The following is a 112,996-nucleotide window of genomic DNA, read 5'->3' on the forward strand; positions in this document are numbered from 1 at the left end:
GGGGCGAGCGCTAAAGTTTTGCTGAGGGCGGGTTAAAGGGCGCTTGACAACAGATCGCAATTAAAGGGCCGATTGACTGCCCAGTCCTTCTGCGGAGCCAGCGCCAACCGCGCGCCGTTGGCGCCGCCGCGCTTGTCGCTGTTGCGGTAGGTGGCAGCGGCCGAGAACGCGGTGAACACCAGATCCGATCCAGACAGCCCTGTCGCGATGATCAGCCCTTTCAGGATATTGATGTCCGCCTCACCGATCACGTCGTGCTGGCGCGGCGGGATCGGGTCTTGCCATAGCAGTTCGTTCTCGATGCGCTTTTCTGGACCCAGATAGCGTTCCCGCGGCCCCATGTCGCGATGCGTGAGCTTGTACCAAGCTTTCGAAAACGCCTGGGTGAAGGCATCAAAATCGCTGAGGAATTTCTCGCAGATTCGGCGGTAGTCAAGATCAGTGATCAGCGCGATGTCGCTGGTCATCATCATCAGCGGATTCATCTTGCCGGGGATGTGGGCGTCAGGAGTCTTGGGAGCATTCGGGTCGCTGGGCGTCCATTGCAGTGCGCCCGCTGGGCTCTTGGTCTGCACCCATTTGAATTTGAAGAGATTTTCCAGGTAGCTGTTGTCCCACTGCGTCGGATCCGGCGTCCAGCTACCTTCGATGCCGTTGGTCATCGTGTATTCGGCGAAGCCAGTGCCATCCGGATTCTGCCAGCCAAGGCCCATGGCCTCGATCGGCGCCATTTCGGGCGGCGGCCCGACCTTGTCGGCAGCGACCATGCCATGGCTTTTACCGAAGGCGTGTCCACCAGCGATAAGGGCGACTGTTTCTTCGTCGTTCATCGCCATGCGGGTGAAGGCTATTCGGATGTCGCGCGCCGAGCCCATCGGATCGCCGTTGGCGTAGGGTCCTTCCGGATTCACGTAGATGAGCGCTTGATGAGTGGCGGCGAGCGGATTTTCGAGGTCGTAATCGGCATCGCCATTCTTGCCGCGCCAACGCTTGTCCCGCGTCACCATGCTGTCCGAAGACTTGAATTCCTTCGGATCCCAGACCTCCGGACCCCAGTAGGTGGCATTGTCGGCTTCCCATGCGTCGCGTCGACCACCTGCAAAGCCATAAGTTGGGAAACCCATTATCTCTAGCGCGCAGGTTCCGGTGAGCACCATCAGGTCTCCCCAAGATAGCGCGCTGCCGTACTTCTTCTTGATTGGCCAGATGAGGCGCCGCGATTTGTCCGTGTTGCCGTTGTCCCACCAGCTGCTCACCGGCGCAAAACGCTGCAGTGCCTCGCCGGCCCCGCCCCTCCCGTCCGCAATGCGGTATGTGCCGGCCGCATGCCAAGCCATGCGGATCATTTGCGGGCCGTAATTTCCATAGTCCGACGGCCACCACTTAACTGACGTCGTGAGGAACTGTTTTATATCGCGCTTCAGCGCATCGTAATCGATCGCGTTGAAGGCTTCTGAATAGTCGAGATCACGGAGCGGATTGGCCTGTGGCCCGTTCTGATGGAGAATTTCAACTTTCAGGCGGTTTGGATACCAGTCCGACAGCGTCGGGGGTGACCCAAGGGAGCCGCCGATGCGATCGCCACCGAACGGGCACTTGCCTGTCATCTCATGGGTCGCGGTGTTGGTCTTGTCATTTTGAAGCTTGAGCATCGTGATGTCCTTCGCTGGTCAAAAACGGGGTCTGTCGTCGAAAGGGGCTAAAAACTAACTGCCACCGATGAGGATGCCGGCGGCCAGCACCAAGGCTCCCCCGACCACGATCTGGAGCGCAGCGCGCACGAACGGCGTTTCCATGTAACGGTTCTGGATCCAGGCGATCGCCCAAAGCTCGACGAACACCACAACGCCGGCGAGCGCCGTCGCCGTCCAGAATTCCGGAATGAGATACGGCAACGCATGACCGAGACCACCGATCGCGGTCATCATTCCGGATGCAAGGCCACGCTTGAGTGGCGACCCTCGCCCCGAGATCACGCCATCGTCGTGGGCGGCTTCGGTGAATCCCATGGAGATGCCAGCCCCGACAGAGGCAGCAAGCGCGACTGTGAACGTCGTGGAGGTTGATTGTGTCGCGAAAGCCGTGGCGAAGATGGGCGCCAGTGTCGATACCGATCCATCCATCAGCCCGGCAAGTCCAGGCTGCACCCAGGTCAGGATGAATTGTCGCTTGGCCTTGTCGTCCTCTTCATCACCCGCGCCATCACTTAGCGCTTCGTCTTTGAGGCTTGCGGCCCGGTGTTCGTGCTTGCGCTCCGCAGCGGCCAGGTCGCCGAGCAGTTTGCGGGTACTCGGATCGCTGCTTGCCTGAGCCGCCCGAACATAGAACTCCGCCGCATCGTCCTCCATGCGCGCCGCTTCCGACCGGATGCGTGCGAGACCGAGATTTTGCACCAGCCAGATCGGGCGCCGCGAATAGTACCCGGCCACGTGCTCGCGTCGGATCAAGGGAATCACCTTGCCAAAGCGGCGACGAAAACTGTCGATCAGCAACTGCCGGTGACCGTCCTCTTCGCTCGACATCTCGTCGAACATCGTTGCCGTAGCGGGATAGGCGTCGCGCAATTGCTCGGCATAGGTCGCGTAGATCCGGGCGTCGTCTTCCTCGGACGAGATTGCAAGGGCCAGCACCTCGGGTTCAGACAAATCGGAAAAGCGGCGCCGGGAGGGTAGGCTGAGCAACATAGAAACCTCTTTAGAATCGTTCTTAGAATAATTCTAAAAATGTTTAGGCCGAAACGTCTACGACTGCAAGGCCTAGGGAAAAGGCAGTTAGGCCGAGACGAAGCGTTCGAAGACCCTCAATTTGCTAGAGAATTCTCTGCCTTCCCTCTTCCGAGAAGAAAGCTATGAGGAACTCTGGAGGTCGCCCGCGCTTCAATCGCTCGCGCCCCACCACTCTATGCGCCGCAGTTTGTGGCTCACACCACGGTGCCGAATGCCGCGCCGATGGCGGCCGTAATAGCCATGGCGAAGCTGCCCCAGAATGCCACCCGCAAGGTCGGGCGCAGCAGACCGGCGCCGCCCGCTTTGGCACCGATGGCGCCAAGCACGCACAAGAACAGCAAGGCTCCGGCGGACACGATCGCGACCAGATGAGTCGCGGGCGCCACCAGCACCAGCAACAGCGGCGCCGCTGCGCCGACGGTGAACGTTGCCGCCGAGGCCATCGCAGCTTGCACCGGACGCGCCGTGGTGATTTCCGAAATGCCGAGTTCATCGCGCGCATGGGCGCCGAGCGCATCCTTCGCCATCAATTGCGCGGCGACCTCGCGGGCCAGACCGGTCTCGACGCCGCGCGCGAGATAGAGTTGCGCCAGTTCCTCTCGCTCGAACACCGGGTCGCTGGCCAGCTCCTTTCGCTCGCGGGCGAGATCGGCGTGTTCGGTGTCCGACTGCGAACTCACCGACACATATTCGCCTGCGGCCATCGACATCGCGCCGGCCACCAGCCCGGCGATGCCGGTGAGCAGCACGTTGCTGGTGGTGGCGTGCGCTGAGGCCACGCCGACGATCAGGCTTGCGGTGGAGATGATGCCGTCATTGGCGCCGAGCACGGCGGCGCGCAGCCAGCCGATCCGGGCCGTCAGGTGACGTTCGACGTGAACACTGCGCATGGAATCTCCTCGGTGGTCGCCGCGCGATGACGGCGGCGCAGCGTGGTCACGTTGCGCCCCATCCCAATTGATGTGCGTCAACTTGGTATGTGGGGAGCGGTGCTAGGCGGGGGTCCGACGGAGGTCACCCATGCCCGTTTTTTATACGCCTGATTGCAATCCTCGTCCTGTCGATGGCGTTCAGCTCGGCGGCTCCAGCCCAAAGCGTGCTGATTCCCGGCGCACTAAACGGGCCCGGCGCAATGGGGCCCGGCGGAGTGCGACGGCTGTGCTCGCCGCTCGCCATCGGCCTGGTCGAATGGCGGATCGCCTGGATCAGCCGGCTCCTGCAGCCCAATGACGGCCAGGCTCTATTGCTGCGGCAATTGGCCGATGTCTCGCTGCAAGCCAAACAGGCCATCGCCGCCGGCTGTGCCGACTCCGGCCAGTTGACCACCGCCACCCAACTCGATCGCATGGAGCGCCGGCTCGAAGGCCTCGCGGAAGCCGTGGCGCTAATGCAGCCGAGCTACGATCAGTTCTATGCGGCGCTCAATGAGCGCCAGAAGGCGCAGCTGGAAGCGCTCGGCCCGGCCCGCAGGGGATGGCGCTGGTAGATCTGCAACGCTTACCGTCACGACCGGAGACGCCCCATGGTTTTGCTCAATTCGTCGCTGCGTTACGGTTTCATCGTGCAGTCGCCGCTCTGGATCACGGTGCTGCTGGTCTCCTTCGCCTGGCTGCTCGGTGTGTTCGGCGATGATCTGCCCGGCAAGTCGTCGCAAGCTTTGGGCCTGTCGCTGCACATCACCGCCGGAATGCTGGTGCTGCTTCTGACCGTGGAGCGGCTCGGCTGGCGCGTCGACGCGCCGCCGACGTCGTCAATCGTCACTACGGCCACCTCGCGCCGTCTGCGGGCGGCCGCGCTGACGCAGGTCGCGTTGTATGGCCTCCTGATCACGGTGCCGCTGGTCGGCATCGCCGTGCAGTTCGCGCGCGGCGGCAGTCTGCCGCTGCTCGACCTGGCTCAGATCGCCTCGCCCTGGGCGGCAGACCGACCGCTGGCGCACACGCTGAAAGAGGTTCACGAACTGATGGCGCATGCGCTGATAGCCGCGGCCGCGCTGTATGCGGCGGCCGCGCTGCTGCATCACTGTGTTTTGCATGATAGAACCCTGCGGCGCATGCTGCCGGCGCCCGCCGCCACAACGGACACGTCGCGCGCGGCAGACGGGTTGTGAGCGTTCACCCCGCCGACGCGACGGTCACCGCGCCGGGCTCGCCACGGCTGTTGAAGGCACTGACACTGACCCATGCGGTGCTTTACGGTCTCGGCGTCACCATTGGTGCGGGCATCTATGTGCTGGTCGGTGTCGCCGCTGGCCGCAGCGGCATGCATGCGCCGCTGGCCTTCATCGGTGCCGCGCTGGTGATGTCCTTCACCGCCGCGTCCTTCGCCGAACTCGGCACCCGCATGCCGGTCAGTGCCAGCGAGGCGGCCTATGTGCAGGCGGCCTTCAGACGCGATTGGTTCAGTCTCGCCGTCGGTCTCCTGGTAGTCGCGGCCGCAGTGGTGTCGGCCGCCACCATCAGCGCCGGCAGCGCAGGCTATATCGGCGTGTTCGTGCCGCTGCCGCCGGGCTGGATCATCGCTGTCGTGGTGCTCAATATGGGGGCGGTCGGCTGCCTCGCCACCGTGCAATCGGTATCGCTCGCCGGTGTGATGACGGTGGTCGAGATCGGCGGGCTGGTGCTGATCATCGGCGCCGGGCTGACGCTCGGCGATGAGGTGATCCTGCGGCTGCCGGAAATGTTGCCGACCTTGCGCGAAGTCGGTGCCTGGAGCGGTGTTGCCGGTACCTCGCTGATCGCGGTTTTCGCCTTCATCGGCTTCGAGCATCTCGTCAACGTGTCCGAGGAGATGCAGCAGCCCAACCGCACGCTGCCGCGCGCTCTGTTCATCACCCTCGGCCTCACTGCGCTGATCTATGCGCTGGTAGTGTGGATCGCCGTGATCGCGGTGCCGCCCGCAACGCTGGCGCAATCGCCGGCACCGCTGGCGCTGGTGTTCGCGCGCCTCACCGGCCTGCCACTGATCACCATGAGCGCGATCGCCGTGGTGGCGACGCTTAACGGCATTATCGTCCACGTCATCATGATCGGCCGCGTGCTGTTCGGCCTTGCCGAACAGGGCAGCTTGCCGCGCGTCCTCGCCTGCATCCATCCCGTGACCCACACGCCGGTCGCGGCCACACTGGTCGGCGTCGCCGTCATTCTGCTGCTGGCGCTGGCGGTGCCGCTGGTCGGCCTCGCCGATCTGACCTCGCGCCTGACGCTGCTGATCTTCGCGGTGGTCAATGCCGCGCTGATTAAGATGCACTGGCGCGGCGATCCGGCGCCGGCCGGCAGCTTCCGCTGCCCACGCTGGGCGCCGGTCATGGGGTTGCTGACCACAGCGACGTTGTTGGTGGCCGACGCGTTCCAATAATTCGGAACGGGTCATTTAAAAGCGAGTGTGGACCCTGATCCTTTCAGGCATTCCCGGCGTCGCGGCGAACCACGCCGTCTCCCAGAAGGGCAGACCCAGCACATCCTTCGCCTCCGCATCCACGCCGGACAGAGCGACCGCGTTGGCGAAGACCAGCCTGCCATCGAGACCGATCAGGGCCTGATACTGGTTCGTGGTCTCCAGGATCGCACGCAGGTGGGCCTCGTTCGCATGCAGTTGCGCGGTCCGCTCCTCGATCCGGCGTTCGAGAGTCTCGTTGAGCACGCGCAGCTCGAGCTCCGCCTCCTTAGCGATCGTGATGTCGTGGGCGACCCCGATGAAGCCGATGAGCCTGCCCGCCGGATCCCAGCGGGGCTGAGACTCAGACCGGACCCAACGCCAGAGCCCGTCCGATCGTCGGTAACGGCTTTCGAGGACGAACGGCTTCAACGACGCTTCGCCTGCTACGCTCTCCCGGACCACGCGGGCCGCGTCGTCGGGGTGAAGGATGGTCCGCCAGTCGAAGGCCAGGGCTTCTTCGTAGCCCAGACCTAGAAATTCCAGGTAGGCCTTGTTGGCGAACGATCGGGTGCGGTCGAGGCGGGTGACCCACATGGGAACCGGAGCGCTGTCCGCGATCAGGCGGAAACGCTCCTCGCTCTCCCGCAGCGCCTCTCTGGCAAGGGCGCGCTCCGTGATGTCGATGTGCGCGCCAATCATCCGCAGCGGCTGGCCGTCGGCGTCCCGCTCGATCCGGGCGGCGGCCACGATCCAGCGGACCTCGCCGTCGCTCGGGCGAACGATGCGGTACTCGGACGAATAGCGGTCTGCGCCGCTTTTCAAAAGCTCGAGGAACTGTCGTTCCGCCCGCTCGCGATCGTCCGGATGCAACCTCGCGACCCAATCTTCATGGGTCTCGTTGGCGGCCTCCGGCGGCAATCCGTGAATGGCTAGATACTCCGGAGAACGGCGGTTCTTGAACCCGTCGCGCAGGTCGACGACAACGCCGCCGACCATCGCGATCCGCTGCACTTCCCGGAGTTCGTTTTCGCGGTCCCTAAGTTCTTGTTCGGACGCCGACAGATCCTTGTCCACGATTTCCCCGCCCGGTTGAGGCGGTGATCCCGCCGATGCACGGTCTAGCAACGGGCGCCCGAAAAGTCCGCCTCAATGCGCATCCGCGAGAGCGACGAAGGTTAAACCTGAATGGCGGACGGTCTTCGCTATTTCGGTGGCGTCCTACGCGTATCCAGTTCGGGTCGGGTAGGCTCGGCTGGGCGGACAGGCGGCCCGACGTCGCTGGTGTCCGCCGCGACCATGCTTTCGGGAGGCCTGCTCGCCCAAGCAGTGCGGCTCGGGCCGATGCGGCGTTCCGGACCGCCGCAATGGCGGCCACCCCACCCAACGGCCGATGCTCGACGATCTTGACGTGCCACCTTTATGGTGGCAAGTATTAGTCCATGGACAAGCGGAAGCCGACCTACGATCTGGCTGAGATCAAGGCGGTCATGGGGTCGGCGAGAACGCTGGCGATGACGACGAGCGCGTTGCAGGACGCGGCCGCCCTCGGCTTCGACCGTCAAGCGGTCTCTTTGATCGTGGCAAGCATCGAGCGGAAGATGTTTCTAAAATCGATGACGACGAAGGCGGACCATAAAGTCTGGCAGGACGTCTACCACGTTCCTGCCGACGACGGACTGGTCCTGTACGTCAAGTTTCAGTCGAACGTGGTGACGGCGTTCACCGTCGTATCCTTCAAGGAGAAGTAATCATGGCGCCGAAAGCGGCAACTCTTCCCAGGACGATGCCCTCTCCGGAGACCGGCGAGGCGCTGAGCCGAGGCACGCGTCCGTTCAAGGTGGCATACAAAGGCAAGAGCGTCGTCGTGAAGCTGCCCGGCTACTATCCGAAGAACGGCGGCGACGGCGTGCACGTCGGCGGCGACATGAGCGTCGTTGATCTCGCCCTCCGGGTTCTCAAGGAGCAGGTCGATGGCATCCCGACGCCCGAGACGATCCGCAAATTCCGGACCAAGTTGGGACTCTCGCAGCGCCGGGCCGGCGCGGTCTTCCGCGTCGGGCCGAAGGCGTTCGACAAGTACGAACGCGGATTGATCGAGCCGAGCGGGCCGACCGTCCAACTGATCACGCTTCTCAATCGTCATCCCGAAATGATCAAAGAACTCAAGGCGTCTTAAGCGCTCCGCGATGAAACCGGTCGCGCGGCGTGGAATGAAGATCGATAATGACGCCAACAACGCATTTCGATGCAGGATGCTGCACCGGGACGGTTGATCCAATTGCTATCGTACAAGGCCGAACGAGCCGGTGGGATGGTGGTGAAGGTGGATCCCCGCAACACGTCGCAGGACTGTTCGTCCTGCGGATCGAAGGTCGTGAAGACGTTGGCGGAGCGGATGCACCGCTGCGCGTGCGGCGCGACGATTGATCGCGACGTCAACGCGGCGAAGAAGATACTGGATCGGGCCATGTCGGCCCACAGGCGGGGCAGGCCGCCTGGGGACGTCAACGTGGGGCAGTGGCCCGTGCGTCGTCCCGGAACCGCGGTGTCCGAAGCGGCCTAGCCGCGTCGGCCCGAACCAGGATTCCACACGGAAATCCGAATAGCCGTAATTATCTTCGCGAACAAAAGTATCGAGATTCCTGGATACGGCACCTAACCTTTCGTGCCAGGTTGAGGGACAGGCCGATCACGATGTGCGCGGCGGCCCATGCGAGGCATTAGCCACGCCAACCGATCGTAGCGACGCCACGGTGATCAGAGGACACCCGATCGTGCTGGCGAATCCTACAAGAAGAGTTATGCCGGTGACCGGTCGGCGAGCCTGGTCTCCGAATATGCGCCCCAGCAACGCTAGGCCGCTGGTAAACCGGTTACAGGCGGCCGCCAAAATACTGAATCCGGAGAAAGCGGACGGTGGGCCGGCGAAGCATCATTCGGCCGCCTGTGGCCGGTCGGACCGATTATCTTCGCTGGCCGCGCCGTTGGGCAGCGCCTCCGGGACCTCGGCTCCCGGGCCTCGGGGCAGCCTGAATCCTTTGATCAGCGCGTAGACGGCCGGAATGACGATCAGCGTCAGGATCGTCGATGAGATCATGCCACCGATCATCGGCACCGCGATGCGCTGCATGACTTCCGACCCCGTGCCGGTGCTCCACAGGATCGGGATCAGGCCGGCCATGATGGCCACGACGGTCATCATCTTCGGACGGACCCGTTCGACCGCGCCCAGCATGATGGCCGCGTTCAGGTCGGAACGCGTGAACGGCCTATCTTCCGCCGCACGGGCAGCCTGGATCTCCTTCATTGCGTGATCGAGATAGATCAGCATGATGACGCCGGTCTCCGCGGCCACGCCGGCCAGCGCGATGAAGCCGACGGCCACGGCGACGGAGAAATTGAAGCCGAGCAACCACATCAGCCACAGTCCGCCGACGAGGGCAAACGGCAGCGATAGCATCACGATCAACGTCTCGGTCAGGCGTCGGAAGTTCAAATACAGCAGCAGGAAGATGATCAGCAGCGTGACGGGCACGACGATCTTCAGCCGCGCGGTCGCACGTTCCAGATATTCGAACTGGCCGCTCCAGACGACGTAGTTTCCTGGCGGAAACTGCACGCTGGCGGCCACGGCAGCCTTGGCGTCGGCGACATAGCCGCCGAGATCGCGGTCCCGGATGTCGACGAAGATATAGACAGCGAGTTGGCCGTTTTCGGTCCGGATCGACGTGGGTCCCCGCGTCAGCTTGATCGCGGCGACCTCGCCCAGGGGGACGGTGCCCCCGCCCGGTAGCCCGACCAACACATCCCGGGCGATCGACTGCGGGTCGCTGCGCAGATCGCGCGGGTAGCGCAGATTGACGCCGTAGCGCTCCCGACCTTCGACGGTCGTGGTGATCGTCTCACCGCCCAGGGCCGACGACACCGTGTCCTGCACGTCGCTGACCATCAGGCCGTAGCGTGCGAGAGCTTCCCGGTCGGGTACGACGTCCAGGTAGTAGCCGCCGATGACGCGCTCCGCGTAGGCGCTCGACGTGCCGGGGACGGCCTTGACCACGGTCTCGATCTGACGGGCCAGCTTCTCCATTTCCACCAGGTCGGTCCCCAGCACCTTGATGCCGATCGGCGTGCGGATGCCGGTCGCGAGCATGTCGGTACGGGCCTTGATCGGCATGGTCCAGGCGTTCGAGACGCCTGGAAACTGCAACGCCTTGTCGAGATCGGCGATCAGGCCGTCGACGGTCATCCTTGCCCGCCACTGCTCCTTGGGCTTGAGATTGACGATCGTCTCGAACATCTCGGTCGGCGCCGGATCGGTCGCGGTCTCGGCGCGGCCGGCTTTGCCGTACACCGACGCCACTTCGGGAAACGTCTTGATGATCCTGTTCTGCGTCTGCAGGATCTCGGCCGCCTTGGTCACGGACAGGCCCGGCAACGTCGTCGGCATGTACATCAGCGTGCCTTCATTCAGGCTCGGCATGAACTCCGTCCCTAGCTGGCGCGCCGGCCAAAGGCTGACGGCCAAGGCGGCGATCGCCAGCAGGATCGTCAAGGTCTTGGCCTTCAGTACGCCGCGAATGAGGGGACGGTAGACCCAGATCAGGAAGCGGTTGATAGGATTCCTGTGCTCCGGAACGATCCGGCCGCGCACGAACAGCACCATCAGCGCCGGCACCAAGGTGATCGACAGGATCGCCGCCGCCGCCATGGAGAATGTCTTGGTGAACGCCAGCGGGCTGAACAGACGCCCTTCCTGAGACTCCATCGTGAAGATCGGCAGGAACGACACCGTGATGATCAGCAGGCTGAAGAACAACGCCGGGCCGACCTCGCTCGCGGCCTCGATCAGGACCTCGAGACGCGGCTTGTCCGGCGGAGCCCTCTCGAGATGCTTATGGGCGTTCTCGATCATGACGATTGCGCCGTCGATCATCGCGCCGATCGCGATCGCGATGCCGCCCAGGCTCATGATGTTGGAGCCGATCCCGAGCAGCTTCATGGCGCCGAACGCCATCAGGATCCCGACCGGCAGCATGACGATGGCGACGAGCGCGCTGCGCACATGCAGCAGGAAGACGATGCAAACCAGGGCGACGACGATGCTCTCCTCGGTCAACGTGCGCTTCAACGTCTCGATGGCGCTATGGATCAGGTCGGAGCGGTCGTAGACTGGTATGATCTCGACGCCCTTGGGCAGCGCCGACGCCATCTCGGCCAGCCGCGACTTCACGTTGTCGATGACGTCGAGCGCGTTCTGCCCGAACCTCTGCAAGGCAATACCGCTGGCGACCTCGCCTTCCCCGTTGAGTTCGGTGATTCCCCGCCGCTCGTCAGGACCAAGCTCGATCCGCGCGACGTCCTTCAACAGCACAGGGGCGCCCTTGTCGACCTTGAGCACGATGTTCGACAGATCGGACAGGCTTTTGACGTAGCCTCTGCCCCGCACGATGAACTCGAATTCCGAGAGCTCCACGGTGCGCCCACCGACGTCCATGTTGCTGCCGCGCACCGCGTCCCGCACCTTGGCCAGCGGGATGTCGAGCGACCTCAGCCGGTTCGGATCGACCACGATGTTGTACTGCTTGACGAAGCCGCCGACGCTGGCGACCTCGGCCACGCCCTCCGCCTTGGAGATGCCGTAGCGGATGGTCCAGTCCTGGATGGACCGCAGGTCCGCCAGCGACTTGTCCTTGGACTGCAGCGCGTATTGATAGACCCAGCCGACCCCGGTGGCGTCGGGGCCCAATGTCGGCGTGACGCCGGCGGGAAGCTTGCGTGCCGCGGCATTTAGGTATTCCAAGACACGCGAGCGCGCCCAATAGATGTCGGTGCCGTCTTCGAAGATGATGTAGACGAACGAGACGCCGAAGAACGAGAAGCCGCGAACGACCTTCGATTTCGGCACCGTCAGCATGGCCGTCGTCAAAGGATAGGTCACCTGGTCCTCGATCACCTGCGGCGCCTGGCCCTTGTACTCGGTATAGACGATCACCTGGGTGTCGGAGAGGTCGGGGATGGCGTCCAGCGCGGAGTGCTGCACGGCATAGAGACCGCCGGCGACGACGAAGACCGTTCCGATCAGGATCAGCATCAGGTTGCGGGCCGACCAGTCGATGAGGCGCGCGATCATTGGGGTTTCTCCCCGGTATCGAGGCCCTTGAGCGCGGCCTTCAGGTTGCTTTCGGCGTCGATCAGGAAGTTCGCGGAGACGACGACCTTGTCGTTCCCGGCGAGCCCCTCCTTGATCTCGACCCGGCCGTCTCCGCGACGTCCGAGCTTGACCGCGCGCGGTTCGAACCGGCCGTCGCCTTTGTCCAGAAGCACCAGCTGTCGCTCGCCGCTGTCGATCACGGCGCTGCTCGAAACCGTCACGACGGGAGCTTCGGTCCCCGTGGCGATCTCGACGTCCGCGTACATGTCCGGCCGCAAAACGTCGTCCGGATTGGGAAGTTCGACCCTGATCCGCGCGGTACGGGTCTCGGCTCTGAGGTTTGGATAGATCACCGCGATCTTTCCCGTGAACGGGCGGTCCGGATACGCCCGGGGCCGAACGACGACTTTCTGACCGACCTCCAGCAGCGCCAGATCGCGCTCCGCGACGTCGACCATCACCCAGACCACGCCTCGGTCGACGATCCGGAACAGGATGTCGCCCGGGGCGGCCCGCATCCCGTTGACGGCGGTCCGCTCAACGATCTCGCCGTCCTGCGGCGCGGGCCAGTTCAGATAGACGGGAATCTCGCGAGTGCGCTCGATGTCCGCGATGAAGCCATCGGGCGCGCCAAGATTTTCCAGGCGCCGGCGCGCGCCCTTCAATGCCTGGCCGTTGATGCCCACATCGGAGCGGGCGTTCAGCGCCGATAGATATTCGGCGGCGGCGCTGGACAGATTGGGCCCGTAGACGCGCATCAGTGGCTGGCCCTTCCGCACGTGCGAGCCGGTGGTAACGTCTCCGACAGTGTCGATGAAGCCTTCGAACCGGAGCGACACGACCGACACGCGCCGCTCGTCCTGCTGGACCGTTCCGGGTGCCCTGACCATCGTGTTGAGGGTGCGGAGCTCGGCGGTTTCGGTCTGGACGCCCGCTTTCTGCAGCTTTCCCGCGCTGACCTTGATCGACGCGTCGTCGTCCTGCTCGCCTTCGTAGACCGGAAGGTAGTCCATCCCCATCGAATCCTTCTTCGGCGTGGGCGACGTATCGGGCAGACCCATCGGATTTCGGTAGAAACGAATGCGGCCCGGCTGACCGCCTTTTGCCTCCATCGCCTCCGGCGGCGCCTCCTGCGGCGCCTCCTCGAAGCTCACGTCCTCGCTGCTTTTGACGGCCAGATATTCCTTGCCCGAAGTGGTCTTCGCGGGCGCCGGCGAATACTTCGGCGCACCGTCCGGAGCGCGGTAGTAGATGATCGGTCCGGTCGGCGCCGGTCGCACGGGGCCCGGGTCGGCCGCCGCGGGGAGCACGGCGGACAGCCACGCCGGCAGCGGATGGTTCGACCGCCCGACGGCAAGCCCTGCAGCGCCGGCGACCAATGCCGCTGCAGCGACCAGAAATATGCTCGATGAACGCCTCATAGCGAACCTCCCGCCAGGCGCTCGAGTTCGGCGTATTTCGATTGCAGATCGACCTTGAGCTTGAGCAGGTCGAGTTGGACCGCGCGGTACCTCCGCTCGGACTCGAAGACCGATGAGAGATCGGACGAGCCGGCCTGGAAGCCGTTCCTGGAGTTGTCTACCGAGGAACGCGCCGGCGGCAGTTGGCGGGACGCGTAGATCTGGACGACCTTGCGCAGCGCGTCGACGCCGAACCAGACATCTGCGATCTGCCCGTCGATCCGGAGCCGCAGCGCCTCGCTGCGGGCCTGTGCGGCGCCGAGACGCGCGCCAGCCGCGCGCTGCTCGGCATCCTTGACGTCGTAGTGCAGCGGCAGCTTGACCCCGAGCGTGAACTCGCCGGTGTCCTCCGTGCCTGGACGCTGCACGTACTTCGCGCCGACGTTGACGTCCGGGTAGTAGTTCAGATCGGTCAAAGATTTCGTCTGGGCCGCCGAACTGCTCTGGGCGCCGGCGAGCGCCAGCATCGGGTTAGCCGACCGCCCGAGCGCCTGCGCCTGCGGGAGGCCGATCGCCTTCAAGGTCCGGAAGCCGGTCGGCGCCGCCAAGGGCGCCATCGACGGGCGGCCGATCAGGGCGTTGAGGCGTGCGGCGGCCGACTTCAGTTCGCCCTGCCGCCGAACGAGATCTCCCTCGGCGGTGGCCGCCTCGATGTCGGCCTTGATGACATCCTGCTGATCGACCGACGTGGTGCCGTACCGCGAGCGCAGCAGGCCGAGGATCTCGTCGTAGCGGCGCTTGATGTCGGTCGCGATTCCGATCGCCTCATAGGCGGCATTGTAGTCGCCGTGCGCGGCCACGACCTGCGCGACCAGTTCGACGACGGTCGCGCGTCCCTGGAATTTCGCCGCGTCGGCGTCCGAGCGCGCGATCTCACGCTCCAGGCCGTATTTGCCCCAGAGCTTGATCTCCTGGTCGAAGCCGATGCGGCGCTGTCCGACGCCCTGACGACCGACGTCCCATGCCTCCAGGATCAGTGTCGGGTCGGCCATGACACCCGCCGTCCCGATGCGGTGCGTCGCCGCGTCGAAATCGAGCGACGCGGCGGCGACGGTCGGATTGAGACGCCGCGCGAACGCGACGACGCTCTCCACCGTCGCTCCGAGTTCGTTCCTGTCGGCAGCCGCGGCAGGAGACGACCACAGCAATGCCGTGGCCGCTCCGACTGCTGCAAGTCGCGCGACGAAGACCGTCCGTGTCACGGCGTCGCCTTGAGGACGAGCTTGCTCTCGACCGTCCCGGTCTCTCCCTGGACCTTGGCCCCCAGCGACAACTGCCAGCCGCCCTCCATCGTCACGGCGGCCTTGAACTTGTAGACCCCCGGCTCCGTGCTCGGCATCGCATCGATGGTGGTCTTCATCGACTCCATGCCATCCGGAGCCATGTCCAGCCGCTTGGCGAAGATCACGGCGTCCGGCACCGGTTTGCCGTCCGGCTTGTGGACGAGGCGCACCGAGATGACCGCCTCGCCTTTCTTGACGGTCTTGTCTACCAGCTGGAATTCGTAGTCCTTGACGTCGGCGCGGGCGGACGTGCCGGCAGCGACCACGGCAATGCCGATAGCCGCGGCCCGTAGGGCGCGCGTAGCGTTGTAGTTCTTCATTGTGAAATCCTCGTTGTCCCGATTTACCGCCAAGGCGGCATGCTTCTATCCGCGCGGCTTCGGGCCGCAGCGGTGGCAGACGGCGTCTAAACGCCGATCAGGACAAGGTTCGGGGAGGATGGTCCGGAGGATCGCCGACAAGCTGATCGGCCGCGACGTCCACAAACGCGAAAGCCAGCCGCCGGATCCCGAAGAAGATTCCGATGCCGTTCACCGTCGCAGGCTCGGCCTGTGCGATCGTGAGCATGCACATCGCGAGCAAGGGGCAGTCCTTGCAGCCGTCGGACTTCTGTTCGTCCGGGCAGCACGGCATGTCTGCCGACGTGGCCGACATATCGGTCATCCCCGCCGCAGCCACGCGTTTTGCCGCCGCTGGGCTGGCCAAGGGCGCAAACGCCAGCCCTGCGATCACGAAGACCGCGAGCATACGTCCGATGATACGGCGCAGATTCATGAGGGAACGATCACATGGAAGGGGTCGCATGTGAAGAGGCGACAATTCACAAGTTCGCCAGCCGACGGCGGCGATCCGTCTATACGAATTAATCCGAATGGATTTGGTCGATTGTTAGGCTCAGTCGTTGTCGGGTAAGATCTTCAACCTTTTAGCCTTCAGGTCGAGCAGAACTGCCTTTGCAAGCTTCACGCAGGTGTCCGGACTGAGAACGTCCAGCCTGGCTTGTCTTTCGTCTTTCGCGGGATGATTTCTGAAGGCACCATAGATCGCGTTTGCGATCACATGCTCCGCATTCTCGACCTCTACCATTGCATTGCCCTCAATTCACGGGCGCGCCCGCTTCTTCTGCGACTCTCGACGACTTCCTCGGTTGCCGGGCGCTGACCAGCCGGTCCCGCCCCGCCTCCTTGGCCGAATACATGGCCTCGTCCGCGGCTGCAACGAGCATCGCTTGGCCTGCTCCGGCCAGGCCCGGCCAAGCCGTCGCGGCGCCGACGCTCGCGGTCACTATTCCGGACGGCGCGTTCTGCACATGGGGTAGCGAAAGTTCGTGCAAGCCGCTGCGGACGCGGTCACCGACACGTTCGCAGCCTTGCAGATCCGTGTTGGGCAGCAGCATCACGAACTCCTCGCCGCCGTATCTTGCCGGAAGATCGGCCGGCCGGAGGGCTTCTGAAACAAGAATGGCCGCCAGCGCCCTCAGTGCCCCATCGCCGGATTGATGTCCGTAGTGATCGTTGAAGCGTTTGAAATGGTCCACATCGATCATGAGCAACGACAAAGGCGTGCCGTCCCTTGTCGCGCGCGCCCACTCCTCCTGAAGCCTTTCGTCGAATTGCCGCCGATTGGCGAGCCCCGTCAGGCTATCGGTCGTCGCGAGGGCGGCAAGTTTCCGTTCCAGGTCCTTATGCTCCGTCATGTCGCGCGATATCGCGACGACACCGTCGATCTCGCCAGTTTCAGGGCTCCTTGTCGCTCGCAGCGCCGTTTCCAGCCAGATTTCCTTTTTTTCGCGATGCCGGGTGCGGTAGACGATCTTGGTCTCTTCGATGACGCCCCGCTTAAGGTCGGCGACAGCTTGCTCGACCCGGGGCAGATCCTCCGCATTTACCCCGCCCAACGCGGGCGTGCCTAGAAGCGACGTCGCATCCCAACCAAGTACGCGCGAGCATGATGGAGAAACGTACACAACCCGCTCGTCTAACGCGACCCGCATCACCATGTCGCTGGATTCCTCCGCCAACAGGCGGAAGTCAGCTTCCCGGGCGCGAAGGGCGGCTACCATGCGTTGGCGTTGAGCCAATTGGCGCACAAGAAACAGGCCGATAATCGCGATCACCGACGTCAGACAGACCATGAAGATCATCCTGCTCGTCGCTTCCTGCCGCCAGCCGGCGAGAACGTCGTCCTTTGCCTTGGTCGCCAAAAGAACCAACGGATAGCGGGAGCTCACCATGTATGAACTCAGTCGCTCACGCCCGTCCAACGGCGACCGGAAGTAGTAGACACCTTCTCGCGAACGCGCACGAAGGCCCTTGATGAGTTCCGTCGCCGACATGTCGCGGCCGATGTAGGACTCGTCTTGCGGCATTCTGGCCAACATGATGCCGGACGTGCTCAGCATGGAGACCGAGCCGTTCGGTCCGATGTCGAAACTACCGAAGAACTGTGAGAAATGGGCGACGTCCACGGTCGCAAGGACGACTCCAGCGAAGGATCCGTCGGCGTTGTCGAAGCGCCGGGACGCGGTGACGACCCATTGGCCGCCCGACCGGCTTTTCACCGGGTTCCCGAGATGTGTTCCGCGGTCGGAGGATCTCCGGTGGAATTCGAAGTACTCCCGGTCGCTGTTGTTGAGTCCTCCGATATCGATATCCTCCGACGTGGCAAGCCATCGGCCGGCGCTGTCGTATACGAAAAGGCCCCGGATGCGTCCAAGCCCGGGTCTGCGCGATTCCAGCACCTTTCGAAGCCGTGCGACCGCGGAAGGCGATCCGCCGTCCATCTCCAGGCGGCTTACCGTCGACATCAGGAAATTGTCGGCCAATTCGAACGTGTCGTCCGCGTATTGCGTCAGCGAACGCGCGAGGTTGCTAGTTTCGACCTCGGCGTTCTTCAGGTCGGCTGCCCGCGAACCCAATTCTCGCCAGGCGCTCACTCCGACGATCGTGAGGCAGACCATCGCGACGAAGAAGCCCGTCGCTACGGATAGCCGTCTATTGGGGTGGCCGCGCGCATTGGACATGATCATCTCCGGGCGCGCAATCTGTCACAACGGGCTTAATGGAATCTTCGACTCAGGGTCTCAACCACCTGACGACGGCACATCCGGTGCAACGACGCTTCAATGCCGGAGTCGACCGCGCTGCACACCAGGGCCGTCGTATTTGTCGCTTCTTTCAACGGATGACGTCAAATGACGCTTTTCGAGCCGACGAAGCGCATGAAAGGCCGCTGACCGTCCGAGGTGAAGAGGACGACGTCGTACGGTTTGGGCGTTCCGCTCTCCATTCCCGGCGACCCAGCCGGCATACCGGGGACGGCCAGTCCCAGCGCAGTGGGACGCGCCTCGAGCAACCGTCGGATGGCCGCCGCAGGCACGTGTCCCTCGACGACGTAGCCGGAGACCTCCGCCGTGTGGCAGGATGACAGCGACTGCGGGACGCGGAGGCGCGCGCGGATCGGCCGCAGATCGACGGCTTCCTCGACCGTCACGACGAATCCTTCGGCCTGGAGATGTTCCACCCATCCCCCGCAGCAGCCACAGTTGGGATCCTTGTGGACAAGCATGGCCGGCGCCTCAGCGCGTGCCGACATCGGCATGACAAGGCCAGCGGCCAGCAGCGCCAGCACGTTTCGGCGTGTCGGAAGAGCGATCTCATGCATGGAACAATCCTCTCGTTAAAATGGTCGGTATGGCGATGGTGCGCCGTTCAAGGTGGCGTTGACGCGACGGCCTCATGGCAAACTCTTGGAAATCGACCTGACCGCCTTCAGGCCTTCTCCGAAACGGATGATCGACTCCCGATGTCGTTCCAGCTCGCCGTAGGCGAGATACCGGACGTCCAGGTCCACAACGGCCGCGAACGCCGGCCTCGCCATTTGCGCCCGGACATCGGCTTCGCGGCTGTCCGGCGCGACGAGGAAGATCCCCTTCAAGAGCGGGCCGCAAGGCCCAAGCGCGAGATCGAGCATCCTGACGATGCCTGAATAGATCGACGTCGTATGCTCGACCTCGAAGGCGGCATGGATGGCTCCGTCCCGCTTGTCCAACCAGAGCACATCGATGAGCCTGACGGCATCTATTCCGGCCGAACCGTCGAAGGGGCTGAGGTCGCCGGCGCAACCGTCCGACAGCCGTCCGCCGCCGTAGGCGCGGTTGCGGTCGTTGGCGGCGATCCAGACGTCGTATCCGAGGCCAAAGCCGATGTCGCGCAGCAGGCCCTGCATCTCTGTGTGGGTCCGGTCGGTCTCCATCTCGCGGCCCGGTGCCTGGGCAGCCGCTCGTTCGCGGACCTTTGCTAAGTCGCGTTCCCAAGCTGCGACGCCGTCGGCCCCCTCGAGCGGCGGCGCCGGGTAGCGCCCCGTCCCGACGTCGAACAGGAAGCCCGCAATCGCGCCCAGATCGTTGGAAAGAAGATCGCGATGCTGGGCGTTGAGCCGCAGCACGCCGGCCCGCATTGCCAGGTAGTCGGGCCAGCTGCCGAGCTTCACCTTCGAACCGGTGACGGCATTGTAACCCTTCACGATCGCCGTATTGAATGGCGACGCGATCGTGGGGTGCAGAAAATAGAGCAGGTTCGCCGCCGCGGGACCCAGACCTTTGATCTTGCGGCCGTCGAGCGCCAACACGGCGTCCAGCACCTGTTCTTCGGTCGAGCAGCAGGCGCACGTGTCGAGAAAGCGCCCAAAGGCGCGCTGGTTGTCGGCATCTTCGTAGATGTCGGGGATCCGCAGCTTCGGTTTCCAGAGAAACGCATGGTCGGCGCCCTTGAATATCTGTCGCTGCTCTGCGACGGACTTCACGGCGACTTCAAGGGAAGATCCCTTGTAGACGTTGCCAAAGGTGCCGTCCTCGATTTGACGCACGACCTGCTCGATGCCGCGGCGGATGGACCGGAAATTCTTCAGCCGCTCCTCCCACAGAAACCAAGTCCGGTACGTGGCGCCCGGATCGGTCCGCCAGGCCTCGATCGAGTATCTCAGCCGCCCGGAGGCCCCGTCGTACGCCATCCCGCCCAATCTTTCTTCTTGCCGGGAAGGCATCGCCCCTCCGCTGTGCGGCTCCGTTCTCCCACAAGCGGATGCTTGCATCCAGCCGTCGATCGTCAATGCGGATGGACGGGCTTGGACCCGCCCTCGTCGGCGCGGTCCTTGGCTTTGCCCGGCGAACTCTTGTCACCGTCCATCTTCATATTGCCCATCTCCTCGTCCGGAGGGGCGTTGGTCACCATTTCTTTGTAGTGGTCGGCAGACAGACCCGGCAGCCGCGTCACGAACGCGACGATGGACCAGATGGTGTCGTCGTCATGACCGATGCCCCAGGCCGGCATGCCGCTCATCTTCAGTCCGTGTTTCACTACCCAGAACGCCCGTTTCGGATCGATGCGCTGTTCGGACAGGTTCGGAGGTTGCGGGTAGAGGCCCGGCCGAATCTCGGAATCCGCCATGCCGGGCGCGAGATGACAGTTCACGCACATCGCCGCATATTGGCCGGCTCCTTTCGACACAAGCTTCTCGTCCTGAAGTTCGGGAAGATCGATGTTCTTCGCATGTGCGGCGATCGAGCGGTCGCGGACCAGTTCGATGGCCCGCCGGGTGACTTCCCAATGCGGCGCGTCGGCTCCCATGTCATAGGCACCGGCGCCGAAGTACAGCGCCACGGCACCTAGACCGATCGATATTGCGAAGATGCCTGCGACCCAGCGTCTAGTCATGTGACCGCCTCCTGCTCCGCCTGGTGACCGGCTGGCCGTGTTGCGTTCGCCGAGGGCGCATCCAGCGTCCGCGACCAGGTCCGGTAGAACGCCACGGCGGTCATCAGGGAGATGCCGACCGCACTCAGGGCGATCTGCGTGACGAGGCCGTTCGAGTACATGTCGAGGATGAAGTGGCCGATGAACGAAAGGAATATCCCGACGCAAAAGACCTCGAGCGACCGTTTACCGCAGACGATCGCCGGCTTCAGCAACGCAGAGTGCAGGATGGACGAGTCTTTGGGGAGAAGCCGCACCACGATGACCGCAAGAGCCAGCAGATGGACGACGCGGTACGGCGCCAAATTGGTCTTGTCGTTCGGATCGAACACGTCGATTAATCCAGCGGGCAGAAATCCGGTGATGCCGAAACGGACGGCGAACGTGACCACGAAAGCGAAGGCCACGAAGGCGATGCTCGCGACAAGGACCGCCCGCGACCGTGCAAGGGCCTGCACCCGCGTCCGACCGCCCAGCGCCGCCCATGCACCCATTGCGAAAAGAAGCTGCCATGCGAAAGGATTGAAGTACCAGCCGCCGGACGGGTATGCCGAAAAGTTCCAACCGAAGAAACGCGCCGACAAGTAGACGATGAAGGAAGCCCCCAATGCCAAGTCCGGCGCGCGCCGCATGAGGATCAGCAGCGGCGGAAAGCCGGCCATGATCACGATATACAGCGGCAGTACGTCCAGATTCAGCGGTTTGAACTTCAGCAATAGCCCCTGAGAAAGCGTGGCGACCGGCTGCTCGATCAGTCCGGCCACGTTGAATTCGTCCAGAAGATGGGAGTGGCCGCGCTGCGCGACGTAGCCGATAGCCACCGCATAGAAAACGAACAGAAGGATGTGCGCCACGTACAGCTGCCAGACCCGACGAAGCAGAAGCGCCGTGCCGGCCAAGATGCCCTGAATCGCCATCCGCCGTTCGTACACGAAGGCCGCCGTGTAGCCGGAGATGAAAACGAAGATGTCGGCGGCATCGCTGAAGCCGTAGTTCCGGGTCGTAAGCCATGCGACGGCGTTGTTCGGAATGTGGTCGAGGAAGATCGCCCAGTTCGCGAGTCCCCGGAACAGGTCTAGACGGAGATCACGGCCTGGCCGATTCGTCTCGCCGTTGCGCATCGAGGTCATGGATTTGAGTGGTTCGTGCAAGGGACCATCCGCCTATTGTGGTGGGCGGGCTGGCAGGTCGGGCGCGCCGGCGGCGGGAGGATTGGCGTCGAGGTCTTGGATGAGCCGCTTCATCTCGGCGATCTCGCGGACCTGCGCTTCGATGATGCCGTCGGCGAGCTTACGCACGCGGGGATCCCGGATGTGGGCGCGCTCGCTGGTCATGATGGCGATCGAATGATGAGGAATCATCGCCTTCATGTAGGAAACGTCGTCCACGGTCTGCTGGCTCCGGACGAGCCAGAGCGAAGCAGCGAAGACGATGACGCCCGCGATTACGATTCCCGCATTGGCTTTTCGGCTGGGATACATCGCGAGCATGAAGGCGAGCATGATGATGGCCATGACCGCTCCCATCAGCAGCGCCATCCAAGTGCGGGTCTGGCTGTAGAATACGTGGTCCAAGGCGTAGGTGTTGAGGTACATCAGGCCGAACATTACGACCGTCGAGGTAGCGATCATAGCGCCGAAGCGGGCGTAGCTCATCTTCATCCGGTTTCTCCATCATCCATGGGTCATTGGGAGGGGAGGCCCGGGGGCCTCCCCTCGGCTCAGGCCGCCATCGCGCGGCAGCTTTCGGCGCATGCCCGGCAGGCCTTCACGCAGTCCTCCATGCCGCCGACGCGTTCGCAATCAGTGGCGCATTCGGTGCAGATCTCCGCGCATTCGCGGCATAGATGCTTGTGATGCGGAGAACTCATGAGCATGAAATGCGCGGACGTGCGGCAGATCTCGGAGCACGCCGTCATGAGCCTGAAATGCGCGGGCTCAAGGTGCTTTCCTCCGCTCTCCAGACAATGATTCATCGCCATGCCAAAGCAGGTTTGGTAGCAGCGCAGGCAATCGTCGATGCATTTCTGCATGTGTGCGTCCATCTTCATGGCAGTTCTCCAGTCTTGCCGGTCGCCGGGATGGCGACCGCTCTCGCCGGTCATTGTCCGATCGCCGGCCGGATCGTTCCCAGTACGCTCACGCACAGCAGGACCAGGAGGCCGAGCCCCTGTTCGCTGAGGACGTGCGTCCGCAATTTACCACGCCAGACATCGATGCCGCCCGTGCCGCCGCGTCCGGCGGCCTCCAGCGCCGGCACCAGCCAGAACCGGTTGGCCGCCGCAAGCGCGAGCATTCCCGCGAAGAAGGCCAGCTTGGCCATGAGTATCTGCCCGTAGGCGCTGTTCATCAGGCTCGACACCGATCCGACGAGGAGCCAGCTGTTCACCAAGCCGGTGCCGACGAGCGTCGCCACGGCGGCGTAGCCCATGCCGGAGAAACGCATCAGCACCCCGTCGACGTCAACGGCACATGGAGCGGGTTTAATCCCCGCATAGCCGAGCAGTATGAACCCCAGCGGCGCCAGTCCCCCGAGCCACGCGCCCGCGGCGAGGAGATGCGCCGCGTCGGCTGCGATGTGCAGCACGCTCTGCCATCCCTCTTCGATCTGGGCATGGCCCGCACCGGCGAGCGAGGCAAGCAGCCCCGCCGCGAGGGAGGACATCAGGAGATCACGCCACACCGTCGACCGCGACGGCAGCAGAAGCGCGGCTGCGACGATGACGACCGCGAGAACCATCCGCGCCGTCCAAACGACGCCGAAGCCGGTATCATGCAGCACGGACGAGAGAACCTCCGGATCCGCGACGTCCGCGAGAGCGCCGCTCATGTTGGCCACGGAGAAGCAGAACCATGCGAGACCGCTGATCAGAGCGAGGAGCGCCGACCACGACAGGACCTTGCCCCTCCAGCGGCCGAGCATCTCAGGCTCGGCGCCCGCGTAGGCATAGGCGTAGAGCGGAAAAAACGCCGCCCCGGCCAGCGTGGTCGATGCCGCATAGTGCAGGAAACGTGCGACGACGAGCCCGAGATCGATCATCAGCGCGTCACGCCGAAGGAGTAGCTGCCCTTCACCTTGTGTGTGTCGTCGGACACCGCGTGCCATTCGACCTTGTAGTCGCCGGGCGCCAGCTCATCCTTCAGGGGCACGATCATCAGCTTCTTGTTGGTGGGATCGGTCGTCGCCTTTCCGGTCGCGACCGCCTTTCCGGCCTGGTCCTTCAGTTCGATCCCGGAGAATTGCGGGATGACGCTCTCGTTGAACAGGATTCGGATCTGCTTCGGCGAAGGAGACGACTTCCCTGCGGCGGGTTCCGCCGATTGGAATTCGGGGTGGGCGTACGCGACGCCGGTGCCGAAGGTTGTGACGATCAGCGTGACGGCGGCTAACGAGGTCTTCTTGAACATTGGTATTCCTTCGGTGATGCAGAGTTGGTGTGCGGATTTCAGTGGACGTCCAGAACGAGCATGAGGCCTCCGCCGCCCTTCTCTTCGACGTTGTTGTTGGCGGTGTGGTGGGGGATATGGCAGTGCACCAGCCACTTGCCTGGCCTTCGCGCGGTCCAGACGACGTCGTAGCGCTGGCCCGGCCCGACGTTGACGGTGTCCGCCTGGTATTTCGCGCTCTCGTTCAGCGTCACTCCGTCCACGGCCACGACTTGGAACGGGCCGCCGTGGACGTGCATCGGATGCACGAAGTTGTTGTTGGTGCCGATGAAGCGGATCTTGATGGTCTGGCCGACCTTCATCGGAACGGTATCGGTCGAGGGATACGCCTTGCCGTTGATTGTGAAGTAGTTGGGCAGCGCACCTTCCATCAGCATGGCGGGAAACGTCCGCCACTCCCGCTTCAGCCATTCCTGAAGCTGGACCGTGTAGTCGATGTCGGCCTTGGCCTCCGCCGACGGATCCTTTGGCGAGATCAGCAGCGCGCCGTAGAGCCCGAGCGCCTGCTGTCGGTCCGGATGGTCGTGGCTGTGGTAGAAGTAGGTCCCGCTCTGGGCGACGTCGAATTCGTAGGTGTAGGAACCGCCCGGGGGGACGGGATCCTGCGTGACCTTCGCCGGTCCGTCCATTTCGTTGGGAACGATCAGACCGTGCCAATGCACCGTCGTGCTTTCCGGAAGAGCATTGTGGAAATTGATCCGGACGTGCTCGCCCTCGGTGAGCTGGAGCCGCGGCCCGGGCACCTGGCGGTTGTACGCGTATGCGTCGACCGCGACGTTCGGCAGGATGTTCCAACGGATGATCGAAGCCTCGATGTCGAAGACCTTGATGCCGTTCTCGACGCGGGGCTGGAGGACCTGGTCGCCCTTCGCGTCGGGCGGAGCCGTGTACGTTACCTGCCTGGGCTTCACCGCGGCCATGTCCTTCATGGCCTCGCCGGGCAGGTCGAACGTGTTGATCATTCCGGGCGGCATGATCGCGCCATCGACATCGCGGGCGCTCAGGCCCAGATTCACCGAAAACCCCGGAACGATCATCCCGGATATGAGCAGAAATCCCGTGACGCCCGCGAGCGCGGCCAGCTGAGGGCGCGTGGCATCGCCGCCCATCGCATGGCCGCCGCCTTCTTTCATCTTGCCGTGGTCCATTCCCTCCATAGCGGGCATCGCTGCATGACTTGCGTGGGCTTTCGATGCCTTGCCGGCGCGTACCGTCATCAGGCCATGCTTGATCTTCTTCTTCACCATCCAGACGTTGAAGGGGTACGCGGTAGTGAAGCCGACCATCACGCCGAGGGACATCACGCCCCAGAACACCAGCTCGAGCGGATCCATCGCGCGCATGTCGCGACCCATCATCAGGAAGCTCATGGCCGGCGCCATGCCGGCCATCATCGCGTTCATGCTGATAAACTCGGGGACGAAGCTCTTGCGGACGTTCTCCCAGTAGGTCCCGCCCATCATCTTCTTCATGAACAGGGACTGGAAGACGAACAGTCCGAACGAGAAGCCGGCGACGTATTCGACGATCAGGTCGATCCACATCGGCAACCCGAGCGAGGCCGTGACGACGGCCGCGAGAATGATGCCGGTCGCGTCGCCGGCGACGCAGTGGATCGTGCTGCCGACGCCCTGCTTCCACAGCGGCGACGTGAATTCTTCGTGCTCACCCGGCGTCGGCTCCTTGTCCGCGAGGACGTAGAGTAGCAGCCCGAACGGCCCCATGTAGAGCGTGACCAAAATGAATCCCCATTTCATGACGGTCGGCTCGGGGTTGCCGTTGAACTGGTCGTAGGCGACGTACGCCGTCGACCCGGCCGCGAGGACGAACCATGCGATCAGATAGTAGTCGTAGGGCAGTGCGATCATGGCGTCCTCGCGGATTGCGGTTAGGGTCGGCTACGGGTCAGTGCTTGCTGATCCACTCCTCGAGCATCTTCTGCTCCTCGCTCTGTTCCTTGATGCCCTTCTCGGCCATCTGGCGGATCATCGGATCCTTGGTCTCCTTCAGGACCGTCTTGGACATGTCGATCGCGCCCTGGTGATGCGCCACCATCATCTTGGCCCAGGCCTTGGTCGGGTCGGGGTCCATCCCCTTCATCATCGCCGCGTCCATCTTCTCCATGGACGCCTTGTATTCCTTCTCGGCACCCTGGGCCCGGGCCAGGCCGGGGGCGGCCAGAACGAACAGAAGGGCTGCGGCGGAAACGTAGTTGCGAAGTATAGTTCGTGCGGTACTCGTCATGACATTTCTCCATTGTTGAAACGACGCCTGCCGAAACGGCAGCAGCAAATGGTTTGTTCCGCGCCGCGACCAGCAAACTCCACCGTCGATTTCGCCGCTTCAGAACGCAGAAATACGTCGCGCGGCGCGGCGCGCGTGCTCTCGGATCGTCGGAAAAACAGGGCCAGCGCTCAATATCTCAAGCAATCGAATTCGGGTTCGGCGACGGAACGAGGCGGGCGCACCTCGCGGATCGCGGCACGCAGGTCCATCCAGACGCGCGGCGCAGCAAGGATTCGCTTTGGCGCGTTCATGACCGCCATCCGATGCGTTCGAGTTTCTCTTTCCAAAACGGGCTCGCGGTCGCGAAAACGTTGTATCCCACCCATGCGTGGCGCTTGATGCGGTCGAGAACGAACAGGTCCCGCAGCCGGACGAAACTTGCCGTCGCGGCATCGAAGACGTACAGGCGAAGCGACGTTTTGCTCATCAGATGCCGCGAAACGAGATGCCGGCGGTCCGCGCCGTGCTCCTCGCAGATGAACACAGCATCTCCCGCCGAGAGCAGCTCGGCGCCCCGGAGCGCTTCAATCTCGACGCCCTCCACGTCGAGCTTCACGACCACCGGTCGGGCGGGTTCGATCGCACCTTCCGTCATGAGGCCGTCGAGCGAGACGGTCCGGACGGCGTCGGGATCGCCGGCGCCGGCGCGCGCCGTGCCAAAGGCTTCGTGACGGTCGCCGGTGATGCGGACGAAGCCGCCGGGCGCGCCGCCGATCGCGGCGTGGATGCAGCGGAAGCGGCAGCCGTTGAGCCTGGAGTTGAATTCGAGACGCGACACGTTCGGCGCGGAGGCCTCGATCGCCAGAGCATCGTGCGCGCCGAAAGGTCTGCTGGACGCGAGCACGGACCAGTATCCGAAGTTGGCGCCGCCATCGACGAATACGTAGTCGACGTCTGACACGCCGCGCAGAAAGGTCTCGATCTCAGCTTCGTAGACGTACCGTCTGTTGAGCAGGCGGCTCCAGTAGCCGTCCGCGAAGGGCATGGAGAAGACGGCGTCGGAATTAAGCCGGATTGCGATGTCGCCGGGTGCGACGGCCGAGGACACGACGTTGCAGCCGAGCCGATACCCGCGGTGCCCGAACCGCGCCGTTGCCGCCGATCCCGCCTGCAGCGCGGCCACCGCCAGTCGCTCGACGAGGCGCGCGCCGCTCAGCCGTCCGGTTTCGCGATCGTACGCAAGCGTCCGTCCTGCGGAGGCCGGTCCTTCGTTGCGCGGAGATGCATCCATGCCGTGTCCTTCAGCGCTTCGACCCGGAGCTGCGGCGCCGGCGGGCTCGCCGGCGCGCGCAAACCGTTCGTGCCCTACTTGCTTTTCTGGATCTTGGTAATGGCGATGCCGTCGCTGCCGCGCTCGGCCGTGAACTGGACCTTGTCTCCGACCTTCACCTGCTTGAGCATCGCCGGATCCTGGACCTTGAAAACCATCGTCATGCCGTCCTCTTCCATGCCGAGGTTCTTGATCGCGCCGTGCTTGAGCGTGATCTTCTTGGCGGTCTCGTCGACCTTCTTCACTTCGCCGTTGACCATCGCGTCCTGCGCGAAGATTGCCGACGAAAACAGAAGCGAGAACGCGAGGGTGGCGGCTGCGAGTCTGTTGGTGGTCATTTTGTTTTCCTTTCGTGGGTTGCTACTTGACGACGACGTTGCCGACCATGCCCGCTTCGCGGTAGCCGGGTATCAGGCACGCGTATTCGAACTCGCCCGCCTTGCTGAACTTCCAGACGATTTCACCCGTCATCTTCGGAGCCAGCTTCGCGGCGTTCGGATCGTCGTGCTCCATGTCGGGATTCTTCGACATGGAAACGGCATGCTTCAGATTCTCCTCGGTCGTCCCGAGGACGAATTCGTGTTCGAGCTCTCCGCCGTTGCGCAGCACGAACTTGACCTGATCGCCCTTGCGGACCTCGATCTTCGCGGGCGTGAACAGCATTTTTCCGTTCGCCTCCGTCATCGTGATCTGCACGATCTTGGCCGGCTTCTTCGCGTCGCCGGGCTCGCCGGTCGTGAAGACCTCGTCGTGCTTCGCGTGTCCGGCATGATCGCTCTCGGCGAGGACGGGCGCCGTGTGCAGCAGGAGCGCCAGCGTTGCGGCTCCTGCGAATGACATAGATTTCATCGGTTGCTTCCGTGTTCCGGTTTGCTGGTGTCGGGCGGGAAGTCACATCCCCTTCATTCCTTTCATCCCCTTCATGTCCATGCCCTTCGTCTGCTGCGGGGCGGCGGACTTCGCCTTTGCCTTCTCGTTGGTCTGGCGCGGCGCATCCTTCTGCGGCGCCTCGACTTCGTAGGCGACGGTGCCCTGCGGGTGCTTGTACGGGCCGGGGTCCCGGTAATCGTCGCGGGCGAGGCCCTCGCGGATCTTCATGACGGTGAACATGCCACCCATCTCGATCGGTCCGAACTGCCCTGAGCCCGTCATCATCGGCAGCGTGTTGTCCGGCATCGGCATCTCCATCTCGCCCATCGCCATTCCCGTCGTTCCCATCGCCATCGCGTCCGGCGCCAGCTTTCCAACGGCCTTCGCAAGATCCTTCTTCGAAACGCCGATCATGTTCCGAACATTGTGACCCATCGCGTTCATGGTGTGATGCGACTTGTGGCAATGGAACGCCCAGTCCCCTGGATTGTCGGCGATGAAGTCGAAAACCCGAACCGCACCGACAGGCACGTCGGTGGTGGTCTCCGGATACTGGGCGCTTTCGGGCACCCAGCCGCCGTCAGTGCACGTGACGGCGAATTTGTGGCCGTGCAGATGGATGGGATGATTGGTCATCGTAAGATTGCCGATGCGGACGCGCACCCGATCGCCCAGTCGGACAATCATCGGATCGATGCCGGGAAAGACCCTGCTGTTGAACGTCCACATGTTGAAGTTCGTCATCTCCGACACCTTGGGGAGATAGGTGCCGGGATCGATGTCGTAGGTGCTCATGATGAAGACAAAATCACGATCGACGGGCCGGAAGGAGCGGTCGCGCGGATGCACGACGATCATGCCCATCATTCCCATCGCCATCTGGACCATTTCGTCCGAATGAGGGTGGTACATGAACGTTCCGCTATATTTCATCTCGAATTCGTAGACGAAGGTCTTTCCGACCGGAATGTGAGGCTGACTCAAGCCACCGACGCCATCCATTCCGCTCGGCAGGATAACGCCATGCCAATGCACCGTGGTCGGTTCGGGAAGCCTGTTCGTGACGAAGATGCGGATCTTGTCGCCTTCTACGCACTCGATCGTCGGCCCCGGTGACTGACCGTTGTAGCCCCACAGATGCGCCTTCATGCCTTCGGCGAATTCGCGTTCGACCGGTTCGGCGACCAGATGAAATTCCTTCCAGTCGCCGTTCATCCGCCACGGCAATGTCCAGCCGTTCAAGGTGACGACTGGATTATAGTCGGGACCGCTCGACGGGTGCAGCGGCGGCTGCATCGTCGCCTTCTCCATGGTGGGCGCCTCGGGAATGTTAGCGGCGTGCACCCGGCCGCCGACGACGACGGTACCGGCCAGGGCGGCAGTGTTTAGAAAGCCTCTACGGGAAAGCATGTTCAAGTCCTTCTATTCAGCCGCCGGCTCTGGCGGTCTTCGCGGTCCGGGTCTGCTGCGGTGCGTCCGATCGACCGCCGCCGTTGACGACGGTCTGCAGCTCTGATTGCGCCGTCCAGAAATCGCGCTTCGCCTCGATTGCGGCGCGCAGGGCGGCTATGCGCTGCCTGGCCTCCGTCAACAATGCGAACACGTCGTCCTGCATGCTGCTGAAGCGAAGCTGCATCTCGTTGGAGATGATCTCTCGCAGCGGAAGGACCTCGCGTTGATAGTGGCCCGCGATGTCGTACGCCGACCGATAGGTCTTGTAGGCGTCGCGCGCCTCCGAACGGACGTTCACCGCTCTTTCCGTCAAGAGGTTGAAGGCCTGATTGTAGGTCTCGACGGCTTGCCGGACTCGGACTTCTCCACCATCGAAGAGAGGGATCTGGAACTGGAGATCGACTCCGCGCTCCGTGGCGGCGCCGCCGGCATCGGACGTCTTCTTGTTGATCCCGGCAATATCCAGCAGTGTCACGAACCGGCTTGCCTCACTGAGCTTCAGACTCTTGGCGAGAGCGACCAGTTCGAGACGTGCGATCTGCAGGTCGACGCGACGCTCGACGGCATCGACCTCGATGCCGGGAAGCGGTTGTGGCCGACGTGGCAGCGCCGGAAGCTTCATCGGGATGCGGAATCCCAGGTCTCCGTCCCACAGTCCAGCAAGCCGGATCAGACGCTCGCGCGAACTCGCCGCCTCCTGCCGTACCAGTGCGAGCTCCGCCGTTATCTCGGCGTAAAAGACCTGTTCTCGCGCCTGGTCGAGCTTGTTCAACGCTCCGGTCCGACCGAGCTTCGATGCGAGCTGGGCCGTGGATTCGGCCGTGGACTTGGCATCTGTGAGGAGTAGAACAAGCTCGTTGGCGGCGACCGCGCGGAAGTACGCGAGCCGCACATCGGCAGCCAGTCGGAGCGTTTCCTCCGCTGCCCGGAGCTGCGCCTGACGGAAACGCTGTCGCGCGATCTCGGAACGTACCGGAAGCGTTGCCAACGCAAGAATGTCCGCCACGATCCTGCGTTCCAATTCGACAACCCCGGAGCCCGCGATGCGTGAAACGGAGAAGGTGGGATTCGGCGGCAGGCTTTCCGCCACCAGATCCGTTTCGGCAAGCGCCAGTTCGTTGTATGCCGCCTGAAGGCCGCGGTTGCTGAGCAGTGCTATCTGGACGGCGCTATCCACGGTGAGCGTTCGTCGTAGCAGGCCCTTGACGGCGCCGTCGGCGCGTACCGCGTCGTCCTGCGTCCTGATCGAGATGACGTCCTTCTTGATGGTCTCGCCGGCGACCCCGGCGACCACGCCCATACCGGCGTCCGGCGAAAAGGTGGCGCATCCGGAGAGGAGGAGCGAGGAGAACAGGACCGCCACCGCTGCGGGCTTGGAACCGCGGCGGGCGACGAACGGACGGTGGGCGTGACGCGTGCTGGACATGTCTCGCTCCTACCGGTCGGATTTCGGCGCCGGAGCGGCGCGGTCGTTCTGTTCGCGCCAAGGCGCCGGCGCCGCCGGCCGGAGGCTGCTGTAGGGAGCGACGGTCGAGCGGTAGCCTACCCCCGCTACCCTGGCCGAAGGATCGGCCGGGTCGGCGCCCACCAAGGGCACTGTCGTCGGCAGACAGCCTCCTAGAGTGAGGGTGCCGAGGGATACGGCGGCGAGCATCGCCGGTCGTGAACGGAATACACCAGCGGCCACCGAGCGAACGGCGGCGAGCTTCGCCCCAAACTGCGTGAACATGTTCGTTTCCTGAAATGACGGTGGACAACAGGCGCGTCATCCCTCTGCAGGGCACGCACCGAGTCTAGACGTTCAGATCAGCCGATGGGGGGACGGTACTGCACGGCCGGCGCATTGTCGGCGGTGGCGCGATAGCTGGTCGCGATGCGGACCAAGGTCGGCATCGGAGGCATCGCGAAATCGACCAGCGAAGCAGGCATCGCCGTGACGCACATCAGGGCGCAGCATTGGCCGCTGGTGGTGTGAGGAGCCTTCTTCGCCGGCATGCCATCGCCGTCCATATCGTCGGACATCGTCATCATGTCTGCCGCGTCGGACATCGACGCCGGCTGCGCGGAAGCATGGTCGTGCTGCTGCCCGTCGAGATGGGCGTGCATCGGCTGGACGGCTTCGTCGTGCATGTGCATCGAGCCGGACATGCCCTCCATGGTCAGGCAGTGGGCAGAGGCGTGTTCGCCCGGCAGGGCGTAGGACAGGGTCGGCGCCAGGATGCAAAGCATATAGACGAGGGCGACGATCCACCCTGCCTTCAGCCTACGTTTCCTGGTGAGCCTGACGAGCATACGGTTCAGATGCCTTCGGGTGTTCGCGTCGATCGGCGGAGCCTATCCGCGAAATTCCAGAACGCCAAGGCGAATTGCAAACGTGTCATCGTTCGGCCCTTCCGACGACGGCCATCAGTTCGGCGATCTTCTGGCGCTGGTCGGCCTTGTCGCCGCTCGCGATGGCGTGCTCCACGCAATGAGAAACGTGGTCTTTGAGCACTTCTTCCTCCACGCGGCGCAGCGCGGCACGGACCGCGGAGATCTGCGTCACAACGTCGATGCAGTATCGGTCCTCTTCGACCATCTTCGACAGGCCACGGACCTGCCCCTCGATCCTTCCGAGGCGTTTCTTCACCGATGTCTTGATGTCGTCGCGCATGCGGGAGATGTACCCCTACTGGGTACAGGTTGCAAGGGGGCGAAGCAACGGTACCGGACAGGTATGAGCGATCTCCGGTCATCGGTCCGGATTCGGAACGCGCAGGTGTTGCCGGGCAAGGTTGTTGCCGTGCGGCAGGTCCGTCCGCGGCTGCCCCGCTTGGCTCCGGTGAGCGACAGGTTCGCGCGCCTGACTCCGCGGCGCTCAATCGGGTTTCCGGATGGAGAGGGGTTGTTCGCGCTGCGTCTCCGAGGTCCGCGACGGACTCATTACGGCATCCCTTGTTTCATCCTCGCCTTGGACGTCGGCCGCGCACGCATTTCGACGAAGCATCTTGATATCCTAGCGCATTGGGCGCATATACCCCTACAGGGTATTAGTTCTTGACCTGGAGAAAGAAGATGTCGGAGGCGAAAAAAGATGGTTCGGGTGGTTGCGGCTGTGGCTCCAGACCGCAGAGCGTAGCGACGAAGTCCGCTGCTTCCGCCTGCTGCGGCGGTGCGGCGCATGACGCGCCCGGGCACGCGTCGCACGGAAGCCAACGCAAGGACCACGCCGATACGGGCAAGGCGACCGATGCGGTCTGCGGAATGACCGTCGATCCGGACACGGCCAAGCACAGCTTCGACCATGGCGGACAGCGCTACCACTTCTGCTCCGCTGGCTGCCGCGCAAAGTTCGCAGCCTCACCCGACGCTTATTCGGCCAAGGCGGACACCGTGCAGGGAACCGGCGGCTGCTGCGGCGGAGCCGATCACGGCGGTCGCTCCCATGAAGGACATGTCCACGCTCATGACGAGGCAGCCGCCGGCACGATCGATCCCGTCTGCGGAATGACCGTCGATCCGGACACGACCCCGCACAAGTTCGCACTCGCCGGCGAGACCCATCATTTCTGCTCGGCCGACTGCCGCAGCAAGTTCGCCGCCGACCCGCAGCGATACCTGCAGAAGTCGAAGCCGGACGCGCTTGCGGTTCCGGTGGCTGAGGGCACCATCTACACCTGTCCGATGCATCCGGAGATCCGACAGGTCGGCCCGGGAAGCTGTCCGATCTGCGGTATGGCGCTCGAGCCCGAACTGGTCGGCCTAGACGACCAGCCCAACCCGGAACTCGCGGACATGTCGCGCCGGTTCTGGATCGGCATAGCATTGGCAGCGCCGGCCGTCGTTCTGGAGATGGGTGGCCACCTCGTCGGCGGACATGGTCTCGTCGAGCCGTCGCTATCGAACTGGATCCAGTTCTTCTTCGCCACGCCGGTCGTGCTGTGGGCAGGCTGGCCGTTTTTCGTCCGCGGCTGGCAATCGCTCGTCACCCGCAACCTGAACATGTTCACGCTCGTCGCGATGGGCACGGGCGTGGCCTATGCCTATAGCGTGGTCGCGACGGCGGCGCCGGGGGTCTTCCCGCCCGCGTTCCGCGGCCATGGCGGCGCCGTGGCGGTCTACTTTGAGGCCGCCGCCGTCATCACCGTCCTCGTCCTGCTCGGGCAGGTGCTCGAACTGCGGGCGCGTGAGGCGACGTCGGGCGCCATCAAGGCGCTGCTCGATCTCGCTCCCAAGACCGCGCGGCTGGTGGACGATACGGGCGAGGACCACGAAGTGGCGCTGGACAGCCTGAACGTCGGTGACAGGCTTCGCGTTCGCCCCGGCGAAAAGGTGCCGGTGGACGGCGTCATGACCGAAGGTCGCTCTTCGCTCGACGAATCGCTGGTAACGGGCGAATCCATGCCGGTCACCAAGGAGGTCGGCGCGAAGATCATCGCCGGGACGCTCAACCAATCCGGCGGCTTCGTCATGCAGGCCGAAAAGGTCGGCCGCGACACCCTGCTTTCCCAGATCGTGCAGATGGTCGCTCAGGCGCAGCGGTCCCGCGCGCCGATCCAGCGATTGGCTGACCAGGTCGCCGGGTGGTTCGTGCCCGCGGTCATCGTCGTGGCCGTTGCGGCCTTCACCGCCTGGGTCTGGTTCGGCCCAGAGCCGCGCCTTGCCTATGGCCTCGTCGCGGCGGTGAGCGTGCTGATCATCGCCTGCCCGTGCGCGCTCGGCCTCGCGACCCCGATGTCGATCATGGTCGGGGTCGGTCGCGGCGCGCAGGCCGGCGTGCTGATCAAGAACGCAGAAGCCCTGGAGCGCATGGAGAGGGTCGACACGCTGGTCGTCGACAAGACCGGAACGCTCACAGAGGGGAAGCCGAAGGTCGTTTCCATCATTCCCGCACCGGGCTTCGACCAAAGCGAGGTGCTCAGGCTCGCAGCCAGCGTCGAGCGGTCGAGCGAGCATCCGCTGGCCGACGCCATCGTCCGCGAGGCGAAGGAGCGCAACCTCAATCTCGCGGCCGTCACGGACTTCGATTCTCCGACCGGAAAGGGCGTGACAGGCAGGATCGACGGCAAGGTCGTGACGTTGGGCAACGCCAAATTCATGAACGCGTCCGGGGTAGACACCTCGTCGCTGGAAGGCCGTGCCGAAACGCTTCGCGGCGATGGCGCGACGGTCGTGAATATTGCGATCGACGGAGCACTCGCCGGCATCCTCGCCATCGCAGATCCAGTGAAGGCCACCACGCCGGACGCGCTGAAGGCGCTGGCGGCCGAAGGCATCAGGGTCATCATGCTGACGGGCGACAACCGCACCACGGCCATGGCGGTCGCGAAGCGCCTTGGCATCGCAGAGGTCGAGGCGGAAGTCCTGCCGGACCAGAAGAGCGCGGTAGTGAAGAAGCTGCAGAAGGCCGGGCGGATCGTCGCGATGGCGGGGGACGGCGTCAACGACGCGCCGGCCCTGGCCGCAGCCGACGTCGGCATCGCCATGGGCACCGGCACCGACGTGGCCATGGAGAGCGCCGGCGTGACGCTGCTCAAGGGCGATCTCGGCGGCATCATCCGGGCCCGCCGCCTCTCGGAGGCGACGATGAGCAACATCCGGCAGAACCTTTTCTTCGCGTTCATCTACAACGCGGCGGGCATTCCGATCGCCGCGGGGGTCCTGTATCCGACTTTCGGGCTGCTGCTCTCTCCGATCATCGCGGCGGCAGCGATGGCGTTGTCCTCCGTGACGGTGGTGGGGAACGCGCTGCGTCTACGGGCGACCCGCCTCTAGGCGACAGCCACGCACATCGGTACGGGAGAAGAGGATTCCTACGAAGCGCCGGAGGTCGGTCTTCCCAGACCGCCACACCGGAACGCGAGCGACGTGGCCTTGGCAAAATGCACCGTCTGTCGTCGATCTGACGAAAGGCGGTGTGAACCCTTTGGGAGTCTTTGATCCATCAAACGTGCAAAACCGGCTCCTCGTTTCTGATCGCCTCGTCGTCGACCTGGATCGTGACGTGATCGATCTTGAAGTCGTCCTTCATCAGACGGCGCGCCTCCTGCAAAGCTTCCCTTCCTTTCGACAGATCCTCCACCACCAGGTGACAGCTCATCGCATCGAAGCCGGACGTGACGGTCCATACGTGGAGGTCATGCACGGCGACGACGCCGGCGATAAGCTTCAGCTTCGCTTCGAGCGTACCTACGTCGACATTCGCCGGAGTGCCCTCCATGAGGATGTGCGTCACCTGTCTGAGCAACCCGAGCGTCCGGGGCACGATGAACAGTCCGATCCCCGCTCCGATGATCGGATCGGCCAGAACCCATCCTTTCCAAATCATGAGGAGGGCGGCCACGATGACCCCGATGGAGCCAAGCATATCACCGAGCACTTCGAGATAGGCGCCTCGCACGTTGAGGCTTTCCGACGATCCGCCCATCAGAAGTCTCATGCTGATCAGATTCACGATTAGTCCGCCCGTCGCCACGATCAGCATAGGTCCGCCGAGGACTTCGGGCGGCGCCAAAAACCTCCGATAGGCTTCGTAAAGAATGTAGACCGTCAGCAGAAGCAGCACGACGGCGTTGGCCAGCGCCGATAGCACCTCCATCCGAAGATACCCGTAGGTTCGTTGCGGGGTCGCTTCCTTCGCCGCGAAGCGGATGGCGACAAGCGCAAGGGCCAGTCCGCCCACGTCGGTCAACATGTGGGCGGCGTCCGCCAGAAGAGCGAGGCTACCGGTAATAAGCCCTCCGACCACCTCGGCCAACATGTAGGTCGCCGTGAGGCCCAAAGCCCAAGCGAGCCGCGTGGCGTGCTTTGCGGCCGCCGTTCCAGTGGTTCCACCGCCGTGCATGTCAAATCTCCTGAAGTGAGTGGGGCGCCGCCGACGTGACCTCGGCAAGGGACTTACGCAGACTTTCGCGGAGCTCGTCCAAGAGGAAGAGGCTGACGTCGTCCAGCGATCCGTGCCCCTGCGCGAACGGCTGTTCGAGAAGCCGGACCAGGTACAGCGCGTAGACGAACATGTAGCTTATGAAGCCGAACATCATCGCCGACGCCGGATCGCCCTCAGTCTTGAGGAAGAGCATCATGATGACGATCGCGAACACCAGCGTCTGAACGAGGACGTGGACCGACGGAACGAACTCCACGCGCTGGATCTGATAGATGCGCAGCATGGACCTGCGCAGCACATCCTGCGACGTGCGCAGCCGGACGACGAAGTTGGCCGCCAATCCCATGCCTTCGAGCCGCCCGAAGATCGGAGTCAGCTTGGCTATCTCTTCCAGCACCGGAGGAATGTTCTTGTGCCCGTTGGAATGTTCGAGGCCGGAACGGAGCCGATCCAGGATCGAGAGCAGTATGCCGCGACAGGTCGCGAGATCGAACTCCGAATTGTCCGAGGCGAAGCATTCGAGGTCGCCATCGATCGCTTCGACCGAATTGCGGACGTCCGCAGGGATGCGCTCCGCCTCCTTGTAGTCGGCCAGGATGCTCGACAGCAGGAAGCCGATGATGAAAATCGCGCCGCCGATGCCGCTCGTCAGGAGCCGGTTCAGTTCGAGAAACTCCAGCCCGAAGTAATGCACGGCGGTCTTGACGCCGCCGAGCACCGTGACGACGCACGCGACGGTGAAGAACAGGCCGAATTTCTTGCGGTAGCTCAGGTTCGCGCCCCCGAGATGGAGATGCTTCAGGATCAAAGTATGCATTTCAGTATCCGTTGCTTCTTCTTGCCGGAACGAACCTTCGCCCGTCCCACACCAGAGCTTGCCGCCTCCCTCCGAGCGAGACCTCTAGGACGACCGTGCCTCGATCGTTGTTCATCCTGACGTCTTCCGCATAACCGCTGAACACGACCCGATGCCGCCCCCCCGACTCCGCGAACACCTCATGGAGACAGGCATTGCCGCGGCACAAGGATTCTCGGTTGGCGCAGGAGATGTCCTCGAAATGCAACGATACGAAGCGCTGCCCGCCGCCCTCGATCGAGACCGCGAAATAGTGACCCGCGAGAGCGCCGCTTCCGCAGGCGCGCTCGCGGCGCGAAACTTGACGACGAATGTCCGGCGGGAGTTTCTCTAGGTGCTCGGCCGCCCATGGGTTTTCCGTCGCGAAGCTCGCGGCGGCCCGGGCGGGAATCAGCAGGCCGAAGTTTGCGGCACAGATATGAAGCGCTGCGGCAAAGAAGACCGGGGCACTTTTCCCTCTCGAAATGTCCTCCAGGCTCATGGCTGCGTCCTCGGCGGCTTCAGCAGCCGGAGCGCGTTTATCGTAACCAGGACCGTGGCGCCGGTGTCGGCGAGGATCGCCGGCCAGAGGCCGGTAAGGCCGATGACCGTCGTGACGAGGAAAACCGCCTTCAACCCGAGCGCGACCGTGATGTTCTGCTTGATGTTGAGCATCGTGCGTTTCGAGAGATCGATCATCGCGGCGACGTCGGAGACCCTACCGTGAAGCACGGCGGCATCGGCGGTCTCCAGGGCGACGTCGGTGCCGCCGCCCATCGCGACCCCGACATCGGCCGCCGCGAGCGCCGGCGCGTCGTTGATGCCGTCGCCGATTTTCGCGACGACGAAGCCCTGCGCCTGGAATTCCGCGACGATCCGCTGCTTGTCCTGCGGGAGCAACCCCGCTTGCACCTCGATCCCGAGCGACTTGCCGATCGCCGTGGCGGTTCGGCGATTATCTCCGGTCAGCATGACCGTCCGGATGCCGGCGTCGGTCAGGAGTTTCAATCCCTTCGCGGCGTCGGGGCGGGGCTCGTCGCGCATTGCGATCGCCCCCGCTATCGAAGTTCCGATCACCACGATCGAAACCGTCTTGCCCTCGTCGTTGAGCGCCGCGACACGGCCTTGATGCTCGATATCCAGGATACCGATTTCGCCGGCGGCCTTGGGCGACCCGAGGAAGATCTGCCGGCTGTCGATGGTCGCGCTGACGCCCTTGCCTCCGAGCGCCTGAGATCCCGAGGCGGACGGCGAAATGATCCCCCGTTTTGAGGCTTCGGCGAGGATCGCCGTCGCCAGCGGGTGGCTGGACCCTGTCTCCAACGCCGCCGCGAGCCGCAGCACCTCGTCCTCCGGAGTGCCGAACGACAGCACGTCGGTCACGACCGGTTTTCCGGCCGTCAGCGTCCCGGTCTTGTCGAAGCATGCGAGGGTGATCTTGCCCATCTGCTCGAGGACGACGCCGCCCTTGAGCAGCAGTCCACGGCGCGCACCGGCCGACAGGCTGGCGGCGATCGCCGCAGGCGTCGAGATCACCAGGGCGCACGGGCACCCGATCAGGAGGATCGCCAAGCCCTTGTAGACCCACTCGCTCCAGACGCCGCCGAACAGCAGCGGCGGGATGACGGCGACCAGGAAGGCTACCACCACGACGCCGGGCGTGTAGTACCGGGAAAAACGGTCGATGAAGCGCTCCGTGGGAGCCTTGGATTCCTGCGCCTCCTCGACCAACCGGACGACGCGCGCGATGGTGTTGTCCGCCGCCGCGGCAGTCACGCGCACGGTCAGCAACCCATCGCCGTTGATGGTGCCCGCGAATAGGCTCTCCTCGGGACCCTTCCTAGTAGGCGTGCTTTCGCCAGTCACGGGCGCCTCGTCGACGAAGCTCTCTCCGGAGACGATGAGGCCGTCCGCAGGGATGCGGTCGCCCGGCCGGACCTGAATCATCGAACCGACTATGAGCGTGTCCGCCTGGACTTCCCGGACGGATCCGTTCTCCTCGAGCATCGCCGTCTTGGGGACCAGCTTCGTGAGGTCCTGGATGCTCGCGCGCGCGCGGCTGGCCGCGACACCTTCCAGGAGTTCGCCGATTAAAAACAGAAAGACCACGGTCGCGGCCTCCTCGGTCGCTCCAATGAAGACCGCGCCAACGGCCGCGATCGTCATGAGCATCTCGATCGAGAACGGCGTCCCTGATATTGCCGCGGCGAAAGCGCGCCGACCAATCGGGATCAATCCGACCATCATGGCGACGAGAAACGCCCATTTTTCCGTAGCCGGAGCCAGCTTCCCGATCAGGAAAGCCGCTCCCAGCGCCGCTCCGGAGGCGATCGTCAAGATGCCTTTGGAGGTCCGCCACCAAGACCCGTCGGTAGGGCCGTGATCGTGACCGTGCAAGCCCGCATCGTCATGGTCGTGAGATGCACCGCCGTTCCCGTGGGGCGCATGGACGCCCTTCTCGTCGGCAGGCGCGACGTTGTAGCCCAGAGCGGTTATCCGAGCGGCCAATGTCCCGACATCGACGCCATCGTGTCTGACGGTCACGTTTCCGGCCGCCACGGAGACGGCTACATCGGTGACTCTCGGCACGCGGCGCAGCGCGTTCTCGATCTTCACCGCGCACGATGCGCAGTCCATTCCTTCGACGCGCATCTTGATCTGGTCGTCGTGTGCGGCTTCAGTCATCGGTCTCTCCCATAATTTCTCATTTCGTACGCGTGATCTGGAACCTCTTGCCGTTCCGCCGCTCGCCGGCTCGCAGCAGTCGCCGCTGCTTGAGCGGAGCATCGATCCGCGGTTGAGATCGCCATATCCGTCATCTCGCGATCGCGGGACGCGCCTTGTTTTCTTTCGACCACTTCCGAAGGTAGGCCACGGCGACCATCGCGCAGATGCCCGCCGCGCTCACGACGAATTGGGATCTGACGGATCCATCGACGAGGTCGAGCGCGAAATACGCGACGGCCGCGAAGAACGTTCCCGCGCAGAAGACTTCAAGGGAATGCTGGCCGCTGACGATCAACGGCCGCCAGACAGGCCAGGCCAGCGCCGGCGCGTTTTCTGGAACGATGCGCGCGACGATGATCGCCAAGGCCAGGAAATGGGCGATGCGGTAAGGTGCGAGGTTGGTCTTGTCGTTCGTCGGGAAAAGGAGGTGCAGCTTCTCCGGCAGCAGCCAACCATTTCCGGTGAGTGGCGCAAGCATCACGATCGCCGAGAGAACGACGACGACAAGAGCTAGTGGCAGCACGATGCCCGAGCGCAGCGTCCGATCCAATGTGCCGCGATCGACCACCGCACACCATGCTCCGATCACGAACAGAAGTTGCCAGGCGAACGGATTGAAATACCAGTATCCGGACGGGTACCCCGGAAGATTCCAGCCGAATGACCGGGCCACCGCGTAGAGGACGACCGAGCCCGCCAAGGTGACGCCCGGTGCCTTGGTCAGCAGCCAGAGCACAAGGGGAAAAGGGGCCATCAGAGCGATGTACAGCGGCAGGACGTCCAGGTTGAGGGGGCGGTATTCGAGCAGCAGACCGTGCTTCAGAAATTCGACCGGATCGGCGATCAGGCTGCGGATGTTGTATTCGTCGAGCAGATGGGCGTGGCCGTAGCGTTGCGCGACGTAGCCGACCGCCACCACGTAGAAGACGAAGAGAAGCACGTACGCGACGTAGATCTGCCAGACCCGGCCGAGGATACCTGCCGCTGCTGCAAGCGGCCCCTTTGCTCGCAACGTCTTCGAATACACGAACGCGACCGTGAACCCCGATACGAAGACGAACAACTCCGCCGCGTCGCTGAACCCGTAGTTCCGCATGGTGAGCCACGCGACCACGTTGTTTGGCACGTGATCCAGGAAGATCGCCCAATTGGCCATGCCGCGGAACAGATCGAGACGCAGATCCCGTCCCGTGCCGCCTGATTTCGTTGCGTCGTTCATGATGTCCATCCGGAGCGCCGTCGATGCCGCCGCTCCCTCGGTTGTCGAGTTTCCGTCTCAGTTCTTGAACTTCGCCTGGCCGGACTTGCCGTCGGCGGTCTTCAGGGTGACGGTGACGGCGGACCCGGTCGCGATGTCCTTCTTAGCGTCGCCTTTAAGCGCGTTGCCTTCGGCGACGAGCGGAAGGGTCTCGCGGTCGCTGCCGGCGGTCAGCAGCGCCGTTCCCGAGAACCCCGCCGTCGATACCGGCTTCTTGGCTTCGTCGAACACGTTGAACGTGACCGTCCTGCCCTTGGCGACCATTTCGACTTCGACGCCGGCGACGTCCTCCATCGGTCCGCCGTTCGGGCCCTTTTCATGTGCGTGCTGCGCGATTGCAGGGGCGGCGAACAGCAGCGCGGTCGCGACGAGCAGTATCCTCTTCATGTAGTGGTCTCCTTCTGTGGCGTGACAGGCACCGCCTCGACTTCGGCAGGCGAAGATTCCCGGCGGAACAGGATGTAGAGCGCCGGAAGAACGAGAAGCGTCAGGATGGTCGATGAGATGATCCCGCCGATAACGACGGTCGCCAACGGACGTTGCACCTCCGCGCCGGCACCGGTGGCGATGGCCATCGGAACGAAGCCGAGCGAGGCGACGAGCGCCGTCATCAGGACCGGCCGCAGCCGGGTCAGCGCCCCTTCATGGACAGCCTCCATGATGGTCTTGCCTTCATGGCGCAGCCGCTCGATGAAGGTGATGATCACCAGACCGTTGAGCACGGCGACGCCCGAGAGCGCGATGAAGCCGATACCCGCGCTGATCGACAGAGGGATTCCCCGCAGGACCAGCGCGAAAATGCCGCCGGTCAGCGCGAGCGGCACTCCGCTGAAGACGAGGAACGCGTCTGCGGCCGATCCTAGGCTGATGAACAACAGCAGCAGGATCAGAAGCAGCGCGATCGGGACCACGATCGTGAGCCGCTGCGTCGCCGAGACGAGCTGCTCGAACTGGCCACCCCAGCCGATCCAATAACCCGCAGGCAGCTTCACCTTCTGAGCGATCTGGCTCTGGGCATCCGTCACGAACGATCCGAGATCCCTGCCACGAACGTTGGCGGACACGACGATACGCCGCTTGCCGTCCTCGCGGCTGATCTGGTTCGGACCCGGCGACACGGAAATCTCCGCGAGCTCCGACAACGGCGCGTAGCGCATCTGGTTGAGCGGCGAAGTACCGAGAACGGCTGGCTGGACCTTCGCTTGACCATCGACGGGCGGCAGCGGGATCGGAAGCGACTTCATAGCCTCGATGTCGGAGCGCCTGTCCTCCGGAAGACGGACGACGAGATCGAAGCGACGATCGCCTTCGAAGACGAGACCGGCGCTCTTACCGCCGACCGCGATCTCGACGAGGCTCTGCACGTCCGTGACGCTGATGCCAAGGCGGGCCAGAGCCTTGCGGTCGAGCTTCACGGTCAGCACCGGCAGGCCGGCGACCTGTTCGGTCTTCACGTCGGCGGCCCCCGGAACGGCCTGGAGCACCGTCTGCACCTGGCCAGCCACTTGCGCCAGCACCTCCAGATCGTCTCCGAAGATCTTCACGCCGACGTCGCTCCGAACGCCCGAGATCAGTTCGTTGAAGCGCAGCTGGATGGGCTGCGATAGTTCGTAGCTGCTGCCGGCGACCTCTCCGGAGGCCTCCTCGATCGACTTCACGACGTCCGACTTCGGCTTCTTCGGGTCCGGCCACTGGTCACGCGGCTTCAGCATCACGTAACCGTCCGAGATCGACGGAGGCATCGGATCGGTGGCGACCTCCGCGGTGCCGGTGCGAGCGAAGCTCTCCTTCACCTCCGGTATCTGAAGCAGGCGCTTCTCGAGGGCCTGCTGCATCTCCAGCGACTGGGTGAGGCTCGTTCCGGGGATGCGGATCGCTTGGATGGCGACGTCGCCCTCGTCCAGGCTGGGAATGAACTCACCGCCCATGCGCGACGCCGCATACCCGCTTGCGACCATCAGCACGACGGCCACCACGGCCACCACGGCACGGAAGCGGATGGCGAGGTCAAGCATCGGCACGTAGGACCGATGCGCCAGCCGCATGAACCAATTCTCTTTCTCCGACACCTTGCCCGTTACCATCAGAGCGACGGCGGCAGGAACGAAGGTCATCGAAAGTATGCTCGCGCCCAGAAGCGCGATCAGGACCGTCAGCGCCATCGGCGTGAACATCTTGCCCTCGACGCCCGTCAGCGTCAGGACCGGGAGGTAGACAACCGCTATGATCAGAGTGCCGAACAGGCTCGGTTTGATCACCTCGCGCGAGCCGGCGATGATCGTCTCGAAGCGTTCTTCGCGCGTGAGAATCCGCCCGCGTTTCGCCTGTTCGTGGGCGAGCAGGCGCAGGCAGTTCTCGACGATGATGACGGCGCCGTCGATGATGATGCCGAAGTCGATGGCGCCCAGGCTCATCAGGTTGGCGCTGACCTTGTTCTCGAACATCCCGGTGATCGTGAAAAGCATGGCCAAGGGAATGACCAACGCCGTCGCGATCGCCGCCTTGAAGTTGCCGAGGATGAGAAACAGGATGACGACGACCAGCAGGGCGCCTTCGACGAGGTTCTTCTCGACGGTCGCGATGGTGGCGTCGACGAGATGCGTCCGGTCGTAGATCGCCCGCACGGAGACGCCCTCGGGCAGCGACTTCGCGATCTGCTCCAGCTTGGCGGCGACGCGCTGCGCAACCGTCCGGCTGTTCTCGCCGATCAGGAGCATCGCGGTTCCCATGACCATTTCGCTGCCGTTCAGCGTGGCCGCCCCGGTACGCAGATCCTTGCCTTCCTTGACCTCGGCCACGTCGACGATCCGGACGGGCACGCCGCTGCGGGAGCCGATCACGATCTGCCTGATATCGTCGAGGTTCGCGACCTGACCCGGGGTGCGGACGAGGTATTGTTCGCCGTTCTTCTCGATGTAGCCCGCGCCGACGTTGGCGTTGTTCGCCGCCAGCGCCGCCATCACGTCGCGGAAGCTGAGGCGGTATGCCATCAGCTTGCTGGTGTCCGGAAGCACGTGGAATTGCTTCTCGAAGCCGCCGATCGTGTTCACCTCGTTCACGCCGGTGACGTTCCGGAGCTGCGGTTTGATGATCCAGTCCTGCACCGTCCGCAAATCCGTCGGGCTGAACGGCTGGCCCTCGGCATTCTTCGTGCCCGGCTTGGCTTCGACCCTGTAGAGATAGATCTCGCCTAGGCCCGTCGAAACCGGCCCCATCGCCGTCTCGATTCCGGTCGGAAGAACGTCTTTCACCCGCTGCACCCGCTCGTTGACGAGCTGCCGCGCGAAGTAGATGTCGATTCCGTCCTTGAAGACGATCGTCACCTGACTGAGGCCGTAGCGGGACAGCGAGCGGGTGTTGACCAGATTCGGCAGGCCGCCCATCGCCGTCTCGATGGGGAAGGTGATGCGCTGCTCGACTTCGAGCGGCGAATAGCCCGGCGCGTTGGTGTTGATCTGCACCTGGACGTTCGTGATGTCGGGGACGGCGTCGATCGGAAGCCTGCTGAAATTCCAGGCGCCGAACGCGGCCATGAGCAGGACGCAGATCATCACCAGCCACCGCTGACGGACCGAAAAGGCTAGGATGGCATCGATCATAGCGGGGCTCCGGAAACGAAATGCCGCCGGTCCCCGCCGGCGGAGAGCAGAGGCTGAAATGCGAGGTCGCGCTGCGTCGACGCGCTGAGGCGGGGCTTAGTGCTCATGACCGGCGCTGCCCTTTCCGAGTTCCGCCTTCACGATGAAGCTGTTCTTGGCGGCGTACTTGTCGCCCTCCAGAAGGCCGAACACGATCTCCACGTTTTCAGGATCGCGGGCGCCGATCTCGACGTCCCGAGCTTCGAACTTGTTACCGTTCCGGACGAAAACGACGTTCCGACTCTCCACCGACTGGATCGCAGCCGCCTTCACGGCCACCGGGACCTTCTTTGCGGACAAGATCAGTCGGGCCGACACGAACAATCCCGTACGCAGACGGAGGCCTTCGTTCTGCACGACTGCACGCACCAGCGCGCTCTGGGTGTCGCTGCTTCCGACCGGCGAGACGTAGGAGATCTTGGACTCGATCGGCTTTCCCCCGTCGCCGACGTCGATGACGACGGGATCGCCCAGCTTCACGCGCGACAGGTCGCGGCGGTAGACGGACAAGTCGACCCAGACGGTCGAGATGTCCGCGACGATGAAGGAAGGCTTCTGCTCGGAAGCGTACTCTCCGAGCGAAATCTGGCGGTCGATCACCGTTCCGGAGATCGGAGCGCGCATTTCGTACGTCGTAAGGCTCTGGTTGCTCTCGATCTTGGCGAGAAGTTCGCCTTTCTCGACCGGATCGCCGATGCGCTTCTTGATCTCCCGGACGACGCCGGGAAAGCGCGGCGTGACCTGTACCAGCATTTCCTGATTGGGCTGGATGATGCCGTTGAGAACGATCGAGTCGTTCAGCGTCGCCTGCGAAGCGGAAAGTATCTCGATGTTTGAAGACGCGACCTTCGCGTCCGCCATTTCGACGACGCCTTCCTCCTCATGTCCCTTCTCTTCTTGCTTGGATTCCTTCGCCGCCGGCTCGGACGGTTTTTGCGGCGAGGCGGCATATACGCCGGCTCCGACGGCGAAGGCGGCGAGTGCGCCGACGATCATGACGACAGGCTTCTTCATCGTGCGCTCTCCCGCGCCAGTGCGAATGGATTGCCGACGAGACCTTCGATGATCGCGACGGCGACGTGGAAGTTCTGCTGGGCCTCCTGCTCGCGCAGGCGTGCCTGGGCGACGCTGGCCTGGGCGTCGAGGACCTCAAGCAGCGTGAAACGGCCCTGGCCGTATCCTTCGAAGATGGCGTCGGACGCCTGACGCGACTTCGGAATCGCCGACTCCCTGAGGATGGCCAGTTCGCGCAGCGATCCCTGCAGGGTGTCGTAGGCCCGCCCCGCCAGCACAATCAGCGTGTTGCGGTTGGTCTCCCGTTCGGCACGCGTCTTCGCGAGACTTTCCTGCGCCGAAAGGATGTTGCCCTGGTTCTGATCGAACACCGGGATCGCGACCGTGACGCCCAGCCGGACGGCATCGTCGCCGGTGTCATTGAAATGCCGCCACCCTGCGTTGACGCGGACGTCCGGATATGGACGAAGCCTGGCGATCAGAAGTTCGGCGTTGCGCTGGGCATACACGGCCGTCCAGCGCACCAATTGCGGATTGGCGTCGATCGCCGCAATCACGGCGCCGAAGGACGGCGGGCGCCCTGTGGCATCGAGACGGCCGGAGACGGCCGAAAATTTCGGCGCCGCATCACCCATCAAGACGGCCAGTTCCCGTCGCAAAGTGGCGAGAAGCGACCGAACGCGTTCGCGGTCAGCTTTGACCAGTGCCGACGCCACTTCGGCACGACCGATCTCGGCGACCGACGAGGCCCCCGCGTCCACACGCCGCTGCAGAAGGGGCGTAATCCGGTCGATTTCGGCTATCTGCTCGTCGAGGATCTGGATCCGGCGCTGCGCGCCGAGCACGTTGAGGAACGCGCCGGCGGTTTCCGCGAGCACTTCCAGTCGGATGGCCTTGCGCTGGATCGATGCCGTCTCGACGCCCGCCTGCCCGGCTGCGATGCGAGCGTCGCGCTTGCCGAACAGCTCGAAAAGCTGGCTGATCTGCAACGTCGTCTCGGCAGAACGCGTCCCGGTGAAATGACCGGAACCGAACGAGTTGTCCTGTTCATAGGACAGTTCCGGATTGATGAGCGCGCCGGCCTGGATACGTTGGCCGGAGGCGATGCCCACGTCTCGCTCGGCGGCGGTCAGCCGTGGGCTGGTGGCCAGCGCACGCTGCAGCGCGGTCTTCAGCGTGATGGTCTGCGAATGCGACACGCTCGTCAGCCAAGGGCTGATCAGCAATGCCGACGCGCACGCGATGAGCGTGGCGGCGCTTCTAATGGACATGAAATGGAACCTGAAGAACGGCCGAGTCTAGGCGCTCGCGCGCCCGGCGAATGCGTTCAGGTCAGGATCCTGGGTGGCGGGGTGTCCAGTCGCGATCGGCCCGCGATCAACACGGATGCGACCGCAACGACTGGTTCGGCAGGCAGGGCGGACGGTACGGCGGCGACGGAGGGCGCCGGCATCACGGCGGAAACGCAAGTCGGGCAATGATCGCACATTGCGATGCTGCTTTTTTCCCCGTTGTCAGTAGTGTCGGAGACGTTCTCGATCGCGAAGCTCGAAGCGACCGCCTGATCGAAGCACGCGATGTTGTGTGCGATCCCTACGAAAAGGTAGACGAACGCAAGCATCGCCAGCAACGAGCGGCGTATACCGCGCGGTTGCTTAACCTTGGATGCTTGATCGATCGAACGTCCCATTTTGGCTGCATAGCAGATCGCAAAACCGAACACTATCACAAAACGGCGGATTTTCGTGACGTTCCGGCTGGCAAGCACGACGTTAGTCTGCTGTTTGCTACACCTGCATGACCGCACTCGAGCAGGTCGTGCACGCTGCCAGACGCCGATAGGGCCGCAGTCCAGGCGCCGAAAGTTATGTCTTGAAGCCATGCGTGCTCCGCAAAGTATCCCCTGCGCGCCGTACCGACCGTCTCTATCATCGGCCCCAAAAACCCGCCTCGATGGCCGAGCACACCGACATCAATCGCATCGTAGGGCGAATTGGTCATCCTGAAGGGCAATTCGGTCAGGTCGACGAGCGCCGCTGGCCGGCGGCTTGTAGCCACGACCTCCTTTGGGTCACTGGGTCCGTGAGCATCTCATCATCGGCCATACGCTAGAAGTGCAGCTTCCTTCCGGTTTCCAGGTCTCCACCATCCTGAATCGTGGTCTCGCAAGAGGCCAGCATCTGCTTCACCGGTTAGCTGCCGGGATGCTGGGTTGTTCGGATGACTAGAGTTTGGGGCCGATTGACCGCGGCGCGATCGCGGCCAGGATGTCGACTACGGAAGTCGCCATCGTGCTTCGGTCGAACGCTTCTTGGAGCGCCTCCATCGACAGCTGTTCGAGCTGCTGCGGCAGATCGTCCGGGACCTGGCCGGCGAACCTCGCTCGCAGCGAGCGGATGATGAGTTCGACGGCGGTCTCCCGTCGCGCTCGATCGATGATCGGGCGAACGAGGGTGCTGTCTTCGAGATCGACCGAGATACCCATTTTATCCATCTCCGCTTGAACGAACGCGCCTATGTGGCGCAGGTCCGAGAACACGCTCAACATGGCGACGCCGTCCGGACGATCGGCGGCCGGGGCCGCCACGATCCTTTCCAGGACCTTCTTTATCACGTGCGGTCGGTTCCCGTCACGGCACAACACCGCGAAGGTTACGTCGCCGAGGTTCTCGCTGGCGAGCAGCGGTTCGGGATCGATGTCGCGGGCGTCCACAAAATCTGGTTTGAACCAGAGGTTCTGTTCGTCGATCGGGCCGCGGGGCTTCCACGATCTGGTTCCGACGTAGAGGATTGTTTGGTGGACGCTCAATCCCATGAGGTCGTTTTGGGAGCTGGCCCAGATGCGGATGTCCGCCGAATATCTCAGCATGCGGTCCGTCATCGTCGTGTCTGGGCTGGTCTGAAGCTCGACATGAGCCAGGAGCGGTCGCTTACGGGGCTGCTTCACCACGGCGAGGAAATCCGCCGTCCTCTTCCGCATGCTTGGAAATTCGGGCGAGAGTTCGCGATAGGCGCCGGGCATGCCCAGCGCGCCGAGAATGCGCGAGTTGCCGCGCTTCAGCACCGCCTTCAGCGAGATGTCGTACCTGCCCATCGTGCTCTCCTGGCTTAGGCATACCGTCTGGGACGGCAAGTCCAAAATGGCCCCTTGAAGCCGACCGACCGCAGCGGCTGCGATTCTCTGCCGGTGCATGGGATGCCGCGGAGCCATCATTTCCAGAAGCACTATCAGCGACCGGATCGGACCGGCAGCGCTGATGCGGACCCATGGTCACCGTTGCATGCCCAGTGCCGGCGCACCCTGAAGATCCGGCTTCGGCAATGCGGGAGCCGGCGCGACTTGCCTCCTGGCGCCGAGAAAAGTGGAGCGATCCCGGTTCTTGAATCCGCCGGAACGCTTGCCGTACTCGCGGTCGTCACGATAGCCGCGCTCGAGGTCGGGCCCGAACCGCTTTTCCAGCGCCTCCGAACGGCAGGAACAGATGCCCACTAATAATAATAGGATCGATAGCGTCGTAGACTTCATTCGAACTACCAACTTGTGAGACGAATCTCGGCGGCCCATCGATCCCAGCCTGGACGCAACCATCGATGTCGTCGGGGGCAAGTGGCCGGTGTGCGCCCGAACCGAAAACTGCGGTCGAACGCCTCGAACGCTCGGCCCGCCGATTACTTCGGGAAGTCACGGTCGACGTACGACACCGGTAGCATGCGTCGCAAGACATCGTCCCGACGGACGATCGCATGGAACATTGCGGCACCGACGTGGACCCCGATGGCGATCAGCAACGCCCATCCGGCGGCCGAGTGCCACCCGCCGACCAGCCGGCCGATCGGCGACCCAGGAGCGGTGAGCGCCGGCAATGGCATCGAGGCAAACAACGAGATCGGCCATCCGCGAAACGACGCGAAGAACCACCCCGTCATGGTCGTGACGAAGACCGATGCGTAGAGCAGCCAGTGCACGCATTCCGACGCCACGCGTTGCCACCGGGGAAGCCCGACTGCCGCCGAGACCGGGTGCGACAGTCGCCACGCGAACCGCAGAACGATCAGCAGCAGTATCGACAGTCCGATGGAAAGATGGATGCCCATCGCCGCACCTGGCCTTTCGCCCTGCCGGATGTCGGGCATCAACCACCCTATCGGAAACTGCACCATGAGCAGGAGCACGATGGCCCAGTGGAAGACTTTGGCCGTGGTTCCATAGGCGGAAATAGTGGCTTTGAAGAAAGGCGATTTCGGCATCTCGTTTCCGGACTGTGATGGACGGATCGACGTGGCGACGACGGATTTCAAGTCCCCTTCTTTTCGGCGGCTTCCGCGGCTTCGACGATGTCGCCGTCGGTAAAAAGGATGCCCATCAGCATCTTCCGCCACACCGGCTTTCGTCTCAGCAGAAACTCGAGATCCATTCCGAAGTGCTTGAACTCCTCCTTCTGGGCATTCTCCATGATGGCGCGCGCCTCCTTGTCCTGCTCGAGCGAGATCCGCTGCTCATACCAACCGATCGCCTCGGCCTCCTCGACGAGCCCGGTGATCATGCGCGCAAAGGTGTGCGTCTTCGGGGAAAGTTCGGCGGCGGGCTCATGGTATTGCTGGGTGGCCATCTTTTCATCTCCGTAGCGTCGACCGGGTTGATCCGGCGCGGAGCGGACCTTATACACTGTTTAGAATAGTTCTAAACTGAAATCGGTGTCCCTTTGAAAAATTTCAACGATTTGTCGGAGCGCGAAATCCTGGCCGTGGCCATCTCAGCCGAGGAGGAGGACGGTCGCATCTACATGAGCTTTGCCGAGGATCTGGGCGAGCGTTATCCGGATTCAGCCAAGCTGTTCCAAAAGATGGCGAATGAGGAAAAGACCCACCGGCATTTGCTTCTCGAAACCTACGAACGGAATTTCGGCGAAAATCTTCCGCCCATCCGGCGCAGCGACGTCAAAGGATTTCTGCGGCGGCGACCCGTGTGGCTGACGAAGAATCTGACGCTCGACACGATCCGCAAGGAAGCGGAAATCATGGAGTTCGAAGCGCAACGCTTCTATTCGAAAGCCGCGGAGCAGGCGACGAACGTCGGCGTCCGCAAGCTTCTCGGCGATCTGGCGGAGGCCGAAAGGGCGCACGGCGATCTGGCGACAAGACTTTCCGACACGCTGCTCACGACGGACGCACGGGACGAGGAAGACAAGACTCGCCAGCGCATGTTCGTCCTGCAATACGTCCAGCCGGGTTTGGCAGGGCTTATGGACGGCTCGGTCTCGACGTTGGCGCCGTTGTTCGCCGCCGCGTTCGCCACTCATCAGAACTGGCAGACGTTCCTGGTAGGTCTCGCAGCGTCTATCGGGGCCGGAATCAGCATGGGATTCGCGGAAGCGCTTTCCGATGACGGCTCGCTCACCGGGCGGGGATCGCCATGGCTCCGGGGCGGCATCTGCGGGCTGATGACCACGCTGGGCGGCCTGGGGCATACCATTCCCTATCTCGTGCCGGACTCTTGGCAGAACGCCTTCTGGATCGCGACGGCGATCGCCGGCGTGGTCGTCTTCATCGAGCTGTGGGCGATCGCCTACATTCGTGCGCGCTACATGGACACGCCGTTCCTGCAGGCGGTCTTCCAGATCGTGCTCGGCGGCGCGATCGTCCTCGCCGTCGGGATCTTGATCGGCGCCGCCTGATCCGAGCCGGCGCGCGCGGCCGACGCTAAGTCGCGGCTAAGAAGGTCCCGTCATCGATAGCGACATCCAATTCGGAGCGACGATGTTTCAAGGCGTGGATGACCGACTGTTTTTCGCGCTCGCGGCTTCGTCGGCGACGAGCCAACGAGCCTTGGGCTTTGCGATCTTCGTGGCTCGGTGGGCCATCTCGTTCGGACCGTTGGCGCTCGCCGCGCTCTGGATATTCGGATCGCGCATCGAGCGGCGCGCCACCGTGCTGGCGGGAGCGTCCGCGCTCCTGGCCGTCTCGGTCGCCGGAGCGATCTCGACTCTGTGGATGCATGCCCGCCCGTTCGTGGCGTTCGGGATGCCGAACATCCTCGATCACGCACCGGACAGCTCCTTCCCGAGCGACCATGGCGCCGTGCTGTTCGCGCTCGGCTTCGGGCTCTGCATCCTGCCGTCGGTGGCGGGGCGGCGCGCGGGCCTCTCTGCGCTCGCTCTCGGAGTCGCGGTGGGCTGGTCGCGCATCTTCCTGGCGGCGCATTATCCTTCGGACATCGTGGGAGCCGCCGTCGTGGCGGCCGCATCGTCGTGCGTGATGGCCGTGCCGGCGGTGCGAAGCGTCTGCGACCACCTCACGCTATGGGGCGAGCATCTCTTCGGCTGGTCGATCGCGAGCAATCGCGAGCCGTCATGACGTCCGGATCTGACATCGATCCGAAGGTCGGGCGGATGGGCGACTTAAGGCGCGCGCGACGGCGACGGGTTCTCAAGACCGGCAAGATCCTTTTCGGCTATCCGAATTTCCGTGTGGAATCCGCACCTCCGCGCCAGTCCTTGAAGACCGGTCCGAAAGCGGCGAGGCCAAGCCGAAACCAGGGACCTCGCTACGCAGGGGAATCTCACCCCTGATCGGAGAAGGGGTGGCGTGAGCCCGTCCCGTCGCGGCGGCGCGTGAGGTCGCGAAACCTCCGGTTCCGTCCGATCGCGCCCAGCGGCGCGCCCCCCGATGTCCTGCATGGACCGCTGACAGTCCTCGCGACAACTGGCTCCACGACGACCACACATGCCTCCGCGCGATCCTTGCAGGTCGCGGGAGGGTGACGCGGTCGCCGGAGGCGAGAAGCACCGAGATGCGCTCACCGGAAGCCGGCAGTCGTTCGGAAAGGACCATCGCCCGACGGGCGATCGCCAAGGCCGCGGCCGCGTGGACGCTCGACCCGTAGCGGGGAGCGAACTTCACAAGACCGATGAGAGAGGTATAGGCGGGATCGACCAGGACGAGCTTGACCGACCTGCGGACGCAGACGCGCGACAGCGCCTGCAGGAAACTTGTATAGGCGAACGAGGACAGCATGCGTGCGCCCTTCTTGCCCGTCGCAGTCTCCAGTTCGGCGCGCTTGCGCTTGAAGTCGAGCTTCTCTGCGGCCACCGGGACGCCCAATTGGAGCGCGAGCGCCGCGATATCGGAGGCTGCCTTGCGGATCATATCCAGCCGCTGGGCCTTGGTCTTGCCGTAGGTGACGAGATCGATGCGCCGCTTCAAGACCGGCCTGCCCGGCGCGTCCTTCAGCGTCGTCAGCGGATTGCCGGTGGCGTCGGTCAGCGACAGCGCGACGTGGTCGGCATTGAGATCGACGCCCAGGCATCCGCCTGAGAAGTCCGTCCCGGAAGGATCGGCGAACTCCTGTCGCAGCATCACAGATACAAACCACGCCCCGTCCGCATGCCGGAGGAAGCGGTACGACAGCGGTTTCTTCCTGCGCAGCGCCTCGCGGATCTCTGCTCCGCCGTGTTCGAACCAGAGGCCGCTGAAAAATGCCGAGCGAATAATATGACCGCTTTTGCTAACTTCATCTTCGGCCAGATTCCGAGCGTCTCGGGCAGGCGAAGCTCGAGATCGAACCTGCCGTCGTCGCGCGTGGTGATGCGCGCGAACTGGTTACCCGCCAACGCCCGAGCATCACCCTCGATGAAGAATTGCGCGCTCCGGACCGCCCGCCACTCTCTTAGCCAGTCCTTGTGGTCGTCGAAGCCGTTGGCTTCGAGGTGATGTTGGGCGTTGAAGCGCTTTCTCGTCCCGAAACAGATGCGCGGGTCGTCGACGCGCCTTCTCGCCGCGGCCAGCTGGCTCCGCAGGATAGCCTACTTTCCGATGGTGCAGCGATCGATTGCGTCGTGCGGAACCTTTCGGAGACCGGCGCCGCGCTGGCCGTCGAAACACCGGTCGGCATACCGCCGAGGTTCTCCCTCCTCGTCGATTCGGACGGCATCAAACGGGCGAGCCGCATCGTGTGGCGAAATCAGCTGCGCATTGGCGTGAAGTTCGACGACGGCGACGGACGGTCCTGAAGCGACGGTCGCACGCCCTTCAAGCCCTGCCTGGACCGGCAGGTCCGGGGCGCCGGTCGGCGAGCGGCAATGTCACGCGGACCGTGAGGCCGCTTCCCGTTCGATCGACCGCATTGTCGAGTTCGATTGTGCCGCCGTGACTTTCCACGATACGGCGGACGATCGACAGACCAAGTCCGGTGCCGTCGCCGCTGGGCCGGCCCCCGCGGAAGAACGGCTCGAATATGCGTTCCATGTCCTGTCTCGAAATGCCTGGCCCGCTATCCACGATCCGCAGCACCGCGACGCCGTTTCCGCTCTGCAGGCTCACGTCGATGGTGCCGCCCTCGGGCGTGTACCTGATGGCGTTGTCGAGCAGATTGCGCGCCAGCATGGCCAGCGCGAGCGGTTCGGCCCGTAGCGTGGCTGCATCGACGTGCGTGAAACCCAGGTCGATGCCTGACCGCCTAGCCTCCGGAAGGAGATCGGCGACCACCTCCTTGACGATGCGATCCAACGACTGCTCCGGCAGCGCGGCGGACCGCGCCTGGTCGTATCTGGCGAACGCTAGGAGCTGTTCGAGCAGATGAGCCGTCCGGCGGATCCCCGACCGCAGCGTGTCCATCCTTTGCCGGCCGTCGTCGGACAGCATGGACCGGTCGAGGTTGTCGGCCTGCACCGACAAAGCGGTGATCGGACTGCGCAGTTCGTGGGCCGCGTCCGCTATGAACCGTCCTTGCCGGTCGAACATGGTCGCGATGCGGTCGAGCAGGCGGTTGATGGATTCGACGAACGGAAGCAGCTCCTTCGGAATTCCCGCGGTCGGCAGCCGTTCGAGATGGTCGGTCTGCTTGGCATCGAGCGTCTCCGCCAGGCGCGAAAGTGGGCGCAGGCTCCGGTCGACCACGATGCCGATCAGCAGCATCAGTGCGGGGATCAGAATCCCCAGGGGCACGATCGTCCGGAGCGCGCTGTCTTGGGCGACTTCGTCGCGGTTGGCCGTCGGTTGGCCGACGGCCACGCGGGTGCCGTCGCTCCGCGTCCGGACGAAGATGTGCCACTGTTCGCCCGCCCGTGCGACGGTCTGTAGACCTTCGGGGAGATCGGACGGCAGGCGGGGATGCCTTGCACCGGGCGCTGCTTCGTCCGGACGCGGCGTTAGTTCGTCGACGACGAGCCTCGCCTCTTCGTCGACGCCCGTATCGCCGGGGTGGTCGGTCAGACGGTTCTTAGCCGCCAGCGAAGCGACCTGCAGCAGCACGGAGTCTTGCAGTTCGATCGCTTCGTCGAAGGCCCATCGGAAGGCGAGGTAGCCCGCCGCAAGGCCGGTACCGACGATGAAGACGGTCAGTCCCGCGAAAAGTCGCCCCCGCAGCGATGAGATCAACATGCCCGGTCCACCATCCAGCCGACGCCCCTGACGTTGCGGATCGCGGCGGCACCCAATTTCTTGCGGATCGCGTGGATCAGGAATTCGACGGCGTTGCTTTCGACCTCCTCGTTCCAACCGTAGATGTGGCGTTCCAGGTCGACGCGCGACAGGATCGTTCCGGGCCGCAGCAGCAGCGCCTGCAACAGCGCGAACTCCCTCGCCGTCAGTCGGGACGTCTCGCCCGCGTGCACCACTTCGTGAGTGGAGGGATCGAGGCTGATCGCGCCGTTGCTCAGAACTGCGGTTGCTCCGCTCCCCTGCCGTCGAAGTATCGCCCGCATGCGGGCGAGCAGCTCCCTCATCTCGAACGGCTTCACGATGTAGTCGTCCGCCCCGAGGTCGAGCCCCATGATGCGGTCGTCGATCGCGTCCCGCGCCGTCACGATGATCACCGGCAGACGACGTCCCGTCTTTCGGAAACGCCGCAGGACCTCGGTGCCTTCGGGAGGTGGAAGTCCCAGATCGAGCAGCGCGAGATCGTAGGTCTCGGCGTCCGCCGCTTCGAGACCGCTCTCGCCGTCCGTGACCCAATCCACGGCGTATGAGGCGTCTCTGAGCGCCTGCGCGACGGCCGCACCGATCATCCGGTCGTCTTCGATCAATAGAATGCGCATGTCGAGCCTTCGAGGCGACCGACGGCGATCCGCCGCCGGTCTGGGTTGCAACCTATCGGGCCTCAATCGGCCTTGTCACCTTCGTCGTCGGAATCCGCGACATCCTTCGTCGATGCGACCACGGTACCGGCGTCCGCATCGATCTTCACGTCGAAGACGCCACGGTCGGCGGCGACCTCGACGTCGTAGGTCCACCGGCCGTCCTTGCCCTTTTCGAATTCCGCGCGGATCGCCTTTCCGCCCGCATGTTTTTCGGCGGCCGCTACCGCCGCTCCCATCGATGTCCTGGCTTGAGGCGCATTGGAAGCGTCGTTGGACGCCTTTCGGGCGTCTTCGGCGAGAGCGGCCGCGGAAGTCATGACGGCGGCGACGCAAACGATCATCTTCAGCTTGTTCATCTGTCTTCTCCAAAAAGCCCCGCGCTCCATCTGACCCACTCGACTTAGCGACACCTTAGCCTTGGGCCCGCAGAGGGCGCACGGCCCTGCACATTCGGATCTTCCTCTAAGTCGTAGCTAAGTCGGCGGCCCCAAAAGCAAGGCAGAGCGCACGGACACCGACGGCGCCGCAAAAGGGCACGACATGGATTTCCTCGGAGAACACACCGTACTTTGCCGCAGCAAGGTCCCGGAGGTCACGCTCGCCTTCTGGGTGATCAAGATCATGTCGACGACGGTCGGCGAGACCGGTGCCGACTATCTGGCGGTCCATGCCGGCCTCGGCACCGCCCTGACCGACGGCGTCATCGCACTCGTCGCGCTGCTCACCGTGCGCGACCGCACGAAGACGAACCTCCGGGCATGAGCCCTTCACACGATCCTTCCAGACGGAGACCCGACATGTCGATCAGAAAGTCTTTCCATCGCTCTGTAGCAGTACTTCTACTCGCGACGAGCGCGCCGGCCGGCGCGCTCGTCGCGCCGTTCGTTGCCGGTCCCGCTCGGGCGCAGACGCCGGAGCAGCCCTCGAAGCTCGGAAACCTGGCACCGTTCCGGATCATCGCGGCCGACGGCAGGGCTCTGCTGGACAAGGCCGATCTCGCCGGCGCGAAGGCGCGCCTCAAGGATCTCGAAACGGCTTGGGACGAGGCCGAAGCGGGGTTGAAGCCCCGCGCCGCCGCGGACTGGCACGTGCTCGACAAGGCGATCGACCGAGCCCTCACCGCGGTCAGGGCCGAGTCGCCGGACTCCGGCGCATGCAGGTCCGCCGTCGACGAAGTGGTCGCGACGATCGATCGCTTGGCCGGCAAAACCTGAGCGACCCGGCCTCGAGACCTCATTGAAGGAAGAAGCACATCATGCAAGACCGATACGACGACGCCTCCAGCAAGCTTCCGGCCGTCACGCTGGGCTTCTGGATCATCAAGATCGCGGCGACGACGCTCGGGGAGACCGGCGGCGACGCGGTCACGATGTCGATGAACCTCGGCTACCTCGTCGGCACCGCTATCTTTGCGAGCTTGTTCATCGCCGCCGTGGCGGCCCAGATCGGCGTCAAGAGGTACCACCCGTTCCTCTATTGGGCGGTTATCGTGGCCACCACGACGGCGGGCACGACGCTGGCCGACTACGTCGACCGCTCGCTGGGCATCGGCTATCTCGGCGGCAGCTCGCTGCTCCTTGCACTCCTGCTCCTATCGCTCGCGGTCTGGTACAGGACCCTCGGCACGGTGTCGGTGGAAAGCGTCGTCACGCCGAAGGCCGAGGCGTTCTATTGGACGACCATCATGTTCTCGCAGACCCTCGGCACCGCGCTAGGCGACTGGATGGCCGACTCCACGGGACTGGGATACGGCGGCGGAGCATTGGTCTTCGGAGCGGCGCTGGTCGCGGTCGTGGCGGCCTACTACAGGACGAACGTCTCGCGCACGATGCTGTTCTGGGCAGCGTTCATCCTGACGCGTCCGCTCGGCGCGACGGTCGGCGACTTCCTGGACAAGCCCCTCGCCGACGGCGGCCTCGCCCTCAGCCGATATGCGGCGACCGCGGTGTTGGCCGCGTTCATGGTCGCGTGCATCGCGCTGCTCCCCAAGCGCGCGGGGCGGCATCCCGCCTGAGTGTTCGACGGAGCGTTCGCGACAGGCCGGTTGCTGTCTTCCGGCTTCCCTCCCACCCGCGGCATCCTGCTGCGAGAAGCCGGCGATCCGGAAAGCGCGCCGGGGCACGCGTCTTCTCGCGTGAACCAACGCAGAGGCTCGGCGGTCGAACTCAGTCGGCGAACCCACCGGATGCGTCCAAGGAAGCGGCGACCCCACGCTGGGCCGTCGACGAGCAGGGCCGCCGCACCGAAAAATTGCATTCGCGCTTCGGGATGGTCGCGAGCAGCTCGAAGGTCCAGGCCGCGCCGCCGACGACGATGAGGATCCAGGCGAACGCGGCGGCGTTCAACATCATCCTGCGCGCGTGGTCGTCGTCGCTCGCCGGCACCGGCGCCGGCTTTCGGGGAAAGGGAATGATGTTGCTCGGCCGGTCCATGGCTGATCGATCCGCTGCACCGACATTAACCGCGGACAGGCTTGCGCGGCAATTGAGACGGTGAGGCGTCGGGGTCGTCACCGATCAAAGATGCCGGGCTCGACGAGACGGTGACGAGTAGGCGTTCCGGCATTCTCAGTTTGCCCGCCCTACGCGATTGGTAGCTTTCTCCTGAGCACGCCCTCTTCGATCTCATCGTTTCCGAACAGGAATTCGATCCGTTCGCTCTCCAGATATTGGCGGATCGCCTGCAAGACATCGCGGCGTCGCTGATCCGGTCTCCCGGGTGCATCTGTCTCGATCTTGGACATGGTGCGCCGCGAAACCTTCGGCGTCAGACTTTCCCCTAGCCCTGTCTGCGAAATATTCAAAAGTCCCCGCGCGGCGCGGATCATGGCCGCGGATATAAGTGGTTCGGGAGGTGGCGTGGTGTCTGTCATGCGACTGTTCTAGGAGGGATCGTTAAGGTTAGCAAGCTTTATCATTCCCATTTTGAGAAGAATAAGTTGACGACGGCGGCTTGGCGAGGCATGGTGTTCCCAACGAAAAGGGAGCGGGCCGATGACCTACACCGACTACATTCAATCCAACGCATGGCGCACCAATCCGGCCAGGCTTCGCGAATTCGAAGCGGCTCGCTTCGAATGCCGCCTGTGCCCGGCGACCGCAGCCGACGGTGCTACGCTGGAGTCTCACCATCGCGTCTACGACCGCTTCGGATGCGAAATCGATGGCGACCTGACGTCGCTCTGCTCGGCCTGCCACCGCGAGGTGACGTCCTTCCTCCGCGCCCGTCGCTACGCCCTGACGACGCCGCTGCGCGCCGACGTGAAGTCCGTTCGCGTCGACTCCCCGCTGATCGATCCGACCCGCGCGGAGATGGTGTGATGGCCGCCGAGAAGATCACCATGCGTCTGACCGGCACGCGGCCGCTCCTGATGCACAGTTCGCGATTGGCAGATCCGCTGGATCCCATCCGCGCGCGCCTGACGAAGATCACGTCCAAACGCAGCAAGACGACCGCGGACCACCTCGAGATCTCGCGCATCGAGTGGCACGGGGGGCTCTGGACCCACGAAGGCCTTCTCTGCATCCCGCAGGAGGCGCTCATGAGTTCCTTCAAGACCGCCGCGAAGGCGCGTTCCCGCGGTCAGGAAGCGACGGCCGGCATCCAGATCGACCGGCCCGCGCTGCTGGAATTCGACGGACCGCGCGATCTGGACCAACTCGGCGCCGACGAGCGCTTCGTGTTCCGCACCACCGTGCGCGTCGGACGCGCCCGGACCATCCGGACGCGTGCCCGCTTCGATAGCTGGGCCGTCGAATTCGACGTCATGTTCCTCCCCACCCTCCTGAACAGGGCGGAGGTGATCGACACCTTCATGACGGCCGGGTTCACGCGCGGGCTCGGCGACTGGAGGCCGACCTTCGGCACCTATCTCGCCGAGGAGCGCAAGGAATGAAATTCGCAGCTCGGCGGGGCGTGGCCCGGCGAGGCAGGGCATGGCCCGGCTTGGCGAGGCACGGGGAGCGCCTCTGAGGAGGCGCTCCCTTCCACCCAAAACTCTGAACTGAACCTCGGCCCGATGGGGCTGCAACGCGCCCTTCGGTGCGAACGGGAGAGCCATGTCATGCGTACGGAAGACAAGAAGAAGCCTCGCCGCGATGCCGGTCGCGCCCTCGAATTCTCGAGGCCGAAATCGATCGCCGCCCACCTGTTCGGCGAGACCGCGGCCGACTGGGAGCACGCGCACCTGCTGTGGCGCTCCGTGCCGGCGCACCGCTTCCACCGCGACCACCGCGCGGCCGTGAGCGAGTGCATGCGCCGAACGTCGTCGACCATGGACGTCTGGCGCCTGGCGATCGCCGGCGATGCCGCCAGCGCGATCGGCTTGGCGCTTAGCATGACCATCCCCGAGCAGGTCACGATCCGCACCGACCTTACGATGACGGTGCTCCTGCACAACGTGCTGCGCGGAAGCGCCGGCGCCGCGCTGGTGATGTCCAACCTCATCCGGCGGATGCCCATCGACAGGGTCGACCGTCGCCGCTTCGCCACGTCCTGGCTGGCGCACAATTTCCGCGAGGCCTGGCCGGAGCTCGACGAACGCGTCCGCCTCATGAAGGCCAGCACCGCGCACCGTCACGGCGACGCCGGGGAGGACCTGACGTGAGGGTGCAGATGATGTCGGACCTCCACATCGAGTTCTACGGCTCCGCGGCGATGCCGCGCGCGGTTGACGGCGCCGACTTCGTGATCGTCGCCGGCGACACCTGCCAAGGCCTTTCCCGCGCCGTCGAGACGCTGCGCGACGCCTTTCCCCGCACCGAAGTGGTCACCGTGGCTGGCAACCACGAATATTACGGGACCGAGCTGCCGGTCGAACTGGAGGCAGGACGCGAGCGCGCCCGCCAGTTGGGAGTGCACCTGCTTTCCGACGACGCCGTCACCATCGGCAAGGCGCGCGTCGTGGGCGCCACGCTCTGGACAGACTACTGCCTATTCGGTCCCGCTCTACGTGAGGCTGCGATGCGCAGCGCGCGCGACGGCATGATGGACCACAGGCGTATCCGCTGGCGCAAAGATCCATGGCAGCGTTTCCGGCCGCAGGAAGCGGCGGCGCTGCATCTGCGGTCCCGCAATTTCCTGGAGGCCGAACTTGCGAAGGTCCATCCGGGGCCGGTCATCGTGGCATCCCATCACGGCATGACGCTCGAAGCCGTTTCGCCGGTGAATCAGCGGTCCCTTCTGAGCGCCGCATATGCCTCGGAGCTGTTGCCGCTTGTCGACCGTCACCGTCCGGCAGCCTGGGTTTCGGGACACACCCATCACCCGATGCGGCTGCGGCGCAACGCGACCAGGTTGGTCAGCAATCCGCGCGGATACCCGGGCGAGTGCAGCTCGTTCGACCCCGCATTCGTCATGGAGATCGCCGATGACTGACTTCACGAACCGCCTCGCCATACTCCTCTCGTTCCAGGTGCATCCGCCCTAGCGGGCCAGCACCGACGACGTGAACGCCACCACCACCGCCACCATGGAGAGACCGATGCCCCGACCCACGAAGCCCTCCGCCATAGCCTCCTACCCGCAGGTGCATCCGCCCTAGCGGGCCTTCCACACCATCACGCAGGACAGACCGAGATGACCAGGCTGAAAAACATCGGAAGACGGAAGAAGACCAAGGATGCGGCGGCAGGCCGCCGCACGAAGGCGACCCCGGGCACGGCCGTGACCACCGCCGACCCGATGCCGGCGATGGGCCCGCTCGAGGAAGCGGTCCATCGCCGCGACGCCGCGGCCTGTGCCGTCTACCGCAAGAAGATGGCCGCCGCCGCGGCGCGCCGTCTCGGCACGACCGACATCGAGGAGCTCGATGCCCGGCCGACCAAGAGCAAATCGATGGGCAAGAAGGCCGGCGCGCGGGATCCCCTCGCGGCGCTGCGAAGACCCCCCGCCGAAGACGACGACTTTCCGGATTCACCGCGCGGGCAGAAGATCGAGGCAGTGGCAGCCGTCGACGTCGCCGCGCGTCTCATGTTCGCCCGGCAGATCGACGCGCACCCGGGGCTCGCGGAATCCATCCGGAACGGTTCTCCCGTCGTGACGGTCGACGTCGCCGATAGCGACATCCTCGACCGGATCGGGCGCAAGTGGAGCGACGTCGTCCTGCCGGGGTCGGCGCGTTGCGTGAAGATCTCTGGCGCCGGCGGGCTGCGCCACGGCGAATGCGACGCCATCTATCTGGTCGCCAAGGAGCCCGTCAAGGCGAAGGATGCCGACGGCCACCGGCGCATCGTGCTCGAGGCGATGTCGCTGGCGGTGCCGGTGTTCGTGTTCTCCCCGCGCGCCGCCTCCTATCTGCCCTCTGGCCTTGGACTGGCTTTCGCGGAGAAGGTCGTGATTCCGCCCCTCGACGCGGCCACCATCGTGCGCACCATCGAGGCCGTGACGGGCCGGACGTGCCGGACGGCGCTCGACGACGCCACCGTTTCCGCGACGGACCCGGCCTCTCTTTCGCTCGCCGTCCGGTTCGACCGGTCGCCTTCGGACTGCGTCGCACGCCTGCGCCGGCTCGCCGCGGACAAATCGGTCAAACGGGACTCGCGCGATCTGTCCCTCGACGAGCTCCACGGCATGGACTCCGCGGTAAGTTGGGCGCGTTCGGCCATCGCGGATCTGAATTCTTGGAGGCGCGGAGACGTAGGAATTTGGTCCGCGGTCTCGTCGAAGGTGTTGTTGAACGGACCGCCGGGCACCGGAAAGACGACCTTCGCGTTGGTATTCGCCCGCGCCGCCGGCCTTCCGATCGTCACCGCCTCTCTAGCCGGCTGGCAATCCCAAGGGCATCTCGGAGACCTACTAAAGGCGATGCGGCAAGACTTCCAGAAAGCGAGGGATTTGGCGAACACATCTCAAGGTGGCGGCTCCGGTTCCGGCTGCGTGCTGTTCATTGACGAGGTCGATACGTTTCCTGATAGGAATAAAATCCGACACGATCACGCCGACTACGTCATCGAGGTGGTGTCGGGTCTGTTGGAACTAATCGACGGTCTTGCAGGAAACGAGAAGATCTTCTTCGTCGCGGCCTGCAACGACGTCCGCCGCTGCGATCCGGCGCTGGTCCGCCCCGGCCGCTTCAACCCCGTGATCGAGATCGGTTTGCCGGGCCTCGCGGACCTGGAAAAGATGTTCAGGGTTCGCCTGGGTCCGGACCTGGTCGACGCCGACCTCCGCGAAGTCTGCGAGCGCGCGCTCGGCGGCTCCGGTGCCGAAGTGGAGCGCATCGTCAACGACGGCCGGCGGCTCGCCAGGCACGACGGCGCCCGGCCGCTGGCCATGCAGGATCTCCTGACGATCGTGAAGGGCGAAGACAACCGGCCGGAGGCGCTGCGCCGGCGCACGGCTATCCATGAATCCGGGCACATTATCATCGACGTCCTGTTCAACGGCGCCGCCGGGATCCACGCCACCATCTCGCCCTCGCGCGGTGTCGGCGGGCGGGTGGTCCGAACCGAATCGAAGGAGACCGCCGGCACCTACGACGACTATTCGCGCCGCATCCAGGTCCTGCTGGCGGGACGGACGGCGGAGATCCTCATGTGCGGAAATTGCGGCCACGGATCCGGCGGCGTCGCCGGCTCCGACATGGAAATCGCAGGCAGCATGGCGGCCGCAATGGCGGGCTCGGTCGGTCTCGCCGGGACGCGACCGCTGCTGTTCCTCGCCGCCCGCGAGAACACTCCGGAGCTGCTCTCCTATCCCGAGGTCCGCCTGGCGGCCAACGAGGAGCTGACCAAGGCGGCCGACTCCTGCAGAGCGCTCCTGCAGCGGCACCGGGGCGCGCTGGAGGCGGTGACGGAGGTCCTTCTGGCAGAGGGACGGATCGACGGCCATGCAGTCGCGATGCTCATGGCGGAGTCCAACCGACCGGGTGGTATTCCAAGAAAGCCGCTGGCGGATCGCCGGACCTCGTCCGCGCCCGGCGCATCCCCGAAGAGCGGCACGACACCCGTGTCCGGAGAAGGCCGGCTTCCGCCGCATGGGGAGAACGTGCCGTGACGGAGGGTGTGGGACAAGGATCCGACCTGCAACTGCGGCCCGACAGAGACCATGGCTCTCACGCGCGGAAGAGCGCGATCGTCGTCGGAGCAACCGGCGTTGTCGCCTCATGCGGACCCGCGATCGTCGGGTCGGGCCGGCTCGACCGCATGTTCCGCATCGACTTGCCGTCACCGCCGGAAGGTGGAGAAGGGGCGGCGACGGAATCGTTGACGTCGACACGTGTTGTTGCCCTTCCGTTGCCGGCGGCGGCTTTTGTCGTGCCATCCGTGCCGGGCCCGCGGCTTACCTGTCTCCTAGCAGGACTCTCCTCGGTTCCGACCTTCCGGCATAGGACCTAATGACATGGGCACGCCTCCTAGGCTCGACAGGGTGAAGGCTAGGCCATCTCCCCAAATGTGGCAGGAAGATGAACTTATGTCGCTGGCCGAGGCTGCCGCGCTCTACTGGCCTGATGGATTTTTAACCGAGACGTCATTGCGGACGGCGGCGCGCGATGGGCGCCTCCCTATTTCCCAAATCGCTGGTAAATTTTTTGTTACTAGATTGGCTCTCCGCAGCCTGACCGTCTGCGAGCCGCTGCATGGCGCGGTGCCGACATCGATGGCGCCCGCGCCGCCGGCGGGGAAAAAGTATCTGGCGGACCTCGCCGACATCGCCGCCATGCGACGCCGAGCGGGCATCGACGGGAGCCGTTGAGCTCCACGCATCATTTCCGACCCGTTCTCCGGAAAGCGCCATCCTGCCGACCGTGAGGCTGGCACCGCCGGCCTCGGGTCGGCGCGCAGGCGTGTCCGTCGCTGGCGTCGGTGGCCGTTCAGATGCGGCCACGCCGCGGGTCCGGAAGGCCTGTGTCTTGTCGTGCATCGCGCGCCGGCCACCCGGACGACCGTGGTGGCCGGTCGTCGTACTCTTCGGCAGCCATCTGTGAAGATATCTTGGGTTTTCGGAAAAGCGTCGACGGCTGTTGCGGTGACGGAGGCGCTTTTCGGGAAGGGTCTCGACCGGTGCCGTTCGACGACCGGCCGTTGTTCCGGTCTTCGCCTGACGACCATGATCGACCGATCGGACCGGACCGCAGTCGATCCCGTCCGATAAGGAAGACCGCTCGATTCGGGCCTTCACTTTCGGCGGATGAATAACAATAAAATACTTTAATATCAATAACTTACTAGAAAAAAGAAGTTTCGGACTCAGGAACTGGTTTGACCCTTTTAAGCCTTTTTTCGCCATCATGATACCGCTTTCGACCGGTCCGATGTCGTCCGATCCTGTCCGACGTCTTTATTTCGCGTCCGATTTCTTCACTCGGATCGACGGTTTCGCCACTCGTCTATGTAAAAATTTTTAAATGTGGCCGCTTTGTGGCAAAGGAAAATGACGCAATGCGCTGGCGCCGCCCGCCATCCGTACGTCCCGCGGCCCGCGGCCGCCCGCATGGGGCGACCGCACGTTTTCTGGACTGGGAAGAGAACGACCTTTGCCGGGCGCGTGATCACCGCCATCGGTCGGTGGCGGCGCCGGTCGTTACGGGTGGGGAGCGGGGGCGGCGGCGGCCGGCTTCGACCGCTTCCTCGGCTTCAGCACGTCGGCGATCGTAAGGATGTTCATGAGGCGGATGAAGCTGAGGTTGCAGTCGTGGTCGGCCGTCAGGCGTTTGTGGAACTGAGCCGGCTTCTCGCCGCGGCGGCGTTCGAGATACATCTGCGGCGCCTCGGCGATCCAGCGGCGCTCCTCCTCGAGGTCGGCCTCCATCCTCGCCTTGCTCTTTTGGATCCAGCTTTCGACGGTGCGGGCAGCACAACTGAAAAGGTAGGCGATGTCCTGGATCCTGATCAGGCCGGCCTTCCGCAACTCGGCGATGTGGTCGAAGTAGGCGGCCTTCAGTTCGAGGCGGAGGGTCTTCTTGCCCAGGCGCGGCCATGCGGTCCGGTGCAGGGCGATGCAGACCGGGTCGGTCAGCACCACCGGCGAGAAGACCTTCGGCACCCGGTCCTGCGACCTGAAGATGGCCTGAGTCTCGGCCGCCAGCGCCGTTCCTTCGGCGCCGAGAAACTGTGCGGCGGCGCCGGCGAACGGGTGATTGTCGTCCAGCACGCCGCGAAGACGGTCTTCGTCGGCGGCGGCGTCGACCACCTCCTGTTTCGTGACCTCCGAATCGACGGCGCGGTTGCGCCATCCCGACAGCGCGACCACGGCTGCGCGGTCGTCGTCCTCGTTGTCGAAGCAACGGTCGAAATACTGGAGGCATCTGCGCGGCAACACCGTGCCGGGGATGCCGCATTGCCGTCCCAGCGCCTCGAAGACCCGATCGACGTCCGTATGGAAGAGTTGGTTGCCCTCGCCGTTGACGAACAACCACGGACCGGCGTTTTCGGGGCGGAGGGGGAGGTACCGCCTCACGATCTCCCGTGCGATGGGGAGGAGGATGGGCGTCCGCTGTCCGGTCCGAGTGGGCACGGAGATCTGCCCGGTCTCCCAGTCGTCGAGCAGGATGTTCCTGGCGGCGACCGGACCTATCCGGGCGGTCGCCGCCAGAACGACGATCGAGGCACCCATCGCCCCGAAGTGTCTCCCGACGATCCCGGCCCAGGTTTCCCGCTGGAGGAAGAAGACCACGTCGCCCGTCGTCACGCGGGGATCACGGAGGAGCGGTGCCGGGCGGGGCTGCGAGTTGTCGCGGCGGGGACGGTGACGGTTTCTCGGCATGGCGCGGTATCCTCCAGCAGGCGGGCATCGGGGATGGGGCAGCTTCCGAGTCTGTTGTGCGGGTCCAGAAGCTGGGACAAGGTGATCGTGGCGGGCTCCGGCGGCGGCGGCCTGATGCCGAACGTCGCCTCCGCCTGCTTGAGCTTACGGTAGCGCTTCTCCAGGACCCGCTCGGTGGTCCCGAACCAGAACGAGATCTGGGCGAGGCTGAAACCGGCGTCGTGGAATGCCGTGACGCCTCCCGCCTTCAGCTTGTGTCCGGTCGTCTCGATGCCGACCTTCTCGAACACCTCGGTGACCAGCGTCTGGACCGTTTTGAGGGGCATCGGGTTGCCCATCCCGTCGTGGACTACGAAGAAGCCGTCCTCGGGGATCTCCTCCGGACGAGCGTTCTTACGGCGGCGGCGGGGCCGGATCTTCCATTTGCCGTCGAGGCGCTGCTGTTCGTCGTGCGTATGCCAGGCGCTGAAGATGCTCAGAAGCAGCGGAATGAGCTGGGAGGCTTCCCGGGGTTTCGCGCGATGCCGCTTGCTCTTTCGCCCGTTGCGATTGATCCAGCCGCGATCGAGGTCGATCCAGCCGCGAAAGTTCATCGGGTGGAAGCCGAGCTTGAGGATCGTCTTGAACCGCGTTCCGGTTAGGAAGTAGATGATCAGGAAGCGGATCAGAGGCAGGTACTTCGCGTATTCCTCCAACGGCCGTCGGGCGAGCACCTCCTGCCATTTTCCGTCGCGGAAGTTGCTCTCTGTGACGTATCCGGTGCCGCTCCAGATGTACCCTAGGCAGAACATGATGGCCCGCCGGATCTCCTCCCATGACACGCAGATCGGGTCGCCCACTTCGACGACCGGCTTGTCGAACTCGATCCGGATCGGCGGCTGGTATTCCCGGATGAACCAGGTCAGCGAGACGTTGAACAGCGATAGATGGGCATCGACGCTGCTGTCCTGCGGCACGGCGATTGTCTTGCCTTCGTCGTCGACGCCGCCGCGCTTCTTCGGTCTGGCCTGGACATGGGTCTTGTAGTTTTTGCCGGTGTTCTTGTTGATCTGCCCGAGTGTCCCGTCCTGGAAATATTCGATCAACTGCGCGCTGAAGTTGGTCGCGTTGACGAAGCCGGTCCACGGGCTGGTCTCGCCTCCCAGCCGGGCCTCGAATTCGCGCAGCTCCTGCGCTTCGGGACTGATATTTTTCGGGTCCCGCAATTTGACGTACATCTTGAGCACGGTCGCGATCCGGATGTCCTGAGGCGCCGTGGCGGCTTGTCGGCGGAAGCGGCGGTCTTCAGCGTACTCGTCGATCTTCTTCGACGCTGCCGGCGGCCAGTTCTCTTGGTCCTCCAGCATTTCGGTGGTCAGCTTGCCTGCATCCAATTCCGTGCTTTTCTCGACGCGGCGGGGCAGGTTGTGCCTGATCACGATGACGCGCCTGATCGCGCCGTCCTCCGTGGGATCTTCGCGCACCGCGAGATAGGGCAGCGGCTCCGCAATCACCTTGGCGCGGTTCATCGCCGTCAGCACCTGCAAAGCGGGCAACGCTTCGTCTTCACCGACCGCCAGGATGGCGCGCGCGAGCTCGATCTTGCCCGCTTCGATTTCCCGGAAACCGATCAATGGCAGATGGGCCGTCTTGGGATCCGCGCGCCTACGCGTCATCGGCACGCCCTCCGACCGCGCTGGCGCGCATCGGGAGCATCGGCCGAGATCGTCGGTGCGTTGTGGCGGCGGAGGTTCATCTTATGGCTTGTCCGCGGTATCGTCGGCGCCATCCGCGACGGCACCCATGATCCGGGCCAAGGCGGCCATCGACGGCGGCGAGATCAGGGAACCGCCGACCTTGGGGACCTGCACGAAGTCCCAGTTGCCCTCACCGGGAGGGGCCGGTAGCGGCGTGCTGCAGTACAAGCGCTTCGGTGCATTCGGTCCGCCGTATTCGGTTGTACCGAACAGCACGCTTCCGTTCTCGGTCCAGGTCACCGTCATGAACGGGAAGGTGCGATCGCGACCGTCGTCTGCCGCAGATCGCGAATGGGTGAAGACGTTCGCCAGTTCGTCGCCGAACGTCGCCGCCGGACAGGGCTGGCGCCCATGCTTGCGGCCCCCGGGACGCTGCCCGACCTCGGACTGCAGCTCCATCGCCATGATGCGTGCCGTGACCCGGATCACCGATGCGGGGTAGCGCTGCCGACCGGCCATTCCGGCGATCAGGTATGCCGCATCGCGGGCCACGGCGTGCGTCGCCGCGGCGGTGGCAGACATGCGTCCCGCATCGACCAAGGCATTGGAGACGATGGCGACATCGGCCGCGCTGCGCGCGAGCGCGTCGGCGACGGCGCGGTGGAAGGCAGGGGACCGGTAGGTCGCCGTGCGTTCATCGATCGCGGACATGCTCGCTTTGCCCATCATGACTTCTGGTCCTCGGATCCGGAGTCCTTGCGGCCGACGCTGTCGCCGGCATGCGCTCCGTGATGGAACAGAGTTGCCGCCGACCGGCGGAAACCGTGAGGCGTCGCGCGATCCGCGCACCGGCGGTGCCTGCGGCGTTCGGAGTCGGTTTCATGCGAAGGGGCGTGGCTGCGGACGCGCCGGCCAAGCCTCGAAGTGTCTCCGCGCAACCGCTCAATTGGACGGATTTTCGGGAAACTGATGGGGCCGAACTCTTGGGAAAAAGCGATGGCGGCCCCGTACAGTTTCAACATCTCGCTGAGCTGCAAGAAGGAAGACTCCGACGCGATCGCGCCCCTCTCGCCTTCGGACGGCGCCGTGATGAGGTTTGATTTATGCTGGCTTGGATGCTTCACTAGAGTCTCCTACTGATTTAGCAAATTGAAATTTTGATCTGCTGATTTAGAAGAGAAATCATGTTATATGCTAATTTGTCAATGGAGGATGCGGTGGCACAGGAATCGTCGTTAATTTCCGTTAACGATTTCGTGGACTTACGCCGCGGCTTGTCTGCGGCTAGGGATGGAGGGCAGCCGTGGTTCGTCCTCGGCGAGACGTTTGCGAAGGCTCTGGCCGCGGGTGCGGACGCGGACTTGGCAGGCCTGCGCAAGGCGGCGAGCGAGGCGACGAAGCTTTCGGCGGGCGTCCTTCGCCGCTACGTCGTTCTGCTGGACCGGTTGAGGGCGATCGCAGAAGCGGAAGGCATGCCGCGGGACGCTCTGGTATCGCGGGTATTCAACGCAGCCGAGGTCGCGGCGAGAATCTACGATCTGGATCGCGCCTTGGGAGTGAAATCTTTGACGGAGCTCAAGGCTGGCGAGATCACTCTCGTCCAGCTTCGGGAACGGCTCGGCGTGCTTTCCGCCGCCGCGGAAGCGCGGCAGTCCAAGCCCGTGCGGCCCAGTCCCGAAAGCTCGGCCCGGGGAATGGCGGTCCTGCGGGCTCGGGAGCTGAAGAGGGGTTTCATGCTTCACGCGCTCAACGAGCACGCCGCTCCGATATGGGGCTCCGGGACGACGGTGAAGCGCCGGCCAACCTCGCGCTTCTTCACCTCGGATCAAGGATTCGAAATCCTGACGCCCGACGCCGAGCGTCGTGCTGGCCTGGAGATGTTCATCCTGGACGGGCACGAAGAGTCCGAACTGAGATATCTGGAGGGCGTATTTCCGGCCTATCTCACGCTCGCGACCTTCTATCCGAGGTTCTACTTCCTGTTCTCCCCCTCGACGCCCGATCCGTCGGTCGCTCGCGCGGTCGACTTGCTCGCCCTCTTCGGCGCGAACTCGATCGGCGTCCTGCGGGTCGTCCCCGACGGCCGGGTCGAGACGAGGGTCGAGCCAACGGCCGGACCGCTTCCGGATCGCACGGCCGACTACAAGGTTTTATCGGCATGATTGACGGTGCTGCGGAACTTCGAAACCTTCTTGACGAGTGGCAACAGCTCGAGCGTGGGGGAACCTGAATTGGCAACCCGGTCGCATCCCGATTGGCGTCTCGAGCTCGTCGAATCCTACGCCGACATCTTCCATCCCGTCGGCGCTTCGCTGGCGGCGCCGGGCTTGCCCGCCGTCGACGACGGCTGGCGCGACCTGCTGGAGCGCGCGTGCGCCCGCATCCGCGCGGCCGTCCGCCTGCACGGCGGCTCGTTTCGGGTGATGCAGATCAGCGAGAAGTACGGCACCGTGCGCATCCGCTGGGAGGGATCGTTGTCGCCGGAGGCTGCCGCGCGCGTAGAAGAGGCCGTGGACCTGGCCGAGGCCCGCAGCGCGACGACCTGCGAGGTGTGCGGCGATGCCGGCGTGCTCCGCGCCGGCGATTGGGTCGCGACGCGATGCGACGCGCATGCGGAGCAACGGCCTCCGGCCGAGGGAGAAGTCCCGGACCTTCACGTCGAGCGGAGGCTCGTCGACGGGCGTTGGCACACGCTGTTCCTTCAATACGACCGCGCCGGCGACCGGTTCGTCGAAGCGGATAGTCAGCCCCGCAAGGGAGAGTGAGCATGGCGCGCTTCAGATGCACCGCCTGCGCCGACTCAGGCGAGCACGAATACGACCACCTCGGTCACGCCTGCCCGCTTTGCGGTTCGCCCGACGTGGTATTCGCGATGGCGGTCGAGGACCTGCCGGACGACGTGCTCGAGGCTCTCATGGGGATCGCACCGCCGGGCGGCGAGACCGACGAATGATGCGATGCCCTTTAATCCTACCGGTCAGTGCTTCGCGCCACCGAACCGGCCATAGAGCGCCGGCAGGACGACGAGCGTCAGCAGCGTCGCCGTGATCAGTCCGCCGATGACGACGGTCGCGAGGGGCCGCTGGACCTCCGCACCCGTGCCGGTCGCCAGCGCCATCGGCACGAAGCCGAGCGACGCGACGAGCGCGGTCATGACGACGGGCCGGAAGCGTGTCAGGGCGCCGTCACGCACGGCCTGGTCGACCTGCATTCCGTCGCCGATCAGCTGCCTGATGCGGGTCAGCATGACGAGACCGTTGAGCACCGCGACGCCCGATAGAGCGATGAATCCGACGGCGGCCGAGATGGAGAATGGCATTCCCCGAAGCCACAGCGCGGCGATGCCTCCCGTGAGCGCCAGCGGCACCGCGCTGAAGACAAGGAGGGCATCCCTTAACGACCCGAGCGCACCGAACAGAAGCAGATAGATCAGCGCGAAGCAGCCCGGCACGACCAGCATCAGCCGCTGCCGCGCGACGGCGAAATTCTCGAACTGGCCGCCCCATGCCAGATAGCTTCCCGGCGGCAGCTTCACCTGCTCCGCCACCTTGGCCTGCACCTCGCCAACCAGCGATCCGATGTCGCGGCCCCGCACCTCGGCCGTCGCCACCACGCGCCGCTTGCCGTTCTCGCGGCTGATCTGGTTGACGCCGTCCGTCTGCTCCAACGTCGCGATGGCGCTGAGCGGGACCGATGCCGTCGTGGCGCCGTCGCGGGTGCGAGGCAACGGTACCGGCAGATTTCGGATCGCATCGACGTCGTTGCGGAGCACGTCGTTCAGACGGACGAGGATCTGAAACCGCCGGTCTCCCTCGAAGACGAGGCCGGCGGGTCGGCCGCCGACCGCGGTCTCGATGACGTCCTGGACGTCCGCTAGATTCAGCCCGCGCCGGGCGATCTCCGCCTTGTCGATCCGGATCTCGAGGAACGGCAGGCCGGCGGTCTCTTCGACCTTCACGCTCTCCGCGCCGTCCACCGTCCGGAGCACGTCGGAAATGCGGGCCGCGGCCGTCTGCATCGCGCCGAAGTCGTCGCCGAACACCTTGACCCCGAGATCCTCGCGGACGCCGGCGATCAGTTCGTTGAAGCGCATCTGGATCGGCTGGGAGAAGCCGAGCTTGTTGCCGGGCAGCTTGCCCGCCTCGGCCTCGATCTTCGCGATCAGGTCCTGTTTCGTCATGGAGGGATCCGACCACTCCTTCTGCGGTTTCACGATGATGTAGGTGTCCGACGCATTGGGCGGCATGGGATCGGCGGCGAGATCGGGAGTGCCCGTCCGCGAGAACGTGAACGCCACTTCGGGAATCCTGCTGACGAGCTTCTCGATCTGGAGCTGCATCGCCTGCGATTGCGTGATCGAGGTGCTGGGAATGCGCTTCACCTCCATCACGATGTTCTTCTCGTCCAGCGTCGGGGTGAATTCCTGGCCGAGAGTCGTGAACAGCATCAGCGCACCGGCGAACAGGAGCACCGCCGCGACCCCGACCGGCGCGGGGCGGGCCATGACCCGCGAAAGCAGCGGGACGTAGGCCGATTTCAGGCCATGGACGATGAAGTTCTCCTCCTCGCGCACCGGCTTCGTGATGGTAATCGCGATGGCGGCCGGAACGAAGGTCAGGGACACGACGAACGCCACGGCCAGCGCGATCATGACGGTGAGCGCCATGGGCTCGAAGGTCTTGCCTTCGACGCCCGTGAAGGCGAGAAGCGGTGCGTAGACGAGGATGATGATGGCCTGTCCGTAGACCGTGGGGCGGATCATCTCGATCGTGGAGGCCGAGACGGTCTCCAGTCTTTCCTCCCGGGTCAGCGTCCGCCGAAGCGCGGTCTGACGCTCCGCGAAGTGCCGCAGGCTGTTCTCCGCGATGATCACCGCGCCGTCGACGATGAGGCCGAAATCGAGGGCGCCCAGGCTCATGAGGTTCGCGCTGATGCGCCCGCCCAGCATGCCGGTGGCCGTGATCATCATGGTGATCGGGATGACGCACGCCGTCACCAGTGCGGCCCGGAAGTTGCCCAGCATCAGAAACAGCACGGCCACGACCAGCAAGGCGCCTTCCGCCAGATTGGTCGCCACGGTCCGGATCGTCGCATCGACCAGTTCGGTGCGGTTCAACACGGTCCGCGCCCGGATGCCGGATGGCAGCGTCTTGTTGATCTCGTCTATCTTCGCGGCGGCGGCCGCCGCGACTGTCCTGCTGTTCTCACCGACGAGCATCAGGGCCGTTCCCAGGACGATTTCGCGCCCGTTCGCACTCGCGCTGCCCGTGCGCAATTCGCGACCGATGACCACTTCGGCGACGTCCCGGACGCGCACCGGCACTCCGCCGCGCGTGCTGACGACGATCCGCGCGATGTCGTCGGCATTCTCGACCCGCCCCGCAGCGCGCACTACAAGGCCTTCGCCGTTCTGCTCGATGTAGTTCGCGCCGCGGCTCGCGTTGTTCTTCTCGATGGCGGTGATGATCTGGTCCAGCGTGATGCCCAGCCCTATCAGCTTCTGCGGATCCGGCTGGACTTGGAACTGCTTGACGAAGCCGCCTATGGCGTCCGCGCCGGCGACGCCGCGCACGCTCCTCATCTGCGGTCGGATGATCCAGTCCTGCACGGTGCGCAGGTAGACCGTCCGATTGAAGTCGTTGGCCAGACGCTCACCCTCCGGCGTGAGATAGCTGCCGTCGCTCTGCCATCCCGGCTGGCCGTCGCGCACCGGCGAACTCGCCCCCGGCTTTTCGTACTCCACCGCCCACCAGTAGATCTCGCCGAGGCCCGTCGAGATGGGCCCGAGGCGGACGTCCACGTTGGGCGGCAGAAGCGACCTCGCATCGTTGATGCGCTCGGTCACCATCTGGCGGGCGAAATAGATGTTGGTGCGGTCCGCGAAGACCACGGTGATCTGGGCGAAGCCGTTGCGCGAGAACGATCGCGTTGCTTCCATGCCGGGGATTCCGGCGAGCGCCGTCTCCAGCGCGACCGTCACTTGCTTTTCGATCTCGAGCGGCGTCAGTGCGGGCGCCACCGCGTTCACCTGGACCTGGACGTTGGTGACGTCCGGCACGGCATCGATAGGCAGGCGCGACAGGGACCAGATTCCCGACAGCGTGGCTGCGAGCACCAAAAACAGGACCAGCCAACGTCGGCGGACTGAGAATTCGACGATGCGTTCGATCATCAGTCTTCGTCCGTCGGCTTGGAAAGCTCCGCCTTGAGCGAAAACGAGTTGGAGGTAGCGACCCGCTCGCCGGACTTCAGGCCGGACGCCACCTCGACCGACGCGCCATCGCGCTGGCCGAGTACGACGTCCCGCTTCCGGAAGCCGTCAGCGGTCCGAACGAAGACGGCGTTGCGGCCCGCCACGCTCTGGACGGCAGTCATCGGCACCACCACCGGCACCGCTCGCTCCTCGACGGCGATCGCCGCCGTCACGAACGCGCCGGGCCGCCAGATCCGGTCCGGGTTGTCGATTTCCGCCACGACCCGCGCAGACCGGGTTTCCTTGTCCAGCACCGGATTCACGAACCTGACCTTCGCAGTCCCCACGACGGCATCGCCGGCGATGGAAATGCGGACGGTCTGGCCCTCATGGACGCTCGCGAGATCGTTCGCAGCGACGGTCATCTCGATCCAGACCTTGCCCAGATCCACGATGACGAACAGTTCAGGCGACTGGCTGTCCCGCCCGACGGCAGTACCGATCTCGACCTTGCGCTCGACGACGCGTCCCGCGATCGGCGAACGCACGGCCTGGAGCCGCAACGTACCATCCGGCGCCGTGGGGGTGGCGGCGACCTCGGCTTCGTCGAGACCGAGGGCGAGGAGTTTCTGACGCGCGATGTCGAAACGCATGCGGCTCTGAGCGGCCGCGCTGCGCGATTTGAGATATTGCTGCTCCGGAATGGCGCGTCCCTCGGCAAGTCCCTTGTCGCGGCCCGTCAGCTCCTGCTGGAGGTCGTCGGAAAGTTTCGCAGCCAGATATTCGCTCCTCGCCTCGGCCACCTCCCGGCTTTCGACCATGCCGAGGATTTCGCCGCGCGCCACCTCGTCGCCGATGTTCTTGCGGAGCTCCGAGACCGTGCCGGCCAGCTTGACGGTCACGCGCGCGATGCGATCGGTATCGGGAATGATGGCCCCCGGCACCACCAATCTCTTCGCGACGGTCCCCGGACCGGCGTCGCTCAGCACGATCTCCGCGGCTTGGATACGCTCGTCATCCACAGGGATTTCGCCCTTGTCGGACGCCGATGTCCTGGTTTCGGCCTTCGATGCGACGGGGGCGTCGGTCTTTCCCGTGCTTACCGGAACACGCAGCACCAGCGTCGCGAACGCGACGCCCGCCGCGAATACGACGACGGTGAAGCCGAGCCTGTAGATGTTGAGCGCCATTGGCTGTTCCTGGATCCGGCGTCAGAGGTATCGCGAGATCGACTTGAATTCGGCGAGGGAAACGTCGGTCGGCCGCCCCTTCCCGTTCGTCGCCGCGTCCAGACAGTGATCGATGTGGTCGTGGATCAGGGTGCGCTTGGCCTCTTCTACCGCCTTCTCGACGGCATGAAGCTGCTGCGCAAGATCGACGCAGGACCGTCCCTCATCGAACATCTCGATGACGCGCCGCAGATGCCCTTCGGCGCGCTTCAGCCGCTTGACGATGTCCGGGTGGCTGTCGTGCAGATGCTTTTCGCCCATGATGACAGACCTCCGCGGGAGGCTCCTCTGCGCACGACGCCCACTCGGTCCGGGCGCTCGTCGGTTTGACCTCTATAGGGGGATACCCTATATAGCTTTCATTCGCACGCGGGAACGGCCGAGTCAAAGCAAGTGCGTGCTCTATCGCGTATAGCGACAACACGACGCGGCCCGGCCGGCATAGCTGCGGAGGCCGGAGTCCAAATCAGGATGGATGACGCCAATGCTGCGCGTGTTCGCTAACCGGACGTACCGTCATCTGTTTGCCGCGCAAGTCGTCGCTCTCATCGGCACCGGGCTCGCCACGGTCGCGCTGGGACTGCTGGCCTACGATCTCGCCGGCGCCGAAGCCGGCGCCGTGCTCGGGACCGCGCTGGCCATCAAGATGGTGGCCTATGTCGGCGTGTCGCCGATCGCCGCCGCCTTCGCCGAACGGTTTCCCCGCCGCGGCATGCTCGTCGCACTCGACCTAGTCCGGGCCGTCGTGGCGCTCGCGCTGCCGTTCGTCGACCAGATCTGGCAGGTCTATGTCCTCATCTTTGTTCTGCAGTCCGCCTCGGCTTCCTTCACGCCGACGTTCCAGGCCACGATTCCGGACGTGCTCCCGGAAGAGGGAGACTACACGCGAGCGCTCTCCCTTTCGCGTCTCGCCTACGATCTGGAGAGCGTCGTCAGTCCGATGCTCGCAGCGGCGCTGCTGACCGTGATCGGCTTCCATACGCTGTTCGCTGGCACCGTCGTCGGCTTCCTGGCATCCGCCGCCCTTGTCGTATCCGTCGTACTGCCCAGTCCGAAGCCGACCGAGCGGCGCGGCATCTACGACCGCACCACGCGCGGCATGCGCATCTACCTCGCCACGCCGCGCCTGCGCGGGCTGCTGGCGCTCAACCTCGCCGCGGCCTCCGCGAGCGCGATGGTCATCGTCAACACGGTCGTACTCGTCCAGGCCGGATTCGGCCTCGGGCAGCGGGAGACGGCTTTCGCCCTCGCAGCCTTCGGAGGTGGCTCGATGGTCGCTGCCTTCCTGCTGCCCCGGCTGCTGGACAGCATCTCTGATCGCCGGGCGATGACGACCGGCGCCGTAACGCTCGTCCTTTGCCTCTTTGCCGGCAGCATTCTTCCCAGCTACGCGCTGTTGCTCCCCCTATGGTTCGTCCTGGGTCTCGGATACTCGCTCACCCAGACGCCGTCCGGACGCCTGCTGCGCCGGTCGAGCCAGGCGGAGGACCGGCCGGCGCTGTTCGCGGCTCAGTTCGCCCTTTCCCATGCATGCTGGCTCGTCACCTATCCCGTCGCGGGATGGGTCGGCGCCAAGGCCGGCATGCCGGTCGCCTTCCTGCTCCTCGCGACGATCGCCGCGGCTGCCGTCATCGCCGCCCTCGCTCTCTGGCCGGCCACCGATCCGGAGAAGCTCGCCCACGTCCACGACCAGCTTCCACCCGACCACCCCCACCTAGCCGGCGCGGGACGCTCCGACGCCGGCTACCAGCATGCCCATGCCTTCGTGATCGACAGCCATCACCCCGAATGGCCTCGACCGGGCTAACCGGGCCAAAGCGGTATATGCGTTCCGGACGGGTGCAAGCACCACGAACCCGAGACATCACTTGCTTCGGCGACGCGTGGACCGGGATGTGTCTTCCGTTAAGTGCCTCAGCGCGCCGTCATAGCCGCTCCACGCGCTTTGCCGCGCGTTCCGACAGCTTCGCCTCGCGCCGCCGACGGTCCGACAGGATCTCGCGCCGGCGATGGTCGGTCATCTTCCGCCAGCGACGGATTTCGTCCGTGGTGCGGAAGCAGCCGGTGCACATGTCCCTCCTACGGTCGAACTGGCAGATGTCGACGCACGGCGACGGGGCGCTCACGGGTCGATCCTGCGTGCCGCGGCTCGCTCCTCGGATTTGCGAGGTGCCGGGAGCAGCCGCGCCGAATTCAGGATGAAAGCAAGTTCGGAGGTCACGTGAATGCCCGTCGCGAGGAGCGGGTTGAGGAAGCCGAGGGCGGCCAGCAGGATGCCGAATGCGTCCACGCCGATGGTGCCGACGAAATTCTGCCAGATGATGCCGCGGGTGCGGCGGGCGACCGCGACGGTTTCGACGAACCGGACGAGATCGTTGCCCAACAGCACGACGTCCGCGCTTTCCTGCGCCACGTCGGTACCGGACCCCATGGCGACGCCCACGCTGGCTTCCGCGAGTGCCGGAGCGTCATTGACCCCGTCCCCCACCATGGCGACCGTTCTTCCCGACGAGACGAGAGTGCGAACGAAGGCCAGCTTCTGCTCTGGAAGCATTTCGGCCTTCACTTCGGCGATACAGAGCGTCTGGCCGACGCCGTTCGCCACCGCCGCCGCGTCTCCCGACAGTAGGACCGTCCGGATTCCCATGGCGCGAAGGGCATCGATAGCCCGCTTGGCCTCCGGGCGCACAGTGTCCGCCACCTCGATCCGCCCCAGGAAGCGGCCGTCCTGTGAAACGTAGATCTCCGAGGTCGGGCCATGGCGGGCGGACGCCACAGGCAGAACGATGCCGTTCTCTTCCAGCCACGTGCGGTTTCCCACGAACGTCAGGAGCCCTTTGACGCCGGTCCGGATGCCGCGCCCCGGCGTGTAGGCGAAGTCCAGCGGCTCGACGACGGTCCGTCCCGTCTTCACGGCGTACTCGACGATGGCCTTGCCCAGCGGATGCTCCGAACGCGCCTCGGCGGATGCGGCGGCATCCAGCAGTTCGGTTTCGGTGATGCCGCTCGCCGCATCGAGCCGTTGCACCTCCGGACGCCCGAGGGTGAGCGTGCCCGTCTTGTCGAAAACGACCGTGTCCACCTTGCCGAGCGTCTCCAGATGGACGCCTCCCTTCACGATGGCGCCGAGCCTGGCCGACCGGCCGATGCCGCCCAGGATCGCAAGCGGCGTGCCCGCGGCGATGCCGCAGGCGCCGGCGACGATGACCACCGAGATGGTCGCGTAGGTGTCTCGCGTCAGCAAATAGGTCAGAACGGCTGAGCCGAGAGCGAAATAGACGAGATAGCCGGCAAGCCGGTCCGCAAGCCGCTGCACGGGCGCGCGGGATTTTTCGGCACGCTCGACGGCTTCGATGATCTTTCCGTAGCTGGTGTCGCGGCCGATGCGTTCCGCCACCATTTCCAGGGCTCCGGACTGATTGACGGTACCGGCGAAGACGCGGGCACCCGCGACCTTTTCGGCCGGCATCGACTCCCCGGTGATCCCGGACTCGTCGACGAACGAGTTTCCGGAGACGACCGTGCCGTCCACCGGAATCCGGCCGCCTGGATCGACGAGGACGGCATCGCCGACGGCGAGGGTCTCGGAGGCGACCGTCCGTATCGCGCCGGCGCGCCGCACCGACACGTCCCGCGGCAGGAATTCTAGCAGGTCGCGGATCGCCTTGCGCCCGCGTCCGACCGTCAGCCCTTCCAGCACCTCGGCGACGAGCACGAACAGCGTGATCACCAACGCCGTGAAGAACTCGCCGATCGCCGCGGCGGCGGCGATCGCGATGGTCATGGACAGCTCCATGGTCATGCGGCGCTCGAGCAGGTTCTCGAACGCCTCCTTCAGGATCGGCCATCCGCCGAGGAGCAGACCGGCGACTCCGATCACGCTGACGGCCGGGACAGGCTCCCAGATGCGAAACCACACCGCGACTGCCGCGACCGCCACGACGGCGATCCGGACGATCTCGGGCCATTCGAAGGCGTGGTCGTGATCCTCATGACCATGGTCGTCATGGTCGTGACCCGGACCTTCATGGTCATGTCCATTTTCACGGTTACCGGCCCCGGGCGCCGCCGCCGGCACGGTCGTGCGTGCTTCGGCGGCATCCGCCAAGGTGGACTGCGAATGATGGATCGTCGCCATGTCGTTCTCCGGTGTCGGGCCGCTACAGGTTTGGTGTGTAATATAACCCCCTACCCTATACAAGGTCGTTGGACACCGTTCGAAACATGTGTGCTATCTTCCGGTACGAAGACCTTGGCGAAGTCGAGACGAAGCCGATGCACACGATCAAGAACAAGACCAAACTGATGGCCCGGGTCCGGCGCATCAAAGGCCAGGCGGAAGCCGTTGAGCGGGCGCTGGAAGCCGAGCTCGGCTGCGCCGACATCCTCATGCTCGTCGCCTCAATGCGCGGCGCCATCAACGGCCTGACGGCCGAGGTGATGGAAGATCATATCCGCAACCACATCGTCGATCCGGCCAAGGATCCGAAATCTGGCGGTGCTCAAGGCGCGAGCGAACTGATCGAGGTCCTGCGGACGTACCTCAAATGACGTCGAGCAGCCCCGAGTGCGGGTGGTCACGGCCATCGTGGGTAGCGACTGCATGCAGTTAGAAGGCTGACTGTCGCCTGCGTAATTCACCTTGTGTCTCGAGCAAGAAATGTCTTCGCATCTTTCGTTTCGTTGACCGGGGCTCGGCTTCGTCGTGTCTCCGAGACGGCGAGATCGTTGGGTGATGGGTATTCCGTTGAAATATCAGTACTTTTTAGTCAGCTCCTTAACCTCGTTTTCGAGCTCGGAAAGCCATTCTCGCTATCTGCATCTCAATGGGATACGGTGGGGTTCATTGCATCACAGGAGCGCCGATGTCAGCCCATTCGGAAAAACTACAGATCTCCCTTCGCGTCCCCGCTGCAACAATCGATGCCTACGAAAAGATCGCCAAGACGCTCGAACGCGACAGGACTTGGGTGATGCTGCGCGCCTTGAAACGATATCTGGACGAGGAAGGCGCGGACATTCTTCGGGATGCCGAAAGCATGGCTGCCCTCGACCGAGGTGAAATTTTCGACTTCGATGCCGTAATGGATGAAGCCGATGAGATCATTGCCCGGGCAGAATCGAGACGGCTTGGGACCAGCGAAAGATGACCTCGCAGCGACTCGCAGGGATGTCGGCGGCAGCTCGCGAATGGTTTCTGACGGAAATCCAGAATCTCGTTCTAAAAAGCCCCGCGGCAGCTAAGAAACTTTCTGCGCGGATGAGGGAGGCCCGCCAATTACTGGCCGCCAATCCCCGGATGGCGCAGCCCGGCCTTATTCCCGGAACTCGCCGGTGGATCGTTGCACCATATGTCCTGATACTTCGCGAGCGAAACGGGAGCGTTCAAATCGTCGGGTTGAGGCACTCGGCTCAATCGGACGCCCATAATCCGGAGGAGGCAATGGACTCCGGCGTGGACGATGAGCCGGGCTTCAGCTCAAACGATGAAGTGCACGATCGCGACACCGCGCCGCCTTTCAAACCCTGACGAGAGCCGACGCCCGTTTAGCTCCAATCTCGGTGCACAAATTCCAGGAGCACATACTTCCGGGCTGCATCAGGAACGTGCAGCCGAATGGCAAGTCCTGCTGGCTCCGGACGTGACGCGGCGCCCGGAGACGTTCTTCGGCTCGATAAGCGTGCAACGACGGGCGAATGGACAAATTGCCCCAAGTTAATGGGGATATTAAATGGTGCAGATCGCGCAGGCGTCGCCACCCTCGACATCGTCTTCTTCGGCCGTTCCTGCAAAGACCTGCTCGAGCGTCAGATTGGCGCCGCGCACGATGGCCTGCTGCTTGCGTTTTTCATGCTCGTCGCGGATGCGCTGCACGCGCTCGGGCTTTTCCAGCTCGGCGAGGCTCTCTCCGGAGGTCCAGGTGAAGACGTTGCCGCTGGCTTCATAGGGCCGTTCGTACTTCTTGGCCTCTTCGAACAGAGCGGGATGGGCATCCTTGAGACGGACCCATTCGATCTTCTGCTGGTAGAAGCAGAAGTAGCAACCCGATCGCGTCCTGCCCCAGTCCGTGTACGGCGGCATCCCGACGCCGCTGGACATCAGGATGTCCTGGATGTCCAAGAGCTTTAGTCCGTCGTCCTTGAACGGATAGACTGGCGTGATGTTCGCCTTGTGGCTGATGTAGCCGCTGCGGTCCTCGTCGGCCCTCAGGCCGACGTAGTTCAGCACGGGTTCGTCGCCGACGAACTGCTCGAACGGCTTCAGCTTCAGCATCTTGGTGCACCAGCGGCGATGGTTCGAAGGGATCATGCCGCCGTAGACTTCGTACCAGTGGTCGAACCCCAGCTCCGCGTTGAGGCGGTGGACCCGCTTGCCGAGATAGTCCTCGATCCGCTCCAAGTATTGGTAGGTCTCGGGCAACTCCTTGCGGGTGTCGCTGAAGATGTACTCCATGTCAGGGACGCGGTCGCGCATGTAGATCGCCAGGGCGGCGCTGTCCTTGCCGCCCGAAAGGCTCAGAATGTGGCGTGGGCGCTGAGTATCAGCCATCGGTGGGTTCTTTCGCGACGTGGTGCTTGAGTTCGTCCGCCATCACGTGCGCGAGCACCGACGACGGGTCCTTGGCGCTCGCGAGCAGCTTCTTGATCTGCGCGACCTTGTCGGAGGACTCCTTGGTGAGCGTCCCCTTCCGGATCACGACCATGTTCTCCTGCCCCGCCGTGTCGACGACATGGACGCTGACCATAGGCGCGGCATCGGCGTCCTGCAGTTTCATATGGGCGAGCCATCTGGCCAGGCGCGCTGCGATGGTCTGGACCTCGAACACAAACGTGCCGATCGTGTCGTCCTTCCACGCGTCGATCCGCTTCCCGGTCAGAAGGCTGGTGACGCCGTCCAGCCAGGTCTCGTCCTCCATCCCGGCGTCCGAGGCCCGGTCGATGAACGCCCGCAGACGATAGTCGGTCAGCCTCAAGACGTGACGGCCGTAGTCGCTGCCGATCTGGGTCCTCAGCTTTTCGAGCGTCCGGGCGCCGAACGCCTCCAGCAGGGCGGCCTGCGCCTCGCTGCGGACGCGAGGCCCGGCGTCCGATATCTCCTGGAAGGACGCGTTCAGATGCTCGATGAGGGCGTCCGACTGCGCCGCATCGTGCAATTCCGGATCCACGGGTGCCAGACCGCAGGCCCGCGGCAACTGCCCGTAGACGAAATCGATCGGCTCATGCGCCTTCTTCAACGCCAACCGGACGGCCTGTGCAGGCTTGGAGATGGTGGTGGTCTCCTTGCCGTAGGCGGGTACCGCCTGCCACCACCGGTACACGGCTTCGACGACCGGCTTCAGCGATGCCTCCGGCCGCGGCACATCCCGCCAGATGTCGAGGCCGGCGGACAGCTTCTCCAGAACCGCCGCCGTGGACGACGACCGTCCGAGATGCTTCAACGCGAAGTTCGCTGGGCTCTTGGCCAGCCGCATGAAGTGTGCGCCGGTCACTTCGGGTTGGAAGGTGTTGCGCTCGAAGAAAGCCACCTCGCGGCGATGGTGAAGCATGAAAGCGACGATCATCGGAAGCGCCGGTCCGGCCCGCAGCCCGATCGGCGGCCTGGCGAGATCGGCCGCGATCTCCTCGAACGAACAGGATCCGCGCCCGCTCAGGAACGTCTCGATCCGCGCCCAGACCGGGCTCCAGTTCTTGTCGTCCGGATCGGGGGGCGAGAACATCCAGTGCCCGTCTTCGATCCGGTGGATGTTCGAGGAGAGGAAGAGTGATAGGTAGACCGTCCGCTCCGGAGGAGCGCCGGAGAACCCGAGAAAGGGCTGATCCGCATTGGACACCATGGCCTCCAGCAGACGCATCCTGGCGCTCGCGGCCGCTGACGATAGCCGTGCCCGGTTGATCAGCTCGTTCCGCAGCACGGGACCCTCGGCGAACACCTCGTCGCATATGTCGCTCAGCTTGCGGTTCAAATGGCTGCGGCTGGGAACGTCGAGCGGCGCGCCGCGGTGCACCCAGACCTCCTCCGCACCGTCGGACGACGGCCGGCCGAAGGGTTCGAGCGCGGCGTGGAGCGTTTCCGACGCGCTCGAGATTCGGCCTCGGACCTCGCGTCGGGCCAGATCGTCGACGCGCAGGTCGCCGCAATTCTGTTCGATCCATCGCCAGAGTGCCAAGTCCCATGCGACGACCAAGGTCGCCGCCGTGAGCTGGCGAAGACAATAGACGGTGAGACCGTCTGCCGCGTCGGTCGAGGCGGCGACCGCGTCACTCACCTCTTGCATGTCCTGATCGGGATAGACTGGAACGACGACGATGGCGCCGTCAGTGTCGGGGGCGAGCTTGACGCCCGGCTTTCCGTCGCCGTTCCAGTGCACGACCGTGAATGCCCGCAGCGTGCCTGTCCGATGATAGTGCTTGTGCGCGACGAGCGGCCGGGAAGGGGGCAGCGCCGACAGGACGGTGTCGAGACGCCGGATCTGCGGCGTCTTGATGCGGGCCTGCTGCAGCCAGCCGTCGAGATCGACGCTGGTGCTGGCCCAGAGGCTGTAGTCTTCGCGGTGGGAGCGGACATACAGCAGCTTTCGCTCGACGAGCTCGCCGAGAGCTCGTTCGGCTTCCTTGACGGAGGCGCCGAGGCACCAGGCCACGGTCGCCGGATCGGCCCGAAGTCCCGGCGTGGGTTCGAGGACGGCGAGCAGACCGACGCATTTTAGGGCGCGGAGAGAGAGTTCAGGCAGGTCGCCGCCTTCCGCGACGGCGTTCCGCAGCAAATCCCAGCGGCGATCGCGGTCGGCGGACCTGAAACGCACGTCGCCCAGGGCCGCGACGTAGTCGTAGAGCTCCGCAAGCGTGTACCAGACGTCCGCACCGTGTCTCGCGTCGTGGATGAAGCGTTGGAAGCCGTGGGGCTCCAGGGACTGCAGGAAGCTGAACACGGACCGCTCGTTCTGTCCGAAGCGCCCCGCGATGTTCGCGATGCATGCGACGCTCGCCGGATGGAGCGGATAGAGTTGAGGCCCTATCTTGGCGAGCTCGCTCTTTCGGGTCGTGAAGACGCCGCGGACCGAGGCTTCGCCGTAGAGCTTCTGCGCCTTCGCCGCCACGTCACCCGTCTCGGCGGGGCGATGAACGATCGCCTCCGCCAACAAAAAGGCCGTCTGCTCCGTGGAATCGTGCAGCACGACGTCTTCGTACCTTTCGGCGGAGCGAACCCACTCCGCCTCCGCCCATTCTCCCAGACCCGCGGCATAGTCGGCAAACCGATGGTGCAGAAACGCGACGACGGCGAGGGGATTGTCCTGCAGGCCTCCGGCGCGCTCGGCGAGCTGCTGGAAGAAGGACGGGTCGGACTCGCGTCGGTGGAGCGCCGCGTATTCGAGGAAGCGCCCCATTTCGTCGACGAGCAGCAGGACGCCGCCGGGATTGATGTCGCTCGACAGACGCCCGAGCATGTCGAGCACATCAGTATCGTTGCGGACGCCCTTGGCGCGCTGCCCCTCGAGCGACGCGCAGTCCTTGGAGAGGGCGGACGCCTTCGCGCCACGCACTCCGGTGAGCGCCTTTCTTATCTCCGCGAGCAGGCAATCGGCGAAGTTCGCCCGGCGCCCCATCACGACCAGCGGCAGGTACTGTGGCGTTTCCGGAAGCGCGACCTCCTCCGCCCTCAGGAGTTTCCGAGCGGCGCCGGTCTTGCCGACCTTGCGGTCGAGGAACAACTTTGCGAGCAGCAGTCCGAACGCCGACTTGCCGACGCCGTAGGGACCGGTCACCCGGAAGGCCCGCTGGGTCGAGTCGCCGCGCAGGCCGCTGAGGATCCGATGCAGCGCGTCGCGGACCGACGGCGTGATCACGTAGCCGGCGAGAGCGTTCGGATCGGCCAGATCCCGCCCCATGTCTACCGAACGGACATATCTGCGTCCGATCGAGATGCGGTCAGAAATCTTCGTGTTCTTCAATGCCACGCGACATCCTCCAGCTTGCTGAGCGGCGCGTTGGCAGATCTGACGAGGTCCACCCCGCCGGCCCCATCGTCCCTGAGCGAGAAGCCGCCCGACACATCGGTCATTTTCTGCAACGCGCCATGCATCGAGGATTCGTCCAGCCTGAACACCGCTCCGGGAGACCGGCGGTCGACCATGAGGGACCGAAGGGAGATGGAACGGCTGTTGGGAGCGACGGACTGCCAGAAGCCGCAGACCGCGAAGGCCATCGTCGCGACGTCGATGTCCGGCTTCGGCCCTCGCCTGAATCTCAGGACGGGACTTGCGCCGGCGTCGACCACGTCCAGCAACCCCAGTTCCTGCAGCGGGCATCCCAGCCCCTCCTCGACGACGCCGGCCGCGGTCGTCCGTCCGCCGTCGTAGGTCCGCAGGAAAATGTCGACGTGCTGGGCCACGGTGCCGGAGGTGATGGCGCCGCGGGCCGACACGGCTTTGCCCTGGACCGACTTCACGAACGTGTCCTTCAGCACCTCGGTATCCGGAAGATCCATGAAGGCCGCGCTCCAGGCTCCCAGATTGGCGTTGGTGGTAATCGTCCAATGCAGCCGCCACAGCGACGCGTTGTCCTCGAGATAGGGATCGCGCCCGTTCTTCTGGTCTAGAAGCGCGATACCGAAAGCCGTCGGCACGACCTGACGGCCCACCGTCCGGGTCAGGCCGAACGCGTCTCCCCAGAACCGGATCGACTTGACCATGTTCTTGCCGATGCCGAGCGACACGATGGCCGCGTCGTCGTCCGCGAACAGCTCGGGATTCGCCAGCAGGGCCTCATGAAGCTTCGGCAGCCAGCCGTAGCGGCAGGCAAAGGATTCGTGCCCGGAAAAGACTTCGTATTCGCGATCAGACATGCATACACCGATAGGCTAAAGGCCGCTACGCTTGCGGGTTCCGCCCGACGCGGCGACCCTGGGCGAGCCGGATGAAAGACGCAAGGACTTCACTTCGTCCGAAATCCGCCCCGCCGCGGTCTCGACCTCGGTCCGCGTCGTCCTACGCCCGAACCCGATCCGGACCGACGCCTCCGCCGCCTCCTGCTCCAATCCCATCGCGAGCAACACGTGAGAGGGCGTGATCGCGGCGGAGGAACAGGCAGATCCGGTGGAAAGCGCCACATCCTCCAGCCGATACAGCAGCGACTCGGCGTCGATGCCGGCGAACGTCAGGTTCAGGTTGCCTGGAATGCGCTCGTCCAGCGAGCCGTTGACCCGGACTCCGTCGAGCATGGCCAGCAGGCGGTCGAGAAACACCGACCGCAGCGCGGCGAGCCGGCCAGCCTCGGCACTCATCTCCGCAGCGGCGATCCGGCATGCTTCGCCGAAACCGACGCAAAGCGCCGTCGGCAGCGTTCCGGAACGAAGGCCGCGCTCCTGGCCGCCTCCTGTCAGGATGGGAGAAAGCTGGGAGTGCAGGGCCTTCCGGCAATAAAGCGCGCCTATTCCCTGGGGTCCGTAGAGCTTGTGGGCCGATATGCTCAGCAGGTCGATGTTAATGCCGGCTACGTCGACGGGGATCTTGCCGACAGCCTGCGCCGCGTCGGTATGGAAGACGACTCCGCTGCTCCGGCAGACCGCTCCGATGTCGGCGATTGGCTGGATGGTCCCGACCTCGTTATTGACGGCCATCACGGAAACGAGCCGGGTCTCCCGCCGGATCGCCTCTTCGATCGCATCGGCATCGACCAGACCCTCCGCGCTGACCTTCACTTCCGTGACGATCAAACCGGCGTCCGAGAGGGAGCCGAGCGTTTCCCGCACGCAACTGTGCTCGATGGTCGTCGTCACGGCATGCTGCCCGGGACGCAACATGCCACGCAATGCGAGGTTGGAGGCCTCGGTGGCGCCCGATGTGAAGACGATCTCCGACGCATCCGCGCCGATAAGCGCCGCCACCATGCCGCGCGCCTCCTCGACGGCGTCGCGCGCGGCACGGCCCAGGGCGTGCGGGGAATGGGCGTTCGCCGCACGTTCCCGCCACCAGGGCAGCATGGCGTCGATGACCCGATCGTCGGTCGGTGCGGTCGCTTGATGGTCGAGATAAATCAATGGGTTGTTGCCGACTCTGGCGTTGAATGAACAGCTTCGCTACATCTAGCGTGAATCGCGGCGCGAACACACGCCGTCGACGAGTGTTTCAACCGCTTTGTTGCCGTTCGGGCCCTCACGACCCACCGGGGTTCGTCCATCGTCCTGCGGATCGCCGCCGGGGAACATCACTATGAAAGCCATCCGTACAGGCAAGAACGAGGATCGGACACGCCACTTCTACCAATCGCGTTCGCAGGAATACGCCGACGCCACCCGCGGTCGCGCCTTGAAGCGTGAGCTCTACGAATTTATGGTCCGCCTTCCATCCGACGGAGTCGTCCTGGACCTGGGCTGCGGCGCCGGACATGATCTCGCATCCTTCCACCAGCAGGGCCGCACGGCGTTCGGGCTGGATTACGCGGCGCAGATCGCGACGATAGCGCACGCCACTTCGCAGGCGCCAGTGGTCGTCGCCGATATGAGAGCTATTCCATTCGCGAATGCGAGTTTCGATGGTGTTTGGGCATCCGCATCCTTGCTCCATCTGCCGAGAGGCGACCTGGCGGTCGCACTCCGCGAGATCAATAGGATCCTGCGGTCCGATGGCCTATTGTTCGCGTCCGTCAAGACCGGTACGGGGGACGTCTACGACGCCGATGGCAGGCTTTTCACGTTTTACGACGAACGCACTTTTCAGGACGCACTCATGCAGGCGGACTTCAAACCCATCTCGACCGGCTTTAACGGCGGACTTCCAACGGGGGCTAAAAGCGTCGTCGAAGAGTGGATGACTTCGTTGTCTGTGTCGTCATGACGAACCAGAGCGATTTTCGTCGGTTTGCAATAGTTCTGGCCTCTCTCGCGGTAGTGGCGTTGCCTTGCTCCGGAGCTGGCGCGCAGACGAACACGGCCGGCGGCCAGTCCACGCAACCGCCCTTCGCGGGGCGGGCGAATTCCGGGCCCGTGACCGGAACCGCGCTTGAGACGTCGCAACCGCCGGTCCTGCCGTGCAACTGCATCTCCAGCAAGGACGACGGCCATTGGACAGGCAAGGATTGGGCAACCCTCCTGACTGGACTCGGCGGCCTACTCGGCGTCTGCGTCGCCGCTCTGGCCATCTGGTCGAACGGCCGAAGCAGCAGGGCGACCACGATACAGAAGGCCAACGAGAAGGAGCTCGAGTCGCTTCAATCGAAGTTGGACAACTTCTACGGGCCGTATCTACAGCTATCGAGCACGAACCGCCTGATCGCCACCGATCTCAAGAGCCGACACTCGTCACCAGAACATATGCGGATTCTGCTGCTGCTGCTCGATCCTACATGGAAACAGAGCTTCAAATCGGGCGACAAGGCGTTCATCGAGGAGATACTCGCGATCGACGGAAAACTGCTGGAACTCATCCAGGACAAATCCGGGCTTACCAGCAGCGTCATCCAGGAACATCTCTGGAGGGCGGCTAGTCACTTCCGGATCATCAAGATGGCGTTCGACGGCAAGCTTGAAAACGATCCGCAACGGTTCATCCATCACGTCTATCCGAAGCAGTTGGACGAAATCATAGACCTCGAGATCAATCGCATCCGAGGCCGCATCGATTTGATCCGTTGCGCCCCGATGGAGCTCCATCCACCCACGCCGGAATTGGATATTCCGCTTCGCCTTAGGCTTCCGGCATAACGGACTTCGTCAGGCTCAAGAAGCCTATTGCCCCATCCTGACTCCCTATTCCAATCCGGCTGAAGCTCAGGAGGGGCCGTCTGCGCTACGCACCAGGACGACGCGGGTTACCTTTGGTCTTAGGCTGCGGCCCATCTGGAATGGCGCCGCTTTCTATCACACTGATATCGGCTGGGTCTCGGATCATCGCTTCAGAACCGTTCGCTGCATCAGCGGTCTTAGTCGGCAAATCTGGGCGTGAGCTTAAGACAGCTTGATCGGCATCGGGATCGTCATGCTCTGCGAGCGCAAGCACGATCGCAGGGTTCGAGGGAAAGGACCAACCAGTTCCTCTGGCGAGCCAGATACCTCCCTTTAATCTATGCGTCTTCCCTTGAGCAGGCACTAGATGATCGGTCACAAGTGAGATCCAAAGAGCATCGTTCGCGATCTGACTACGAAGCGCTTCGACCTTTTTGGTCATTTCGCTGTGGGCCTTCATGACCGCTCCATCGCCGGCGGAAGGCATCGCGGCCAGACGGTCCTCTTCGTCAGACAGTAGTTGACGACACTCAGCCTGCAGCTTTCCGACGAGCGATGGGGTCATGCGTAAGGCGAGTTCGTCACCGAAGCGTGCCGCGACGACTTCGCTCGCATCCAACTTCACCTTCACGGTTCCGTCGGGCCGCTCCCTTTGGATGTGAGCTCGCATGGGCCGAGCGAACGGCGGCATGACTGGCGGGCCAACCCGCATTAGATTGGCGCCGAATTGCTGCTGCAACTTTAGGCCATAAAGAGGTCGCAGTCGGTCACGCTGCAAGGTGTCGAGACCCAGATCGGCGAAGTATTTCGAGAGTTCGCCTAGTTTTACTGTCCGGAAGGTGTCGAAATCCCAGTCGATTCGATACACATCGGCACCCGAGACCATGCCCTCGATATGTGCGCTGCCCTTCTGGCCTGCTTCGGATCGAATGGACGTTGGTCGGCCGTCCACCAGAATGACGGCACGATTCCGATCAGGCGCGCGTGCTTCGACGGTCGAAAATGCGAGGTCGCAGTCTGCGCTCAACACCACGACCGCTTTTGTCCGTTCGGCGTCGAGAAAGACGTCGCCCAACTGAACCAGCGGGACATCTATGTATTTGGAGCCCGGCGTTGCCCTCGGGTGAGCTTCGAGCGCCCCCAGATTACGCGCGAACAATGCGTCATGATAGAGATTTGCGACGCCGATGGATGGCACTGCCGGGCTAAGCGGGCCGTCTTGAAATTCCATCCGATCCACAGCCCGCTGTTGCTCTCGGAGCCCGCCCTCGAAAGCCAGCGCCATTAGATGGGTGGATAGGAGCCAAGAAAGATAGTCACCAAGTGGATGACCGTCCGCATGGAGGGCAACGCGCTGTATATAGGCGAAGTCGCCAATATCGAGATCGTCTATCGCTTCAGATAGGCGATTGCGCGCCAATTCAACGTTGGCTTTTACACCATCGATATATTTTCCCAAGGCGTCGGCATGCGGCATGGCTCGCGAGAGCATCTCGAGGTGGGCGCGCACCTTCCAAGGCTCGTCGAGGTCTTTCTTCGCAACGAAGGCAAAAGACGCTCCCTCGATTCCCGCTTGCTTCCGAAAGACAGCTCGGAAGTCCTTCACACTGTCCACGGACGACATGAGGACGATCTGCTGGTTGCGTTCCTTATCCCTCCGGCTCTGAATCTGCGCGGCAATAGCCTGCGCTCGCTCGCCGTTGTTCTGGGTATCGTCCAGATAGTAGTCGAGAAAGATGACGTCGAAACGAGAGATGTCGTCGAGAGCGGCGTTTGGGTCCATCTCAACGACTTCGCAGTTTGTCGTCTTGCGCATCGCCGCCGCTACCTGCCGCATTGTATGCCGTCGTTCGAGAATGCGACCGAGATCTGACGAAACGTCCGTTATCTTCGCAAAACCAATACCGAGCTCCGCATCGGGTGAAGTGAGCGCGTCAAGGGCCTCCGCTGGCGCCGCCGCTATATCTTTTCGGAAGAAGCCTCTCTCCTCTATCTCGGCGGAGACATCGTCATCGAGCAGAAGCTTTGAGATCGCATCGCGCTGCCCCCGATCTACGTTATCCCAGTCAACGGCCAGAAAGGCATCGTCTATCACTGCGACCGTTGCGACGTGCAGCAAGTCCGCGACATCAGTCATATCACTCATCACCTTCACCCAGATCCAGCGTAACGGTATTAATCATTCCATCCTCGTCCGCAGTTCCGAGCGTAAGCGTGCCACCGTGATACTCCGCGATTTCTCGAGCGATATAAAGTCCCAGTCCGCGTCCTTCCTTCTGCCGTTTCGTCGTGAAAAACGGTTGGAATACCTGTTCGCGCCGGTCCTCGGGAATGCCAGGTCCGTCGTCGATGACTGAAACTCTGTTGGCTTGCGGTTCAATCCGAACGGTGACAGTGCCGATTGTATCGCCCTCCGCGCGATCGCCGCGCGGTCCGTTGTCGTATTTGTCTTGCTGCGAGATCCAGTGAACGGAGTTCGAAAGCAAGTTCTCGATGATCTGAACAAACATGCCCTTGACCGCGCGAACTCGACGGGTTGCCCCTCGCGGAAGAACAGTTATTCTGAACTCGATTCTGTTCCGTCCGCTATGTGAGGAGTAGCTCTCGACGATCTCCTTGACCCATTCGACGAGATCGAACTCCTCCTTTGTCTGGCGCGCGTTCGTGCTAAGCGGGTCAAGTACCTTCAGCCGTTTCTGAATCGTCTTCAGCTGTGCTTCGAGCACGCGAAGGGATGTGCCCGCTGAGTTCGGGTTCCGAGAAACGCGCGCGGCGGCGATCGTCTTGAGTCCGCCAGAAGTCGCGCGATAGAGCTCATGAGCGAGAATCTCAATCATCAATCCGATGCTCGCCAGATGCATCACGCGCCCCCGCTCCTGCTCCTGTGCAGTCGCGGCCGCTTCCACCTCCGCAGCGGCTTCCCGCAATGAGCCAAGCGATTCCTTCACCTGCCGTGAAAGCTGAACTCCGCCGGACGTTTCGGACAACGCCTCAAGCAGCTCAGGCAAAATGTCTTCTATCCGCGCGTCTTCGGCTCGGAAGCGGTCAATGGCGTCCCGGGCTCCGATCCGGTTCGCTCGAGTCAATTCCTGGTCAACCTCCACCAAGAAACCTCGGAAGAACTCCATAGTGGCCGAGAGCAACCGCACAAAGGCCGCCTTTTCGGGGCTGTCGGTTAAGCCTTCTCGGTTCGTCTGGTCGGTCAGGTAAGGGTTGAGCGCCTTGCTGATCCGCGCACGTCCGACGATCTGCCCGCGATTCAACTTGAAACCACTCGTCGAAAACGCGTCCCTGTCGAGATCGAGCCAATCGTCTTTCGGCCCGGCGTACGGATTAACCCGGTAGCCGTCGCGGTACAGTGCGACCCCGCCAGCCCATTCGGCAAGCATTTTTCTGACCTGTGCGAGCGTGCCGATACCCTCCAGCTTTGTGAGGAGGCGACGGTTGAACCAATGCACCTCAAGCGAAAACGGCCCAACACGCCTCAGCAGGTTGCGAGAGACACCACCGGCCATCTCTGCGATCTCCGCTCCCTGAAAGGTGAAGGTTCGTCTGCGGTTGCGGAGGCGGTAGTTCATACGACCGGATAAGCGCGGCTCGCCGCGCTCCGGCACGGAATATTCCGCGGTAAAAACTCCGTGCGCCTGCCCGATCAAGAACGAAGCAAACGACGGAACGGAAACGGAAACACCATTGAAGGTCAACTTGAGGGGAAGCGCAGCTTCGGCGAAGGGGTCAACCAGCCGTGCGAACGTTTCTCTCGCAAGATCGTCCAATTTGGTCTGCGACCAAGGAGCGGTGAGCGACGTTATGCGGATCAGAGTCCCTTTGACGTTGCGATCCTTCTCCGCACCGATCGTCGGAGCGACGGCAATGCTGCCGATGTCGTCATCCGCCGCGTTCGCGAACTCGTTCCAGTCGATCTCGAGCACATTCCAATGGCCCGTACCCAGGGTGCCCGTGATGACTTCCATGCCATCGCCCAAGCGCATCGCCGAAAGACGGCCAAGACCTTTCTCTCCGAGTATGAGGCGCGTGTCATCTTCATCCTCCGCCTCACGTTCGCGCGCTCTGTGGCTGGTTCCGATGGTGAGATAAACGTCGCGCAGCATGCGTGCGGACATTCCGTCCCCGTCGTCATCGACGTCGATCCTGTTGGCCGAGCGCATTGCGGCAACGAATTCGTCGCGTGAAGTCGCCGCTTCCAACTCGGTCCGCAGCTCATCCGCCTCGATCGCCTCCTCGTCGATGTGACTGACGGCAAGCTGCCGGAGGTCCCGCCATGACCGGGGGCGGGCGCCGCCACTTCGGTCCGGGGGATCGCGGCGCTCGCCCAGCTCCCGCAAGACCTGGTCGTAGATCTCGAACGGCAGGCGCACGATCACATCCACTCGAATTTCCGGCGAGCGTGCATCCAGCGAATTCTTGATTAGTTCGTAGAACGCGACGCCATCAGTGCTGATCAGTTCGGAGCCTAGATGGAGTATCGTCCGCGCAGTTACGCGGAAGTTCATGAGCTGCCCGCCGAACCGCGGAAAAGCACGTCTGCCATTGCTAGGCCAGATGGATCCTTCAACTGGTGCGTTGGCCAGAACCTGATCTCGCAAGCAGCTTCCCTGCAGATACGGAAACTCATATTTTAAACCCCCGGCGATGCCGCTGGACACTACCGTAGACACGTTAATCCCCCACTAGCGCGGTTTCCGCCTATTGCGGCGACACTAGTCGCTGCAGCGGGCGTCGCGCAATTCGCAGTTGTGCTAACTAGCTAGATGCACGTCAAAAAGCTCAAATCTGCGCCAAATGGCATTGCAGTTATCATTTTTGATAACTAGTATGCCATTTATGAAACGCGCCGAAGTGTCATCCCGCTTGCTCGATGCCGATCAGCGATCGTTGTGGGCTTTCACTTGCCCGTCTTTCGACATGCTATTGGGCGGAGTCGATCCCAACTATCTTAAGTTGATGATGAAGCGATTGGCTGATCAGAGGGTTCTGATGCGCGCATCCAAGGGTATCTACGTCAATCCACTAGCCCGATCGATGCCCCGGGACGTACGCCGCGGCCTCATCCGCTTTTTCCGCCCGAGGGAGGTTAGCTACGTCAGCCTGGAAACGAAGCTGTCGGAAGCCGGCGTGATCTCGCAGGTCGCGACGGCGCTCACTTGCATGACTACGGGGTCTCCGGGCACCTTCCGGACGCCCTGGGGCTTCGTCGAGTTCACGCATACCGAGCGGGAGATCGATGCGGAGCGAGACGTATACGTGGCCGACGATGGAACGTTGGAAGCAACGACCACCAGAGCCGCCCGCGATCTCCGGAGAGTGGGGAGGAACCTGGGTCTCATCGACCCCGCTACGCTGGCGGAAGTCATCAGGGAGGAGGACATGCATGACCAAAGCAACCAGCCTTAAAAGCTCCATCGAGGCATTCGCGCGCCGCCAGGGCATCGACGCCGAAATGGACCAGAACCTGATCAAGGAGGCGATCCACCTCCATCTTCTTTCAGCGATGTCGGACGCCGGCATCCTTCGGCACGCCGTATTCCAGGGCGGGACCGCGCTTCGCCTCTGCTACGGCGGAGACCGGTACAGCGAGGATCTGGACTTCGTCTGTGGCAAGGCCGGATCCTACTTCACCGACGTCGAGTTCAAGGAGCTCATAGAGACCGCACTGGAAACGGCGAAGAAGACGCTCAGCCGCGATTTCGGGATCGCGCCGGATCAGCTTTCGCTCGCAAAGCCGCCGCATCCCGATCTGGTGAAGCAGGTCCCCGTGACCGTGGCCGCCTGGCAGATCATCGTGCCGATAGAAGCGACGCCGCGGGCGCCGAAGTCGCGCATCAAGATCGAATTCGCGAACGTACCCGCCTACGACACCAAGCCAATGTCCGTGCGTGCGACGCCCGGCCTCGTTCAGATCCAGGATGTCATCCTCTCGGTCGAATCCGAGAACGAAATCCTTGCAGACAAGGCCGTCGCGCTCACGGCGCGCGATGTGCTGAAATTCCGCGATGTGTGGGACGTCTGGTTTCTGCAGAAGAAGCTCGATGCGGTTGCCGACCGCGAGACCGTCAGCAAGAAGTTCGCCGACTATGGCACATCAGACCTGGAAGCGAAGGCGGGGCAACGCCTCGCCGACCTCGCGACTGGAGCGACTGAAAAGGCCTTCCTCGACGAGATGAAACGGTTCCTGCCTGCCAAGCGCGTCGCCCAACTAGCCGAGACCGGCTTGCATCGATCGATGCTGTCGGAAAGCGCCGACCTGCTGCGGCAGACGGTTCTGCAAGCGCCCGATGCATCGCTTGCCATGCCATAGCGTCGCATCTGCAAAGGATTTGGCTTTAGGTTTGTACAGACGTTGTACGGAAAATTCGCCGGAGCGACCAATCCATCCAGCCAGTATCCAGCAAGACTATGATATTATGTCGTTAAAAGGTTGGAGCGGGCGGAGGGAATCGAACCCTCGTATGCAGCTTGGGAAGCTGCCGTTCTACCATTGAACTACGCCCGCATCGTCGCGTGCCTCTGATCTAGCCGAGACCGGGCGATCCGCCAAGCGGCTTGATGGCAGCCGGCTACAGTTTCGTCGCGCTGCACGCGCTGAGGCGGCCGCCCAGATGCAACGGCGCGGCAGATTCCAGATGACGGCCTTACTTCCGGTGTTAACATCGCCGGCGGGATGGCAGGGCACGGATACACAACCTTCGACACGTCGGTGGGCCGATGCGGTATCGCATGGGGCGATGCCGGTATTGTCGGCGTGCAGTTGCCGGAAGCGCGCGAGATCGAGACCCGGCGCCGCCTGCTGCACCAATTTCCCGATGCGCGGGAGTTGCGGCCACCAGCCGATGTCGACTACGCCATCGAGGGCATCGTGACGCTGCTGCGCGGCCAAGCCGTCGACCTCCTCGACGTCGCCGTGGATATGGACGGCCTGCCGCTATTCAATTGCCGCGTCTATGAGGCGATCCGGATGATCCCGCGCGGCGAAACCCGTACCCATGCCGAGATCGCAGCAAAGCTCGGTGCCAGCGGCGCAGTCTATTCAGTCGGCCAAGCCATCGCGCGCAATCCGTTTGCGATCCTCGTACCATGCCACCGTGCACTGGCCGTTGCGGGTCAGACCAGCGGCTTTGCCGGCAATGGCGGCATCGTCACCAAATCGCGGCTGCTCTCGATCGAGGGCGCTCTGGCCGGCCGGACGACCACCCTGTTCGACGCCCTGCTGCCCGTTGCCCCACCGCGTCCGCAGGGCTAAATTGGGCTGATGCAGGCGACGACGCTGTTCCAGGGCAACGGGATCACCGTCACGGACTATCGCTGTACGGCGGGTCCGGGCGACCAACCGTTTTCCGAACAGCACGCCAGCCATTCGATCTCCTATGTCCGCAAGGGCAGTTTCGGCTGCCGCTGCCGCGGGCAATCGCACGAACTGATCGCCGGCGCGCTGCTGATCGGGCACCCCGGCGACGAATATACCTGCCATCACGAGCATCATGGCTGCGGCGACGAATGCCTGTCCTTTGCGTTCGCGCCCGAGCTGGTCGAGACCATCGGTGATGCCCGGGCCATCTGGCAGCAGGGCGCCATCGCGCCGCGCGCCGAACTAATGGTGCTTGGCGAACTCGCGCAGGCCAGCGCCGGAGCGTATGGCGACCTCGGGCTCGATGAGATCGGTTATGCCTTTGCCGCACGTTTCGTCGATGTCGTCGCGGACAAACCGCGCAAGCAAGTGAGCGGTAACGCACGGGACCGACGGCGCGCGGTCGAGACCGCGCTGTGGATCGATGCGCATGCGAGCGACGAGATCGACCTCGATGCCGCCGCCCGTCAGGCCGGGCTGAGCCCGTTTCATTTCCTGCGGCTGTTCGGGAACGTGCTTGGCGTGACACCGCACCAGTATCTGGTGCGCGCGCGACTGCGGCGGGCTGCAAACCTGCTGGCCGAGAACGACCGCGCCATCACCGACATCGCATTCGATGTCGGCTTCGGCGACCTCTCGAATTTCGTCCGCAGCTTCCACCGCGCCGCAGGCGTCTCGCCCCGCGCATTTCGGCAGGCCTCGCGCGGCGACCGCAAGATTTTCCAAGAACGGCTGGCCGTGCATTGAGTAGCCTGCCGTCCTAATCAACCGGGACGAACATCATGGCTTCAATTCACAAAGAGATTTTCCTCGACGCACCGGCCGACGAGGTCTGGTCGGCGCTGGCCGATTTCGGCGCGCTGCCCACGCGACTGGTACCGGGCTTCGTCACCGACACCAAACTCGACGGCGACGCCCGTATTGTGACCTTCGCCAACGGCAGCGTCGCCCGCGAAAGACTGGTGACCTGCGATCACGACCGACGGCGCCTCGTCTATGCCATTGTCAGCGAACGCATCAGTCAGCATAGCGCGTCCGCGCAGGTGTTTGCCGAGGGCCCCGCGCGCTGCCGGTTCGTCTGGACGGCCGACGTGCTGCCGGACGAGATCGCGCCTTATATGAGCAGCCAGATGGACCTGGGCCTCGCAGCGATGCAGGAGCAGTTCGGGAAAGCGGCGGCGTGACAACGGCACGACGCGGCGGCGCGATGTGGAATTCACCGCAGCGCGTCGGCGAGTGGCTGCTCAGACGAGCTCCGGCCGGATCTCCGGCACCGGTCCCGCTTTCGGTGCCCATGACGTCAGCAGTACGCTCAGCGCCGACAACAGGCCCAGCAACACCATGGATGCCGCCGCCAGCCAGAAGAAGCTCATGGCCGACGCATCGATCGACAGCAGATACCAGCCGCCGACGCTAACGAAGACCAGCCGCGCGGTTTGCGCCAGCACCGGGCCGATCACTTTCGCCGCACCTTGCGACGAGAAGTAGGTGACCGTCGCCAGACCGAGAAAGGCATACATCGGCGCACAGGTGGCGAGATATTGCTGGCTGGCCAGCCGGACGCCCACGTCATTGGTGAACAGGTTGACCCAGGCGTCGGGGAAAAACGCAATCAGCGTGCCGAGCAGACCGACGACGCTGAACGAGATCAGGCTTCCCGTCCACATCACACGCCGGGCCCTTGCAACGCGGCCGGCGCCGATCGCCATGCCGACAATAGGCACCGAGGCGACGCCAACGGCAAAGGCCAGCGTCGTCAGCATGAATTCGAGACGCGCGCCGACACCGTAACCGGCCAGCACCTCGGTGCCGAACCGCGCCAGCATATGGGTGAAGATCGTCAGCGTCAGCACGCCCTGCAGCGGAGAGAAGCAGGCAATCGCGCCCACTTTCAGAATGTCGAAGAACATGCCGCGCTGAATCTTGAAACCGTTGAGCGTCGGCCGCACCCGCGCGCGGCCCGAGAAGACGTACCACCCCATGATCGCGGCACCGACACTGAAGGCGATCAGCGAGCCGGCCGCAACGCCGGCCATGCCAAATTGCGGGAAAGGACCAAGTCCGAGACCGAGCGTGCCGCCGAGGATAATCTGCAACACGGCCGAGTTCAGCGTGATCGCCGACGGCAGCTTCATATTGCCGGTACCGCGCAGGATCGCCGCGAAGGTGTTCATCAGCCACGGGATCACGCCGCCGGCAAAGAATATGGTGATGTAGCCGACCGCCTGCGACAGCACGCTACCGCGACCGCCCAGGGTTTCGAGCAATGTCGGGCCGAATGTCAGCATGCCAACGGTGAAGACCAATCCGAGGCTGATGCCGATCAGCAGTGCATGCCCGGCCAGTGTCGAGGCCCGCTCGCGGTCGCCCGCACCGAGCGCCCGCGCGATCGCCGAGGACACACCACCGCCCATGGCGCCGCCGGACATGGTCATGGTCAGCATCACGAAGGGAAACACCAGCGCCATCGCCGCGAGAGCTTCGGTGCCGAGCCGGCCGATATAGGAGGTCTCCGCAATGACGACGACTGTGCCGGCCGTCAGTGCAACGACATTGGGCCAGGCCAGCCGCAGGATGGTCGGCAGAATGGGATGATCCAGCAGGGGATTCCTGGCGGGTGCCTTCAGGCTCGGGAGCGGCTGCTTGTCGGCATCGACCAATCGGGGTTCGGCGACGACGGCGTCGGACATGCATTCTCCCTGAGCTTCCGGTCTTGCCTGCCGGACAACCCTGTTCCTAGCACCGATCACGGACAATGCCATGCGCGGCGCACGCATGGGGGATGCTCGATTTGCACTGCAGTATCAGCGGGCGTCGACGTTAGCCGATCGACCAGATGAACGGCAGCGCACCGCCAGCCCCCGGCGTCATCGTGACGGGTATATTGCGGCCGCAGCCTGCCGCCAGGCCCTCGACCAGCCCCTGCAATGCCTTCGCGCAGGCGGCATTGTTGTCGGCAACGCCGTCCATCAGCTTCCAGCTCTGCTGCCGGATTTCGAACCCGCCTTCGGATGCGCCGATCTCCACGACATCATCCTGCGCTGCGAACAAGGCGCCCAGAAATTCTGCGAAGACCCTGGCGTCGCCACGCTGCAGGCCAAAGCCCGCGGAGACCTCGTCGAAATACTGCATGCCGATCAGCTTGCCGGTGAGATGCAGCAGATAACCGGCATCGACCGGACCGAACAGTTGAACCGCCACAGGCGCTGCGGTCCGCACATATTCCATGGCGTAGTTGCGATAGGCCTTTTCGAGCCGCGCCTTCGGCCAGCTATCGACCGGCAGCGCGGGCGCCCTGGCGGGATCGAACAGCGGCGCTTCAAGGTGCCGCGCGAACACCAGCCGCTGATCGATATCGAGGTCGTGGTCATATTCGTAGTAATAGCCTTCGAGCCCGTCCTGGCCATCGACGCTCTGCTTGGTGCAGACGAAGCCCATGCGCGGATTGCCAAGCGAAACGCCGTTATTGGCGTGCCAGCCACGCAGCATCGCGCGGGAGACTTCGCCGGGCACGCCGCAGATCGCGGTGCCGCGCCAGATCCAGCGCGGCGGCGGATAGCGGATCCAGGCCTTGCGATCGCTCTCATACATGTACTCGACCGATACGCCGCCGATCCAGTTCGAGAGATAGTGATACTGGGCCGCTGCGACCGCAGGCGGCAGGCCCGACAGGCCGAGTTTCTCGAGGCCGGGGAGAAAGCGCTCCTGCTGTTGCCGGCGGAAGATGCGAAACATGAACTCCGCGGCGTCTGCGGTGCCACGGCGCGTGACCGTTGTCAGGATCAAGCCGGTGAAATAGGCGTGATAGAGATCGGCAACGCTGCGCCAGCGCGTCCAGGTGGTTTCGTCGCCCGTGCTTGGTCTGGTCATCGTTTCTTCCCTGATTGTTGGGAAGGACCATAGCCGCGCATCACTCCGGCTTCACATGAAATTCGTGCAGGGCGGTCGAACGTTCCTGCATTGACCGCATGAGATCGTTTCAGTCACAAGGACATTCCATGTGCCAGAAATTCCTGCTTTCCGTCTGTCTCATCGTTCTGGTGCAAGCCAAATAGAACTCCGTCATGGCCGGGCATGACGGAGTTGCAACTACAACGACGTTCATCTACGCGAACCAAAATCTCACGTCACCGGCGCAGGATTGAACAGCACGAGATCGTTGTGCAGGCCCCATTTGTCGGCCCAGACCTGCTTGCGGCCGCTGGCGACATCGAGGATCAGCTGGAACAGCTCCCAGCCGGCTTCCTCGATGGTCATCTCGCCTGACGCAATGCGGCCGGCGTCGAAATCGATCAGATCGGACCAGCGTTTTGCGAGTTCGGTGCGCGTCGAGACCTTGATCACCGGCGCCTGTGCCAGCCCGTAGGGCGTGCCGCGGCCCGTAGTGAATATCTGCATCTGCATGCCGGCGGCGAGCTGCAGCGTGCCACAGACGAAATCACTCGCCGGTGTTGCCGCGAACAGCAGTCCCTTGGTCGTCGCGCGTTCGCCGGGGCCGATGACGCCGGTGATCGCACTTGAGCCGGACTTGACGATCGAGCCCAGCGACTTCTCGACGATATTGGCAAGACCGCCCTTCTTGTTGCCGGGCGTCGTATTGGCGCTGCGATCGGCGCCGCCCCGCGCCAGATATGAATCGTACCAGTCCATCTCGCGTATCAGCGCGCGGCCGACATCCTCGTTGACGGCGCGGCGGGTCAACAATTCGATGGCGTCACGCACTTCGGTGACTTCGGAGAACATCACCGTTGCGCCGGCGCGCACCAGCAGGTCGCTGGCAAAGCCGAGCGCCGGATTGGCGGTCACGCCGGAAAATGCGTCGCTGCCGCCGCATTGCAGGCCGATCACGAGATCGGAGGCCGGACAGGTTTCGCGCTTGCGCTGGTTGAGGATCTTCAGCCGCGCCTCGGCCATGGTGGTGATGGTATCCACCATGTCGCCAAAGCTCTGATTGCCCTCATCCTGCAGGCGCATCATGCTGGCGGGATCGTCCTTCGGCAACAAGCGCTCCGGCGCAAGCTTCTCGCAGCCGAGGCCGACCACCATCACCTCGCCGCCGAAATTCGGATTGCGCGCGATATTCTGCAATGTGCGGATCGGGATATAGGCATCCGGCGCATTGATGGCGACACCGCAGCCATAGCCATGGGTGACGGCGACGACGTCATCGACATTGGGATAGCGCGGCAGCAGCTCGGCCTTGATCTTCTTGAGCGCAAATTCGAGTGTGCCGGCGACGCATTGCACCGACGTGCTGATAGCGAGAATGTTCTTCACGCCGACGGAGCCGTCGCGATTGCGAAAACCTTCGAATGTGTAATCGTTCAGCGGCGGCTGCGGTGCCGGAACCGCATTGGCGATCTCGAGGTTATCGAGATCCGGCGCATCCGGCATGTGGATGCGCGCCTCCTCGACCCACTCGCCGGCGGAAATCGCATCCACGGCATAACCGATGATTTCACCGTAACGGATGATCGGCGCGTCCCTGGCGATATCTTCCAGCGCCACCTTGTGGCCCTGCGGCACGAAGTGGCGCAGCTCCAGACCATCGGTCATCATGGTGCCCGCGGGCAGTCCGAAATCATTGACGATGATGGCGACGTTGTCGCGCGCATTCAATTTGATGTAGCGCGGCGCATATGTGTCTGCTGCCAGCGTGGTCGCCATCGCTTCGTCCTTCCCAAATCTGCCGGTATTGTCCCGGTCTCGCAGAAAGCACTAGCACAAAAGATGACGAAGTCGCGCACTTGACCGGCGCGCGCTGCGCCCCGAATGATGCCATTCGAAGGGGCTTTGCGCCCGATCCATGCAGAAATGGAATGAACGTGCGTCTTTTCGTATTCGGGCTCGGCTACAGCGCAAACCGGTTCATCGCCAGCCATGGCGATCAGTTCACCGCGATTGCCGGCACGGTCCGCGCAACCGGAAAGACGGCTGCCTTGGCGCCAGCCCGCAATGTAGAGACGCTCGTCTTTAACCCGGAGATCACCGATCCGGCCATTGCCGATCGCCTCGCAAATGCCGATGCACTGCTCGTCTCGATCCCGCCCGGCGCGGATGGCGATCCCGTGTTGCAAGCGTTCGGCTCGCAGATCGTCGCCAGCGGCATCCGGCGCATCATCTATCTCTCCAGTGTCGGGGTTTACGGCGATCATCAGGGTGCCTGGATCGACGAGACTGCCCCGGTCTCCGGCGAAGGCCGGCGCAAGGCGCGGATCGATGCCGAAGACGCCTGGCTTGCCGCTGCCGGCCATCGCACCACGATCCTGCGCATCGCCGGCATCTATGGTCCCGGCCGCAATGCGCTGGAAAATCTCAAGGCCGGCACGGCCCATCGCATCGTCAAGCCGGGCCAGGTTTTCAACCGCATTCATGTGGACGACATCGCGACGGCAATCGCGATGGCATTCAAACATCCGCAGACTGGCATCTTTAATCTTTGCGACGACGAGCCGGCGCCGCCGCAGGACGTCGTCACTTATGCCGCCGCACTGATGGGTATCGCGCCGCCGCCCGAGCAGGACTTCGCAACAGCCGAGATGAGCCCGATGGCTCGCAGCTTCTATGCCAGCAATAACCGCATCTCGAATGCGCGGCTGAAACGCGAGCTCGGCGTGAAGCTCGCATTCCCGACCTATCGCGAAGGCCTCGCGGCGCTGGTTGCAGCGTTGCGTTTTCGCGACTGACATCAATTTATGAAAATTGCGTTCATTATTTCTGTGCACACGAAAATGTCGATGCAGAAAGGTTCCAAAAACAAAAAAGGCAATGCTGTGTCATAAGCACGACATCGCCCCCGAATTTGCCTTTTTCGTTTGAGGCGCTGTTGCATGCGTGTGACAGCAATCCCCGCGCAATAGTCTAGGTTACCTTCGTCATCCCCGTTGGGATTGAGAAGGAACACGTAATGAAGAAGATTCTACTCTCCACCGCAGCTCTCGCTCTCGTCGCTTTGGCTGCTCCGGCATCCGCTGCTGACCTGGCTGCGCGTCCCTACACCAAGGCTCCGGCCTACGTTCCCGCCCCGATCTACAACTGGACCGGTTTCTACATCGGTGGTCACGTCGGCGGCGCGTTCCCGGGTGAAGACAACGCACTGATCGGCAACCGCGACGGCACGTTCATGGGCGGTGTGCAGGGTGGTTACGACTACCAGTTCGCGCCGAACTGGGTATTCGGTCTGGAAGCCAATTACAGCTTCAAGGACACCAACAGCAACTTCGACAATCGTGGCCTCGGTTCGGTCACCGGCCGTCTCGGCTACACCTGGGGTCCGGCCCTGCTGTACGCCAAGGGCGGTTACGCCTGGGCTGACTCGCGCTTCACCAATGGCTTCGGCGGCGACGGCGGTCGCGATGGCTACACTGTCGGTGGCGGTCTCGAATACCTGTTCACCCAGAACTGGTCGGGCAAGGTCGAATATCAGTATTACGACTTCGGCGACGTCACCTTCCTCACGCCGACCCGCGCCGTTGGTGGTTTCAAGAACGACGAGCACACGATCAAGGCTGGCCTGAACTACCGCTTCAACCTGGGCAACTTCGGCGCAGGCTTCGTTCAGTAAGCCTGACGATCTATCGTCTACTTAGTCTCCAGAAAAAACTTAGGCCCGCAGCGATGCGGGCCTTTTTCTTGCTTGCTCAGGCGGCGAGCGATCAGACCTTGAAGTGCTTCGAGAGTTTCAGGCTCTGGCCCTGATAATTCGAGCCGATGCGCTGGCCGTAGAGTGAGTCCGGCCGGTCCAGCATGCGCTCATAGACGAGGCGCCCGACGATCTGGCCGTGTTCGAGAATGAACGGCACTTCGCGCGAGCGCACTTCGAGCACCGCGCGCGAGCCCTTGCCGCCGGCGCCGTCATGGCCGAAGCCCGGATCGAAAAAGCCCGCATAATGCACGCGGAATTCGCCAACCAGCGGATCGAACGGCACCATTTCCGCGGCGTAATCCGGCGGCACCTGCACCGCTTCCTTGGAGGCGAGAATGTAGAACTCGCCGGGATCGAGGATCAGCGTGCCGTCCTTGCGCGCCGAGATCGGCTCCCAGAATTCATCGACGCTGTAGCCACCGCGGCGATCGATATCGACTACACCGGTATGACGCTTGGCGCGGTAGCCGACGAAGCCGGAGGCGTTTTCGCCTGAGAGATCAACCGAGAGCGCGAGGCCGTTGTTGAGATCGGCCGTCTCGCTGTCGACCAGCGGCTCCTGCGCGTGGAGTTCTTCCAGCGCTTCGGTATCGAGCACCGCATCGCCGACGCGGAAGCGAACCTGCGACAGACGCGAGCCTTCGCGCAGCAGGACCGGAAATGTCTTCGGGCTGATCTCGGCATAGAGCGGGCCGTGATAACCGGCGCCGATGACGTCGAAGCGGCGCGTGCCGTCGGCGATGACGCGGGTGAACACGTCGAGGCGTCCCGTGGAGCTCTTCGGATTGGCGGCGGCGAAGATGTTCGGCGGCAGCGCCAGGCTTTCGATCAACGGGACGATGTAGACGCAGTTGGTTTCCAGCACCGCGCCATCCGACAGGTCGATCTCGTGCAGCTTCAGCTCATCAATGCGCTCGGCGACCGTCGAATTCGGTCCCGGCAGGAAGCTTGCGCGTACGCGATAGGCGACGGAGCCGAGCCGCAGATCGAGACTGGCGGGCTGAATCTGGCTCTCGACGAAGGGATATTCCGGCAGGATCAGGCCGGCATCGGCCATCGCCGCAATCATGCGGTCAGGCAGAATTCCATCGGCATCGGGGGCAAGCGTAAACGGCACTGGTCTCGTCCTTCGGTCGTCTTTCAGCGAGAATACACTGAAAAATCGCGACTTTACCGGTTATCTCAGCCCCGCCTTGACGAAAAGGGCAAGCGGGAATATGCACATCGTTATCCCGTGGTGATTTGAGCCGGCCGGCTTGCAGCCACGTAAAATAAGTCGCTAAACAGGCCGGGGACACATGTCCTTCCAGCATGCGATCCCGGCCTGAGGACGTCCGTCCAGGCCGGTTTTTTTTGTGCCCGCGTCACGCGGGTACGTTGGAGGTCACATGTCTGAGAAGTCCTATCGCCCCGAAACCCGCCTCGTTCATTCCAGTGCACTGCGCTCGCAATACAACGAAACCTCCGAAGCCCTCTTCCTGACGCAGGGCTTCATCTACGAGACCGCTGAGGCCTGCGAGGCACGGTTCAAGGGCGAAGACCCCGGCTTCATCTATTCGCGCTTCTCGAACCCGAACACGTCGATGTTCGAGAACCGCATGATCGATCTCGAGGGTGCGGAGGCCGCGCGCGCTACCGCGACCGGCATGGCCGCCGTGACCACCGCCATCCTGGCGCCGCTGCGCAAGGGTGATCACGTCGTCGCCGCCAAGGCGCTGTTCGGATCATGTCGCTACGTCATCGAGGAACTGTTGCCGCGCTATGGCATCGAATTCACCCTGGTCGACGGCCTCGACCTCGACCAGTGGCAGAAGGCGATGCGGCCGAACACCAAGTCGCTCTTCCTGGAGAGCCCGACCAATCCGACGCTCGACGTGCTCGACATATCGGCCATCGCCAAGATCGCCCATACGGGCGGCGCGCGACTGATCGTCGACAACGTGTTCGCGACCCCGCTCTGGCAGAGCCCGCTGGCGCTCGGTGCAGATGTCGTGGTGTACTCGGCGACCAAGCATATCGATGGTCAGGGACGCTGCCTCGGCGGCATCATCCTGTCGTCGAAGGACTTTATCGACGAGCACATTCACAACTATCTGCGCCAGACCGGCCCCTCGATCTCGCCGTTCAATGCGTGGACACTGGTGAAGGGACTGGAGACGCTGGCGATCCGCGTCGAGCGGCAGACGCAGACTGCGGCGGCGATTGCCGACGTGCTGGCGCAGCATCCGAAGATCTCACGGCTGATCTATCCGGGCCGCGAGGATCATCCGCAGGCGGCAACGGTGAAGAAGCAGATGCGTGCGGGCTCAACGCTGATCGGCTTCGAGGTGAAGGGCGGCAAGGCCGGCGCGTTCCGCCTCCTCAACGAACTGAAGGTCGCGCGGATCTCCAACAATCTCGGCGATGCCAAGAGCCTCGTGACGCATCCGGCGACGACGACGCATCAGCGTCTGCCGCTGGAGGCGCGTCTCGAACTCGGGATCACCGAAGGGTTCGTCCGCTTCTCGGCCGGCCTCGAGCATCGCGACGATCTGATCGAGGATCTCGAAGCGGCGCTGGCCAAGGCTTGATCGACCGGTATTGAAAGCTGCGGCCGGCGAAACGTCGGCCGCACTATTACAGCGGCTTCTGCGCCTGCTGTATCTGGGGCTCGTTGATGCCGAGCTTCACCTGACCGACCGACTTGATGATGTTATCGCCCAGCAGTTGCGCGAAGCACGCGTAGCCCCAGTCGTTCATGTGCAGGCCGTCGGAAATAACGAAACTGTCGAACGCCATCTGCTGGCTCTCGTGCCATTCCTTCATCACTTCAAAGCGCGGAAAGATTCCAACTTTGCGCAACTCGGCGACCTTGTGCATCAGCGATAACATCTTGCCGGTGCCTTCCGGCTTGGATGTCGTCGCTGGCGAGTATTGCGGATCGACCAGCACCACGTCGGAGCCCGCGGCCTGAATCCGGCCGACGCCATCCTCGATCATCTTGCCGGTCTCGGCCGGATCGAGATTACGCAGCACGGCATTGGTACCGACCTGCCAGATCACGAGATCCGGCTTGGCATTGATCACCTCGTTCTGCAGCCGCGCCATCATTTCCGGCGCATCCTCACCGCCCTTGCCACGATTGAGCACAGCAATGTCGGCACCGGGATAAGCGCGATGCAGCTGCGCAGCGAGACGGTTCGGATAAGTGAACTCCGGCGCGGTCGATCCCCAGCCCTGAGTGGAGGATGAGCCGAAGGCGACGATGACAACCGGCTTGCCGGCGGCGAGCTTGCTGGCGACATGCGGCAATGCGCCCATCGCCTTCATACCGCCCTTCGGCGCGCGGCACGGCACGCGGCTCAGAATATCAGTGGCGGACTTCGCGACTTCCTTGACCTTGTCGATAGCCTTCGCAGCGACGCCCTTCTTTGCGGCATCTGCGGGATCGGTCGCAACGGCAGTCTGTTCGGCGGTCTTGCCATCAAATGGCGCTGCCTGCGCCGTATCCGCGCGAGCGACGGACGACGAGAGGGGGAATGCGAAGGTCGTAGAGGCAACACAGGCAGCGACGACGGCAAGGCGAGACAAATAACCAACGAAACTCATTAACGCTGAATCCTCAAATCCGCGGCTTTGATCTTGGCCGCATCGACGACAAAGGTCGAAAGCGCCCGGCCAAGACAATCATGCACCCGCTTGGCCAGATCCATGCCGGGCGAGGGACTGAACAGGTCGAAATCACCGCTCTCATTCCAGTGCCGCATAATGGCGAAACGGTCGAACAGCGGGACGTCGTGCTGCTGCGCCACCACACGCATATTATCTAGGTAGGCGGAGCCCGAAATCATCGTCTCCGTGCGCGGACTATACTGCAGATTCATTAAAATGACGTCAGTTCCCGCCTTTTGCATGGCCGCGACGCCCTCATCCAGGGCGTTCCGGAAGTCCTCGGCGTCGGCCTGTTTCATGGCATCCACGGTTCCGGTCTGCCAGATCACCAGGTTCGGCTTCTTGTCCGTCACCAGCTGTTCCAGGGTGGGGACCATTTCTTCAGCGGTCTTCTTGACCTGCAGCTCCAGCGCCACGTTCACCTCGACGCCCGGCAACTTCTCCTTGAGATAGGTCTGTAGGCGGCTCGGATAGGCCGCGGAGTGGTCGGAGACCCCGATCACAGAGGATCGGCTGCCAATGACCAGAATATCGAGCTTTTCGCCCGGTTTGGCCGCAGCCTCGACCTTGGGCAGCGGACTTTCGGATGTCAGGAGATAAGCCGGAACCTCACAGGTCTGCGCAGGCGGTTCGGCCCGGACAGGAACCGCCACCAGCAGGCAAGCCAGCATCGTGAGCCGAAGAACGGCCTTCATGCTTCCCCTCCTGCGAGATCCGCGTCGGATCGTTTGGCGCGGGACCCGCCTTTGACAGCGACACCCTTGTACCACGAAAATACCCATGCGGCGGTTGACATGACAACAATGCCGAGAAAGCTGATCAGGGCGTGCATGCCAGCTCCGCCGGCGACCTCAGCCAGCACGAAATGGCCGGCAAAGGCCAGGAATACCCCGATACAGAAGATTTCGAGGGAGTGCTGGCCGCACAGTACCATCGGCCGCAGCCAGATCGATTTCAGCCCCGGCCAGTCTTTCGGCAGGAACCGGACGGTGAGCGCCGCCAGCGCCAGGAAGTGGGCGAAGCGCAGCACATCGAGATCGGTCTTGTTGATCGGATACATCCACTGCTCGATGATCTTCGGCAGCAGATGGTGAATCTGCGGAATGTACCAGGTCAGCGTCACCCAGAACGCCGCCAGCAGATAGGCCACGCAGAGCCACAGCGTGATGTTCGAGGACAGAATGCGCGACATCCGTCTGGCGCCGCCCAGCGCGCACCAGGCGCCGAACACGAACAGCAATTGCCATGCGAACGGGTTGAAGGCCCAGACGCCATTCGGATAGGCCGCCAGATGCAGGTCGAATTCCCAGGTCAGCACGTAGAGACCGACCGACAGCGCCAGCGTGAGATCGGCGCGGCGCTGCATCAGCCAGAGGATCAGCGGCAGGAACAGCATGAGAACGATATAGAGCGGCAACACGTCCATGTTCACCGGGCGAAATTTCAGCAGCAGCGCCTGGACGATGGTCACATCGGGCTGTTTGAGAAAATCGAGGATTCCCATTTCCTCGGAATAAAGCGGGTTCTCGAAGCGCGTTGCGACATAGGAGATTTCCGCGAGGAAGATCGTGAACAGGAAGACGTGGGCGACATAGATCTGCCAGACCCGCTTGAAGATGCGCGCGCTGGCCACCAGCGTGCCCTGCTCCAGCATCGCGCGGCCATAGACGAAGGCAGCAGTGTAACCAGAGATGAAGATGAAGATCTCGGTGGCGTCGCTGAAGCCGTAATTACGGATCGTGAGCCAGGTCAGGATATTCGGCGGCAGGTGATCGATGAAGATCAGCCACAGGGCCAGTCCGCGAAACAGGTCGAGACGCAATTCGCGCTCGGTGCCGGCAACGGGAAACGACGCAGCGTCCGTACGCGTGGATGCGCGCGCCGCGGACACGTGCGAAGGCGCATCTGCGTGCGGCTGGCCAGCGATCGGATCGGCAACAGAGGTCATTCAGCACCGTTCAACGGAAGGCATCGCATGATGGAAAAATCGACCGTCCCACATAGTCTGCAGGCCATTTGCATGGGGCGATCCGTCACGTCATAACCAAATCACGGATCGATTATGCGGGAACTATGTTGAAACCGCGATGGTCCGCCGCCGTTTGGCGCCGAACTCCCCGCCGAAATTCCCTGGATTTGGCCGGCGATGTGTTTTTCGCTATGCTTGCAACACATTTTGGACGATGACACCGCCATGTACCGCGCCATCACACGACAGATTGAAGTCACCGTCGAACCGAATTTCATGCCGGAACGCTCGTCGCAGGAAAAACGACAGTTCTTCTGGTCCTATACGGTCGTCATCACCAATGCCGGTCAAGAGACCGTGCAGCTGAAGACCCGCCACTGGATCATCACCGATGCGTCCGGCCGCATGCAGGAAGTGCGCGGCGAAGGCGTGGTCGGCGAACAGCCCGTGCTCGGCCCCGGCGAGCGCTTCGAATACACCTCGGGCGTACCGCTGCCGACGGCGTCCGGCTTCATGGAAGGCACCTATCAGATGGTGACCGATACCGGCGAGCCGTTCGAGATCGACGTGCCGCTGTTCTCGCTGGACGGACCGGACGGGAAGCGCGTGCTGAATTAGGCGACCGCCGAAATGTAGAAATGTAGGATGGGTAGAGCGAAGCGAAACCCATCGCTTTCTTCGTATAGTTGATGGGTTTCGCTCCGGCGTGCTGCGCCTGCGCTCACCCCATCCTACGATCTTGCGTAACGCTCTCATTCGTCATGGCCGGGCTTGCTTCTGCGTTGCCGGGCATGACGGTGCACAGCGTAGGATGGGTAGAGCGCAGCGAAACCCATCACTTTCTGAGCTTGTGTGATTGATGGGTTTCGCGAAGACGCTCTACCCATCCTACGGCCTCATCCGATTCAACTGTCAAACAGCCACTGTTCTTCAGACAACAACACCCTTCAGACATGCGTCATCGCCCCTGTTGTTTGCGGCGCGGGGGCGCCGTCGTCGCTTGCATTCCCGCCCCCTTGCGAGAGGGCGTGCGGAACGCCGGGTGCCCGATGCACCCCTGGGCCTGATGCCGATGCGGTCTTCCGCAATTATATGCATCAGGACTTTCGGAAGCACGGGCGATTGCCCGACGTTCCGCCTGCGGTGTTTTTTCGGCTTGCTGAATGCTTGCCCAAGCAACCGATCAAGGTCACCCTTGTTTGGCCCTGCGCGACAGGGCCGGGGGAGCACAAGCTCTTGGGCCGGACGCGTTTCGAATCTGGTCGTCCGTCACTTGATCGGCGGGCCCGTTCCATCCGCAACCAGGCCGCGCCGCCTGTCCCAGTGGTATCCTGACCACAGACGATGCGGCCTGCCCGCAGGCAGCCGGTACCCACATATCCCGTGACGCCGCATCTCCGGCGTCCACCGCCTCCCGCCCCGCAATCGTGACGATCGCGATCGCCCCTCTCGATGGGGCAGGACGATAGGGAAAATAATCAAGATAGGGATGCTGTCAATAGAAATAGGAAAAAATGTTTGGGGGCCTCACTCTGTCATTCTCAGGCAAACCAATTGGTTTGCCTGAGGGCGACTGCGCGCCTTCGCGCAGGCGAACCTCCGCCACTCCACTTGGAGTGGCGGAGAATGACAAGCTTGCCAAGCGAAGTGGCTGGGAATGACAGCGGGCGTGACGCGGGCGGGCGCCCTATTCCACGCCCGCTTCCTGCGGTGTGAACTCGTAGACCGACGAACAGAATTCGCAGGTCACGACGACCTTGTCGTCCTTGACCATGTCGGCGCGGTCCTGCGGCTCGAAGCTCTTGAGCATGCCGGACACGGCATCGCGCGAGCAGGAACACTCCGCGCGCAGCGGAGAGGGCGCGAACACGCGAACTCCGCGCTCGTGAAACAGGCGATACAGCAGCCGTTCGCCGGACAGATCGGGATCGATCAGTTCCACATCCTCGACCGTCCCGATCAGCGACTGACCTTCGACCCAGGCGTCATCTTCCGGCACCGCATCGGCGCTCACGCCGTCCGGCACGTCGCCGGCATGGAGATCGCGCTGCACGCGCTCCGGCGCCTTCGGCAGGAACTGCAGCAGCATGCCGCCGGCGCGCCAGCGATGTTTCGGCCCCCCCTCCTCACCGCTGCGCCACTCCTCGCCGACGGCGAGACGCACCTTGGTGGGGATCTGCTCGGAACGCAGGAAGTATTCATGCGCGGCATCTTCCAGCGTACCGCCGTCCAGCGCGACCATACCCTGATAACGGCTCATGTCAGGGCCCTGATCGACGGTCATCGCCAGATGGCCCTTGCCGAGCAGTGCCGCGGTGCCAAGACCGGGCAGCAGGCGCTCGGCATCGAACCGCG

The 112,996-nt window shown here is 63.7% G+C and carries 107 protein-coding genes, 1 tRNA gene, 3 pseudogenes and 1 riboswitch (1 of these 112 cut by a window edge); of the genes and pseudogenes, 37 read left to right on the top strand and 74 right to left on the bottom strand.

What is annotated here, in order from left to right:
* Positions 1-68: 68 nt before the first annotated feature.
* The 3 genes and pseudogenes from AC1RLZ_RS21140 to AC1RLZ_RS21150 all read right to left on the bottom strand — a co-directional run.
* Positions 69-1,652, bottom strand: a pseudogene (locus tag AC1RLZ_RS21140) (peroxidase family protein); the annotation flags it as partial.
* 54 nt (positions 1,653-1,706) lie between these two features.
* Positions 1,707-2,684, bottom strand: a complete 978-nt coding sequence (mbfA, locus tag AC1RLZ_RS21145; RefSeq protein WP_371425796.1) for an iron exporter MbfA — start codon at positions 2,682-2,684, stop codon at positions 1,707-1,709.
* Positions 2,685-2,920: 236 nt separating this feature from the next.
* Complete coding sequence (locus AC1RLZ_RS21150) at positions 2,921-3,616, bottom strand: VIT1/CCC1 transporter family protein (protein WP_371425794.1); 696 nt, start codon at positions 3,614-3,616, stop codon at positions 2,921-2,923.
* Between the two features lie 242 nt (positions 3,617-3,858).
* Between AC1RLZ_RS21150 and AC1RLZ_RS21155 the strand changes: the two genes are divergently transcribed.
* The 3 genes from AC1RLZ_RS21155 to AC1RLZ_RS21165 are packed head-to-tail and all read left to right on the top strand — an operon-like array spanning position 3,859 to position 6,083.
* Positions 3,859-4,212 carry a Spy/CpxP family protein refolding chaperone gene (locus AC1RLZ_RS21155; RefSeq protein WP_371425792.1) on the top strand — a complete coding sequence of 118 codons (354 nt, stop codon included), beginning with the start codon at positions 3,859-3,861 and terminating at the stop codon, positions 4,210-4,212.
* A gap of 36 nt (positions 4,213-4,248) precedes the next feature.
* A complete protein-coding gene (locus AC1RLZ_RS21160) occupies positions 4,249-4,836 on the top strand; it encodes a cytochrome b (protein ID WP_371425791.1) in 588 nt (195 codons plus the stop codon).
* Complete coding sequence (locus AC1RLZ_RS21165; protein WP_371425789.1) at positions 4,833-6,083, top strand: APC family permease; 1,251 nt, start codon at positions 4,833-4,835, stop codon at positions 6,081-6,083. Before AC1RLZ_RS21160 ends, AC1RLZ_RS21165 begins: the two co-directional genes overlap by 4 nt.
* A gap of 33 nt (positions 6,084-6,116) precedes the next feature.
* Here the strand turns inward: AC1RLZ_RS21165 and AC1RLZ_RS21170 are convergent.
* A pseudogene (locus tag AC1RLZ_RS21170) lies at positions 6,117-7,178 on the bottom strand (PAS domain-containing protein); the annotation flags it as partial.
* 365 nt (positions 7,179-7,543) lie between these two features.
* Here AC1RLZ_RS21170 and AC1RLZ_RS21175 point away from each other — a divergent pair.
* From AC1RLZ_RS21175 to AC1RLZ_RS21185, 3 genes are all read left to right on the top strand, one after another.
* Positions 7,544-7,852, top strand: a complete 309-nt coding sequence (locus AC1RLZ_RS21175) for a type II toxin-antitoxin system MqsR family toxin (RefSeq protein WP_371425787.1) — start codon at positions 7,544-7,546, stop codon at positions 7,850-7,852.
* Between the two features lie 2 nt (positions 7,853-7,854).
* Positions 7,855-8,280, top strand: a complete 426-nt coding sequence (locus AC1RLZ_RS21180; RefSeq protein ID WP_493190254.1) for a type II TA system antitoxin MqsA family protein — start codon at positions 7,855-7,857, stop codon at positions 8,278-8,280.
* Between the two features lie 69 nt (positions 8,281-8,349).
* On the top strand, positions 8,350-8,667 hold the full coding sequence (locus AC1RLZ_RS21185; RefSeq protein ID WP_371425783.1) for a zinc ribbon domain-containing protein: 318 nt from the start codon (positions 8,350-8,352) through the stop codon (positions 8,665-8,667).
* Between the two features lie 160 nt (positions 8,668-8,827).
* On the opposite strand, the pseudogene AC1RLZ_RS21190 reads toward AC1RLZ_RS21185, so the two are convergent.
* The 26 genes and pseudogenes from AC1RLZ_RS21190 to AC1RLZ_RS21315 form a co-directional block, all read right to left on the bottom strand.
* Positions 8,828-8,958 (bottom strand): annotated as a pseudogene (locus tag AC1RLZ_RS21190) (MFS transporter); the annotation flags it as partial.
* A gap of 78 nt (positions 8,959-9,036) precedes the next feature.
* Entirely contained in the window at positions 9,037-12,234 is a 3,198-nt protein-coding gene (locus tag AC1RLZ_RS21195; protein WP_371425781.1) for an efflux RND transporter permease subunit, read from the bottom strand.
* Entirely contained in the window at positions 12,231-13,676 is a 1,446-nt protein-coding gene (locus tag AC1RLZ_RS21200; protein WP_371425779.1) for an efflux RND transporter periplasmic adaptor subunit, read from the bottom strand. Before AC1RLZ_RS21200 ends, AC1RLZ_RS21195 begins: the two co-directional genes overlap by 4 nt.
* Positions 13,673-14,809, bottom strand: a complete 1,137-nt coding sequence (locus AC1RLZ_RS21205; RefSeq protein ID WP_493190255.1) for a TolC family protein — start codon at positions 14,807-14,809, stop codon at positions 13,673-13,675. Before AC1RLZ_RS21205 ends, AC1RLZ_RS21200 begins: the two co-directional genes overlap by 4 nt.
* 104 nt (positions 14,810-14,913) lie before the next feature.
* Complete coding sequence (locus AC1RLZ_RS21210) at positions 14,914-15,318, bottom strand: FixH family protein (RefSeq protein ID WP_371425775.1); 405 nt, start codon at positions 15,316-15,318, stop codon at positions 14,914-14,916.
* 97 nt (positions 15,319-15,415) lie between these two features.
* Complete coding sequence (locus AC1RLZ_RS21215) at positions 15,416-15,772, bottom strand: hypothetical protein (protein WP_493190256.1); 357 nt, start codon at positions 15,770-15,772, stop codon at positions 15,416-15,418.
* A 120-nt stretch (positions 15,773-15,892) separates the two neighbouring features.
* A complete protein-coding gene (locus AC1RLZ_RS21220; protein ID WP_371425771.1) occupies positions 15,893-16,084 on the bottom strand; it encodes a hypothetical protein in 192 nt (63 codons plus the stop codon).
* 10 nt (positions 16,085-16,094) lie between these two features.
* A complete protein-coding gene (locus AC1RLZ_RS21225) occupies positions 16,095-18,020 on the bottom strand; it encodes a diguanylate cyclase domain-containing protein (protein WP_371425769.1) in 1,926 nt (641 codons plus the stop codon).
* A 167-nt stretch (positions 18,021-18,187) separates the two neighbouring features.
* Complete coding sequence (locus AC1RLZ_RS21230; protein WP_371425767.1) at positions 18,188-18,661, bottom strand: DUF411 domain-containing protein; 474 nt, start codon at positions 18,659-18,661, stop codon at positions 18,188-18,190.
* 72 nt (positions 18,662-18,733) lie between these two features.
* Positions 18,734-20,008 (bottom strand): type II restriction enzyme NmeDI-related protein, encoded by a 1,275-nt coding sequence (locus AC1RLZ_RS21235; protein WP_371425765.1) that lies wholly within the window; start codon positions 20,006-20,008, stop codon positions 18,734-18,736.
* A gap of 95 nt (positions 20,009-20,103) precedes the next feature.
* On the bottom strand, positions 20,104-20,712 hold the full coding sequence (locus AC1RLZ_RS21240) for a c-type cytochrome (protein ID WP_371425763.1): 609 nt from the start codon (positions 20,710-20,712) through the stop codon (positions 20,104-20,106).
* Positions 20,709-21,881: an OpgC domain-containing protein gene (locus AC1RLZ_RS21245; RefSeq protein WP_371425761.1), complete on the bottom strand. Its 1,173-nt coding sequence runs from the start codon at positions 21,879-21,881 to the stop codon at positions 20,709-20,711. Before AC1RLZ_RS21245 ends, AC1RLZ_RS21240 begins: the two co-directional genes overlap by 4 nt.
* 33 nt (positions 21,882-21,914) lie before the next feature.
* Positions 21,915-22,406, bottom strand: a complete 492-nt coding sequence (locus tag AC1RLZ_RS21250; RefSeq protein WP_371425907.1) for a DUF305 domain-containing protein — start codon at positions 22,404-22,406, stop codon at positions 21,915-21,917.
* Between the two features lie 65 nt (positions 22,407-22,471).
* A complete protein-coding gene (locus AC1RLZ_RS21255) occupies positions 22,472-22,801 on the bottom strand; it encodes a four-helix bundle copper-binding protein (protein ID WP_371425759.1) in 330 nt (109 codons plus the stop codon).
* A gap of 50 nt (positions 22,802-22,851) precedes the next feature.
* A complete protein-coding gene (gene copD / locus AC1RLZ_RS21260; RefSeq protein ID WP_371425757.1) occupies positions 22,852-23,790 on the bottom strand; it encodes a copper homeostasis membrane protein CopD in 939 nt (312 codons plus the stop codon).
* Positions 23,790-24,158, bottom strand: coding sequence for a copper homeostasis periplasmic binding protein CopC (gene copC, locus AC1RLZ_RS21265; RefSeq protein ID WP_371425755.1), 369 nt, complete (start codon positions 24,156-24,158; stop codon positions 23,790-23,792). Before copC ends, copD begins: the two co-directional genes overlap by 1 nt.
* Positions 24,159-24,196: 38 nt before the next feature.
* Positions 24,197-26,065, bottom strand: coding sequence for a multicopper oxidase domain-containing protein (locus AC1RLZ_RS21270; RefSeq protein ID WP_371425753.1), 1,869 nt, complete (start codon positions 26,063-26,065; stop codon positions 24,197-24,199).
* A 37-nt stretch (positions 26,066-26,102) separates the two neighbouring features.
* Positions 26,103-26,441: a DUF305 domain-containing protein gene (locus AC1RLZ_RS21275; protein ID WP_371425751.1), complete on the bottom strand. Its 339-nt coding sequence runs from the start codon at positions 26,439-26,441 to the stop codon at positions 26,103-26,105.
* Between the two features lie 289 nt (positions 26,442-26,730).
* Positions 26,731-27,714 carry an FkbM family methyltransferase gene (locus AC1RLZ_RS21280; RefSeq protein ID WP_371425749.1) on the bottom strand — a complete coding sequence of 328 codons (984 nt, stop codon included), beginning with the start codon at positions 27,712-27,714 and terminating at the stop codon, positions 26,731-26,733.
* Between the two features lie 74 nt (positions 27,715-27,788).
* Positions 27,789-28,091 carry a copper-binding protein gene (locus tag AC1RLZ_RS21285; protein ID WP_371425747.1) on the bottom strand — a complete coding sequence of 101 codons (303 nt, stop codon included), beginning with the start codon at positions 28,089-28,091 and terminating at the stop codon, positions 27,789-27,791.
* A gap of 22 nt (positions 28,092-28,113) precedes the next feature.
* Positions 28,114-28,602, bottom strand: coding sequence for a cupredoxin domain-containing protein (locus AC1RLZ_RS21290; protein WP_371425745.1), 489 nt, complete (start codon positions 28,600-28,602; stop codon positions 28,114-28,116).
* 42 nt (positions 28,603-28,644) lie between these two features.
* Complete coding sequence (locus AC1RLZ_RS21295; RefSeq protein ID WP_371425743.1) at positions 28,645-30,033, bottom strand: multicopper oxidase family protein; 1,389 nt, start codon at positions 30,031-30,033, stop codon at positions 28,645-28,647.
* A 16-nt stretch (positions 30,034-30,049) separates the two neighbouring features.
* Complete coding sequence (locus tag AC1RLZ_RS21300) at positions 30,050-31,501, bottom strand: TolC family protein (protein ID WP_493190257.1); 1,452 nt, start codon at positions 31,499-31,501, stop codon at positions 30,050-30,052.
* A 9-nt stretch (positions 31,502-31,510) separates the two neighbouring features.
* The gene (locus AC1RLZ_RS21305) at positions 31,511-31,804 is read right to left on the bottom strand and encodes a hypothetical protein (protein ID WP_371425739.1); all 294 of its coding nucleotides are present in this window, start codon (positions 31,802-31,804) and stop codon (positions 31,511-31,513) included.
* A 77-nt stretch (positions 31,805-31,881) separates the two neighbouring features.
* Positions 31,882-32,367 (bottom strand): hypothetical protein, encoded by a 486-nt coding sequence (locus AC1RLZ_RS21310; protein ID WP_371425737.1) that lies wholly within the window; start codon positions 32,365-32,367, stop codon positions 31,882-31,884.
* Between the two features lie 85 nt (positions 32,368-32,452).
* Positions 32,453-32,728, bottom strand: coding sequence for a metal-sensitive transcriptional regulator (locus AC1RLZ_RS21315; RefSeq protein ID WP_371425735.1), 276 nt, complete (start codon positions 32,726-32,728; stop codon positions 32,453-32,455).
* A 401-nt stretch (positions 32,729-33,129) separates the two neighbouring features.
* Here AC1RLZ_RS21315 and AC1RLZ_RS21320 point away from each other — a divergent pair, with 401 nt between their 5' ends.
* Positions 33,130-35,829: a heavy metal translocating P-type ATPase gene (locus AC1RLZ_RS21320; RefSeq protein ID WP_371425733.1), complete on the top strand. Its 2,700-nt coding sequence runs from the start codon at positions 33,130-33,132 to the stop codon at positions 35,827-35,829.
* A gap of 169 nt (positions 35,830-35,998) precedes the next feature.
* Here AC1RLZ_RS21320 and AC1RLZ_RS21325 read toward each other — a convergent pair whose 3' ends face one another.
* The 14 genes from AC1RLZ_RS21325 to AC1RLZ_RS21390 form a co-directional block, all read right to left on the bottom strand.
* Entirely contained in the window at positions 35,999-36,898 is a 900-nt protein-coding gene (locus tag AC1RLZ_RS21325; protein ID WP_371425731.1) for a cation diffusion facilitator family transporter, read from the bottom strand.
* Between the two features lies 1 nt (position 36,899).
* Positions 36,900-37,757, bottom strand: a complete 858-nt coding sequence (locus tag AC1RLZ_RS21330; protein ID WP_371425729.1) for a hypothetical protein — start codon at positions 37,755-37,757, stop codon at positions 36,900-36,902.
* 1 nt (position 37,758) lies between these two features.
* Positions 37,759-38,277 carry a hypothetical protein gene (locus AC1RLZ_RS21335; RefSeq protein WP_371425727.1) on the bottom strand — a complete coding sequence of 173 codons (519 nt, stop codon included), beginning with the start codon at positions 38,275-38,277 and terminating at the stop codon, positions 37,759-37,761.
* Positions 38,274-40,460 (bottom strand): heavy metal translocating P-type ATPase, encoded by a 2,187-nt coding sequence (locus AC1RLZ_RS21340; protein ID WP_371425725.1) that lies wholly within the window; start codon positions 40,458-40,460, stop codon positions 38,274-38,276. Before AC1RLZ_RS21340 ends, AC1RLZ_RS21335 begins: the two co-directional genes overlap by 4 nt.
* 130 nt (positions 40,461-40,590) lie before the next feature.
* A complete protein-coding gene (locus AC1RLZ_RS21345; RefSeq protein WP_371425723.1) occupies positions 40,591-41,730 on the bottom strand; it encodes an OpgC family protein in 1,140 nt (379 codons plus the stop codon).
* A gap of 48 nt (positions 41,731-41,778) precedes the next feature.
* Positions 41,779-42,147 carry a hypothetical protein gene (locus tag AC1RLZ_RS21350; protein WP_371425721.1) on the bottom strand — a complete coding sequence of 123 codons (369 nt, stop codon included), beginning with the start codon at positions 42,145-42,147 and terminating at the stop codon, positions 41,779-41,781.
* Entirely contained in the window at positions 42,144-45,359 is a 3,216-nt protein-coding gene (locus tag AC1RLZ_RS21355) for an efflux RND transporter permease subunit (RefSeq protein ID WP_493190258.1), read from the bottom strand. The genes AC1RLZ_RS21350 and AC1RLZ_RS21355 overlap by 4 nt, the downstream gene beginning before the upstream one ends.
* 96 nt (positions 45,360-45,455) lie before the next feature.
* Positions 45,456-46,412 (bottom strand): divalent metal ion exporter adaptor subunit IhpB, encoded by a 957-nt coding sequence (gene ihpB, locus AC1RLZ_RS21360; protein WP_493190259.1) that lies wholly within the window; start codon positions 46,410-46,412, stop codon positions 45,456-45,458.
* Positions 46,409-47,683, bottom strand: a complete 1,275-nt coding sequence (gene ihpA, locus AC1RLZ_RS21365; RefSeq protein WP_371425715.1) for a divalent metal ion exporter subunit IhpA — start codon at positions 47,681-47,683, stop codon at positions 46,409-46,411. The genes ihpB and ihpA overlap by 4 nt, the downstream gene beginning before the upstream one ends.
* Positions 47,684-47,739: 56 nt before the next feature.
* The gene (locus tag AC1RLZ_RS21370; RefSeq protein WP_371425714.1) at positions 47,740-48,180 is read right to left on the bottom strand and encodes a hypothetical protein; all 441 of its coding nucleotides are present in this window, start codon (positions 48,178-48,180) and stop codon (positions 47,740-47,742) included.
* 456 nt (positions 48,181-48,636) lie between these two features.
* Complete coding sequence (locus AC1RLZ_RS21375) at positions 48,637-49,506, bottom strand: RpnC/YadD family protein (RefSeq protein WP_371425712.1); 870 nt, start codon at positions 49,504-49,506, stop codon at positions 48,637-48,639.
* Between the two features lie 177 nt (positions 49,507-49,683).
* Positions 49,684-49,938, bottom strand: a complete 255-nt coding sequence (locus AC1RLZ_RS21380) for a hypothetical protein (RefSeq protein WP_371425710.1) — start codon at positions 49,936-49,938, stop codon at positions 49,684-49,686.
* Positions 49,939-50,081: 143 nt separating this feature from the next.
* Positions 50,082-50,660, bottom strand: a complete 579-nt coding sequence (locus AC1RLZ_RS21385; RefSeq protein ID WP_371425708.1) for a cytochrome b — start codon at positions 50,658-50,660, stop codon at positions 50,082-50,084.
* Between the two features lie 47 nt (positions 50,661-50,707).
* Positions 50,708-51,022, bottom strand: a complete 315-nt coding sequence (locus AC1RLZ_RS21390; RefSeq protein WP_371425706.1) for a ferritin family protein — start codon at positions 51,020-51,022, stop codon at positions 50,708-50,710.
* A gap of 93 nt (positions 51,023-51,115) precedes the next feature.
* On the opposite strand from AC1RLZ_RS21390, the gene mbfA (AC1RLZ_RS21395) reads away from it, so the two are divergent.
* Together mbfA (AC1RLZ_RS21395) and AC1RLZ_RS21400 are read left to right on the top strand one after the other, a co-directional pair.
* Entirely contained in the window at positions 51,116-52,087 is a 972-nt protein-coding gene (gene mbfA / locus AC1RLZ_RS21395) for an iron exporter MbfA (protein WP_371425704.1), read from the top strand.
* Positions 52,088-52,169: 82 nt separating this feature from the next.
* Positions 52,170-52,766 (top strand): phosphatase PAP2 family protein, encoded by a 597-nt coding sequence (locus AC1RLZ_RS21400; protein WP_371425702.1) that lies wholly within the window; start codon positions 52,170-52,172, stop codon positions 52,764-52,766.
* Positions 52,767-52,838: 72 nt separating this feature from the next.
* Here the strand turns inward: AC1RLZ_RS21400 and AC1RLZ_RS21405 are convergent, their stop codons facing one another.
* Positions 52,839-53,771: a hypothetical protein gene (locus AC1RLZ_RS21405; RefSeq protein ID WP_371425700.1), complete on the bottom strand. Its 933-nt coding sequence runs from the start codon at positions 53,769-53,771 to the stop codon at positions 52,839-52,841.
* A 320-nt stretch (positions 53,772-54,091) separates the two neighbouring features.
* Here AC1RLZ_RS21405 and AC1RLZ_RS21410 point away from each other — a divergent pair, with 320 nt between their 5' ends.
* Positions 54,092-54,421, top strand: coding sequence for a PilZ domain-containing protein (locus AC1RLZ_RS21410; protein ID WP_371425698.1), 330 nt, complete (start codon positions 54,092-54,094; stop codon positions 54,419-54,421).
* Between the two features lie 19 nt (positions 54,422-54,440).
* Here the strand turns inward: AC1RLZ_RS21410 and AC1RLZ_RS21415 are convergent, their stop codons facing one another.
* From AC1RLZ_RS21415 to AC1RLZ_RS21425, 3 genes are all read right to left on the bottom strand, one after another.
* A complete protein-coding gene (locus AC1RLZ_RS21415) occupies positions 54,441-55,790 on the bottom strand; it encodes an ATP-binding protein (RefSeq protein ID WP_493190260.1) in 1,350 nt (449 codons plus the stop codon).
* Positions 55,784-56,446: a response regulator transcription factor gene (locus AC1RLZ_RS21420; protein ID WP_371425694.1), complete on the bottom strand. Its 663-nt coding sequence runs from the start codon at positions 56,444-56,446 to the stop codon at positions 55,784-55,786. The genes AC1RLZ_RS21415 and AC1RLZ_RS21420 overlap by 7 nt, the downstream gene beginning before the upstream one ends.
* Positions 56,447-56,508: 62 nt before the next feature.
* Positions 56,509-56,844: a PepSY domain-containing protein gene (locus tag AC1RLZ_RS21425; protein WP_371425692.1), complete on the bottom strand. Its 336-nt coding sequence runs from the start codon at positions 56,842-56,844 to the stop codon at positions 56,509-56,511.
* Positions 56,845-57,028: 184 nt separating this feature from the next.
* Here AC1RLZ_RS21425 and AC1RLZ_RS21430 point away from each other — a divergent pair, with 184 nt between their 5' ends.
* Genes AC1RLZ_RS21430 through AC1RLZ_RS21440 form a run of 3 tightly spaced genes read left to right on the top strand, consistent with a single transcriptional unit; the run spans position 57,029 to position 58,502 of the window.
* The gene (locus tag AC1RLZ_RS21430; protein ID WP_493190261.1) at positions 57,029-57,250 is read left to right on the top strand and encodes a hypothetical protein; all 222 of its coding nucleotides are present in this window, start codon (positions 57,029-57,031) and stop codon (positions 57,248-57,250) included.
* Positions 57,251-57,285: 35 nt separating this feature from the next.
* Positions 57,286-57,702 carry a histidine kinase gene (locus AC1RLZ_RS21435; protein WP_371425688.1) on the top strand — a complete coding sequence of 139 codons (417 nt, stop codon included), beginning with the start codon at positions 57,286-57,288 and terminating at the stop codon, positions 57,700-57,702.
* A gap of 41 nt (positions 57,703-57,743) precedes the next feature.
* The gene (locus tag AC1RLZ_RS21440) at positions 57,744-58,502 is read left to right on the top strand and encodes a COG4705 family protein (RefSeq protein ID WP_371425686.1); all 759 of its coding nucleotides are present in this window, start codon (positions 57,744-57,746) and stop codon (positions 58,500-58,502) included.
* Between the two features lie 151 nt (positions 58,503-58,653).
* On the opposite strand, the gene AC1RLZ_RS21445 is transcribed toward AC1RLZ_RS21440, so the two are convergent.
* Together AC1RLZ_RS21445 and AC1RLZ_RS21450 are read right to left on the bottom strand one after the other, a co-directional pair.
* Entirely contained in the window at positions 58,654-58,920 is a 267-nt protein-coding gene (locus AC1RLZ_RS21445) for a hypothetical protein (RefSeq protein WP_371425684.1), read from the bottom strand.
* A gap of 149 nt (positions 58,921-59,069) precedes the next feature.
* The gene (locus tag AC1RLZ_RS21450; RefSeq protein WP_371425682.1) at positions 59,070-59,360 is read right to left on the bottom strand and encodes a hypothetical protein; all 291 of its coding nucleotides are present in this window, start codon (positions 59,358-59,360) and stop codon (positions 59,070-59,072) included.
* A 121-nt stretch (positions 59,361-59,481) separates the two neighbouring features.
* On the opposite strand from AC1RLZ_RS21450, the gene AC1RLZ_RS21455 reads away from it, so the two are divergent.
* From AC1RLZ_RS21455 to AC1RLZ_RS21480, 6 genes are all read left to right on the top strand, one after another.
* The gene (locus tag AC1RLZ_RS21455) at positions 59,482-59,808 is read left to right on the top strand and encodes a hypothetical protein (RefSeq protein WP_371425680.1); all 327 of its coding nucleotides are present in this window, start codon (positions 59,482-59,484) and stop codon (positions 59,806-59,808) included.
* Positions 59,808-60,383: a hypothetical protein gene (locus tag AC1RLZ_RS21460; RefSeq protein WP_371425678.1), complete on the top strand. Its 576-nt coding sequence runs from the start codon at positions 59,808-59,810 to the stop codon at positions 60,381-60,383. The genes AC1RLZ_RS21455 and AC1RLZ_RS21460 overlap by 1 nt, the downstream gene beginning before the upstream one ends.
* 168 nt (positions 60,384-60,551) lie before the next feature.
* Positions 60,552-61,094 carry a hypothetical protein gene (locus tag AC1RLZ_RS21465; protein WP_371425676.1) on the top strand — a complete coding sequence of 181 codons (543 nt, stop codon included), beginning with the start codon at positions 60,552-60,554 and terminating at the stop codon, positions 61,092-61,094.
* Between the two features lie 8 nt (positions 61,095-61,102).
* Entirely contained in the window at positions 61,103-61,864 is a 762-nt protein-coding gene (locus AC1RLZ_RS21470) for a metallophosphoesterase (RefSeq protein ID WP_371425674.1), read from the top strand.
* 201 nt (positions 61,865-62,065) lie between these two features.
* Complete coding sequence (locus tag AC1RLZ_RS21475) at positions 62,066-64,483, top strand: AAA family ATPase (protein ID WP_371425672.1); 2,418 nt, start codon at positions 62,066-62,068, stop codon at positions 64,481-64,483.
* 417 nt (positions 64,484-64,900) lie between these two features.
* Positions 64,901-65,182, top strand: a complete 282-nt coding sequence (locus tag AC1RLZ_RS21480; protein WP_371425670.1) for a hypothetical protein — start codon at positions 64,901-64,903, stop codon at positions 65,180-65,182.
* Positions 65,183-66,010: 828 nt separating this feature from the next.
* Here the strand turns inward: AC1RLZ_RS21480 and AC1RLZ_RS21485 are convergent.
* The 4 genes from AC1RLZ_RS21485 to AC1RLZ_RS21500 form a co-directional block, all read right to left on the bottom strand.
* A complete protein-coding gene (locus AC1RLZ_RS21485) occupies positions 66,011-67,117 on the bottom strand; it encodes a site-specific integrase (RefSeq protein WP_371425669.1) in 1,107 nt (368 codons plus the stop codon).
* Complete coding sequence (locus AC1RLZ_RS21490) at positions 67,114-68,847, bottom strand: hypothetical protein (protein ID WP_371425667.1); 1,734 nt, start codon at positions 68,845-68,847, stop codon at positions 67,114-67,116. Before AC1RLZ_RS21490 ends, AC1RLZ_RS21485 begins: the two co-directional genes overlap by 4 nt.
* A gap of 81 nt (positions 68,848-68,928) precedes the next feature.
* The gene (locus AC1RLZ_RS21495; protein ID WP_371425665.1) at positions 68,929-69,597 is read right to left on the bottom strand and encodes a hypothetical protein; all 669 of its coding nucleotides are present in this window, start codon (positions 69,595-69,597) and stop codon (positions 68,929-68,931) included.
* On the bottom strand, positions 69,594-69,992 hold the full coding sequence (locus AC1RLZ_RS21500) for a hypothetical protein (RefSeq protein WP_371425663.1): 399 nt from the start codon (positions 69,990-69,992) through the stop codon (positions 69,594-69,596). The genes AC1RLZ_RS21495 and AC1RLZ_RS21500 overlap by 4 nt, the downstream gene beginning before the upstream one ends.
* A 93-nt stretch (positions 69,993-70,085) precedes the next feature.
* Here AC1RLZ_RS21500 and AC1RLZ_RS21505 point away from each other — a divergent pair, with 93 nt between their 5' ends.
* The 3 genes from AC1RLZ_RS21505 to AC1RLZ_RS21515 are packed head-to-tail and all read left to right on the top strand — an operon-like array spanning position 70,086 to position 71,821.
* Positions 70,086-71,030, top strand: coding sequence for a hypothetical protein (locus AC1RLZ_RS21505; protein WP_371425661.1), 945 nt, complete (start codon positions 70,086-70,088; stop codon positions 71,028-71,030).
* A gap of 6 nt (positions 71,031-71,036) precedes the next feature.
* On the top strand, positions 71,037-71,633 hold the full coding sequence (locus AC1RLZ_RS21510) for a hypothetical protein (protein WP_371425659.1): 597 nt from the start codon (positions 71,037-71,039) through the stop codon (positions 71,631-71,633).
* A gap of 2 nt (positions 71,634-71,635) precedes the next feature.
* Positions 71,636-71,821, top strand: a complete 186-nt coding sequence (locus tag AC1RLZ_RS21515) for a hypothetical protein (RefSeq protein WP_371425657.1) — start codon at positions 71,636-71,638, stop codon at positions 71,819-71,821.
* Between the two features lie 24 nt (positions 71,822-71,845).
* Here the strand turns inward: AC1RLZ_RS21515 and AC1RLZ_RS21520 are convergent, their stop codons facing one another.
* Genes AC1RLZ_RS21520 through AC1RLZ_RS21530 form a run of 3 tightly spaced genes read right to left on the bottom strand, consistent with a single transcriptional unit; the run spans position 71,846 to position 76,551 of the window.
* The gene (locus tag AC1RLZ_RS21520) at positions 71,846-75,040 is read right to left on the bottom strand and encodes an efflux RND transporter permease subunit (protein ID WP_371425655.1); all 3,195 of its coding nucleotides are present in this window, start codon (positions 75,038-75,040) and stop codon (positions 71,846-71,848) included.
* Positions 75,040-76,251, bottom strand: coding sequence for an efflux RND transporter periplasmic adaptor subunit (locus AC1RLZ_RS21525; protein WP_493190262.1), 1,212 nt, complete (start codon positions 76,249-76,251; stop codon positions 75,040-75,042). Before AC1RLZ_RS21525 ends, AC1RLZ_RS21520 begins: the two co-directional genes overlap by 1 nt.
* Before the next feature lie 21 nt (positions 76,252-76,272).
* On the bottom strand, positions 76,273-76,551 hold the full coding sequence (locus AC1RLZ_RS21530; RefSeq protein ID WP_371425651.1) for a metal-sensing transcriptional repressor: 279 nt from the start codon (positions 76,549-76,551) through the stop codon (positions 76,273-76,275).
* A 223-nt stretch (positions 76,552-76,774) separates the two neighbouring features.
* On the opposite strand from AC1RLZ_RS21530, the gene AC1RLZ_RS21535 reads away from it, so the two are divergent.
* Positions 76,775-78,097, top strand: coding sequence for an MFS transporter (locus AC1RLZ_RS21535; RefSeq protein ID WP_371425649.1), 1,323 nt, complete (start codon positions 76,775-76,777; stop codon positions 78,095-78,097).
* A 118-nt stretch (positions 78,098-78,215) separates the two neighbouring features.
* On the opposite strand, the gene AC1RLZ_RS21540 is transcribed toward AC1RLZ_RS21535, so the two are convergent.
* Both AC1RLZ_RS21540 and AC1RLZ_RS21545 read right to left on the bottom strand, forming a co-directional pair.
* On the bottom strand, positions 78,216-78,416 hold the full coding sequence (locus AC1RLZ_RS21540; protein WP_371425647.1) for a DUF1289 domain-containing protein: 201 nt from the start codon (positions 78,414-78,416) through the stop codon (positions 78,216-78,218).
* The gene (locus AC1RLZ_RS21545; protein ID WP_371425645.1) at positions 78,413-80,428 is read right to left on the bottom strand and encodes a heavy metal translocating P-type ATPase; all 2,016 of its coding nucleotides are present in this window, start codon (positions 80,426-80,428) and stop codon (positions 78,413-78,415) included. Before AC1RLZ_RS21545 ends, AC1RLZ_RS21540 begins: the two co-directional genes overlap by 4 nt.
* A gap of 137 nt (positions 80,429-80,565) precedes the next feature.
* Between AC1RLZ_RS21545 and AC1RLZ_RS21550 the strand changes: the two genes are divergently transcribed.
* The 3 genes from AC1RLZ_RS21550 (at position 80,566) to AC1RLZ_RS21560 (ending at position 81,820) form a co-directional block, all read left to right on the top strand.
* Positions 80,566-80,841, top strand: coding sequence for a metal/formaldehyde-sensitive transcriptional repressor (locus AC1RLZ_RS21550; RefSeq protein WP_371425643.1), 276 nt, complete (start codon positions 80,566-80,568; stop codon positions 80,839-80,841).
* Between the two features lie 314 nt (positions 80,842-81,155).
* The gene (locus AC1RLZ_RS21555; protein WP_371425641.1) at positions 81,156-81,440 is read left to right on the top strand and encodes a CopG family ribbon-helix-helix protein; all 285 of its coding nucleotides are present in this window, start codon (positions 81,156-81,158) and stop codon (positions 81,438-81,440) included.
* Positions 81,437-81,820, top strand: coding sequence for a type II toxin-antitoxin system RelE/ParE family toxin (locus AC1RLZ_RS21560; protein WP_371425639.1), 384 nt, complete (start codon positions 81,437-81,439; stop codon positions 81,818-81,820). Before AC1RLZ_RS21555 ends, AC1RLZ_RS21560 begins: the two co-directional genes overlap by 4 nt.
* 198 nt (positions 81,821-82,018) lie before the next feature.
* On the opposite strand, the gene AC1RLZ_RS21565 is transcribed toward AC1RLZ_RS21560, so the two are convergent.
* The 4 genes from AC1RLZ_RS21565 to AC1RLZ_RS21580 are packed head-to-tail and all read right to left on the bottom strand — an operon-like array spanning position 82,019 to position 88,327.
* A complete protein-coding gene (locus tag AC1RLZ_RS21565; protein WP_371425637.1) occupies positions 82,019-82,840 on the bottom strand; it encodes a phosphoadenosine phosphosulfate reductase family protein in 822 nt (273 codons plus the stop codon).
* Positions 82,833-86,246 (bottom strand): NACHT domain-containing protein, encoded by a 3,414-nt coding sequence (locus AC1RLZ_RS21570; RefSeq protein WP_371425635.1) that lies wholly within the window; start codon positions 86,244-86,246, stop codon positions 82,833-82,835. Before AC1RLZ_RS21570 ends, AC1RLZ_RS21565 begins: the two co-directional genes overlap by 8 nt.
* Positions 86,237-87,133, bottom strand: a complete 897-nt coding sequence (locus AC1RLZ_RS21575; protein ID WP_371425633.1) for a DUF4007 family protein — start codon at positions 87,131-87,133, stop codon at positions 86,237-86,239. Before AC1RLZ_RS21575 ends, AC1RLZ_RS21570 begins: the two co-directional genes overlap by 10 nt.
* Positions 87,134-87,148: 15 nt before the next feature.
* Complete coding sequence (locus AC1RLZ_RS21580; RefSeq protein WP_371425631.1) at positions 87,149-88,327, bottom strand: cysteine desulfurase family protein; 1,179 nt, start codon at positions 88,325-88,327, stop codon at positions 87,149-87,151.
* 172 nt (positions 88,328-88,499) lie between these two features.
* On the opposite strand from AC1RLZ_RS21580, the gene AC1RLZ_RS21585 reads away from it, so the two are divergent.
* Positions 88,500-89,123, top strand: coding sequence for a class I SAM-dependent methyltransferase (locus AC1RLZ_RS21585; protein ID WP_371425629.1), 624 nt, complete (start codon positions 88,500-88,502; stop codon positions 89,121-89,123).
* The gene (locus tag AC1RLZ_RS21590) at positions 89,120-89,989 is read left to right on the top strand and encodes a hypothetical protein (RefSeq protein ID WP_371425627.1); all 870 of its coding nucleotides are present in this window, start codon (positions 89,120-89,122) and stop codon (positions 89,987-89,989) included. The genes AC1RLZ_RS21585 and AC1RLZ_RS21590 overlap by 4 nt, the downstream gene beginning before the upstream one ends.
* Before the next feature lie 85 nt (positions 89,990-90,074).
* On the opposite strand, the gene AC1RLZ_RS21595 is transcribed toward AC1RLZ_RS21590, so the two are convergent.
* Entirely contained in the window at positions 90,075-92,156 is a 2,082-nt protein-coding gene (locus tag AC1RLZ_RS21595; RefSeq protein WP_371425625.1) for a hypothetical protein, read from the bottom strand.
* On the bottom strand, positions 92,149-94,689 hold the full coding sequence (locus AC1RLZ_RS21600; protein ID WP_371425623.1) for a sensor histidine kinase: 2,541 nt from the start codon (positions 94,687-94,689) through the stop codon (positions 92,149-92,151). Before AC1RLZ_RS21600 ends, AC1RLZ_RS21595 begins: the two co-directional genes overlap by 8 nt.
* 157 nt (positions 94,690-94,846) lie before the next feature.
* Between AC1RLZ_RS21600 and abiEi the strand changes: the two genes are divergently transcribed.
* Entirely contained in the window at positions 94,847-95,425 is a 579-nt protein-coding gene (gene abiEi, locus AC1RLZ_RS21605; protein WP_371425621.1) for a type IV toxin-antitoxin system AbiEi family antitoxin, read from the top strand.
* Positions 95,403-96,329 carry a nucleotidyl transferase AbiEii/AbiGii toxin family protein gene (locus tag AC1RLZ_RS21610; RefSeq protein WP_371425619.1) on the top strand — a complete coding sequence of 309 codons (927 nt, stop codon included), beginning with the start codon at positions 95,403-95,405 and terminating at the stop codon, positions 96,327-96,329. Before abiEi ends, AC1RLZ_RS21610 begins: the two co-directional genes overlap by 23 nt.
* A 121-nt stretch (positions 96,330-96,450) precedes the next feature.
* On the opposite strand, the gene AC1RLZ_RS21615 is transcribed toward AC1RLZ_RS21610, so the two are convergent.
* Positions 96,451-96,524 (bottom strand) — tRNA-Gly (locus AC1RLZ_RS21615).
* A gap of 168 nt (positions 96,525-96,692) precedes the next feature.
* On the opposite strand from AC1RLZ_RS21615, the gene AC1RLZ_RS21620 reads away from it, so the two are divergent.
* From AC1RLZ_RS21620 to AC1RLZ_RS21630, 3 genes are read left to right on the top strand one after another with little or no spacing between them, the layout of a single operon-like run.
* The gene (locus AC1RLZ_RS21620) at positions 96,693-97,271 is read left to right on the top strand and encodes a methylated-DNA--[protein]-cysteine S-methyltransferase (protein ID WP_493190263.1); all 579 of its coding nucleotides are present in this window, start codon (positions 96,693-96,695) and stop codon (positions 97,269-97,271) included.
* Between the two features lie 9 nt (positions 97,272-97,280).
* Positions 97,281-98,123 carry a helix-turn-helix domain-containing protein gene (locus tag AC1RLZ_RS21625; protein ID WP_493190264.1) on the top strand — a complete coding sequence of 281 codons (843 nt, stop codon included), beginning with the start codon at positions 97,281-97,283 and terminating at the stop codon, positions 98,121-98,123.
* 35 nt (positions 98,124-98,158) lie between these two features.
* Positions 98,159-98,560 (top strand): SRPBCC family protein, encoded by a 402-nt coding sequence (locus AC1RLZ_RS21630; protein WP_493190265.1) that lies wholly within the window; start codon positions 98,159-98,161, stop codon positions 98,558-98,560.
* 60 nt (positions 98,561-98,620) lie between these two features.
* Here the strand turns inward: AC1RLZ_RS21630 and AC1RLZ_RS21635 are convergent, their stop codons facing one another.
* The 3 genes from AC1RLZ_RS21635 to garD all read right to left on the bottom strand — a co-directional run bounded on the left by AC1RLZ_RS21635 (position 98,621) and on the right by garD (position 103,043).
* Positions 98,621-100,066: an MATE family efflux transporter gene (locus AC1RLZ_RS21635; RefSeq protein ID WP_493190266.1), complete on the bottom strand. Its 1,446-nt coding sequence runs from the start codon at positions 100,064-100,066 to the stop codon at positions 98,621-98,623.
* Positions 100,067-100,196: 130 nt separating this feature from the next.
* Positions 100,197-101,246 carry a hypothetical protein gene (locus tag AC1RLZ_RS21640; RefSeq protein WP_493190267.1) on the bottom strand — a complete coding sequence of 350 codons (1,050 nt, stop codon included), beginning with the start codon at positions 101,244-101,246 and terminating at the stop codon, positions 100,197-100,199.
* A 252-nt stretch (positions 101,247-101,498) separates the two neighbouring features.
* Complete coding sequence (gene garD / locus AC1RLZ_RS21645; protein WP_493190268.1) at positions 101,499-103,043, bottom strand: galactarate dehydratase; 1,545 nt, start codon at positions 103,041-103,043, stop codon at positions 101,499-101,501.
* A 158-nt stretch (positions 103,044-103,201) separates the two neighbouring features.
* Here garD and AC1RLZ_RS21650 point away from each other — a divergent pair, with 158 nt between their 5' ends.
* The gene (locus AC1RLZ_RS21650) at positions 103,202-104,062 is read left to right on the top strand and encodes an SDR family oxidoreductase (protein WP_493190291.1); all 861 of its coding nucleotides are present in this window, start codon (positions 103,202-103,204) and stop codon (positions 104,060-104,062) included.
* Positions 104,063-104,283: 221 nt separating this feature from the next.
* Positions 104,284-104,940 carry an outer membrane protein gene (locus AC1RLZ_RS21655; protein WP_493190269.1) on the top strand — a complete coding sequence of 219 codons (657 nt, stop codon included), beginning with the start codon at positions 104,284-104,286 and terminating at the stop codon, positions 104,938-104,940.
* Positions 104,941-105,031: 91 nt separating this feature from the next.
* On the opposite strand, the gene AC1RLZ_RS21660 is transcribed toward AC1RLZ_RS21655, so the two are convergent.
* Positions 105,032-106,138 (bottom strand): 2'-deoxycytidine 5'-triphosphate deaminase, encoded by a 1,107-nt coding sequence (locus tag AC1RLZ_RS21660; protein WP_493190270.1) that lies wholly within the window; start codon positions 106,136-106,138, stop codon positions 105,032-105,034.
* Positions 106,139-106,245: 107 nt separating this feature from the next.
* Positions 106,246-106,325, top strand: a riboswitch (SAM riboswitch).
* A gap of 84 nt (positions 106,326-106,409) precedes the next feature.
* Between AC1RLZ_RS21660 and AC1RLZ_RS21665 the strand changes: the two genes are divergently transcribed.
* Positions 106,410-107,591, top strand: a complete 1,182-nt coding sequence (locus tag AC1RLZ_RS21665) for an O-succinylhomoserine sulfhydrylase (RefSeq protein WP_493190271.1) — start codon at positions 106,410-106,412, stop codon at positions 107,589-107,591.
* 46 nt (positions 107,592-107,637) lie between these two features.
* On the opposite strand, the gene AC1RLZ_RS21670 is transcribed toward AC1RLZ_RS21665, so the two are convergent.
* From AC1RLZ_RS21670 to AC1RLZ_RS21680, 3 genes are read right to left on the bottom strand one after another with little or no spacing between them, the layout of a single operon-like run.
* Positions 107,638-108,609 (bottom strand): SGNH/GDSL hydrolase family protein, encoded by a 972-nt coding sequence (locus tag AC1RLZ_RS21670; protein WP_493190272.1) that lies wholly within the window; start codon positions 108,607-108,609, stop codon positions 107,638-107,640.
* Positions 108,609-109,367 carry an SGNH/GDSL hydrolase family protein gene (locus AC1RLZ_RS21675; RefSeq protein ID WP_493190273.1) on the bottom strand — a complete coding sequence of 253 codons (759 nt, stop codon included), beginning with the start codon at positions 109,365-109,367 and terminating at the stop codon, positions 108,609-108,611. Before AC1RLZ_RS21675 ends, AC1RLZ_RS21670 begins: the two co-directional genes overlap by 1 nt.
* Complete coding sequence (locus tag AC1RLZ_RS21680) at positions 109,364-110,620, bottom strand: OpgC domain-containing protein (RefSeq protein WP_493190274.1); 1,257 nt, start codon at positions 110,618-110,620, stop codon at positions 109,364-109,366. Before AC1RLZ_RS21680 ends, AC1RLZ_RS21675 begins: the two co-directional genes overlap by 4 nt.
* A 246-nt stretch (positions 110,621-110,866) precedes the next feature.
* Here AC1RLZ_RS21680 and apaG point away from each other — a divergent pair, with 246 nt between their 5' ends.
* Complete coding sequence (gene apaG / locus AC1RLZ_RS21685) at positions 110,867-111,259, top strand: Co2+/Mg2+ efflux protein ApaG (RefSeq protein ID WP_371425593.1); 393 nt, start codon at positions 110,867-110,869, stop codon at positions 111,257-111,259.
* Between the two features lie 1,069 nt (positions 111,260-112,328).
* Here the strand turns inward: apaG and AC1RLZ_RS21690 are convergent.
* Positions 112,329-112,996, bottom strand: the 3' portion of a protein-coding gene (locus AC1RLZ_RS21690) for an Hsp33 family molecular chaperone (protein WP_371422279.1). 331 nt of this gene lie beyond the right edge of the window; only the last 668 of its 999 coding nucleotides appear in the window; its start codon lies beyond the right edge, outside the window; its stop codon occupies positions 112,329-112,331.

Source organism: Tardiphaga sp. GW822-FHT04G09 (genome assembly GCF_058800725.1).

Bases quoted from the DNA above. Each gene is read 5' to 3' on its own strand.
- AC1RLZ_RS21340 (WP_371425725.1), bottom strand. From the start codon at position 40,460: ATGACTGAAGCCGCACACGACGACCAGATCAAGATGCGCGTCGAAGGA.
- AC1RLZ_RS21275 (WP_371425751.1), bottom strand. From the start codon at position 26,441: ATGACGAGTACCGCACGAACTATACTTCGCAACTACGTTTCCGCCGCA.
- AC1RLZ_RS21520 (WP_371425655.1), bottom strand. From the start codon at position 75,040: ATGATCGAACGCATCGTCGAATTCTCAGTCCGCCGACGTTGGCTGGTC.
- AC1RLZ_RS21545 (WP_371425645.1), bottom strand. From the start codon at position 80,428: ATGGCGACGATCCATCATTCGCAGTCCACCTTGGCGGATGCCGCCGAA.
- AC1RLZ_RS21375 (WP_371425712.1), bottom strand. From the start codon at position 49,506: ATGGGCAGGTACGACATCTCGCTGAAGGCGGTGCTGAAGCGCGGCAAC.
- AC1RLZ_RS21235 (WP_371425765.1), bottom strand. From the start codon at position 20,008: ATGGCGTACGACGGGGCCTCCGGGCGGCTGAGATACTCGATCGAGGCC.
- AC1RLZ_RS21680 (WP_493190274.1), bottom strand. From the start codon at position 110,620: ATGACCTCTGTTGCCGATCCGATCGCTGGCCAGCCGCACGCAGATGCG.
- AC1RLZ_RS21560 (WP_371425639.1), top strand. From the start codon at position 81,437: ATGACCTCGCAGCGACTCGCAGGGATGTCGGCGGCAGCTCGCGAATGG.
- AC1RLZ_RS21455 (WP_371425680.1), top strand. From the start codon at position 59,482: ATGACCTACACCGACTACATTCAATCCAACGCATGGCGCACCAATCCG.
- AC1RLZ_RS21300 (WP_493190257.1), bottom strand. From the start codon at position 31,501: ATGTCCAGCACGCGTCACGCCCACCGTCCGTTCGTCGCCCGCCGCGGT.
- AC1RLZ_RS21465 (WP_371425676.1), top strand. From the start codon at position 60,552: ATGCGTACGGAAGACAAGAAGAAGCCTCGCCGCGATGCCGGTCGCGCC.
- AC1RLZ_RS21640 (WP_493190267.1), bottom strand. From the start codon at position 101,246: ATGACCAGACCAAGCACGGGCGACGAAACCACCTGGACGCGCTGGCGC.
- AC1RLZ_RS21530 (WP_371425651.1), bottom strand. From the start codon at position 76,551: ATGGGCGAAAAGCATCTGCACGACAGCCACCCGGACATCGTCAAGCGG.
- AC1RLZ_RS21215 (WP_493190256.1), bottom strand. From the start codon at position 15,772: ATGAATCTGCGCCGTATCATCGGACGTATGCTCGCGGTCTTCGTGATC.
- AC1RLZ_RS21355 (WP_493190258.1), bottom strand. From the start codon at position 45,359: ATGATCGATGCCATCCTAGCCTTTTCGGTCCGTCAGCGGTGGCTGGTG.
- AC1RLZ_RS21450 (WP_371425682.1), bottom strand. From the start codon at position 59,360: ATGACAGACACCACGCCACCTCCCGAACCACTTATATCCGCGGCCATG.
- AC1RLZ_RS21445 (WP_371425684.1), bottom strand. From the start codon at position 58,920: ATGGACCGGCCGAGCAACATCATTCCCTTTCCCCGAAAGCCGGCGCCG.
- AC1RLZ_RS21160 (WP_371425791.1), top strand. From the start codon at position 4,249: ATGGTTTTGCTCAATTCGTCGCTGCGTTACGGTTTCATCGTGCAGTCG.
- AC1RLZ_RS21295 (WP_371425743.1), bottom strand. From the start codon at position 30,033: ATGCTTTCCCGTAGAGGCTTTCTAAACACTGCCGCCCTGGCCGGTACC.
- AC1RLZ_RS21325 (WP_371425731.1), bottom strand. From the start codon at position 36,898: ATGCACGGCGGTGGAACCACTGGAACGGCGGCCGCAAAGCACGCCACG.
- AC1RLZ_RS21400 (WP_371425702.1), top strand. From the start codon at position 52,170: ATGTTTCAAGGCGTGGATGACCGACTGTTTTTCGCGCTCGCGGCTTCG.
- AC1RLZ_RS21490 (WP_371425667.1), bottom strand. From the start codon at position 68,847: ATGACGCGTAGGCGCGCGGATCCCAAGACGGCCCATCTGCCATTGATC.
- AC1RLZ_RS21460 (WP_371425678.1), top strand. From the start codon at position 59,808: ATGGCCGCCGAGAAGATCACCATGCGTCTGACCGGCACGCGGCCGCTC.
- AC1RLZ_RS21635 (WP_493190266.1), bottom strand. From the start codon at position 100,066: ATGTCCGACGCCGTCGTCGCCGAACCCCGATTGGTCGATGCCGACAAG.
- AC1RLZ_RS21315 (WP_371425735.1), bottom strand. From the start codon at position 32,728: ATGCGCGACGACATCAAGACATCGGTGAAGAAACGCCTCGGAAGGATC.
- apaG (WP_371425593.1), top strand. From the start codon at position 110,867: ATGTACCGCGCCATCACACGACAGATTGAAGTCACCGTCGAACCGAAT.
- AC1RLZ_RS21590 (WP_371425627.1), top strand. From the start codon at position 89,120: ATGACGAACCAGAGCGATTTTCGTCGGTTTGCAATAGTTCTGGCCTCT.
- AC1RLZ_RS21585 (WP_371425629.1), top strand. From the start codon at position 88,500: ATGAAAGCCATCCGTACAGGCAAGAACGAGGATCGGACACGCCACTTC.
- AC1RLZ_RS21480 (WP_371425670.1), top strand. From the start codon at position 64,901: ATGTCGCTGGCCGAGGCTGCCGCGCTCTACTGGCCTGATGGATTTTTA.
- ihpA (WP_371425715.1), bottom strand. From the start codon at position 47,683: ATGTCCATTAGAAGCGCCGCCACGCTCATCGCGTGCGCGTCGGCATTG.
- AC1RLZ_RS21380 (WP_371425710.1), bottom strand. From the start codon at position 49,938: ATGAAGTCTACGACGCTATCGATCCTATTATTATTAGTGGGCATCTGT.
- AC1RLZ_RS21280 (WP_371425749.1), bottom strand. From the start codon at position 27,714: ATGGATGCATCTCCGCGCAACGAAGGACCGGCCTCCGCAGGACGGACG.
- AC1RLZ_RS21195 (WP_371425781.1), bottom strand. From the start codon at position 12,234: ATGATCGCGCGCCTCATCGACTGGTCGGCCCGCAACCTGATGCTGATC.
- AC1RLZ_RS21495 (WP_371425665.1), bottom strand. From the start codon at position 69,597: ATGATGGGCAAAGCGAGCATGTCCGCGATCGATGAACGCACGGCGACC.
- AC1RLZ_RS21435 (WP_371425688.1), top strand. From the start codon at position 57,286: ATGTCGATCAGAAAGTCTTTCCATCGCTCTGTAGCAGTACTTCTACTC.
- AC1RLZ_RS21620 (WP_493190263.1), top strand. From the start codon at position 96,693: ATGGCAGGGCACGGATACACAACCTTCGACACGTCGGTGGGCCGATGC.
- AC1RLZ_RS21310 (WP_371425737.1), bottom strand. From the start codon at position 32,367: ATGCTCGTCAGGCTCACCAGGAAACGTAGGCTGAAGGCAGGGTGGATC.
- AC1RLZ_RS21290 (WP_371425745.1), bottom strand. From the start codon at position 28,602: ATGAAATCTATGTCATTCGCAGGAGCCGCAACGCTGGCGCTCCTGCTG.
- AC1RLZ_RS21175 (WP_371425787.1), top strand. From the start codon at position 7,544: ATGGACAAGCGGAAGCCGACCTACGATCTGGCTGAGATCAAGGCGGTC.
- AC1RLZ_RS21250 (WP_371425907.1), bottom strand. From the start codon at position 22,406: ATGAGCTACGCCCGCTTCGGCGCTATGATCGCTACCTCGACGGTCGTA.
- AC1RLZ_RS21245 (WP_371425761.1), bottom strand. From the start codon at position 21,881: ATGACCTCGATGCGCAACGGCGAGACGAATCGGCCAGGCCGTGATCTC.
- AC1RLZ_RS21555 (WP_371425641.1), top strand. From the start codon at position 81,156: ATGTCAGCCCATTCGGAAAAACTACAGATCTCCCTTCGCGTCCCCGCT.
- AC1RLZ_RS21270 (WP_371425753.1), bottom strand. From the start codon at position 26,065: ATGATCGCACTGCCCTACGACTACTATCTGATCGCATGGTTCGTCCTC.
- AC1RLZ_RS21180 (WP_493190254.1), top strand. From the start codon at position 7,855: ATGGCGCCGAAAGCGGCAACTCTTCCCAGGACGATGCCCTCTCCGGAG.
- AC1RLZ_RS21625 (WP_493190264.1), top strand. From the start codon at position 97,281: ATGCAGGCGACGACGCTGTTCCAGGGCAACGGGATCACCGTCACGGAC.
- AC1RLZ_RS21390 (WP_371425706.1), bottom strand. From the start codon at position 51,022: ATGGCCACCCAGCAATACCATGAGCCCGCCGCCGAACTTTCCCCGAAG.
- AC1RLZ_RS21350 (WP_371425721.1), bottom strand. From the start codon at position 42,147: ATGAAGAGGATACTGCTCGTCGCGACCGCGCTGCTGTTCGCCGCCCCT.
- AC1RLZ_RS21305 (WP_371425739.1), bottom strand. From the start codon at position 31,804: ATGTTCACGCAGTTTGGGGCGAAGCTCGCCGCCGTTCGCTCGGTGGCC.
- AC1RLZ_RS21415 (WP_493190260.1), bottom strand. From the start codon at position 55,790: ATGTTGATCTCATCGCTGCGGGGGCGACTTTTCGCGGGACTGACCGTC.
- AC1RLZ_RS21185 (WP_371425783.1), top strand. From the start codon at position 8,350: ATGCAGGATGCTGCACCGGGACGGTTGATCCAATTGCTATCGTACAAG.
- copD (WP_371425757.1), bottom strand. From the start codon at position 23,790: ATGATCGATCTCGGGCTCGTCGTCGCACGTTTCCTGCACTATGCGGCA.
- AC1RLZ_RS21320 (WP_371425733.1), top strand. From the start codon at position 33,130: ATGTCGGAGGCGAAAAAAGATGGTTCGGGTGGTTGCGGCTGTGGCTCC.
- AC1RLZ_RS21285 (WP_371425747.1), bottom strand. From the start codon at position 28,091: ATGACCACCAACAGACTCGCAGCCGCCACCCTCGCGTTCTCGCTTCTG.
- AC1RLZ_RS21150 (WP_371425794.1), bottom strand. From the start codon at position 3,616: ATGCGCAGTGTTCACGTCGAACGTCACCTGACGGCCCGGATCGGCTGG.
- AC1RLZ_RS21255 (WP_371425759.1), bottom strand. From the start codon at position 22,801: ATGAAGATGGACGCACACATGCAGAAATGCATCGACGATTGCCTGCGC.
- AC1RLZ_RS21210 (WP_371425775.1), bottom strand. From the start codon at position 15,318: ATGAAGAACTACAACGCTACGCGCGCCCTACGGGCCGCGGCTATCGGC.
- AC1RLZ_RS21630 (WP_493190265.1), top strand. From the start codon at position 98,159: ATGGCTTCAATTCACAAAGAGATTTTCCTCGACGCACCGGCCGACGAG.
- AC1RLZ_RS21155 (WP_371425792.1), top strand. From the start codon at position 3,859: ATGGGGCCCGGCGGAGTGCGACGGCTGTGCTCGCCGCTCGCCATCGGC.
- AC1RLZ_RS21675 (WP_493190273.1), bottom strand. From the start codon at position 109,367: ATGAAGGCCGTTCTTCGGCTCACGATGCTGGCTTGCCTGCTGGTGGCG.
- AC1RLZ_RS21550 (WP_371425643.1), top strand. From the start codon at position 80,566: ATGCACACGATCAAGAACAAGACCAAACTGATGGCCCGGGTCCGGCGC.
- AC1RLZ_RS21220 (WP_371425771.1), bottom strand. From the start codon at position 16,084: ATGGTAGAGGTCGAGAATGCGGAGCATGTGATCGCAAACGCGATCTAT.
- AC1RLZ_RS21535 (WP_371425649.1), top strand. From the start codon at position 76,775: ATGCTGCGCGTGTTCGCTAACCGGACGTACCGTCATCTGTTTGCCGCG.
- garD (WP_493190268.1), bottom strand. From the start codon at position 103,043: ATGGCGACCACGCTGGCAGCAGACACATATGCGCCGCGCTACATCAAA.
- AC1RLZ_RS21420 (WP_371425694.1), bottom strand. From the start codon at position 56,446: ATGCGCATTCTATTGATCGAAGACGACCGGATGATCGGTGCGGCCGTC.
- copC (WP_371425755.1), bottom strand. From the start codon at position 24,158: ATGTTCAAGAAGACCTCGTTAGCCGCCGTCACGCTGATCGTCACAACC.
- ihpB (WP_493190259.1), bottom strand. From the start codon at position 46,412: ATGAAGAAGCCTGTCGTCATGATCGTCGGCGCACTCGCCGCCTTCGCC.
- AC1RLZ_RS21575 (WP_371425633.1), bottom strand. From the start codon at position 87,133: ATGTCTGATCGCGAATACGAAGTCTTTTCCGGGCACGAATCCTTTGCC.
- mbfA (WP_371425796.1), bottom strand. From the start codon at position 2,684: ATGTTGCTCAGCCTACCCTCCCGGCGCCGCTTTTCCGATTTGTCTGAA.
- AC1RLZ_RS21200 (WP_371425779.1), bottom strand. From the start codon at position 13,676: ATGAGGCGTTCATCGAGCATATTTCTGGTCGCTGCAGCGGCATTGGTC.
- AC1RLZ_RS21425 (WP_371425692.1), bottom strand. From the start codon at position 56,844: ATGAACAAGCTGAAGATGATCGTTTGCGTCGCCGCCGTCATGACTTCC.
- AC1RLZ_RS21440 (WP_371425686.1), top strand. From the start codon at position 57,744: ATGCAAGACCGATACGACGACGCCTCCAGCAAGCTTCCGGCCGTCACG.
- AC1RLZ_RS21225 (WP_371425769.1), bottom strand. From the start codon at position 18,020: ATGTCCAATGCGCGCGGCCACCCCAATAGACGGCTATCCGTAGCGACG.
- AC1RLZ_RS21330 (WP_371425729.1), bottom strand. From the start codon at position 37,757: ATGCATACTTTGATCCTGAAGCATCTCCATCTCGGGGGCGCGAACCTG.
- AC1RLZ_RS21475 (WP_371425672.1), top strand. From the start codon at position 62,066: ATGACCAGGCTGAAAAACATCGGAAGACGGAAGAAGACCAAGGATGCG.
- AC1RLZ_RS21430 (WP_493190261.1), top strand. From the start codon at position 57,029: ATGGATTTCCTCGGAGAACACACCGTACTTTGCCGCAGCAAGGTCCCG.
- AC1RLZ_RS21230 (WP_371425767.1), bottom strand. From the start codon at position 18,661: ATGCATGAGATCGCTCTTCCGACACGCCGAAACGTGCTGGCGCTGCTG.
- AC1RLZ_RS21525 (WP_493190262.1), bottom strand. From the start codon at position 76,251: ATGGCGCTCAACATCTACAGGCTCGGCTTCACCGTCGTCGTATTCGCG.
- AC1RLZ_RS21610 (WP_371425619.1), top strand. From the start codon at position 95,403: ATGACCAAAGCAACCAGCCTTAAAAGCTCCATCGAGGCATTCGCGCGC.
- AC1RLZ_RS21470 (WP_371425674.1), top strand. From the start codon at position 61,103: ATGATGTCGGACCTCCACATCGAGTTCTACGGCTCCGCGGCGATGCCG.
- AC1RLZ_RS21385 (WP_371425708.1), bottom strand. From the start codon at position 50,660: ATGCCGAAATCGCCTTTCTTCAAAGCCACTATTTCCGCCTATGGAACC.
- AC1RLZ_RS21565 (WP_371425637.1), bottom strand. From the start codon at position 82,840: ATGGCTGATACTCAGCGCCCACGCCACATTCTGAGCCTTTCGGGCGGC.
- AC1RLZ_RS21665 (WP_493190271.1), top strand. From the start codon at position 106,410: ATGTCTGAGAAGTCCTATCGCCCCGAAACCCGCCTCGTTCATTCCAGT.
- AC1RLZ_RS21595 (WP_371425625.1), bottom strand. From the start codon at position 92,156: ATGAGTGATATGACTGATGTCGCGGACTTGCTGCACGTCGCAACGGTC.
- AC1RLZ_RS21345 (WP_371425723.1), bottom strand. From the start codon at position 41,730: ATGGACATCATGAACGACGCAACGAAATCAGGCGGCACGGGACGGGAT.
- AC1RLZ_RS21655 (WP_493190269.1), top strand. From the start codon at position 104,284: ATGAAGAAGATTCTACTCTCCACCGCAGCTCTCGCTCTCGTCGCTTTG.
- AC1RLZ_RS21515 (WP_371425657.1), top strand. From the start codon at position 71,636: ATGGCGCGCTTCAGATGCACCGCCTGCGCCGACTCAGGCGAGCACGAA.
- abiEi (WP_371425621.1), top strand. From the start codon at position 94,847: ATGCCATTTATGAAACGCGCCGAAGTGTCATCCCGCTTGCTCGATGCC.
- AC1RLZ_RS21335 (WP_371425727.1), bottom strand. From the start codon at position 38,277: ATGAGCCTGGAGGACATTTCGAGAGGGAAAAGTGCCCCGGTCTTCTTT.
- AC1RLZ_RS21670 (WP_493190272.1), bottom strand. From the start codon at position 108,609: ATGAGTTTCGTTGGTTATTTGTCTCGCCTTGCCGTCGTCGCTGCCTGT.
- AC1RLZ_RS21240 (WP_371425763.1), bottom strand. From the start codon at position 20,712: ATGACTAGACGCTGGGTCGCAGGCATCTTCGCAATATCGATCGGTCTA.